105 protein-coding genes, 1 pseudogene and 1 riboswitch (1 of these 107 running past the window's edge) are annotated in these 115343 nt (G+C 52.4%); of the genes and pseudogenes, 47 read left to right on the top strand and 59 right to left on the bottom strand.

What is annotated here, in order from left to right; genetic code table 11:
- From ACJHX7_RS14445 to panC, 3 genes are all read left to right on the top strand, one after another.
- Nucleotides 1-175, top strand: the end of a protein-coding gene (locus tag ACJHX7_RS14445; RefSeq protein WP_223718407.1) for a fimbrial-like adhesin. It extends 1115 nt beyond the left edge of the window; 175 of the gene's 1290 nt are visible here — the last part of the coding sequence; the start codon falls outside the window, past its left edge; it ends in the stop codon at nucleotides 173-175.
- 112 nt (nucleotides 176-287) lie between these two features.
- Entirely contained in the window at nucleotides 288-1082 is a 795-nt protein-coding gene (panB, locus tag ACJHX7_RS14440; RefSeq protein ID WP_094030004.1) for a 3-methyl-2-oxobutanoate hydroxymethyltransferase, read from the top strand.
- 11 nt (nucleotides 1083-1093) lie between these two features.
- Nucleotides 1094-1945: a pantoate--beta-alanine ligase gene (gene panC / locus ACJHX7_RS14435; RefSeq protein ID WP_000905377.1), complete on the top strand. Its 852-nt coding sequence runs from the start codon at nucleotides 1094-1096 to the stop codon at nucleotides 1943-1945.
- An 81-nt stretch (nucleotides 1946-2026) separates the two neighbouring features.
- On the opposite strand, the gene ACJHX7_RS14430 is transcribed toward panC, so the two are convergent.
- Together ACJHX7_RS14430 and ACJHX7_RS14425 are read right to left on the bottom strand one after the other, a co-directional pair.
- Nucleotides 2027-2242 (bottom strand): hypothetical protein, encoded by a 216-nt coding sequence (locus ACJHX7_RS14430; protein ID WP_000404119.1) that lies wholly within the window; start codon nucleotides 2240-2242, stop codon nucleotides 2027-2029.
- Between the two features lie 68 nt (nucleotides 2243-2310).
- Nucleotides 2311-3243, bottom strand: a complete 933-nt coding sequence (locus tag ACJHX7_RS14425) for an Rpn family recombination-promoting nuclease/putative transposase (protein ID WP_000339917.1) — start codon at nucleotides 3241-3243, stop codon at nucleotides 2311-2313.
- Between the two features lie 273 nt (nucleotides 3244-3516).
- On the opposite strand from ACJHX7_RS14425, the gene panD reads away from it, so the two are divergent.
- Nucleotides 3517-3897 (top strand): aspartate 1-decarboxylase, encoded by a 381-nt coding sequence (gene panD / locus ACJHX7_RS14420; RefSeq protein ID WP_000621515.1) that lies wholly within the window; start codon nucleotides 3517-3519, stop codon nucleotides 3895-3897.
- Nucleotides 3898-3900: 3 nt separating this feature from the next.
- On the opposite strand, the gene ACJHX7_RS14415 is transcribed toward panD, so the two are convergent.
- From ACJHX7_RS14415 to ACJHX7_RS14400, 4 genes are all read right to left on the bottom strand, one after another.
- A complete protein-coding gene (locus ACJHX7_RS14415; RefSeq protein ID WP_094030005.1) occupies nucleotides 3901-5130 on the bottom strand; it encodes a polysaccharide deacetylase family protein in 1230 nt (409 codons plus the stop codon).
- A 63-nt stretch (nucleotides 5131-5193) separates the two neighbouring features.
- Nucleotides 5194-5634 carry a PTS sugar transporter subunit IIA gene (locus tag ACJHX7_RS14410; RefSeq protein ID WP_000901977.1) on the bottom strand — a complete coding sequence of 147 codons (441 nt, stop codon included), beginning with the start codon at nucleotides 5632-5634 and terminating at the stop codon, nucleotides 5194-5196.
- A gap of 104 nt (nucleotides 5635-5738) precedes the next feature.
- Nucleotides 5739-6509: an ABC transporter permease gene (locus ACJHX7_RS14405; protein WP_000972208.1), complete on the bottom strand. Its 771-nt coding sequence runs from the start codon at nucleotides 6507-6509 to the stop codon at nucleotides 5739-5741.
- Nucleotides 6506-7432, bottom strand: a complete 927-nt coding sequence (locus ACJHX7_RS14400; RefSeq protein WP_000150637.1) for an ABC transporter ATP-binding protein — start codon at nucleotides 7430-7432, stop codon at nucleotides 6506-6508. The genes ACJHX7_RS14405 and ACJHX7_RS14400 overlap by 4 nt, the downstream gene beginning before the upstream one ends.
- Before the next feature lie 108 nt (nucleotides 7433-7540).
- Here ACJHX7_RS14400 and can point away from each other — a divergent pair, with 108 nt between their 5' ends.
- Complete coding sequence (gene can, locus ACJHX7_RS14395) at nucleotides 7541-8203, top strand: carbonate dehydratase (RefSeq protein WP_000651599.1); 663 nt, start codon at nucleotides 7541-7543, stop codon at nucleotides 8201-8203.
- A 40-nt stretch (nucleotides 8204-8243) separates the two neighbouring features.
- Here can and hpt read toward each other — a convergent pair whose 3' ends face one another.
- A complete protein-coding gene (hpt, locus tag ACJHX7_RS14390; RefSeq protein WP_000683335.1) occupies nucleotides 8244-8780 on the bottom strand; it encodes a hypoxanthine phosphoribosyltransferase in 537 nt (178 codons plus the stop codon).
- Between the two features lie 205 nt (nucleotides 8781-8985).
- On the opposite strand from hpt, the gene gcd reads away from it, so the two are divergent.
- Entirely contained in the window at nucleotides 8986-11376 is a 2391-nt protein-coding gene (gene gcd, locus ACJHX7_RS14385) for a quinoprotein glucose dehydrogenase (RefSeq protein WP_001306211.1), read from the top strand.
- A gap of 46 nt (nucleotides 11377-11422) precedes the next feature.
- On the opposite strand, the gene cueO is transcribed toward gcd, so the two are convergent.
- On the bottom strand, nucleotides 11423-12973 hold the full coding sequence (cueO, locus tag ACJHX7_RS14380) for a multicopper oxidase CueO (protein ID WP_001561425.1): 1551 nt from the start codon (nucleotides 12971-12973) through the stop codon (nucleotides 11423-11425).
- Nucleotides 12974-13138: 165 nt separating this feature from the next.
- Here cueO and ACJHX7_RS14375 point away from each other — a divergent pair, with 165 nt between their 5' ends.
- The 3 genes from ACJHX7_RS14375 to speD all read left to right on the top strand — a co-directional run bounded on the left by ACJHX7_RS14375 (nucleotide 13139) and on the right by speD (nucleotide 15268).
- The gene (locus tag ACJHX7_RS14375) at nucleotides 13139-13486 is read left to right on the top strand and encodes a YacC family pilotin-like protein (protein ID WP_001295568.1); all 348 of its coding nucleotides are present in this window, start codon (nucleotides 13139-13141) and stop codon (nucleotides 13484-13486) included.
- A gap of 105 nt (nucleotides 13487-13591) precedes the next feature.
- The gene (speE, locus tag ACJHX7_RS14370; RefSeq protein ID WP_000818414.1) at nucleotides 13592-14458 is read left to right on the top strand and encodes a polyamine aminopropyltransferase; all 867 of its coding nucleotides are present in this window, start codon (nucleotides 13592-13594) and stop codon (nucleotides 14456-14458) included.
- A 15-nt stretch (nucleotides 14459-14473) separates the two neighbouring features.
- The gene (gene speD / locus ACJHX7_RS14365) at nucleotides 14474-15268 is read left to right on the top strand and encodes an adenosylmethionine decarboxylase (RefSeq protein WP_000734287.1); all 795 of its coding nucleotides are present in this window, start codon (nucleotides 14474-14476) and stop codon (nucleotides 15266-15268) included.
- Between the two features lie 37 nt (nucleotides 15269-15305).
- Here speD and yacL read toward each other — a convergent pair whose 3' ends face one another.
- Entirely contained in the window at nucleotides 15306-15668 is a 363-nt protein-coding gene (yacL, locus tag ACJHX7_RS14360; protein WP_000384306.1) for a protein YacL, read from the bottom strand.
- Between the two features lie 196 nt (nucleotides 15669-15864).
- Nucleotides 15865-18462, bottom strand: a complete 2598-nt coding sequence (gene acnB, locus ACJHX7_RS14355) for a bifunctional aconitate hydratase 2/2-methylisocitrate dehydratase (RefSeq protein ID WP_094030006.1) — start codon at nucleotides 18460-18462, stop codon at nucleotides 15865-15867.
- A gap of 354 nt (nucleotides 18463-18816) precedes the next feature.
- Between acnB and ACJHX7_RS14350 the strand changes: the two genes are divergently transcribed.
- Nucleotides 18817-20670 (top strand): DUF3300 domain-containing protein, encoded by a 1854-nt coding sequence (locus ACJHX7_RS14350; RefSeq protein WP_094030007.1) that lies wholly within the window; start codon nucleotides 18817-18819, stop codon nucleotides 20668-20670.
- A 70-nt stretch (nucleotides 20671-20740) separates the two neighbouring features.
- Here ACJHX7_RS14350 and lpdA read toward each other — a convergent pair whose 3' ends face one another.
- The 4 genes from lpdA to pdhR form a co-directional block, all read right to left on the bottom strand.
- Nucleotides 20741-22165 carry a dihydrolipoyl dehydrogenase gene (gene lpdA, locus ACJHX7_RS14345; protein ID WP_000102485.1) on the bottom strand — a complete coding sequence of 475 codons (1425 nt, stop codon included), beginning with the start codon at nucleotides 22163-22165 and terminating at the stop codon, nucleotides 20741-20743.
- A 207-nt stretch (nucleotides 22166-22372) separates the two neighbouring features.
- A complete protein-coding gene (gene aceF / locus ACJHX7_RS14340) occupies nucleotides 22373-24265 on the bottom strand; it encodes a pyruvate dehydrogenase complex dihydrolipoyllysine-residue acetyltransferase (RefSeq protein WP_001570939.1) in 1893 nt (630 codons plus the stop codon).
- Between the two features lie 14 nt (nucleotides 24266-24279).
- Entirely contained in the window at nucleotides 24280-26943 is a 2664-nt protein-coding gene (gene aceE / locus ACJHX7_RS14335; RefSeq protein ID WP_000003820.1) for a pyruvate dehydrogenase (acetyl-transferring), homodimeric type, read from the bottom strand.
- Between the two features lie 160 nt (nucleotides 26944-27103).
- On the bottom strand, nucleotides 27104-27868 hold the full coding sequence (gene pdhR, locus ACJHX7_RS14330; protein ID WP_000331776.1) for a pyruvate dehydrogenase complex transcriptional repressor PdhR: 765 nt from the start codon (nucleotides 27866-27868) through the stop codon (nucleotides 27104-27106).
- A gap of 540 nt (nucleotides 27869-28408) precedes the next feature.
- Between pdhR and aroP the strand changes: the two genes are divergently transcribed.
- Entirely contained in the window at nucleotides 28409-29782 is a 1374-nt protein-coding gene (aroP, locus tag ACJHX7_RS14325; protein WP_000969912.1) for an aromatic amino acid transporter AroP, read from the top strand.
- Between the two features lie 42 nt (nucleotides 29783-29824).
- Here the strand turns inward: aroP and ampE are convergent, their stop codons facing one another.
- Both ampE and ampD read right to left on the bottom strand, forming a co-directional pair.
- Nucleotides 29825-30679 carry a beta-lactamase regulator AmpE gene (ampE, locus tag ACJHX7_RS14320; protein ID WP_000172019.1) on the bottom strand — a complete coding sequence of 285 codons (855 nt, stop codon included), beginning with the start codon at nucleotides 30677-30679 and terminating at the stop codon, nucleotides 29825-29827.
- Nucleotides 30676-31227, bottom strand: a complete 552-nt coding sequence (ampD, locus tag ACJHX7_RS14315) for a 1,6-anhydro-N-acetylmuramyl-L-alanine amidase AmpD (RefSeq protein ID WP_094030008.1) — start codon at nucleotides 31225-31227, stop codon at nucleotides 30676-30678. Before ampD ends, ampE begins: the two co-directional genes overlap by 4 nt.
- An 87-nt stretch (nucleotides 31228-31314) precedes the next feature.
- Between ampD and nadC the strand changes: the two genes are divergently transcribed.
- From nadC to hofC, 4 genes are all read left to right on the top strand, one after another.
- Nucleotides 31315-32208 carry a carboxylating nicotinate-nucleotide diphosphorylase gene (gene nadC, locus ACJHX7_RS14310; RefSeq protein ID WP_001135168.1) on the top strand — a complete coding sequence of 298 codons (894 nt, stop codon included), beginning with the start codon at nucleotides 31315-31317 and terminating at the stop codon, nucleotides 32206-32208.
- A 202-nt stretch (nucleotides 32209-32410) separates the two neighbouring features.
- Nucleotides 32411-32851, top strand: coding sequence for a prepilin peptidase-dependent pilin (gene ppdD / locus ACJHX7_RS14305; protein WP_000360914.1), 441 nt, complete (start codon nucleotides 32411-32413; stop codon nucleotides 32849-32851).
- A gap of 9 nt (nucleotides 32852-32860) precedes the next feature.
- Nucleotides 32861-34246, top strand: coding sequence for a type II secretion system protein GspE (gene gspE, locus ACJHX7_RS14300; RefSeq protein ID WP_024248108.1), 1386 nt, complete (start codon nucleotides 32861-32863; stop codon nucleotides 34244-34246).
- Entirely contained in the window at nucleotides 34236-35438 is a 1203-nt protein-coding gene (gene hofC / locus ACJHX7_RS14295) for a protein transport protein HofC (protein ID WP_097465923.1), read from the top strand. The genes gspE and hofC overlap by 11 nt, the downstream gene beginning before the upstream one ends.
- Nucleotides 35439-35472: 34 nt before the next feature.
- Here the strand turns inward: hofC and guaC are convergent, their stop codons facing one another.
- Nucleotides 35473-36516 (bottom strand): GMP reductase, encoded by a 1044-nt coding sequence (gene guaC / locus ACJHX7_RS14290; protein ID WP_001217338.1) that lies wholly within the window; start codon nucleotides 36514-36516, stop codon nucleotides 35473-35475.
- A gap of 155 nt (nucleotides 36517-36671) precedes the next feature.
- Nucleotides 36672-36716 (bottom strand): protein YacM, encoded by a 45-nt coding sequence (locus tag ACJHX7_RS14285; protein ID WP_120795372.1) that lies wholly within the window; start codon nucleotides 36714-36716, stop codon nucleotides 36672-36674.
- Nucleotides 36717-36740: 24 nt separating this feature from the next.
- On the opposite strand from ACJHX7_RS14285, the gene coaE reads away from it, so the two are divergent.
- From coaE to yacG, 3 genes are read left to right on the top strand one after another with little or no spacing between them, the layout of a single operon-like run.
- Entirely contained in the window at nucleotides 36741-37361 is a 621-nt protein-coding gene (gene coaE, locus ACJHX7_RS14280) for a dephospho-CoA kinase (protein WP_001269506.1), read from the top strand.
- Complete coding sequence (zapD, locus tag ACJHX7_RS14275; protein WP_032172684.1) at nucleotides 37361-38104, top strand: cell division protein ZapD; 744 nt, start codon at nucleotides 37361-37363, stop codon at nucleotides 38102-38104. The genes coaE and zapD overlap by 1 nt, the downstream gene beginning before the upstream one ends.
- Nucleotides 38105-38113: 9 nt before the next feature.
- Complete coding sequence (yacG, locus tag ACJHX7_RS14270) at nucleotides 38114-38311, top strand: DNA gyrase inhibitor YacG (RefSeq protein WP_000005042.1); 198 nt, start codon at nucleotides 38114-38116, stop codon at nucleotides 38309-38311.
- A gap of 98 nt (nucleotides 38312-38409) precedes the next feature.
- Here yacG and mutT read toward each other — a convergent pair whose 3' ends face one another.
- From mutT to ilvI, 23 genes are all read right to left on the bottom strand, one after another.
- A complete protein-coding gene (gene mutT / locus ACJHX7_RS14265) occupies nucleotides 38410-38799 on the bottom strand; it encodes an 8-oxo-dGTP diphosphatase MutT (RefSeq protein ID WP_032172682.1) in 390 nt (129 codons plus the stop codon).
- A 59-nt stretch (nucleotides 38800-38858) separates the two neighbouring features.
- Nucleotides 38859-41564, bottom strand: coding sequence for a preprotein translocase subunit SecA (gene secA / locus ACJHX7_RS14260; protein WP_000905780.1), 2706 nt, complete (start codon nucleotides 41562-41564; stop codon nucleotides 38859-38861).
- Nucleotides 41565-41625: 61 nt separating this feature from the next.
- Nucleotides 41626-42138, bottom strand: coding sequence for a secA translation cis-regulator SecM (gene secM, locus ACJHX7_RS14255; RefSeq protein ID WP_000014320.1), 513 nt, complete (start codon nucleotides 42136-42138; stop codon nucleotides 41626-41628).
- A gap of 230 nt (nucleotides 42139-42368) precedes the next feature.
- The gene (lpxC, locus tag ACJHX7_RS14250; RefSeq protein ID WP_032172680.1) at nucleotides 42369-43286 is read right to left on the bottom strand and encodes a UDP-3-O-acyl-N-acetylglucosamine deacetylase; all 918 of its coding nucleotides are present in this window, start codon (nucleotides 43284-43286) and stop codon (nucleotides 42369-42371) included.
- 100 nt (nucleotides 43287-43386) lie between these two features.
- Nucleotides 43387-44538: a cell division protein FtsZ gene (ftsZ, locus tag ACJHX7_RS14245; protein ID WP_000462776.1), complete on the bottom strand. Its 1152-nt coding sequence runs from the start codon at nucleotides 44536-44538 to the stop codon at nucleotides 43387-43389.
- A gap of 61 nt (nucleotides 44539-44599) precedes the next feature.
- Nucleotides 44600-45862 (bottom strand): cell division protein FtsA, encoded by a 1263-nt coding sequence (gene ftsA / locus ACJHX7_RS14240; protein WP_000588474.1) that lies wholly within the window; start codon nucleotides 45860-45862, stop codon nucleotides 44600-44602.
- Nucleotides 45859-46689 (bottom strand): cell division protein FtsQ, encoded by an 831-nt coding sequence (gene ftsQ, locus ACJHX7_RS14235; protein WP_000075744.1) that lies wholly within the window; start codon nucleotides 46687-46689, stop codon nucleotides 45859-45861. The genes ftsA and ftsQ overlap by 4 nt, the downstream gene beginning before the upstream one ends.
- A gap of 1 nt (nucleotide 46690) precedes the next feature.
- Complete coding sequence (gene ddlB / locus ACJHX7_RS14230; protein ID WP_094030010.1) at nucleotides 46691-47611, bottom strand: D-alanine--D-alanine ligase; 921 nt, start codon at nucleotides 47609-47611, stop codon at nucleotides 46691-46693.
- The gene (gene murC, locus ACJHX7_RS14225) at nucleotides 47604-49079 is read right to left on the bottom strand and encodes a UDP-N-acetylmuramate--L-alanine ligase (protein WP_001096048.1); all 1476 of its coding nucleotides are present in this window, start codon (nucleotides 49077-49079) and stop codon (nucleotides 47604-47606) included. Before murC ends, ddlB begins: the two co-directional genes overlap by 8 nt.
- Nucleotides 49080-49132: 53 nt before the next feature.
- On the bottom strand, nucleotides 49133-50200 hold the full coding sequence (gene murG, locus ACJHX7_RS14220) for an undecaprenyldiphospho-muramoylpentapeptide beta-N-acetylglucosaminyltransferase (RefSeq protein WP_000016564.1): 1068 nt from the start codon (nucleotides 50198-50200) through the stop codon (nucleotides 49133-49135).
- Nucleotides 50197-51441, bottom strand: a complete 1245-nt coding sequence (gene ftsW / locus ACJHX7_RS14215; protein WP_001295532.1) for a cell division protein FtsW — start codon at nucleotides 51439-51441, stop codon at nucleotides 50197-50199. The genes murG and ftsW overlap by 4 nt, the downstream gene beginning before the upstream one ends.
- Nucleotides 51441-52757, bottom strand: a complete 1317-nt coding sequence (gene murD, locus ACJHX7_RS14210) for a UDP-N-acetylmuramoyl-L-alanine--D-glutamate ligase (RefSeq protein WP_089582853.1) — start codon at nucleotides 52755-52757, stop codon at nucleotides 51441-51443. Before murD ends, ftsW begins: the two co-directional genes overlap by 1 nt.
- A 2-nt stretch (nucleotides 52758-52759) precedes the next feature.
- Nucleotides 52760-53842 (bottom strand): phospho-N-acetylmuramoyl-pentapeptide-transferase, encoded by a 1083-nt coding sequence (gene mraY, locus ACJHX7_RS14205; RefSeq protein ID WP_000964122.1) that lies wholly within the window; start codon nucleotides 53840-53842, stop codon nucleotides 52760-52762.
- Nucleotides 53836-55194 (bottom strand): UDP-N-acetylmuramoyl-tripeptide--D-alanyl-D-alanine ligase, encoded by a 1359-nt coding sequence (gene murF, locus ACJHX7_RS14200; protein ID WP_000626669.1) that lies wholly within the window; start codon nucleotides 55192-55194, stop codon nucleotides 53836-53838. The genes mraY and murF overlap by 7 nt, the downstream gene beginning before the upstream one ends.
- Entirely contained in the window at nucleotides 55191-56678 is a 1488-nt protein-coding gene (gene murE / locus ACJHX7_RS14195; protein ID WP_000785125.1) for a UDP-N-acetylmuramoyl-L-alanyl-D-glutamate--2,6-diaminopimelate ligase, read from the bottom strand. Before murE ends, murF begins: the two co-directional genes overlap by 4 nt.
- Nucleotides 56665-58431 carry a peptidoglycan glycosyltransferase FtsI gene (gene ftsI, locus ACJHX7_RS14190; RefSeq protein ID WP_000642212.1) on the bottom strand — a complete coding sequence of 589 codons (1767 nt, stop codon included), beginning with the start codon at nucleotides 58429-58431 and terminating at the stop codon, nucleotides 56665-56667. Before ftsI ends, murE begins: the two co-directional genes overlap by 14 nt.
- 15 nt (nucleotides 58432-58446) lie before the next feature.
- Nucleotides 58447-58812 (bottom strand): cell division protein FtsL, encoded by a 366-nt coding sequence (gene ftsL / locus ACJHX7_RS14185; RefSeq protein ID WP_000625658.1) that lies wholly within the window; start codon nucleotides 58810-58812, stop codon nucleotides 58447-58449.
- The gene (gene rsmH / locus ACJHX7_RS14180) at nucleotides 58809-59750 is read right to left on the bottom strand and encodes a 16S rRNA (cytosine(1402)-N(4))-methyltransferase RsmH (RefSeq protein ID WP_000970479.1); all 942 of its coding nucleotides are present in this window, start codon (nucleotides 59748-59750) and stop codon (nucleotides 58809-58811) included. The genes ftsL and rsmH overlap by 4 nt, the downstream gene beginning before the upstream one ends.
- Nucleotide 59751: 1 nt before the next feature.
- On the bottom strand, nucleotides 59752-60210 hold the full coding sequence (gene mraZ / locus ACJHX7_RS14175) for a division/cell wall cluster transcriptional repressor MraZ (protein ID WP_001295770.1): 459 nt from the start codon (nucleotides 60208-60210) through the stop codon (nucleotides 59752-59754).
- A 601-nt stretch (nucleotides 60211-60811) separates the two neighbouring features.
- Nucleotides 60812-61816, bottom strand: coding sequence for a catabolite repressor/activator (gene cra / locus ACJHX7_RS14170; protein ID WP_000762401.1), 1005 nt, complete (start codon nucleotides 61814-61816; stop codon nucleotides 60812-60814).
- 81 nt (nucleotides 61817-61897) lie between these two features.
- Complete coding sequence (locus ACJHX7_RS14165; RefSeq protein ID WP_001303787.1) at nucleotides 61898-61984, bottom strand: fruR/shl operon leader peptide; 87 nt, start codon at nucleotides 61982-61984, stop codon at nucleotides 61898-61900.
- 11 nt (nucleotides 61985-61995) lie between these two features.
- The gene (gene ilvN, locus ACJHX7_RS14160) at nucleotides 61996-62487 is read right to left on the bottom strand and encodes an acetolactate synthase small subunit (protein WP_001252744.1); all 492 of its coding nucleotides are present in this window, start codon (nucleotides 62485-62487) and stop codon (nucleotides 61996-61998) included.
- A gap of 2 nt (nucleotides 62488-62489) precedes the next feature.
- Nucleotides 62490-64214, bottom strand: coding sequence for an acetolactate synthase 3 large subunit (gene ilvI / locus ACJHX7_RS14155; RefSeq protein WP_000425652.1), 1725 nt, complete (start codon nucleotides 64212-64214; stop codon nucleotides 62490-62492).
- Nucleotides 64215-64332: 118 nt separating this feature from the next.
- Between ilvI and ACJHX7_RS14150 the strand changes: the two genes are divergently transcribed.
- Nucleotides 64333-64377 (top strand): protein YabR, encoded by a 45-nt coding sequence (locus tag ACJHX7_RS14150; RefSeq protein WP_120795371.1) that lies wholly within the window; start codon nucleotides 64333-64335, stop codon nucleotides 64375-64377.
- A 154-nt stretch (nucleotides 64378-64531) separates the two neighbouring features.
- On the opposite strand, the gene leuO is transcribed toward ACJHX7_RS14150, so the two are convergent.
- Nucleotides 64532-65476: a transcriptional regulator LeuO gene (leuO, locus tag ACJHX7_RS14145; RefSeq protein ID WP_001361829.1), complete on the bottom strand. Its 945-nt coding sequence runs from the start codon at nucleotides 65474-65476 to the stop codon at nucleotides 64532-64534.
- Nucleotides 65477-66134: 658 nt separating this feature from the next.
- On the opposite strand from leuO, the gene leuL reads away from it, so the two are divergent.
- The 5 genes from leuL (at nucleotide 66135) to leuD (ending at nucleotide 70995) form a co-directional block, all read left to right on the top strand.
- Nucleotides 66135-66221 carry a leu operon leader peptide gene (gene leuL, locus ACJHX7_RS14140; RefSeq protein WP_001300467.1) on the top strand — a complete coding sequence of 29 codons (87 nt, stop codon included), beginning with the start codon at nucleotides 66135-66137 and terminating at the stop codon, nucleotides 66219-66221.
- Between the two features lie 92 nt (nucleotides 66222-66313).
- Entirely contained in the window at nucleotides 66314-67885 is a 1572-nt protein-coding gene (leuA, locus tag ACJHX7_RS14135; RefSeq protein ID WP_094030011.1) for a 2-isopropylmalate synthase, read from the top strand.
- Nucleotides 67885-68976, top strand: a complete 1092-nt coding sequence (gene leuB, locus ACJHX7_RS14130; protein WP_000042358.1) for a 3-isopropylmalate dehydrogenase — start codon at nucleotides 67885-67887, stop codon at nucleotides 68974-68976. The genes leuA and leuB overlap by 1 nt, the downstream gene beginning before the upstream one ends.
- A 2-nt stretch (nucleotides 68977-68978) precedes the next feature.
- On the top strand, nucleotides 68979-70379 hold the full coding sequence (gene leuC / locus ACJHX7_RS14125) for a 3-isopropylmalate dehydratase large subunit (RefSeq protein WP_001140652.1): 1401 nt from the start codon (nucleotides 68979-68981) through the stop codon (nucleotides 70377-70379).
- A gap of 10 nt (nucleotides 70380-70389) precedes the next feature.
- The gene (leuD, locus tag ACJHX7_RS14120; RefSeq protein WP_000818231.1) at nucleotides 70390-70995 is read left to right on the top strand and encodes a 3-isopropylmalate dehydratase small subunit; all 606 of its coding nucleotides are present in this window, start codon (nucleotides 70390-70392) and stop codon (nucleotides 70993-70995) included.
- A gap of 107 nt (nucleotides 70996-71102) precedes the next feature.
- Here leuD and sgrT read toward each other — a convergent pair whose 3' ends face one another.
- Complete coding sequence (gene sgrT / locus ACJHX7_RS14115) at nucleotides 71103-71234, bottom strand: glucose uptake inhibitor SgrT (RefSeq protein WP_001248768.1); 132 nt, start codon at nucleotides 71232-71234, stop codon at nucleotides 71103-71105.
- Between the two features lie 88 nt (nucleotides 71235-71322).
- Here sgrT and sgrR point away from each other — a divergent pair, with 88 nt between their 5' ends.
- Nucleotides 71323-72981 (top strand): DNA-binding transcriptional regulator SgrR, encoded by a 1659-nt coding sequence (gene sgrR / locus ACJHX7_RS14110; protein WP_094030012.1) that lies wholly within the window; start codon nucleotides 71323-71325, stop codon nucleotides 72979-72981.
- Between the two features lie 229 nt (nucleotides 72982-73210).
- Here sgrR and espY2 read toward each other — a convergent pair whose 3' ends face one another.
- Nucleotides 73211-73780 carry a T3SS effector EspY2 gene (gene espY2, locus ACJHX7_RS14105; protein ID WP_000868329.1) on the bottom strand — a complete coding sequence of 190 codons (570 nt, stop codon included), beginning with the start codon at nucleotides 73778-73780 and terminating at the stop codon, nucleotides 73211-73213.
- A gap of 240 nt (nucleotides 73781-74020) precedes the next feature.
- A riboswitch (TPP riboswitch) is annotated at nucleotides 74021-74120 on the top strand.
- A 30-nt stretch (nucleotides 74121-74150) separates the two neighbouring features.
- Between espY2 and thiB the strand changes: the two genes are divergently transcribed.
- From thiB to thiQ, 3 genes are read left to right on the top strand one after another with little or no spacing between them, the layout of a single operon-like run.
- Entirely contained in the window at nucleotides 74151-75134 is a 984-nt protein-coding gene (thiB, locus tag ACJHX7_RS14100) for a thiamine ABC transporter substrate binding subunit (RefSeq protein ID WP_001330218.1), read from the top strand.
- Nucleotides 75110-76720: a thiamine/thiamine pyrophosphate ABC transporter permease ThiP gene (gene thiP, locus ACJHX7_RS14095; RefSeq protein ID WP_089582857.1), complete on the top strand. Its 1611-nt coding sequence runs from the start codon at nucleotides 75110-75112 to the stop codon at nucleotides 76718-76720. Before thiB ends, thiP begins: the two co-directional genes overlap by 25 nt.
- A complete protein-coding gene (gene thiQ, locus ACJHX7_RS14090; RefSeq protein ID WP_000916296.1) occupies nucleotides 76704-77402 on the top strand; it encodes a thiamine ABC transporter ATP-binding protein ThiQ in 699 nt (232 codons plus the stop codon). Before thiP ends, thiQ begins: the two co-directional genes overlap by 17 nt.
- A gap of 81 nt (nucleotides 77403-77483) precedes the next feature.
- On the opposite strand, the gene ACJHX7_RS14085 is transcribed toward thiQ, so the two are convergent.
- Together ACJHX7_RS14085 and araC are read right to left on the bottom strand one after the other, a co-directional pair.
- On the bottom strand, nucleotides 77484-78248 hold the full coding sequence (locus ACJHX7_RS14085) for a DedA family protein (RefSeq protein ID WP_001148403.1): 765 nt from the start codon (nucleotides 78246-78248) through the stop codon (nucleotides 77484-77486).
- 85 nt (nucleotides 78249-78333) lie between these two features.
- Nucleotides 78334-79212 (bottom strand): arabinose operon transcriptional regulator AraC, encoded by an 879-nt coding sequence (gene araC, locus ACJHX7_RS14080; protein ID WP_001300811.1) that lies wholly within the window; start codon nucleotides 79210-79212, stop codon nucleotides 78334-78336.
- A 338-nt stretch (nucleotides 79213-79550) separates the two neighbouring features.
- Between araC and araB the strand changes: the two genes are divergently transcribed.
- From araB to ACJHX7_RS14045, 7 genes and pseudogenes are all read left to right on the top strand, one after another.
- On the top strand, nucleotides 79551-81251 hold the full coding sequence (araB, locus tag ACJHX7_RS14075; RefSeq protein WP_000951845.1) for a ribulokinase: 1701 nt from the start codon (nucleotides 79551-79553) through the stop codon (nucleotides 81249-81251).
- A gap of 10 nt (nucleotides 81252-81261) precedes the next feature.
- Complete coding sequence (araA, locus tag ACJHX7_RS14070) at nucleotides 81262-82764, top strand: L-arabinose isomerase (protein WP_410231637.1); 1503 nt, start codon at nucleotides 81262-81264, stop codon at nucleotides 82762-82764.
- Between the two features lie 114 nt (nucleotides 82765-82878).
- A complete protein-coding gene (gene araD / locus ACJHX7_RS14065; RefSeq protein WP_000888679.1) occupies nucleotides 82879-83574 on the top strand; it encodes an L-ribulose-5-phosphate 4-epimerase in 696 nt (231 codons plus the stop codon).
- A gap of 74 nt (nucleotides 83575-83648) precedes the next feature.
- Complete coding sequence (gene polB / locus ACJHX7_RS14060; protein ID WP_000035635.1) at nucleotides 83649-86000, top strand: DNA polymerase II; 2352 nt, start codon at nucleotides 83649-83651, stop codon at nucleotides 85998-86000.
- A 163-nt stretch (nucleotides 86001-86163) separates the two neighbouring features.
- Nucleotides 86164-89070, top strand: a complete 2907-nt coding sequence (gene rapA, locus ACJHX7_RS14055; protein ID WP_001117001.1) for an RNA polymerase-associated protein RapA — start codon at nucleotides 86164-86166, stop codon at nucleotides 89068-89070.
- Nucleotides 89071-89081: 11 nt separating this feature from the next.
- Nucleotides 89082-89741 carry a bifunctional tRNA pseudouridine(32) synthase/23S rRNA pseudouridine(746) synthase RluA gene (rluA, locus tag ACJHX7_RS14050; protein WP_000525176.1) on the top strand — a complete coding sequence of 220 codons (660 nt, stop codon included), beginning with the start codon at nucleotides 89082-89084 and terminating at the stop codon, nucleotides 89739-89741.
- 210 nt (nucleotides 89742-89951) lie between these two features.
- Nucleotides 89952-90130 (top strand): annotated as a pseudogene (locus ACJHX7_RS14045) (transposase DNA-binding-containing protein); the annotation flags it as partial.
- Between the two features lie 16 nt (nucleotides 90131-90146).
- Here the strand turns inward: ACJHX7_RS14045 and espY1 are convergent.
- Both espY1 and djlA read right to left on the bottom strand, forming a co-directional pair.
- Nucleotides 90147-90905: a T3SS effector EspY1 gene (espY1, locus tag ACJHX7_RS14040; protein ID WP_022645166.1), complete on the bottom strand. Its 759-nt coding sequence runs from the start codon at nucleotides 90903-90905 to the stop codon at nucleotides 90147-90149.
- 294 nt (nucleotides 90906-91199) lie between these two features.
- A complete protein-coding gene (djlA, locus tag ACJHX7_RS14035; RefSeq protein WP_001200576.1) occupies nucleotides 91200-92015 on the bottom strand; it encodes a co-chaperone DjlA in 816 nt (271 codons plus the stop codon).
- 254 nt (nucleotides 92016-92269) lie between these two features.
- Here djlA and lptD point away from each other — a divergent pair, with 254 nt between their 5' ends.
- The 6 genes from lptD to apaH are packed head-to-tail and all read left to right on the top strand — an operon-like array spanning nucleotide 92270 to nucleotide 99005.
- Nucleotides 92270-94624, top strand: a complete 2355-nt coding sequence (lptD, locus tag ACJHX7_RS14030) for an LPS assembly protein LptD (protein ID WP_410231636.1) — start codon at nucleotides 92270-92272, stop codon at nucleotides 94622-94624.
- Nucleotides 94625-94676: 52 nt separating this feature from the next.
- Nucleotides 94677-95963 (top strand): peptidylprolyl isomerase SurA, encoded by a 1287-nt coding sequence (surA, locus tag ACJHX7_RS14025; protein ID WP_000800457.1) that lies wholly within the window; start codon nucleotides 94677-94679, stop codon nucleotides 95961-95963.
- Entirely contained in the window at nucleotides 95963-96952 is a 990-nt protein-coding gene (gene pdxA, locus ACJHX7_RS14020; protein ID WP_000241247.1) for a 4-hydroxythreonine-4-phosphate dehydrogenase PdxA, read from the top strand. The genes surA and pdxA overlap by 1 nt, the downstream gene beginning before the upstream one ends.
- Entirely contained in the window at nucleotides 96949-97770 is an 822-nt protein-coding gene (gene rsmA, locus ACJHX7_RS14015) for a 16S rRNA (adenine(1518)-N(6)/adenine(1519)-N(6))-dimethyltransferase RsmA (RefSeq protein WP_001065381.1), read from the top strand. Before pdxA ends, rsmA begins: the two co-directional genes overlap by 4 nt.
- A gap of 2 nt (nucleotides 97771-97772) precedes the next feature.
- Nucleotides 97773-98150 carry a Co2+/Mg2+ efflux protein ApaG gene (apaG, locus tag ACJHX7_RS14010; RefSeq protein WP_000610901.1) on the top strand — a complete coding sequence of 126 codons (378 nt, stop codon included), beginning with the start codon at nucleotides 97773-97775 and terminating at the stop codon, nucleotides 98148-98150.
- 6 nt (nucleotides 98151-98156) lie between these two features.
- Nucleotides 98157-99005 (top strand): bis(5'-nucleosyl)-tetraphosphatase (symmetrical) ApaH, encoded by an 849-nt coding sequence (gene apaH / locus ACJHX7_RS14005; protein ID WP_000257195.1) that lies wholly within the window; start codon nucleotides 98157-98159, stop codon nucleotides 99003-99005.
- Here apaH and ACJHX7_RS14000 read toward each other — a convergent pair.
- From ACJHX7_RS14000 to ACJHX7_RS13955, 10 genes are all read right to left on the bottom strand, one after another.
- The gene (locus tag ACJHX7_RS14000; RefSeq protein WP_001160965.1) at nucleotides 99002-99316 is read right to left on the bottom strand and encodes a CcdB family protein; all 315 of its coding nucleotides are present in this window, start codon (nucleotides 99314-99316) and stop codon (nucleotides 99002-99004) included. The two genes, apaH and ACJHX7_RS14000, sit on opposite strands and share 4 nt — an antisense overlap.
- A gap of 2 nt (nucleotides 99317-99318) precedes the next feature.
- Nucleotides 99319-99552 carry a type II toxin-antitoxin system CcdA family antitoxin gene (locus tag ACJHX7_RS13995; protein WP_000125568.1) on the bottom strand — a complete coding sequence of 78 codons (234 nt, stop codon included), beginning with the start codon at nucleotides 99550-99552 and terminating at the stop codon, nucleotides 99319-99321.
- An 85-nt stretch (nucleotides 99553-99637) separates the two neighbouring features.
- Entirely contained in the window at nucleotides 99638-100117 is a 480-nt protein-coding gene (folA, locus tag ACJHX7_RS13990) for a type 3 dihydrofolate reductase (RefSeq protein ID WP_000624375.1), read from the bottom strand.
- Nucleotides 100118-100308: 191 nt separating this feature from the next.
- Nucleotides 100309-102171: a glutathione-regulated potassium-efflux system protein KefC gene (gene kefC, locus ACJHX7_RS13985; RefSeq protein WP_000377117.1), complete on the bottom strand. Its 1863-nt coding sequence runs from the start codon at nucleotides 102169-102171 to the stop codon at nucleotides 100309-100311.
- The gene (kefF, locus tag ACJHX7_RS13980; RefSeq protein WP_000600732.1) at nucleotides 102164-102694 is read right to left on the bottom strand and encodes a glutathione-regulated potassium-efflux system oxidoreductase KefF; all 531 of its coding nucleotides are present in this window, start codon (nucleotides 102692-102694) and stop codon (nucleotides 102164-102166) included. The genes kefC and kefF overlap by 8 nt, the downstream gene beginning before the upstream one ends.
- A 107-nt stretch (nucleotides 102695-102801) precedes the next feature.
- Nucleotides 102802-104133: an MFS transporter gene (locus tag ACJHX7_RS13975; RefSeq protein WP_001183201.1), complete on the bottom strand. Its 1332-nt coding sequence runs from the start codon at nucleotides 104131-104133 to the stop codon at nucleotides 102802-102804.
- A gap of 57 nt (nucleotides 104134-104190) precedes the next feature.
- Nucleotides 104191-104478 (bottom strand): ferredoxin-like protein FixX, encoded by a 288-nt coding sequence (gene fixX / locus ACJHX7_RS13970; RefSeq protein WP_000203741.1) that lies wholly within the window; start codon nucleotides 104476-104478, stop codon nucleotides 104191-104193.
- The gene (locus tag ACJHX7_RS13965) at nucleotides 104475-105761 is read right to left on the bottom strand and encodes an FAD-dependent oxidoreductase (RefSeq protein WP_001287712.1); all 1287 of its coding nucleotides are present in this window, start codon (nucleotides 105759-105761) and stop codon (nucleotides 104475-104477) included. The genes fixX and ACJHX7_RS13965 overlap by 4 nt, the downstream gene beginning before the upstream one ends.
- Nucleotides 105762-105811: 50 nt before the next feature.
- Nucleotides 105812-106753, bottom strand: a complete 942-nt coding sequence (locus ACJHX7_RS13960; protein ID WP_001091511.1) for an electron transfer flavoprotein subunit alpha/FixB family protein — start codon at nucleotides 106751-106753, stop codon at nucleotides 105812-105814.
- Nucleotides 106754-106767: 14 nt separating this feature from the next.
- On the bottom strand, nucleotides 106768-107538 hold the full coding sequence (locus ACJHX7_RS13955; RefSeq protein ID WP_000692225.1) for an electron transfer flavoprotein: 771 nt from the start codon (nucleotides 107536-107538) through the stop codon (nucleotides 106768-106770).
- Between the two features lie 472 nt (nucleotides 107539-108010).
- Here ACJHX7_RS13955 and caiT point away from each other — a divergent pair, with 472 nt between their 5' ends.
- From caiT to caiE, 6 genes are all read left to right on the top strand, one after another.
- Entirely contained in the window at nucleotides 108011-109525 is a 1515-nt protein-coding gene (gene caiT / locus ACJHX7_RS13950) for an L-carnitine/gamma-butyrobetaine antiporter (RefSeq protein ID WP_000787109.1), read from the top strand.
- Nucleotides 109526-109555: 30 nt separating this feature from the next.
- The gene (caiA, locus tag ACJHX7_RS13945) at nucleotides 109556-110698 is read left to right on the top strand and encodes a crotonobetainyl-CoA dehydrogenase (protein WP_000347117.1); all 1143 of its coding nucleotides are present in this window, start codon (nucleotides 109556-109558) and stop codon (nucleotides 110696-110698) included.
- Nucleotides 110699-110826: 128 nt separating this feature from the next.
- On the top strand, nucleotides 110827-112044 hold the full coding sequence (gene caiB, locus ACJHX7_RS13940; RefSeq protein WP_000349942.1) for an L-carnitine CoA-transferase: 1218 nt from the start codon (nucleotides 110827-110829) through the stop codon (nucleotides 112042-112044).
- 72 nt (nucleotides 112045-112116) lie between these two features.
- Nucleotides 112117-113670, top strand: a complete 1554-nt coding sequence (gene caiC, locus ACJHX7_RS13935) for a crotonobetaine/carnitine-CoA ligase (RefSeq protein WP_094030013.1) — start codon at nucleotides 112117-112119, stop codon at nucleotides 113668-113670.
- 108 nt (nucleotides 113671-113778) lie between these two features.
- Nucleotides 113779-114564 (top strand): crotonobetainyl-CoA hydratase, encoded by a 786-nt coding sequence (caiD, locus tag ACJHX7_RS13930; protein WP_001295419.1) that lies wholly within the window; start codon nucleotides 113779-113781, stop codon nucleotides 114562-114564.
- Between the two features lie 5 nt (nucleotides 114565-114569).
- Nucleotides 114570-115160: a carnitine operon protein CaiE gene (gene caiE / locus ACJHX7_RS13925; RefSeq protein ID WP_000122882.1), complete on the top strand. Its 591-nt coding sequence runs from the start codon at nucleotides 114570-114572 to the stop codon at nucleotides 115158-115160.
- 105 nt (nucleotides 115161-115265) lie between these two features.
- Here caiE and ACJHX7_RS13920 read toward each other — a convergent pair.
- On the bottom strand, nucleotides 115266-115343 hold a 78-nt coding region (locus ACJHX7_RS13920; protein ID WP_322967685.1), incomplete at its 5' end, for an IS3 family transposase.

Raw genomic sequence — 115343 nt, 5'->3', positions numbered from 1 at the left:
TTATAAAGATAATACGGGCCAGACGCAGAATAACGATTCAGATGCGATTTACCCGGAAGATGACGGTATAACGTATCCACTTCATTTCCAGGCTACATTAAAACAAGACGGGAATATTGCTATTGAACCCGGCGAATTTAAAGCCACCAGTACTTTCCAGGTTACCTATCCCTGATAACATTGTGGTGCCGTCTGGTAATGGCGGTGCCACAACAGAGAAATCATTGCCCCCACCAATGTGACTGATAAAATGCGAGACAGCACAACATCATTTATCAGGATTCGTTATGAAACCAACCACCATTGCTTCACTTCAGAAATGTAAGCAAGAAAAAAAACGCTTCGCGACCATCACCGCTTACGACTACAGCTTCGCGAAACTGTTTGCCGAAGAAGGACTTAACGTCATGCTGGTAGGCGATTCGTTAGGGATGACGGTTCAGGGGCATGACTCCACGCTACCGGTTACCGTTGCCGATATCGCCTATCACACCGCCGCTGTGCGTCGCGGCGCGCCAAACAGCCTTCTGCTGGCTGACCTGCCATTTATGGCGTATGCCACGCCGGAACAAGCCTTTGAAAACGCCGCAACGGTAATGCGTGCCGGAGCCAACATGGTCAAAATTGAAGGCGGTGAGTGGCTGGTAGAAACCGTACAAATGCTGACCGAACGTGCCGTTCCAGTTTGTGGTCATTTAGGCCTAACCCCACAGTCAGTAAATATTTTCGGTGGCTACAAAGTCCAGGGGCGCGGCGATGAAGCGGGCGATCGACTGCTCAGCGATGCATTGGCATTAGAAGCTGCTGGGGCACAACTGCTGGTACTGGAGTGCGTGCCGGTTGAGCTGGCAAAACGCATTACCGAAGCACTGGCGATCCCGGTTATCGGTATTGGCGCGGGCAACGTCACTGACGGGCAGATCCTCGTGATGCACGACGCGTTCGGCATTACCGGCGGTCATATTCCTAAATTCGCCAAAAATTTCCTCGCCGAAACGGGCGACATCCGCGCGGCTGTGCGGCAGTATATGGCTGAAGTGGAGTCCGGCGTTTATCCGGGCGAAGAACACAGTTTCCATTAAGGAGTGACGTTGTGTTAATTATCGAAACCCTGCCGCTGCTGCGTCAGCAAATCCGCCGCCTGCGTATGGAAGGTAAGCGCGTGGCGCTGGTGCCCACCATGGGTAACCTGCACGACGGCCATATGAAGCTGGTTGACGAAGCCAAAGCCCGCGCCGATGTGGTCGTCGTCAGTATTTTCGTTAACCCGATGCAGTTTGACCGCCCGGAAGATCTGGCTCGCTACCCACGCACCTTGCAGGAAGACTGCGAGAAGCTAAACAAACGTAAAGTGGATCTGGTTTTCGCTCCCTCGGTAAAAGAGATCTATCCGAACGGTACAGAAACCCACACCTATGTCGATGTTCCAGGCCTTTCCACCATGCTGGAAGGTGCCAGCCGTCCAGGACATTTTCGCGGCGTATCGACCATCGTCAGCAAACTGTTCAACCTGGTCCAGCCGGACATCGCCTGCTTCGGTGAAAAGGATTTTCAGCAACTGGCACTGATCCGCAAAATGGTTGCCGATATGGGCTTCGATATTGAGATTGTCGGAGTGCCGATTATGCGCGCGAAAGACGGTCTGGCGCTCAGTTCCCGTAACGGCTATCTGACGGCGGAACAACGTAAAATTGCGCCGGGTCTCTACAAAGTCTTAAGTTCAATTGCCGACAAATTGCAGGCTGGCGAACGGGATCTCGATGAAATTATTGCTATTGCCGGGCAAGAACTGAATGAAAAAGGTTTCCGTTCCGATGATATTCAGATTCGCGATGCCGACACCTTGCTGGAAATCTCTGAAAACAGCAAACGAGCGGTGATTCTGGTAGCCGCCTGGCTTGGCGATGCTCGCCTGATCGACAACAAAATCGTCGAACTGGCGTAATATTTAACTGGCGCTACGGCTGATGGCGCCAGTTATTCATTGCCACGTCATTTGTAAGCGATTATTCATAATGCAGACTAGTTAGTTAGAGTTAATTAGCTTATCAATCTCTGCAAGAGGTAAATTTGCCAACTCTGCAACGTCTTCCCGAGACATTCCTTTACTCAGAAGACGCTGGGCCAGTCTTACCTTCTGGAGTCCCTCTTTATATCCCTTCTGAAATCCCTTCTGAAATCCCTTCTCTTCAAACCACTGCGCTAACGTCTGCCTGGTTTCTCTCCGTGTCTTTATTTCCATATGTTCCCTTGATTATCTGGTCAGTTAACAATAACAATTATCTGGCTATAACTGATAATGCAGATAACTTAGCTAATCAGCTTATCAACCTCAGCAAGAGGTAAATTTGCCATCTCTGCAACGTCTTCCCGAGACATCCCTTTACTCAGAAAACGCAGGGCGAATTCCTGTCTTACTTCCTGTCTAACCTCTTGTATTACCTCCTGTCTTACCTCCTGTCTTACCTCCTGCCTTTCCTCCTGTCTTCCCCTCTCTTCAAACCACTGCGCCAGCGTCATCATAGACTCCCCTCCCGTTTCCCTGTCTCTCAGCACACCATAAAACAAATCCGCTTGTTCAGTATGACCGCGTTGCAGCATATAGTTTTGCATGGCAACTAACTGACTTCCGCTAGTGTACCCTTCGTCAATCAGCGTGACCAGTTGCTCCAGCAATAACATTAAGTCGCGCTGGCGAATATGTTTTTGCAGTAGTTCGAGAATCGCAATCCGCCGATGTTGCATGATTTCGTCATCCGGTGTGATGGTGATATCCACCAGCGGGAAAGGGTTGTTGTAAACGCGTCGCGCCAGCTCCGGCGAGTAAAACATATCAAACCAGCACATTGAGAGCGGATAAGGTGTGGCCTCGCCCTGATAAAACAGAATCGGCACCACCAGCGGCAGCTTATCGTGATCCGCCTCCAGATGCCGGTGCATGGCGGCAATGGCATAGCGCATCATGCGAAAGGTCATTTTCTTATCCGGCTTGCTTTGATGTTCAATCACCACATGCAAATAACCGGGATTGCCCTGCATTTGCACGGAATAGAGCACGTCAGTGCTGTGCCCTTTCAGGCTTTCTTCAATAAAACTCCCCGACTCAAGATGCAGCGTGTCGAGGTCACACAGTTCGCGTAGCTCCGCTGGCAAATGGATATCCAGAAAGTCGCGAGCCGTTTCCGCGTGCATTAAAAATTGTTTAAACACCGCATCATGCGGTGTGGTACTCGGTGCATCCATCTTCCCTGCCTTCTGTGTTGTCTTGCGTGAAGGCAGTATCCAGTCAAGGCGCGCCGTCGTCAGCCGCCTCTTTAGTGTTTACCGAGCAGCGTTCAGATAAATTTCAATTGGTTACAGGCATTACATGGCACGCTTCGGCACGGTTCGCAAACTGCTGATGCAAATGCCGTCAGATGAGTAGACACTAAACAAAAATCGGGCAATACTGCGTGAGAATTTCCTCAAAGCAGGCATCGCCTGCTTCGTTAACGACAGGGTAGAAAGGTAGAAGTTATGATTCGCACGATGCTGCAGGGCAAACTCCACCGCGTGAAAGTGACTCATGCGGACCTGCACTATGAAGGTTCTTGCGCCATTGATCAGGATTTTCTTGACGCAGCCGGTATTCTCGAAAACGAAGCCATTGATATCTGGAATGTCACCAACGGCAAGCGTTTCTCCACCTATGCCATCGCGGCAGAGCGCGGTTCGAGAATTATTTCTGTTAACGGTGCGGCGGCCCACTGCGCCAGCGTCGGCGATATTGTCATCATCGCCAGCTTCGTCACTATGCCGGATGAAGAAGCCCGTACATGGCGACCCAACGTTGCTTATTTTGAAGGCGACAATGAAATGAAACGTACCGCGAAAGCGATTCCGGTACAGGTTGCCTGATTGTTATCCCTGCGGCTGGTTACTCACCAGCCGCGACATCGTCTCCAGCGAATCCGTTCTTAAGATATAAAGTCGTTTTAGTAACAACGGATTATCCCCCGGTTTTACTTTGCCTTTCATGGTCGTCACCGCCAGGTGAAATCCGGCTTCTTTTGCTGCCTTCACGGCTTTGTCATTAAATCCGCCAAATGGATAAGAAAGATACAAAACATGTGGATTAAATTGCGCCAGAGCGCGGCGTGAACGTGCAAAATCAAACAGAATATTGTGCTCACTACGGCTCAGCAATATAGGCCGCCGATAACCATCTATCCGATGCAAAAAATGAGTATGTGACTGGAAATCAAATACATCGCGAATTTCGTTAAGTTCAGAAACGCTCATAAATTGCAGCGATTTTGGGTTCCATTTCTGCGGGTGACGTTTGATGCGCGAGGTAACAATAAACGCCGTCGCCTTCATACCATATTGTTTCAACACAGGATACGCATAGCGGCTCACCGACTTGAGGCCATCATCAAAGGTAATCACCACTGCTCGCGCAGGGAGATTGCTCTTATTCTTCACGTAACCTTCCAGCTGCGCCATGCTCAGTGTCGCGTATCCCCTGTCGCGCAGCCAGGCCATCTGGTTATTGAAAGCGCGTACCGAGGTGGTCGTCGAAGTATGGCGAAAACGGGTGTTTTCTTCGTCGCGCAAAATATGGTGATAGGTTAGCACCGGCAGGCCATTATCGGGTTGGGCATCCAGCGCGCTGATATAGGCCAGTCGATCGCCAATACGGATCTGATACCAGGTTTGATTTAACCTGTCTTTCAGTTTATGCAAAATCGGGTAGCGCAAATTGTCCGCCAGTACTCCAAATGGCGCACTGCCCACACTCGGTGCGTTATAAACCGGTGTATCTTTCCAGGTTATTAAGTTCTGATTACTCAGCGGCTTGTTGAGGTCACCCAAACCATCTTCAACTTTTTGTCGCCCCTGAACCGGCTCGAGATGGCCTTTATCGATAAACCCTTTACCAAAGCCAAAATTAAATGCGTAATAACTTGCGGCAGTGGGCTCCACGGCAATGATTTGCCCGGCCCGAATATTCCCTACCGTCACCATTTTGTCGCCAATTTGCGCCCAGACCGCGGCATTTTCGATGGTTTGCATATAACGGGCAGGTAATGCGGCACTGACGCTTGCGGTAAACAGCATCAGCAGGAGAATAACAGCTTGTTTGTACATGAAAAAATAACCGAGGGTGAAACAACGCTTTTATTGTAGCAAAAGCGTCATCAGGATCGCGGGTTAATACTCATACAAATTATGTTTGAGGACGAAAGGCGGATTTTTTTGTTGTTGGTGCCAAAGACTACTGACCTCCGGCGCACCCAGTTCGACAATTCGCTCGCGAAACTCAGCGCTGGATAATGTTTCACGGTAGGCCAGCATCTGTTCAACTAACGGTAACGTTACCCCAGAAATCACTTCACAGCGGGAGTGTTTGTGGCTTAATAGCGAAGCCACGCGGTACGGCGGCGCTCCGGCAATATCAGTTAAAAAGATCACCCCATCGCCAGAGTCTGCTTCATGCAGAGCATCGCACATCATACGGCTGAGCATATTAGAACTTAATCCGCGCCAGAAATTCACGGCCCGGCACTGAAGAAGCGCCCCGTGTTTTTTCTCCAGCGCATCCAGTATCTCTTGCGCCCGATCATCGTGACAGGTAATAACCCAACCTAGCATCGCCTTCCTCCTTAGCCGAAAATCAGTCTACCCTGACCATGGTTGATAAAGGGTGATAGTCGTCAAAACTCCTCTCCCCCGAATCCAGAGGAGAGGAAATAGCCTTAGCTACGCAGACCACGCCCACGTTGGATCAGCGACCAGCAAATCAAATAAAACGCCACAATAAAGACCACCAGTACGCCAAAGGTAGTGACCAGCGGCACATCATTGATACCGAGGAAGCCGTAGCGGAAACCACTGATCATATAAACGATCGGGTTCAGGTGCGACAGTCCCTGCCAGAACGGCGGCAGCAAAGTCAGGGAGTAAAAGACCCCGCCCAAATACGTAAGTGGCGTTAACACAAAGGTTGGCACCAGGCTGATGTCATCGAACGTTTTGGCAAACACGCCGTTCAGCAAACCCGCAAGGGAGAATAGCACCGCAGTGAGCACCAGGGTTAAGGCAACGAATACCCACGAATGCACCTGAAACGGCACAAAGAACAGCGAAATTGCTGTCACCAGCATGCCAACAAGCAGACCACGCGCCACGCCACCACCGACATATCCGGCAATAATGACATGAGTCGGAACCGGCGCTACCAGCAGCTCTTCAATATTACGCTGGAACTTGGCACCAAAAAATGATGAAGCGACGTTGGCGTAGGCATTGGTGATTACCGACATCATGATCAGCCCCGGCACGATGAACTGCATATAGCTGAAGCCATGCATATCGCCGATGCGCGAACCAATCAGGTTACCGAAGATAATAAAATAAAGGGTCATGGTGATGACCGGTGGCACCAGCGTCTGCACCCAGATACGCATAAAGCGATGGATCTCTTTCGCCCAGATGCTTTTTAGCGCCACCCAGTAAAGATGCATCATGCGCGATCTCCTTGTTTTTCATTAACCAGTGAAACAAACAGCTCTTCCAGACGGTTAGCTTTGTTACGCATACTTAATACCTGAATGCCCTGCTCACTTAACTGCGTGAATACGCTGTTTATCCCCTGCTCACGCAACACTTCAACTTCCAGCGTAGCGGTATCGACCAGTCGATACTGATAGCCATCGAGCTTCGGTAACGGACTTTTCGGCGCGAGATCGAGAATAAAGGTTTCCGATTTCAGCTTCGCCAGCAGCGCCTTCATCGAGGTATTTTCCACCAGTTCGCCGTGCTGAATAATGCCGATATTGCGGCACAGCATTTCTGCTTCTTCCAGGTAATGCGTGGTGAGAATGATGGTGGTGCCTTTGTCGTTTAAATCCTTCAAAAAGCCCCACATTGAGCGGCGAAGTTCAATATCCACGCCTGCGGTCGGTTCGTCGAGAATCAGTAGTTTAGGTTCATGCATCAGCGCGCGGGCAATCATTAAACGGCGCTTCATCCCACCAGATAGCATACGCGCACGTTCGTTACGTTTTCCCCATAAATCGAGCTGTTTAAGATACTTTTCGCTGCGGATGTACGCTTCTTTACGCTCCACACCGTAGTACCCCGCTTGATTCACCACAATTTGCTGCACGGTTTCAAACGGGTTGAAGTTAAATTCCTGCGGCACCAGTCCCAACTGACGTTTAGCGTTCACGACATCCTTCTCGAGATCGTAACCAAATACGCTGACCCGCCCGGAGGTTTTATTTACCAGAGAGCTGATAATACCGATAGTGGTTGATTTCCCGGCCCCGTTCGGCCCGAGAAGCGCATAAAAATCACCCGCTTCGACCTGCAAATCGATTCCACGAAGCGCCTGAACGCCGCCTGGATAGGTTTTTTTAAGCTGTTGAAGTTCCAGTGCAATGGTCATAAATTTTTACTTACCTTACGTTCTTACACTTTATCTGTGGTTTAAATCGTCCCGGAGTTGCCCTATATTAGCCAAACGTAATTATTTGGTTACAGGTCGTTAACCTCCATGAAAGACATAGATACACTCATCAGCAACAATGCACTATGGTCAAAAATGCTGGTGGAAGAGGATCCCGGGTTTTTTGAGAAACTGGCGCAAGCGCAAAAACCGCGCTTTCTATGGATTGGATGTTCCGACAGTCGCGTTCCTGCAGAACGTTTAACCGGTCTTGAGCCGGGCGAACTCTTTGTTCACCGTAATGTTGCTAACCTGGTCATTCACACCGACCTGAACTGCCTTTCCGTGGTTCAGTATGCAGTGGATGTTCTCGAAGTTGAACACATTATTATCTGTGGCCACTACGGTTGCGGCGGCGTACAAGCCGCAGTTGAAAACCCGGAACTGGGGCTTATCAACAACTGGCTGCTGCACATTCGCGATATCTGGTTCAAACATAGCTCATTGCTTGGCGAAATGCCGCAAGAGCGCCGTCTGGATACCTTGTGTGAACTGAACGTCATGGAACAGGTGTATAACCTGGGCCACTCCACTATTATGCAATCAGCGTGGAAACGCGGGCAGAAAGTCACCATACACGGCTGGGCCTACGGCATTCACGACGGCTTGCTGCGTGATCTGGATGTCACAGCGACTAACCGCGAAACCCTTGAGCAACGTTACCGTCACGGGATCTCCAACCTCAAGCTGAAACACGCCAACCACAAATAAAAATGCCATGCCGGATGCAACACATCCGGCAACTTCACACTTACTCGTCCAGCAGAATCACTTTGCCGATATACGGCAGATGACGGTAACGCTGTGCGTAATCAATGCCGTAACCCACCACAAACTCATCCGGGATCGAGAAACCGATAAATTCTACCGGGACGTTCACTTCACGACGGGACGGTTTATCCAGCAGCGTACAAATCGCCAGCGACTTCGGTTCGCGCAGGCTTAAGATCTCACGCACTTTCGACAGTGTATTACCCGAATCGATGATATCTTCAACAATCAGCACGTCCTTGCCACGGATATCTTCATCCAGATCTTTGAGGATTTTCACATCACGGGTGGTGGACATGCCGCTACCGTAGCTGGAGGCGGTCATAAAATCGACTTCATGAGATACCTGAACTTCACGGCACAGGTCCGCCATAAACATAAATGAGCCACGCAGCAGACCCACCAGCACCATATCGCTGCCGCTGTCTTTGTAACGCTCAGTAATCTGACGACCCAGTTCGGCGATACGCGCTTTAATCTCCGCTTCGGGGATCATTACTTCTACAGTATGTTTCATATCTCTAACCATATGATTTAAAAACAAATCACTTCGCACGGGCAGGTTTTGGCACCGCAACAAAGCGCAAGACACGCAGTATACCAGTAAAACTATTCATTCGCGGAATCTGTTAATAAAGCTCAAATTGTGATGACGATCACACATGTTAAAACCTATAATTAATTGCTACTAAAATATTAATGAATTGAAATGGTGTCTCTTTATGGCAATTAACAATACAGGCTCGCGACGATTACTCGTCACGCTAACAGCCCTTTTTGCAGCACTTTGCGGGCTGTATCTACTCATTGGCGGAGGCTGGCTGGTCGCGATTGGCGGCTCTTGGTACTACCCTATCGCTGGCCTTGTGATGCTCGGCGTCGCCTGGATGCTGTGGCGCAGTAAACGCGCTGCGCTTTGGCTATACGCAGCCCTGCTGCTCGGCACCATGATTTGGGGCGTCTGGGAAGTTGGTTTCGACTTCTGGGCGCTGACTCCGCGCAGCGACATTCTGGTCTTCTTCGGCATCTGGCTGATCCTGCCGTTTGTCTGGCGTCGCCTGGTCATTCCTGCCAGCGGCGCAGTTGCCGCACTGGTGGTGGCATTGCTGATTAGTGGCGGAATCCTCACCTGGGCGGGATTTAACGATCCGCAGGAAATCAACGGCACCTTAAGCGCCGATGCCACACCTGCCGAAGCTATCTCACCGGTTGCCGATCAGGACTGGCCTGCCTATGGTCGCAATCAGGAAGGTCAACGCTTTTCACCTCTGAAACAAATTAACGCCGATAACGTTCACAATCTGAAAGAAGCCTGGGTGTTCCGCACAGGCGATGTGAAGCAGCCGAACGATCCGGGCGAAATCACCAATGAAGTGACGCCAATTAAAGTGGGCGACACCCTTTACCTGTGTACCGCGCACCAACGTCTGTTTGCGCTCGATGCCGCCAGCGGCAAAGAGAAATGGCATTACGATCCTGAGCTGAAAACCAACGAGTCCTTCCAGCATGTAACCTGCCGTGGTGTCTCTTATCATGAAGCCAAAGCAGAAACGGCCTCGCCAGAAGTGATGGCGGATTGCCCGCGTCGTATCATTCTTCCGGTCAATGATGGTCGCCTGATTGCAATTAACGCTGAAAACGGCAAGCTGTGCGAAACCTTCGCCAATAAAGGCGTGCTCAATCTGCAAAGCAATATGCCGGACACCAAACCGGGTCTGTATGAGCCGACTTCGCCGCCGATTATCACCGATAAAACCATCGTGATGGCCGGTTCAGTCACCGACAACTTCTCAACCCGCGAAACGTCTGGCGTGATCCGTGGTTTTGATGTCAACACCGGGGAGCTGTTGTGGGCTTTTGATCCGGGCGCGAAAGATCCGAACGCAATCCCGTCTGACGAACACACCTTTACCTTTAACTCACCAAACTCGTGGGCACCAGCGGCCTATGACGCGAAGCTGGATCTGGTCTATCTGCCGATGGGCGTGACCACGCCGGATATCTGGGGCGGTAACCGCACACCGGAACAGGAACGTTATGCCAGCTCGATTCTGGCGCTGAATGCCACTACCGGGAAACTGGCGTGGAGCTACCAGACCGTTCACCACGACCTGTGGGATATGGATCTTCCGGCACAGCCGACGCTGGCGGACATCACCGTTAATGGTCAGAAAGTGCCAGTCATTTATGCTCCGGCGAAAACCGGCAACATTTTTGTGCTCGATCGTCGTAATGGCGAACTGGTGGTTCCTGCACCGGAAAAACCGGTTCCCCAAGGTGCTGCCAAAGGCGATTACGTAACCCCAACTCAACCGTTTTCTGAACTGAGCTTCCGTCCGACGAAAGATTTGAGCGGTGCGGATATGTGGGGAGCCACCATGTTTGACCAGCTGGTGTGCCGCGTGATGTTCCACCAGATGCGCTATGAAGGCATTTTCACCCCGCCATCTGAACAGGGTACGCTGGTCTTCCCGGGTAACCTGGGGATGTTCGAATGGGGCGGGATTTCCGTTGATCCGAATCGTGAAGTGGCGATTGCCAACCCAATGGCACTGCCGTTTGTTTCGAAACTGATCCCACGCGGTCCTGGTAACCCGATGGAACAGCCGAAAGATGCCAAAGGCACGGGTACGGAATCCGGCATTCAGCCACAGTACGGTGTACCGTATGGTGTCACACTCAACCCGTTCCTCTCACCGTTTGGCCTGCCATGTAAACAGCCAGCATGGGGCTATATCTCGGCATTGGATCTGAAAACCAATGAAGTGGTGTGGAAGAAACGTATTGGTACGCCGCAGGACAGTATGCCATTCCCGATGCCTGTACCGGTGCCGTTCAATATGGGTATGCCGATGCTGGGCGGGCCAATCTCCACAGCGGGTAACGTACTGTTTATCGCCGCTACGGCAGATAACTACCTGCGCGCTTACAACATGAGCAACGGTGAAAAACTGTGGCAGGGCCGTTTACCAGCGGGTGGTCAGGCTACGCCAATGACCTATGAAGTGAATGGCAAGCAGTATGTGGTGATCTCCGCAGGCGGTCACGGTTCATTTGGTACGAAGATGGGCGACTATATTGTGGCTTATGCGCTGCCAGATGATGTGAAGTAATCATAATGCCCGGAGAGATCCGGGCATATTTCTGAATACGGTCTTTTTATACCGTAAACCCTAACATCATCCCCGTATCTTCATGCTCCAGCAAATGGCAGTGCGCCATATAAGCATGTTCTTTCGGTGCATCGTGATTAAACTTCACCAGCACTTCGCTGACATTACCTTCTACCTTAACGGTATCTTTCCAGCCTGCGCGATGCGTCGCTGGCGGTTTGCCATTTTCTGACAAGATACGGAACTGCGTACCGTGGATATGGAACGGATGCAGCATCATGTCGCCCACGCCAGAGATAACCCAACGTTCGTATTGCCCTTTCGCCGCCGCAAACATCGGCTTGTTCATATCAAACGCCTGACCGTTGATTTTATTGGCATGGTGGAAATCGAACTTCCCGCCGTGGTTCATATGATTCATATTGCCGTGCCCCATATGGCCCATCATCTGGCTGTGATCCATCCCGGCCATCGCCTGATCGCCATATTTCTCCATCAGCATCTGCATACCCATCATATCGAGCATTGGGTCCATAGAAAGTTGCAGCTTGCGTACCGTCAGCCCTTCCAGCGAAGGTAACGCAGGCAGGCTACTTAATGTGTCTGGCAAAGCACCAGAGGCACTAATGGCAATCGGCTGAATCCGCATTACCGGATGCGGCTTGTCAAACGGCGCAATCGCCATCCCCATCTGGCTGACCGGCAGCGTCACCAGGTCAAAGGGTTTGTTGTCGTTAACTTCCACCAGCACTTCAAAACGCTCGCCCATCAGCACTGGCAGCTCGTTCACCTTCACCGGTTCAGGTAGCAGACCACCGTCGCTGGCAATCACATACAGCGGGCGATTGTCGCTGGTGGCGAAATTAAGCGAGCGGGCATTACAGCCATTGAGCAAACGCAGGCGAAGCCAGCCACGCGGGGCAGCGTGTTGCGGGTAGATTACACCGTTGGTCAGCAACGTATCGCCAAACCAACCCACAGCGGCGGTCATCACATCCAGTTGATAATCAATCTGCCCGTCAGCGTTAAATTTTTTATCCTGAACAATCACCGGGACATCATCAATACCCCACTGTTTTGGCAGCATTAATTTCAGGATCTCGTCATCTTCAATCACCACCAAACCAGCCAGCCCCATCGCCACCTGTCGCCCGGTCTTGCCATGTTGATGTGGATGGAACCAGCAGGTAGCGGCAGGTTGATCAACGTTCAACGTCACCGAGCGCTTGCCACCTGGCGGAATAATTCCCTGCGGGCCGCCGTCGACTTCACCCGGTACTTCCAGCCCGTGCCAATGCAACGTTGTCTCTTCCGTCAGTTGGTTGTAGATATCAACCGTTACTGCTTTGCCGCGCTGTAATTTCACCGCCGGCCCCAGCAGATTGCCGTTATAGCCCCAGGTAGTTGCAGTTTTCCCGCCAAAGGTGGACTGGCCTGCGCCAATAGTTAACTGAATGCGATTACGGGCATCGGTCGTGAGCAAATCAGGGATCGGTAACGTTGGGCGTTCTGCCGCAAATACTGCGCGGCTCCACAGCGGCAAAGCCGAAGCCACACCCAGCGCGACGGAATATTTTAAGAAATCACGACGTTGCATAGTTATTTCCTTATTCTTAAGCAGGCGAAACAAAATCAAACGTTGAGCATAGTCCTTCCCCTTACGGGAAGGTCAAGCCGCAGACACAATTTAATCGACAATAATGGTCGTCGCCTCGCTCGCAGTGTGCTAACGTTTATCTTCTTTAAGCCCCTGGTAGAAGCAATGAAGACGTTTTTCAGAACAGTGTTATTCGGCAGCCTGATGGCCGTCTGCGCAAACAGTTACGCGCTCAGCGAGTCTGAAGCCGAAGATATGGCCGATTTAACGGCAGTTTTTGTTTTTCTGAAGAACGATTGTGGTTACCAGAACTTACCTAACGGGCAAATTCGTCGCGCACTGGTCTTTTTTGCCCAGCAAAACCAGTGGGATCTCAGTAATTACGACACCTTCGACATGAAAGCCCTCGGTGAAGACAGCTACCGCGATCTCAGCGGCATTGGCATTCCCGTCGCTAAAAAGTGCAAAGCCCTGGCTCGCGATTCCTTAAGCCTGCTTGCCTACGTCAAATAATCCCTGATACCTTTTTGTAGAAATATTGACCGTGCATCCGCGGTCAATGTTAGCTATTATGTTGCGCCCTTTTTTTACGGGTGTTAACAAAGGAGGTATCAACCCATGGCCGAAAAAAAACAGTGGCATGAAACGCTACACGACCAGTTTGGGCAGTACTTTGCGGTAGATAACGTTCTGTATCATGAAAAGACCGATCACCAGGATCTGATCATTTTTGAGAACGCTGCATTTGGTCGCGTAATGGCGCTGGATGGCGTAGTACAAACCACCGAGCGCGACGAGTTTATCTATCATGAGATGATGACCCATGTTCCGCTACTGGCCCACGGTCACGCGAAACATGTGCTGATTATCGGCGGCGGCGACGGTGCCATGCTGCGTGAAGTAACCCGACATAAAAACGTTGAGTCAATCACGATGGTGGAAATCGATGCGGGTGTCGTATCGTTCTGCCGTCAGTATCTGCCCAACCATAACGCCGGTAGCTACGACGATCCGCGCTTTAAGCTGGTGATCGACGATGGCGTCAATTTCGTTAATCAAACCAGCCAGACCTTTGATGTCATTATCTCCGACTGCACCGATCCTATCGGTCCCGGCGAAAGTCTGTTCACCTCAGCATTTTATGAAGGCTGCAAACGTTGCCTGAATCCTGGCGGTATCTTCGTCGCACAAAACGGCGTCTGCTTTTTACAGCAGGAAGAGGCCATCGACAGTCATCGCAAACTCAGCCATTACTTCAGCGATGTTGGCTTTTATCAGGCGGCAATCCCAACTTATTACGGCGGCATCATGACCTTTGCATGGGCAACAGATAACGACGCCTTACGCCATCTCTCAACCGAAATTATTCAGGCGCGTTTTCTCGCCTCTGGCCTGAAATGCCGTTATTACAATCCGGCAGTCCATACGGCAGCTTTTGCCTTACCTCAGTATCTGCAAGACGCACTGGCTTCACAGCCGTCCTAAGGAGAAGATAAGAAATTGAAAAAACTGAAACTGCATGGCTTTAATAATCTGACCAAAAGTCTGAGTTTTTGTATTTACGATATCTGCTACGCCAAAACTGCCGAAGAACGCGACGGTTATATTGCTTATATCGATGAACTCTATAATGCCAACCGTCTGACCGAAATCCTGTCAGAAACCTGTTCCATTATCGGGGCCAATATTCTTAACATCGCCCGCCAGGATTACGAACCACAGGGTGCCAGCGTCACTATTCTGGTGAGTGAAGAACCGGTTGACCCGAAACTCATCGACAAAACAGAACATCCCGGCCCACTGCCAGAAACGGTCGTTGCCCATCTCGATAAAAGTCATATTTGCGTACATACCTACCCGGAAAGTCATCCTGAAGGCGGTTTATGTACCTTCCGCGCCGATATTGAAGTCTCTACCTGCGGCGTGATTTCTCCGCTGAAGGCGCTGAATTACCTGATCCACCAGCTTGAGTCCGATATCGTAACCATTGATTATCGCGTGCGCGGTTTTACTCGCGACATTAACGGTATGAAGCACTTTATCGACCATGAAATTAATTCGATTCAGAACTTTATGTCTGACGATATGAAGGCGCTGTATGACATGGTGGATGTAAACGTCTATCAGGAAAATATCTTCCATACCAAGATGTTGCTTAAAGAGTTCGACCTTAAGCACTACATGTTCCACACCAAACCGGAAGATTTAACCGACAGCGAGCGCCAGGAAATTACCGCTGCGCTGTGGAAAGAAATGCGCGAGATTTATTACGGGCGCAATATGCCCGCTGTTTAACGTCTCAGGCGGAGCACGGAGGCTCCGCCTGATTTACTTACTTCTGCTGCACGAAATTACGGTAAGCCGCCACCACCTGAAGAAAATCCTCAACGCCACACAGCGACAAGCTCTCTTCATCGTAGTAGTTCATCCCCTCTTCCATTTCATCGCCAGCGAATTCCAGTTGATTGGCGCGAACCATCACCTCTTCACCGTCCATCCACAGAGTGTATTCATGCCCTGCCCGTTGCCAGGATCGTTCACTACCTTTCAATGCGTGCGCCGCTTGTTCCACTTCATCAAGCAAGGCCAGGTTTTCTTTCACCTCTTCATTAAACCAGTGCCCGACCACTTCATGCCCCATGGACATGCGCACCTTTACCACTCCGGTAATATCGCGCAGAAATTCGTAATCCATAGTGTGTTCCTCTGCTCCCGGCAATGCGCCATTACTGCATTGCACCTTAGGTTTAATTATCGCAGCACTATGCAAGATTAAAAGGTGGAAAAGGATAAGGAATAAAAATAAACCCCCTTTCCTTGAGCAGAAAGGGGGTTTAAAGAAGTGTTACTTGTCAGGTATTCAGGAGAACACCTGAGCTATTTTCAGGCTGTTACACCGCAGTCTGGAAAATCACCCCGTCCGCTTTTTCGGTGTACTGAGAAAGCTGGTCGAAGTTCAGATAACGGTAAGTATCAACGGCAGTTTTATCTACTTGCGCCACGTAGGTCTGGTACTCTTCCGGCGTCGGCAGTTTGCCAATCAGCGCCGCAACAGCAGCCAGTTCCGCAGAAGCCAGGAAGACATTCGCGCCAGTACCCAAACGGTTCGGGAAGTTACGGGTAGAGGTGGAAACCACCGTCGCACCGTCTGCTACACGCGCCTGGTTACCCATACACAGGGAACAGCCAGGGATCTCGATACGCGCACCACTCTTACCGAAGACGCTGTAGTAGCCTTCTTCGGTCAGTTGCGCAGCGTCCATACGCGTTGGCGGTGCCACCCACAGGCGGGTCGGCAGTTGACCTTTGTGCGCATCCAGCAGTTTACCAGCAGCACGGAAGTGACCGATGTTAGTCATGCAAGATCCGATAAATACTTCGTCGATCTTCTCGCCCTGTACCGCAGACAGCGGACGTGCGTCGTCCGGGTCATTCGGTGCACAGAGGATTGGCTCTTTAATATCCGCCAGATCGATGTCGATCACTGCCGCGTATTCCGCATCTGCATCGGCTTCCAGCAGCTCAGGATTCGCCAGCCATTTTTCCATGCCCTGAATACGGCGTTCCAGGGTACGACGATCGCCGTAACCTTCCGCGATCATCCACTTCAGCAGGACGATGTTAGAGTTCAGGTATTCAATGATCGGCTCTTTGTTCAGCTTGATGGTACAACCGGCAGCAGAACGCTCGGCGGACGCATCGGTCAGCTCAAAGGCCTGCTCAACTTTCAGATCCGGCAGACCTTCAATTTCCAGAATGCGACCAGAGAAGATGTTTTTCTTGCCTTTCTTCTCAACGGTCAGCAGACCTTGTTTGATTGCATACAGCGGAATGGCGTGAACCAGGTCGCGCAGGGTGATGCCCGGCTGCATTTTGCCTTTGAAGCGCACCAGAACGGATTCCGGCATATCCAGCGGCATTACGCCTGTTGCGGCTGCAAATGCCACCAGACCAGAACCCGCCGGGAAAGAGATACCGATCGGGAAACGGGTATGGGAGTCACCGCCAGTACCGACGGTATCCGGCAGCAGCATACGGTTCAGCCAGGAGTGGATTACGCCGTCACCCGGACGCAGCGACACACCGCCACGGTTCATAATGAAGTCCGGCAGCGTGTGGTGAGTGTTAACGTCAACCGGTTTCGGATACGCCGCGGTGTGGCAGAAAGACTGCATCACCAGGTCAGCCGAGAAGCCCAGGCACGCCAGGTCTTTCAGTTCATCACGGGTCATCGGGCCGGTGGTGTCCTGTGAACCTACAGAAGTCATTTTCGGTTCGCAGTACGCGCCCGGACGAATGCCTTTCACGCCGCAGGCACGACCTACCATTTTCTGCGCCAGCGAGAAGCCGCGGTCGCTCTCAGCGACATCTTTCGCCTGACGGAACACATCGCTGTGCGGCAGACCAAGTGCTTCACGCGCTTTGGTGGTCAGGCCACGCCCGATAATCAGCGGAATACGACCACCGGCACGCACTTCATCAATCAGCACGTCGGTTTTCAGTTCGAAGGTCGCCAGCAGTTCGCCGGTTTCGTGGTTACGCACTTCACCTTTGTACGGGTAAACGTCAATTACGTCACCCATGTTCAGGTTAGAGACGTCCACTTCAATTGGCAGTGCACCCGCATCTTCCATCGTGTTAAAGAAGATGGGTGCAATTTTACCGCCGAGGCACAAACCACCGCCGCGTTTGTTCGGCACATGTGGAATATCATCGCCCATAAACCACAGCACGGAGTTCGTGGCGGATTTACGCGATGAACCCGTACCCACAACGTCACCGACGTACGCCAGCGGGAAACCTTTCTGTTGCAGAGCTTCAATCTGTTTGATCGGACCAACAACACCAGGCTGATCTGGCTCAATACCTTCACGGGCGTTTTTCAGCATCGCCAGCGCGTGCAGTGGGATATCCGGGCGTGACCACGCATCCGGTGCCGGAGAAAGGTCATCGGTGTTGGTTTCGCCTGTGACTTTGAAGACGGTAACGGTCAGTTTTTCAGCCAGTGCCGGGCGATTCAGGAACCATTCGGCATCTGCCCAGGACTGCATTACCTGCTTCGCATATTCGTTACCTGCTTTCGCTTTCTCTTCTACGTCATAGAAGTTATCGAACATCAGCAGCGTGTGAGAAAGTGCTTTGGCAGCGATCGGTGCCAGTTTGACATCATCCAGCGCGTCGATCAGCGGATGAATGTTGTAACCACCCTGCATGGTGCCCAGCAGTTCGATGGCTTTTTCCGGAGTCAGCAGTGGGGATTTAGCTTCGCCTTTGGCGACAGCAGCCAGGAAGCCTGCTTTGACATAGGCGGCTTCATCGACGCCAGGGGGAACACGGTTGGTTAACAGATCTAACAGGAATTCTTCTTCGCCCGCGGGCGGGTTTTTCAGCAGCTCTACAAGTGCGGCCATTTGGTTTGCATCCAGGGGTTTGGGCGCAATCCCCTCAGCGGCACGCTCAGCTACGTGCTTACGGTATTCTTCTAGCACGACGGTTCTCCTCGCTCTCATTGTCATAGTGCGGCAGGCGATTCTCTTCACGCTCCTGTGAGACAGCAGTTTGTAGGGTAAATGCCCAGTACCGCAACGGGCAGAATAGCAGGATTTTGACGATGTGTTAATCTGTTTACAAAAAAGCAACATAAAAAAGTGGCTGAATCGTTAAGGATAGTCTAGAGAATGTTTCCTTCCGTAAAAACTTCGTTAATTCGCATGGTGATAATCACCTTTCTCAACGAATCCCAAGATTAGTCAAAATTTAAACTACGGCCTCTTTATACTCGGATTCACAGCACCTGCGGGTGGCAGTTCGCCGACCATTGCGATTTCCTTGAGATCCGAATTATGAAAATGACTTTGCCGTTTAAACCCCATGTGCTGGCGCTAATTTGCAGTGCCGGGCTTTGTGCCGCCTCTGCCGGGCTATATATAAAAAGCCGCACAGTGGAAGCGCCTGTGGAATCGCAATCGACACAACAGACTGCGCCTGACATCTCCGCAGTTACGCTTCCTGCAACGGTTTCCGCGCCTCCCGTAACGCCTGCCGTCGTCAAATCTACATTCAGCACTGCACAAATCGATCAATGGGTCGCGCCCGTCGCGCTGTACCCCGACTCTCTGCTTTCACAAGTGTTAATGGCATCAACCTATCCGGCAAACGTTGCTCAAGCAGTGCAATGGTCGCACGATAATCCACTTAAACAAGGCGATGCTGCTATTCAGGCGGTATCTGGCCAGCCGTGGGACGCCAGCGTCAAATCACTGGTGGCCTTTCCACAATTGATGGCATTGATGGGCGAAAACCCGCAATGGGTGCAAAACCTGGGCGATGCTTTTCTGGCGCAGCCGCAGGACGTGATGGACTCGGTACAACGATTGCGGCAACTGGCGCAACAAACCGGTTCGCTAAAGTCATCAACTGAACAAAAGATCATCACGACAACGAAAAAAGTCGTACCGGTAAATCAGCCCGCCAACGCCCCTGCTACACAATCAAATACCGTTTCTACGTCCAGCCCCGTCGTCGCAGAACCTGCACCGACCGTAATAACCATTGAGCCAGCCAATCCGGATGTGGTTTATATTCCGAACTACAACCCAAACGTGGTTTACGGCAGTTGGGCCAATACCGCTTATCCGCCAGTTTATCTGCCGCCGCCAGCCGGAGAACCGTTTGTTGACAGCTTTGTGCGCGGATTCGGCTATAGCATGGGCGTTGCTACCACATACGCACTATTCAGCAGCATCGACTGGGACGACGACGATCATGACCATCATCATCATGACGATGATGATTATCATCACCACGATGGCGGTCATCGTGACGGTAATGACTGGCAACACAACGGCGACAACATCAATATCGACGTCAACAATTTCAACCGTATCACCGGTGAGCATCTTACTGATAAGAATATGGCATGGCGGCACAATCCAAACTACCGTGATGGTGTGCCCTATCATGATCAGGATATGGCAAAGCGGTTTCACCAAACCGATGTCAACGGCGGCATGAGCGCCACGCAGTTACCTGCTCTATCGCGCGACAGTCAGCGTCAGGCAGCAGCAAGTCAGTTTCAGCAACGAACACACACTGCGCCAGTCATTACGCGAGATACTCAACGTCAGGCTGCGGCACAGCGATTTAATGAAGCGGAACATTATGGGAGCTATGACGACTTCCGCGAGTTCAGCCGTCGCCAACCACTGACCCAGCAACAAAAGGACGCTGCTCGTCAGCGTTATCAGTCGGCCTCTCCTGAGCAGCGCCAGGCAGTCCGCGAGAAAATGCAGACTAACCCGCAGAACCAGCAGCGAAGAGACGCAGCGCGTGAGCGTATTCAGTCCGCCTCGCCTGAGCAGCGCCAGGCGGTTCGCGAGAAAATGCAGACTAACCCGCAGAACCAGCAGCGAAGAGAGGCAGCGCGTGAGCGTATTCAGTCTGCAACTCCCGAACAGCGCCAGGTGTTTAAGGAAAAAGTACAGCAGCGCCCACTGAACCAACAGCAACGTGATAACGCCCGCCAGCGTATACAATCGGCATCACCTGAACAACGTCAGGTTTTTCGGGAGAAAGTTCAGGAGAGCCGCCCACAACGTCTAAACGACAGTAACCATACTGTCAGGCTGAATAACGAGCAACGGTCAGCAGTACGCGAACGTCTCTCTGAGCGCGGAGCAAGGCGACTGGAAAGGTAAATTACAGACGTAAAAAAAGCGGCGTGGTTAGCCGCTTTTTTAATTGCCAGATGTCCCGGCAAACGAAGAGTTACTTCTTCTTCGCTTTCGGGTTCGGCAGGTCAGTGATGCTACCTTCGAACACTTCTGCCGCCAGGCCCACAGACTCGTGCAGAGTCGGGTGCGCGTGGATGGTCAGTGCGATGTCTTCAGCATCACAACCCATTTCGATTGCCAGGCCGATTTCACCCAGCAGCTCGCCGCCGTTAGTACCGACAATCGCACCACCGATCACACGGTGAGATTCTTTGTCGAAAATCAGCTTGGTCATACCGTCTGCGCAGTCAGAAGCGATAGCTCGACCAGAAGCAGCCCACGGGAAGGTGGCGGTTTCGTAGCTGATGCCTTTCTCTTTCGCTTCTTTCTCAGTCAGACCCACCCATGCAACTTCTGGTTCGGTATAGGCGATAGACGGGATAACTTTCGGATCGAAGTAGTGTTTCTTACCGGCAATAACTTCAGCGGCAACATGACCTTCGTGAACACCTTTGTGTGCCAGCATCGGCTGACCGACGATATCGCCGATAGCAAAGATGTGCGGTACGTTGGTACGCAGCTGTTTGTCAACGCGGATGAAGCCACGGTCGTCCACTTCCACGCCAGCTTTGCCTGCGTCGAGGTTTTTACCGTTCGGCACACGACCAATCGCTACCAGCACGGCGTCGTAACGCTGCGGTTCAGCGGGTGCTTTTTTGCCTTCCATCGTCACATAAATACCGTCTTCTTTCGCTTCAACGGCGGTAACTTTGGTTTCCAGCATCAGGTTGAATTTCTTGCTGATACGCTTGGTGAAGACTTTAACGATGTCTTTATCAGCTGCCGGGATGACCTGGTCGAACATTTCAACCACGTCAATCTGTGAACCCAGCGCGTGGTATACGGTGCCCATTTCCAGACCGATGATACCGCCACCCATTACCAGCAGGCGTTCTGGTACTTCTTTCAGTTCCAGCGCGTCAGTGGAGTCCCAGATACGCGGATCTTCATGTGGAATAAACGGCAGTTGGATCGGGCGAGAACCCGCTGCAATGATCGCGTTGTCGAAGTTGATCACGGTTTTGCCGTTCTCACCTTCAACTTCCAGGGTGTTAGCCCCGGTAAATTTACCCAGACCGTTGACCACTTTGACTTTGCGGCCTTTCGCCATACCAGCCAGACCACCGGTCAGCTGATTGATCACTTTCTCTTTCCAGGTACGAATCTTGTCGATATCGGTTTTCGGTTCGCCGAAGACGATACCGTGTTCAGCCAGCGCTTTGGCTTCTTCGATAACTTTTGCTACGTGCAGCAGTGCTTTAGAAGGGATACAGCCGACGTTCAGGCAAACACCGCCAAGGGTGTTGTAACGTTCTACGATTACGGTTTCCAGACCTAAATCAGCGCAACGGAAGGCAGCGGAGTAACCTGCGGGGCCTGCCCCAAGTACCACGACCTGAGTTTTGATTTCAGTACTCATCATGACCTCTATATATTTATCTCCGGCGGGTCTGACGTTTTTTTTATGACGCCCATTATCCACCGGGTCGTTCTATCCGTCGGTATTTTACAAAATTGTTAACAATTTTTAAACAACAAACGGCAACCGATTTGTCTATTCGCTAATAACCTCAATACATTCATGAGATTACCAGAAAAAAGCCGGCCGTTGGGCCGGCTCTTTTACTTACATCACCAGACGGCGAATGTCAGACAGCGTGTTGTTAATGATGGTAATGAAACGGGCACCATCAGCACCGTCGATCACGCGGTGGTCGAAGGAGAGAGAAATCGGCAGCATCAGACGCGGCACGAACTCTTTACCATTCCACACCGGCTCCATCGCGGACTTGGAAACGCCGAGGATAGCCACTTCCGGCGCGTTCACAATCGGCGCGAAGTGGGTAGTACCCAGGCCGCCGATGCTGGAGATGGTGAAGCAACCGCCCTGCATTTCGCCCGCAGTCAGCTTACCGTCACGCGCTTTCTTAGAAATAGTCATCAGCTCGCGAGACAGCTCGATGATGCCTTTCTTGTTGACGTCTTTGAATACCGGAACAACCAGACCGTTCGGGGTATCCACCGCCACACCGATGTTGATGTATTTCTTCAGGGTCAGACGCTGACCGTCTTCCGACAGCGAACTGTTGAAGCGAGGCATCTGCTCAAGAGCTGCAGCAACGGCTTTCATGATGAAGACAACTGGGGTTATCTTCACATCCAGCTTACGTTTCGCCGCTTCTTCGTTCTGCTGTTTACGGAACGCTTCCAGCTCGGTGATATCGGTTTTGTCGAAGTGGGTAACATGCGGGATCATCACCCAGTTACGGCTCAGGTTCGCACCAGAAATTTTCTGGATACGGCCCAGTTCCACTTCTTCGATTTCACCAAACTTGCTGAAGTCTACCTTCGGCCACGGCAACATGCCCGGGATACCGCCGCCAGTCACCGCCGGAGCCGCTTCTGCACGTTTGATAGCTTCTTTCACGTAAGCCTGAACGTCTTCGCGCAGGATACGACCTTTACGGCCAGTGCCCTTCACTTTCGCCAGGTTAACGCCAAACTCGCGTGCCAGACGGCGGATCAGCGGAGTCGCGTGAACGTAAGCGTCGTTTTCAGCAAATTCAGATTTGCCTTCCGCTTTCGCAGCCGGAGCTGCTGCCGGAGCTTCAGCTTTTGCTGCCGGAGCCGGCGCTGCCGCTTCCTGTTTCGCAGGAGCTGCCGCAGGTGCTGCGCCTTCAACTTCGAAGATCATAATCAGCGAGCCAGTTTTCACTTTATCGCCAACGTTGACTTTCAGTTCCTTCACGACGCCTGCAAACGGAGCCGGGACTTCCATAGAAGCTTTATCGCCTTCTACGGTGATCAGTGACTGTTCAGCGGCAACTTTGTCGCCCACTTTCACCATCACTTCGGTCACTTCAACTTCGTCACCGCCGATATCCGGAACGTTAACGTCTTTCACGCCAGCTGCTGATGCAGGGGCCGCTGCCGGAGCTGCTTCCTGTTTAGCCGCCGGAGCTGCCGCGCCTGCTTCACCCGCGACTTCGAAGACCATAATCAGCGAGCCGGTAGACACTTTGTCACCCACGTTCACTTTGATCTCTTTCACGGTGCCAGCAAACGGAGCCGGAACTTCCATAGAAGCTTTATCGCCTTCTACGGTGATCAGCGACTGTTCAGCTTCAACTTTATCGCCAACTTTCACCAGGATTTCGGTCACTTCAACTTCGTCGCTGCCGATATCCGGAACATTAACGTCTTTTGCCGCCGCAGCCGCTGGTGCTGCTGCCGGAGCGGCTTCTTTCTTCTCTTCTGCCTGAGCAGGTGCAGCGTCAGCTGCACCGTCGGCGGAATCGAAAATCATAATCAGTGCGCCGGTCTGGGTTTTATCGCCAACAGAGACTTTGATCTCTTTAACGATACCCGCCTGCGGAGATGGTACTTCCATAGAGGCTTTGTCGCCTTCTACGGTGATCAGCGACTGTTCGGCTTCAACTTTGTCGCCCACTTTGACCAGGATCTCGGTGATTTCAACTTCATCAGCCCCGATGTCCGGTACTTTGATTTCGATAGCCATTATTCTTTTACCTCTTACGCCAGACGCGGGTTAACTTTATCTGCATCGATGTTGAATTTGGCGATTGCGTCAGCAACCACTTTCTTATCGATTTCGCCACGTTTAGCCAGTTCGCCCAGCGCCGCTACAACCACGTAGGAAGCATCAACTTCGAAGTGGTGACGCAGGTTCTCACGGCTGTCGGAACGACCGAAGCCATCAGTACCCAGTACGCGGTAGTCGTCAGCCGGTACGTAAGTACGGACCTGCTCAGCGAACAGTTTCATATAGTCGGTAGATGCCACTGCCGGAGCGTCGTTCATCACCTGAGCGATATACGGAACGCGCGGAGTTTCCAGCGGGTGCAGCATGTTCCAGCGTTCACAATCCTGACCATCACGCGCCAGTTCGGTGAAGGATGTCACGCTATAAACGTCAGAACCTACGCCGTAATCTTTCGCCAGGATCTCAGCTGCTTCACGGACGTGACGCAGGATAGAACCGGAGCCGAGCAGCTGAACTTTACCTTTGCTACCTTCAATGGTTTCGAGTTTGTAGATACCTTTACGGATACCTTCCTCAGCACCTTCCGGCATTGCCGGCATGTGGTAGTTTTCGTTCAGCGTAGTGATGTAGTAGTAAACGTTCTCTTGTTTTTCACCGTACATACGCTCCAGACCGTCATGCATGATGACAGCAACTTCGTAAGCGTAAGCCGGGTCGTAAGAGATACAGTTCGGGATAGTCAGCGACTGAATGTGGCTGTGACCATCTTCGTGCTGCAGACCTTCACCGTTCAGGGTGGTACGACCGGAAGTACCGCCGATCAGGAAGCCACGCGCTTGCTGGTCGCCAGCCGCCCAGCACAGATCGCCGATACGCTGGAAGCCGAACATCGAGTAATAGATGTAGAACGGAATCATCGGCAGATTGTTGGTGCTGTAAGAGGTCGCCGCTGCCAGCCAGGAACAACCTGCGCCCAGCTCGTTGATCCCTTCCTGCAGAATCTGACCTTTCTCGTCTTCTTTATAGTAAGCAACCTGCTCGCGGTCCTGCGGGGTGTACTGCTGACCGTTCGGGCTGTAAATACCAATCTGACGGAACAGACCTTCCATACCGAAAGTACGCGCTTCGTCGGCGATGATCGGTACCAGACGATCTTTGATCGACTTGTTCTTCAGCATTACGTTCAGGGCACGAACGAAAGCGATAGTGGTAGAGATCTCTTTGCTCTGCTCTTCCAGCAGCGCGCCGAAGTCTTGCAGGCTCGGCAGCTCAAGCTTCTCGGTGAAGTTCGGCTGACGGCTTGGCAAATAACCGTGCAGTTTCTGACGCTGCGCGTGCAGATAGGTATGCTCTTCAGAACCTTCCGGGAAGGTGATGTACGGCAGTTTTTCGATATCTGCATCAGACACCGGCACATTGAAACGGTCGCGGATGTGACGCACGCCGTCCATGTTCATTTTCTTAACCTGGTGCGCGATGTTTTTACCTTCAGCCGCGTCGCCCATGCCGTAACCTTTAATGGTATGAGCAAGGATTACTGTCGCTTTGCCTTTGGTTTCCTGCGCTTTCTTGAATGCAGCGTAGATTTTCTTCGGATCGTGACCGCCACGGTTCAGTGCCCAGATCTGCTCGTCAGTCCAGTCTGCAACCAGTGCTGCGGTTTCCGGATATTTACCGAAGAAGTGTTCACGAACGTACGCACCATCTTTCGATTTGAAGGTCTGGTAGTCGCCGTCAACGGTTTCGTTCATCAGCTGGATCAGTTTACCGCTGGTATCTTTACGCAGCAGTTCATCCCAACGGCTACCCCACATCACTTTGATCACGTTCCAGCCAGCACCTTCGAAGATGCCTTCCAGTTCGTTGATGATCTTGCCGTTACCGGTGACCGGGCCGTCAAGACGTTGCAGGTTACAGTTGATAACGAAGACCAGGTTATCCAGTTTTTCACGGGTTGCGATGGTGATCGCACCTTTGGATTCCGGTTCGTCCATTTCACCGTCGCCGAGGAATGCGTAAACGGTCTGTTTAGAGGTATCTTTCAGGCCACGGTGTTCCAGATATTTCAGGAATTTAGCCTGATAAATAGCACCAATCGGACCCAGACCCATAGATACAGTCGGGAACTGCCAGAATTCCGGCATCAGTTTCGGGTGCGGATAGGAAGAGAGGCCATTGCCGTGAACTTCCTGACGGAAGTTATCCAGCTGCTCCTGAGTCAGACGACCTTCCAGGAAAGCACGAGCGTAAACGCCTGGGGAGATGTGGCCCTGGAAGTAAACCAGGTCACCGCCATCCTGCTCGTTGCGTGCACGGAAGAAGTGGTTAAAGCACACATCATAAATGGTTGCGGAAGACTGGAAGGACGCCATGTGGCCGCCCAGTTCGAGGTCTTTTTTCGACGCACGCAGCACCGTCATGATGGCGTTCCAGCGGATAGCTGAACGAATACGGCGTTCCAGTTCCAGATTACCCGGATACTCCGGTTGTTCTTCAACGGGGATGGTGTTGATGTAGTTGCTGATACCGGTGCCTGCGGCTACGTTGACACCGCCTTTGCGGGCTTCAGCAAGCAGTTGGTCGATCAGATACTGAGCACGCTCAACACCTTCTTCACGGATGACCGATTCGATCGCCTGGAGCCAGTCGCGAGTTTCGATCGGATCCACGTCATTTGGGAAACGTTCTGACATGGGTTATTCCTTATCTATCTAATAACGTTGAGTTTTCTGGAACCTGTCCCATTGAACTCTCGCCGGAAAGCTCAATAAGACAGGTTCTACGTTTAGTTGCCGCGCTTTTATATGCGCTTGATTTACAACATCTTCTGGTTAATTTTTACCAGAAAAATCACTAATTCTTTCGTTGCTCCAGACGACGCAGAGAACGCTCACGGCGGCTTTCTTCACGGCTTCTGTCGAGCAAAATTTCTTCGATAAAGGCCAGATGGCGATGCGATGCTTCGCGCGCTTCTTCCGGCTTACCGGCCATAATCGCTTCAAATATGCGGGTGCGGTGACTACTCACCAGCGGCAGCATCTCGCGACGCGAATAGAGCAATTCGAAGTTCTGGCGGACATTCTGGGCCAACATCGGCTCCATACACCTTAGCAGATGAAGCAGAACCACATTGTGGGCCGCTTCAGTGACAGCAATCTGATACTGGAGTACGGCGTTTGATTCCGCGTCCAGATCGCCAGACTGCTGCGCCAGCTCTATGGCGTGGTGGAGTTCACGGATGCGTTCCTTGTCTTCATCGGTACTACGCAGCGCGGCGTAATAAGCGGCGATACCTTCCAGGGCGTGTCGTGTTTCGAGCAAGTCATACTGTGATTCAGGATGGTCGGAGAGCAGCTCCACCAGCGGATCGCTGAAGCTTTGCCATAGGCTGCTCTGGACAAAAGTGCCGCCACCCTGGCGACGAAGCAACAAACCCTTCGCTTCGAGACGTTGAATCGCCTCACGCAATGAGGGACGGGAGACGTCAAACTGTTTTGCCAGTTCGCGTTCCGGTGGGAGTTTTTCGCCCGGGCGGAGAGTGCCTTCGAGGATCAAAAACTCCAGTTGCTGCTCAATCACATCGGAGAGTTTTGGTTGGCGGATTTTGCTGTAGGCCATGAGTTCCTGTCTTAAGCCACTTGCCGAAGTCAATTGGTCTTACCAATTTCATGTCTGTGACGCTAAAGTAACAAAGTATTCACCTTATGTCCATACAGGTTTTGATTGAAATCATGAAACTGTGCACATTTTAACAACTTGACATATATAACGTTTCAAAGTTGTAACTATGCACAAATGTAGACTTTACGTAGGAAAGGGATTTTTTAACGATTATTAAACTATAAAAATCCGAATTGAACCGATTCACTTACCAATTTATCGATTTTTAATTCAAAAATAATGAATTTATATTCATTTTGTATGTTGAGGAGATTTGAGGCTGACCTTTACAAACGGTTCCTTTTTAAGCAACTCATCTTCAACCATGCATAAAGCGGGTGCATTCGCTGCCGCATACCATTATTCTTTATCTGACGGAAGTCCTTTTGTAACAATTCAAACGTCTTTGATGTAAACAAATTAATACAAAAAACGGAATTGCAAACTTACACACGCATCACTGCGTAGATCAAAAAAACAATCACCGCACGAGGTTTCATGATGGAAGGTCAACAGCACGGCGAGCAGCTAAAGCGCGGCCTTAAAAACCGCCATATTCAGCTTATCGCGCTGGGTGGCGCGATAGGGACCGGGCTATTCCTGGGTAGCGCCTCCGTAATACAGTCCGCAGGGCCAGGGATTATCCTGGGTTACGCCATTGCTGGTTTTATCGCCTTTCTGATCATGCGTCAGCTGGGTGAAATGGTGGTCGAAGAACCTGTCGCAGGCTCCTTTAGCCACTTTGCTTATAAATACTGGGGCAGCTTTGCTGGCTTCGCTTCTGGCTGGAACTACTGGGTACTGTACGTTTTAGTTGCCATGGCAGAGCTGACTGCCGTGGGTAAATACATTCAGTTCTGGTATCCGGAAATCCCCACCTGGGTTTCTGCCGCCGTATTCTTTGTGGTGATCAACGCCATTAACCTGACAAACGTAAAAGTGTTTGGCGAGATGGAGTTCTGGTTTGCCATTATCAAAGTTATCGCGGTGGTAGCGATGATCATCTTCGGCGGCTGGCTGCTATTCAGCGGCAACGGCGGCCCACAGGCGAGCGTTAGCAACCTGTGGGATCAGGGTGGTTTCCTGCCGCACGGCTTCACCGGGCTGGTGATGATGATGGCGATTATCATGTTCTCTTTCGGTGGTCTGGAACTGGTGGGCATCACCGCAGCAGAAGCAGATAACCCGGAGCAAAGTATTCCAAAAGCGACTAACCAGGTTATCTACCGCATCCTGATTTTCTATATTGGTTCGTTAGCCGTTCTGCTCTCGCTGATGCCGTGGACCCGCGTTACTGCTGATACCAGTCCGTTTGTACTGATCTTCCACGAATTGGGCGATACCTTTGTGGCTAATGCGCTGAACATCGTGGTACTGACTGCTGCGCTCTCCGTGTACAACAGCTGCGTATATTGCAACAGCCGTATGCTGTTTGGTCTGGCACAACAGGGCAACGCGCCAAAAGCGCTGGCGTCTGTCGATAAACGCGGCGTACCAGTCAACACCATTCTGGTGTCTGCGCTGGTTACGGCATTGTGCGTGCTGATTAACTACCTTGCACCGGAATCCGCATTCGGCCTGTTAATGGCGCTGGTGGTATCTGCACTGGTAATCAACTGGGCGATGATTAGCCTGGCGCATATGAAATTCCGTCGCGCCAAGCAGGAACAAGGCGTGGTAACCCGCTTCCCAGCTCTGCTTTATCCGCTGGGTAACTGGATCTGCCTGCTGTTTATGGCGGCGGTACTGGTGATTATGCTGATGACCCCAGGAATGGCGATTTCGGTATACCTGATCCCGGTATGGCTGATCGTGTTAGGTATCGGCTATCTGTTTAAAGAGAAAACCGCCAAAGCCGTAAAAGCGCATTAATCTCTCTACGCCCTCACCCGTGCAGGGTGAGGGCAATAATCTTTACACCAACGCCCCGTAAATCGTCAGTAGCGCAATTACCACCACGACCACGAACGAGGTTTTCTTCGCCATGGAAACCGCTGCCTTTGGCGTTTCCACCTTATCGACATGCGGTTCACGCGCCAGAGAGAACTGTGCCAGACGCGTTAATACCTGATATTGCGAAGTATGGAAATCACCCAGCGAAGCAAACCAGGCCGGTAACGCTTTCTCCCCATGACCGATCAAGGCATATACCACACCCGCAAGACGAACCGGCACCCAATCCAGTACATGAAGCACGGCATCAATGCCGGACTGTAAACGATGATGCGGCGTCTGGTAACGCGCCAGCCAGTATTGCCATGCACGCAAAAACGCATACCCCATCAGCGTAACGGGTCCCCAGGTTCCCCCCACAATCAGCCAGAACAGCGGTGCAAGATAAAAACGAAAGTTAATCCACAGCAATGCATTTTGCAGCTCACGCAAATACTCACGTTCATCGCAGCCTGCCGGGACGCCGTGAATCATGGTGAGTTCGCCAGCCATCGTGGCACGGGCATGGCTATCATTACGTGAAGCAGCTGTCAGATAAGCATGATAATGAAGACGAACTTTACCTGCGCCAATACACAGCAAACCAATCAGCAGCCACACCAGCAGCGTGGGAACGTTGAATAATACTCCCTGCAATGTGCGTAACAGTAAAAAAGTCACGCCCATCGCAATAATGGTCATGCCTAATGTGCGCCCGAGAGAAAAATGTTTCACCCGCCGAAAGAACGCTTCAAGACGATGATCAAGCTGCCAGTGCTCGCCCAACTTAAACAGGCGCTCGAAAATTAACACCAGTAAGGTTGTAAATAGCGTCATGTTGTCTCCTTGCTGACCAGCGCACGAAACCGTGCCCAATCAAATGCAGGACCGGGATCGGTTTTCCGATCCGGCGCAATATCACAATGGCCCGTCATGTTATTAGCGATATCCGGATAGCGATCAATCAGTGCCCGCGTAACCACCGCAAGCTGTTGATACTGCGCATCGGTATACGCCAGCGTATCGGTGCCTTCCAGCTCAATCCCAATAGAAAAATCATTGCAGCGTTCACGCCCCTGATACTGAGAGACTCCCGCATGCCAGGCACGTTTATCGAAAGGAACATACTGGACTATTTCACCATCGCGGCGAATCAAACAGTGAGCGGAGACGCGCAAATGGGCGATCTCAGCAAAGAAAGGATGTGCCTGCGGATCAATAGTTCCAGTGAATAATGCGTCGATCCACGGACCGCCAAACTCGCCTGGCGGCAGGCTAATATTGTGCACCACCAGCAGGGTGGGTGTTTCGTCATCCGGGCGGCAATCGTAATGTGGTGAGGGAACGCGGCGCGCGCCAGCCAGCCACCCCTGTTCTAACAACATGCAGGATCTCCTTATATGTGGTGCTAATACCCGGTTCAGAGTAGCATGTTTCTACCTTATGATTCGTTAGCTATCTGGAGTTTTAACATGCCGCCTCGCCGCTATAACCCTGACACCCGACGTGACGAGCTGCTGGAACGCATTAATCTCGATATCCCCGGCGCGGTGGCCCAGGCGCTGCGGGAAGATTTAGGCGGAACAGTCGATGCCAACAATGACATTACGGCAAAACTTTTACCGGAAAACTCTCGCTCTCATGCCACAGTGATCACCCGCGAGAATGGCGTATTTTGCGGCAAACGCTGGGTTGAAGAGGTGTTTATTCAACTGGCAGGCGACGATGTCACCATAATCTGGCATGTGGATGACGGCGATGTCATCAACGCCAATCAACCCTTGTTCGAACTTGAAGGCCCATCTCGCGTGCTGTTAACGGGCGAACGCACTGCGCTTAATTTTGTGCAAACCCTTTCAGGAGTTGCCAGTAAGGTACGCCACTATGTCGAATTACTGGAAGGCACCAACACGCAGCTGTTGGATACGCGCAAAACCTTACCCGGCCTGCGTTCAGCTCTGAAATACGCGGTACTTTGCGGCGGCGGAGCGAATCACCGTCTGGGGCTTTCTGATGCCTTCCTGATCAAAGAAAACCATATTATTGCCTCCGGCTCAGTGCGCCAGGCGGTCGAAAAAGCGTCCTGGCTGCATCCAGATGCGCCAGTAGAAGTCGAAGTAGAGAATCTGGAAGAACTTGATGAAGCCCTGAAAGCAGGAGCCGATATCATCATGCTGGATAACTTCGAAACAGAACAGATGCGCGAAGCCGTCAAACGCACCAACGGCAAGGCGCTACTGGAAGTGTCTGGCAACGTCACTGACAAAACACTGCGCGAATTTGCCGAAACGGGCGTGGACTTTATCTCCGTCGGTGCGCTAACTAAACACGTACAGGCACTCGACCTTTCAATGCGTTTTCGCTAATTGCTAACAGATTTATCCGCTCCATCGCGGGCGGATAATCTCCCCTTTCCCAACTTTCTTCGTAACGCCTCGCAAATTTCTTGTCTTTCGCTGCAACGTAATAAAAAACTCCGGAAGCTGCTTTCCCGTTTCGTTTTTTGCCCCTCGCTTGTGCTGATGGCGTTTGCCAAAGTAGCGCCAACCAAATCAAGGAGCGAAACAAATGGACAAGCAACGCGGTTTTACACTTATCGAACTGATGGTGGTTATTGGCATCATTGCCATTTTAAGCGCCATTGGTATTCCCGCTTATCAAAACTACCTGCGCAAAGCCGCACTCACCGACATGCTACAAACCTTTGTGCCTTACCGTACCGCCGTAGAGTTGTGCGCGCTGGAACATGGTGGATTAAATACCTGCGACGGTGGCAGCAATGGCATTCCTTCGCCTACCACCACCCGCTATGTTTCAGCCATGAGTGTGGCAAAGGGCGTGGTGTCGCTGACCGGGCAAGAAAGTCTCAATGGGCTAAGCGTCGTCATGACGCCGGGTTGGGATAACGCAAACGGCGTCACCGGCTGGACGCGCAACTGCAATATTCAAAGTGACAGCGCATTGCAGCAAGCCTGCGAAGATGTCTTCCGCTTTGATGACGCCAACTAAGGAGCGGCAATGAATATTCCACAGCTCACCGCCCTGTGTCTGCGTTATCAGGGAGTCTTGCTGGATGCCAGCGAAGAGGTGGTTCATGTTGCGGTAGTCGATGCACCTTCGCATGAGCTACTGGACGCATTGCATTTCGCTACCACCAAACGTATTGAGATCACCTGCTGGACGCGCCAACAAATGGAAGGTCACGCCAGTCGCACACAACAGACATTGCCCGTAGCTGTTCAGGAGAAGCATCAGCCCAAAGCAGAGTTGCTGACTCGAACGTTACAGTCTGCGCTGGAACAACGCGCGTCTGATATTCATATCGAACCAGCGGACAATGCCTACCGCATCCGCTTGCGTATCGACGGCGTATTGCATCCTTTACCGGACGTTTCACCGGATGCCGGAGTCGCATTAACCGCCAGATTAAAAGTGCTGGGAAATCTGGATATTGCGGAACATCGCCTGCCGCAGGACGGGCAATTCACTGTCGAACTGGCAGGAAACGCCGTCTCATTTCGTATTGCGACCTTACCATGTCGGGGTGGTGAAAAGGTGGTATTAAGGTTGTTACAGCAGGTGAGCCAGGCACTGGATGTTAACACGCTGGGAATGCAGCCGTTACAACTGGCGGACTTTGCTCATGCATTGCAACAACCACAGGGATTGGTGCTGGTAACTGGCCCTACAGGCAGCGGCAAAACGGTCACGCTTTATAGTGCCCTGCAAACGCTGAATACCGCTGACATTAATATTTGTAGCGTCGAAGATCCGGTTGAGATCCCCATAGCCGGACTAAACCAGACGCAAATCCATCCGCGTGCCGGACTCACCTTTCAGGGCGTTTTGCGTGCGTTATTGCGCCAGGACCCTGACGTCATCATGATCGGAGAGATTCGCGATGGCGAAACGGCAGAAATTGCCATAAAAGCCGCGCAAACCGGTCACCTGGTGTTGTCCACGCTACACACCAATTCCACCTGCGAAACGCTGGTGCGTTTACAGCAAATGGGCGTTGCTCGCTGGATGCTTTCATCGGCACTTACGCTGGTAATAGCCCAGCGTCTGGTACGTAAACTTTGCCCACATTGTCGCCGACAGCAAGAGGAGCCCATCCATATTCCAGACAATGTATGGCCGTCGCCGCTGCCCCACTGGCAGGCACCCGGTTGTGTACATTGCTACCACGGTTTTTATGGTCGCACGGCCTTATTTGAAGTTCTGCCCATAACACCGGTCATACGTCAGCTTATTTCCGCTAATACCGACGTTGAATCGCTGGAAATGCACGCCCGACAGGCGGGTATGCATACGCTTTTTGAAAACGGCTGCCTGGCCGTGGAGCAAGGCTTAACCACCTTTGAAGAGTTAATCCGCGTATTGGGGATGCCGCATGGCGAGTAAGCAACTCTGGCGCTGGCATGGCATAACCGGCGACGGTAATGCGCAAGATGGGATGCTATGGGCAGAGAGTCGTGCTTTACTGCTTATGGCACTACAGCAACAGATGGTTACCCCACTTAGCCTGAAGCGAATCGCCATCAATTCTGCGCAGTGGCGAGGAGATAAAAGCGCGGAAGTCATTCATCAACTGGCGACGCTACTCAAAGCCGGGTTAACGCTTTCTGAAGGGCTGGCACTGCTGGCGGAACAGCATCCCAGTAAGCAATGGCAAGCGTTGCTGCAATCGCTGGCACACGATCTCGAACAGGGCATTGCCTTTTCCAATGCCTTATTACCCTGGTCAGAGGTATTTCCGCCGCTCTATCAGGCGATGATCCGCACGGGTGAACTGACCGGTAAGCTGGATGAATGCTGCTTTGAACTGGCGCGTCAACAAAAAGCCCAGCGTCAGTTGACCGACAAAGTGAAATCAGCGTTACGTTATCCCATTATCATTTTAGCGATGGCAATCATGGTGGTTGTGGCAATGCTGCATTTTGTTCTGCCGGAGTTTGCCGCTATCTATAAGACCTTTAACACTCCGCTACCGGCGCTAACGCAGGGGATCATGACGCTGGCAAGCTTTAGTGGCGAATGGGGTTGGTTGCTGGTGCTATTCGGCTTTCTGCTGGCGATAGCCAATAAGCTGCTGATGCGCCACCCAACCAGGCTTATCGCACGGCAGAAATTGCTGCTACGCATCCCGATTATGGGTTCACTGATGCGGGGACAAAAACTCACGCAGATCTTTACGATTCTGGCGCTGACTCAAAGTGCAGGCATTACTTTTTTACAGGGCGTAGAGAGCGTCAGAGAAACAATGCGCTGCCCGTACTGGGTGCAACTTCTGACACAAATCCAGCACGATATCAGTAACGGTCAACCCATCTGGCTGGCGCTAAAAAATGCCGGTGAGTTTAGCCCACTCTGTTTGCAATTAGTGAGAACAGGAGAGGCATCCGGCTCGCTGGATCTCATGTTAGACAACCTCGCCCATCATCATCGGGATAACACACTGGCGCTGGCGGATAACCTCGCAGCCTTACTGGAACCGGCGTTGCTGATCATAACGGGAGGAATTATCGGTACGCTGGTGGTGGCAATGTATCTGCCAATTTTCCATTTAGGCGATGCGATGAGTGGAATGGGATAACGCTGGCGTGTTGCTCCACGCCAGCGTTGGGAGATTACAGGTTGTTGAAGATGCGGTTTTCTTGTTCCTGCACACGGATAAATGTGGTGCGCTTGGTCAGCTCTTTCAGGCGTGAAGCCCCAACGTATGTACAAGCTGAACGCAGGCCGCCCAAAATATCACGCGCGGTATTTTCAACCGGGCCTCGCAGCGGCAGCTTAACGGTTTTACCTTCTGCTGCGCGATATTCCGCAACGCCGCCAACGTGACGTTTCATCGCAGACTCGGAGCTCATGCCGTAGAACAGCATAAATTTCTCGCCGTTCTCCTCAACGATGCGACCGCCGCTCTCTTCGTGGCCCGCCAGCATGCCGCCAAGCATGACGAAATCGGCACCGCCGCCAAAGGCTTTCGCGACATCGCCCGGCGTGGTGCAGCCACCGTCGCTGACGATCATTCCGCCCAGACCGTGCGCAGCATCGGCACATTCGATTACCGCAGAAAGTTGCGGATAACCGACGCCTGTTTTGACGCGAGTTGTACAAACAGAACCTGGGCCAATGCCAACTTTAACGATATCGGCACCGGAGAGGATAAGCTCCTCACACATTTCACCAGTCACTACGTTGCCAGCACAAATGGTTTTGGTCGGCCACGCTTCACGCGCTTTCGCAACGAACTGCACGAAGTGTTCGGAATAACCATTCGCCACGTCAATACAAACGAAGTTTAATGCCGGGTTCAGGTCGAGAATCTGTTTAGTTTTTTCGAAATCCGCATCAGACGTGCCGGTAGAAACCATCACATGTTTCAGCACATCAGCGGAAGAATTGTTGATAAACGCTTGCCACTCTTCGACAGAATAGTGTTTATGCACAGCAGTCAAAATATCAAAAGAAGCCAGCGCAGAGGCCATAGAAAATGTGCCTACGGTGTCCATATTTGCGGCGATAATCGGCACGCCGGACCAGCTCTGACCTGAATGTTTGAAGGTGAATTGACGTTCCAGTTCAACATCGGAACGGCTTTTAAGAGTGGAGCGTTTAGGGCGGATGAGAACGTCTTTAAAACCTAACTTCAGATCTTCTTCAATACGCATGTGCGGATTCCTGGGGTTAATGGCTATAAGGGTAAGAGCGCAACTCCAGTGACGCTATCATACGCACTAATCAATGCGGCGCAAGACTGCGAAATTGTCTTTTTTTACGCTACAATCCCATAAATTTACCTGGTAAATAGTGAGCGAACGTTTCATCAATTTCGCTTTCGTGCGCTCATTTTTAACGTTTTGATAATCATGATGAATTCCCGGGAATATAAATTATGAGGTATATAGTTGCCTTAACGGGAGGCATTGGCAGTGGCAAGAGTACCGTTGCCAATGCGTTTGCTGATCTCGGAATTAACGTCATTGATGCCGATATTATTGCGCGTCAGGTGGTTGAACCAGGTGCACCTGCGCTACATGCCATTGCTGATCACTTTGGCGCTAACATAATTGCTGCTGATGGAACATTGCAGCGCCGGGCCTTGCGCGAGCGGATTTTCGCCAACCCGGAAGAGAAAAACTGGCTTAACGCCCTGCTGCATCCGCTGATTCAGCAAGAGACGCAACACCAGATCCAGCAAGCAACTTCCCCCTATGTACTGTGGGTTGTGCCATTGCTGGTAGAAAACTCACTGTATAAAAAAGCGAATCGAGTGCTGGTGGTGGATGTCAGCCCAGAAACGCAACTTAAGCGCACCATGCAGCGCGACGATGTAACTCGCGAGCATGTCGAACAAATCCTTGCTGCTCAGGCAACGCGCGAAGCTCGCCTTGCCGTGGCAGATGACGTCATTGATAATAACGGCGCACCGGATGCTATCGCATCGGATGTTGCCCGCCTGCACGCACACTATTTGCAGCTTGCGTCGCAGTTTGTCTCACAGGAAAAACCGTAATGCAGACCCAGGTCCTTTTTGAACATCCACTAAATGAAAAAATGCGTACATGGCTGCGCATTGAGTTTTTGATTCAGCAACTCAACGTTAATCTACCCATCGTTGACCACGCTGGCGCGCTGCATTTCTTCCGTAATGTCAGTGAATTACTGGATGTTTTCGAGCGCGGCGAAGTCCGCACTGAGCTGTTGAAAGAACTTGACCGGCAGCAACGTAAACTCCAGACCTGGATTGGCGTGCCTGGCGTGGACCAGAGCCGTATTGAAGCATTAATTCAGCAGTTAAAAGCGGCGGGGAGCGTATTAATTTCCGCGCCGCGTATCGGGCAATTTCTGCGTGAAGATCGTTTGATTGCTCTGGTGCGTCAGCGACTGAGCATCCCGGGCGGCTGTTGTAGCTTTGATTTACCTACATTGCACATTTGGCTGCATCTACCCCAGGCGCAGCGCGACAGCCAGGTAGAAACCTGGATTGCCAGCCTGAACCCGCTTACCCAGGCACTTACCATGGTGCTGGATTTAATTCGCCAGTCGGCCCCCTTCCGTAAACAAACCAGCCTGAATGGTTTTTATCAGGATAACGGTGGCGATGCCGACTTGCTGCGCCTGAATCTGTCGCTCGATTCACAGCTTTATCCGCAAATTTCCGGTCATAAGAGCCGTTTTGCCATTCGTTTTATGCCGCTGGACAGTGAAAACGGACAGGTACCAGAACGTCTGGATTTCGAACTGGCCTGTTGCTAAGGAGTAAAAATGTCAGAAACTATTACGGTGAATTGCCCAACCTGCGGGAAAACGGTGGTGTGGGGTGAAATCAGCCCGTTTCGGCCATTTTGCTCCAAACGTTGTCAGCTGATCGACCTCGGAGAATGGGCTGCTGAAGAAAAACGAATCCCCAGCAGTGGCGATCTTTCCGAAAGCGATGACTGGAGCGAAGAGCCAAAGCAGTGACATTTTATCTGATGCGACGCTGGCCTGATAAGACGCGGGCAGCGTCGCATCAGGCATCGTGTGCGAATGTCGGATGCGGCGAAAACGTCTTATCTGACCTACAGACGTTTAAGCTTCGCAAGTACCGGTTCATTGGCTGGCGGAAAATCATCGGCATTCAGACCAACCAGCGACATCCACTTACCGGGTTGCCCTTCTTTACCCCAGGGCTCCCCTTCCCAGCTTTCGACCAGCCAGAACCACAGAGTTATATGCCTGTCCGGGAATTCATATTCCAGTTTTTCAAATAGCGAAAAATGTTGTGGGGTAATCCCGACTTCTTCCTGAAGTTCACGCACCACCGCCTGTTCCGGCGTTTCGCCCATTTCAATTTTACCGCCGGGAAACTCCAGTTTATTCGCCATGTGCGCATCTGCTGCGCGACGCGTTATAAAGATTTCATTGTTCTCGTTGCGAATAATACCTACCGCAATTTGCAGCTTTTTCATTGTCTTAAACCTATAAAAAAGGCGCAGAATCCTGCGCCTTTTACTTCAACTGTTAGCTTTTATTGCAGGCGACCATGGCACTGCTTGTATTTTTTACCAGAACCGCACGGGCAAGGATCGTTACGTCCTACTTTGCGTTCACCGGTTTGCGCCGCCAGTGCAGCTGCGGCAGCAGAGTCGTCATCCTGATGGCTAAGCTGCTGCATTTGCGCTAAACGCTCGGCTTCCATACGACGCTGTTGTTCCAGCTCCTCAACCTCTTCAGGCATACGTACCTGGACTTTGCTTAACGTGCTGATAACTTCATATTTTAACGACTCCAGCATCGCTGCAAACATGGAGAACGATTCACGTTTGTATTCCTGCTTCGGATCTTTCTGTGCATAGCCACGCAGGTGGATACCCTGACGCAGATAGTCCATCGCCGCCAGGTGCTCTTTCCACAGAGAGTCGAGAGTTTGCAGCATGACGCCTTTTTCGAAGTGACGCATCATCTCAGCACCAACCACTTCTTCTTTACGCTGATACACTTCGATGGACTGCGCCAGAATGCGCTCACGCAGCGTCTCTTCATGCAGTTCTGGTTCTTTATCCAGCCACTCGGCAATTGGCAAATCGAGGTCGAAATCGTTCTTCAGACGTTCCTGCAGTCCCGGAATATCCCACATTTCTTCCAGCGACTGTGGCGGAATGTAGGCATCAATGGTCGCTTTGAACACATCTTCACGAATGCTGTTGATGGTTTCGCTCACATCGCTGACATCCAGCAGTTCGTTACGCTGGGAGTAAATGGCGCGACGCTGATCGTTAGCCACGTCATCATATTCCAGCAGTTGCTTACGAATGTCGAAGTTACGGCTTTCAACTTTACGCTGGGCGTTGGCAATCGCTTTGGTCACCCACGGGTGCTCAATGGCTTCGCCTGGCTTCATACCCAGTTTACGCATCATGCCGGATACTCGGTCGGAAGCAAAAATACGCATCAGCGCATCTTCCATCGACAGGTAGAAACGGGAAGAACCAGCATCCCCCTGACGACCAGAACGACCGCGCAACTGGTTATCGATACGACGGGATTCGTGACGCTCGGTACCGATGATATGCAGGCCACCTGCTGCCAGTACCGCATCGTGACGTACCTGCCAGTCGGCTTTAATTTTTTCAATTTGCTCTGCGGTCGGATTTTCCAGCGCGGCAACTTCTGCCTGCCAGCTACCACCGAGCACAATATCGGTACCACGACCCGCCATGTTGGTCGCGATAGTCACCGCTGCCGGATAACCTGCCTGAGCAACAATCGCCGCTTCGTTGGCGTGGAATTTGGCGTTCAGGACGTTGTGCTTAATACCGGCTTTGGTCAGTTCGTTTGATACCAGCTCCGATTTTTCGATGGAGATAGTACCCACCAGCACCGGCTGGCCTTTCGCAGTACGTTCTTTGATATCTTCAATGATCGCCTGAATTTTTTCCGCTTCAGTCATGTAGACCAGGTCCGGCAGATCTTTACGAATCATTGGACGGTTGGTCGGAACAACGACGGTATCCAGCTTATAGATGGAGCTGAATTCGAAAGCTTCGGTATCAGCAGTACCGGTCATCCCCGCCAGTTTTTCATACAGACGGAAGTAGTTCTGGAAGGTGATCGACGCCAGCGTCTGGTTTTCGTTCTGGATCTGTACACCTTCTTTCGCTTCCACTGCCTGATGCAGGCCATCGGACCAACGACGTCCCTGCATGGTACGACCGGTGTGTTCGTCAACGATGATAACTTCACCATCTTTAACGATGTAGTCGACGTCTCGGGTAAACAGCGCATGAGCGCGCAGCGCCGCCGTTACGTGGTGCATCAGCATGATGTTGGCCGGAGAGTACAGAGACTCCCCTTCATCCATGATGCCTTCTTTCACCAGCAGTTCTTCAATCAGCACCAGACCACGTTCGGTCAGGTTCACCTGGCGAGATTTTTCGTCCACCGAGAAGTGGCCTTCGCCCTGGAAGGTTTCGGAGTCTTCTTTTTCCTGACGGATCAGGTGCGGAATAATTTTATTCACGCGTTTATACATTTCCGAGCTGTCTTCTGCCGGGCCGGAAATGATCAGCGGTGTACGCGCTTCATCGATCAGGATGGAGTCCACTTCGTCCACCAGCGCATAGTGCAGTTTACGCTGTACACGTTCTTCAGGGCTGAACGCCATGTTGTCGCGCAGGTAGTCAAAGCCGTATTCGTTGTTCGTACCGTAAGTGATGTCAGCTGCGTAAGCTTCACGCTTTGCCGGTGCTGGCATGCCCGGCAGGTTGATACCAACAGTCAGGCCAAGGAATTCAAACAGCGGACGGTTGTTTTCGGCGTCACGTTGCGCCAGGTAGTCGTTGACGGTAACTACATGCACGCCTTTACCGGTTAGTGCGTTCAGGTAAGCAGGCAGCGTTGCGGTCAGGGTTTTACCTTCACCGGTACGCATTTCGGCGATGCAGCGTTCGTTAAGAACCATACCGCCGAGTAACTGAACGTCGAAGTGACGCATACCAAAAACACGCTTACTGGCTTCACGCACCACAGCGAAGGCTTCCGGGATCAAGTTTTCCAGCACTTCGCCTTTTTCCAGACGCGCGCGGAACTCTGCGGTTTTCCCTTTCAGTTCTTCATCGGAGAGTTTTTCCATCTCCGGTTCCATGGCATTGATGATGTTGACCACTTTGCGCATCCGGCGCAGGGTGCGATCGTTACGACTACCGAAAACTTTAGTTAATAATTTGATTAGCATAATAAAATCTCAAACGCCCCGCGTTGCGGAGTCAATAAAATGAAGTAAAGGTTTATTGTTGTTAGCTGAGGCGTTGAGGGCCAGCACGGATGCCTTGCGCCTGGCTTATCCAGACGGGCGTGCTGAATTTTGCTTGCGGGGTAAAATGCGCATAATCAATGCGATAACCCTTTTCAGACGGCGTGCCTTCCTGGGTCAACAGCGCGCTGAGCGTATCCAGTAATGCAAGATGTTGCGCCTGAAGAGGCAAAGATTCTTCAGCAACGGGCAGCGTTTGCGGTGCCATTGCGAAGGAAAGATGGCGGATTACCGTGCGAATGGCATGTTGATGCCAGTAATCAACGGAATAGTTCGAATTCGGGCGGCGCGTGTTCGCTTCCAGCAAGGCCAATTGACCAAAGTTAACTTTGGCTGAAGGCTCGTGGTTGCGGGTTGTCGCTTTTGCGGGCGCGTTTGGTTCGGCGGCATTGCTGAGTGCAGGCAAACCTAAACTCGCCGCGACCATCCCTAATAAGAGATGCGGCCAGAAGTAGCGTTTACCAAACTGTCGCCAGCGCGTCAGTATTCCACTCACGTTATTGCCATCCCGATCGTATTCAAACGTATTTAGCGCACAAATCTTATCATTAAAGCCTGAAGTCCACAGCACGAATGAAGATAAGTTATGCGTAAAAGTGCTTAAGAAAACAGCGTTCGCACCGTTTTTTATCGTTCTTATAAAATTCAAAAAAAAACGACTGGTTCACCTGGCCGGAGAGAGTGCCAGATTTGCCAGTCGAATTTTATACGACAGTATAAATGTCGTTATGCCATTACGGCTGAAGGCGCTTTGAAGGCCAACGGCAGTTCTGCGTCGTCCTGGAAGGTCACATATTCCCAGGCTTCCTGTTTTGCAAGGACAGCCTGCAGCAGTTTGTTATTCAGTGCATGACCAGATTTATAAGCGGTAAATGCACCAATAATATTGTGACCACACATGAACAAGTCACCGATCGCATCGAGCATTTTGTGACGCACAAATTCGTCTTCAAAACGCAGGCCGTCTTCGTTCAGTACGCGATAATCGTCAACAACGATGGCACAATCGAAGCTGCCGCCCAGGCACAAACCACGGGACTGCAGATATTCGATATCACGCATGAAACCGAACGTACGCGCACGGCTGATCTGGCGCATAAACGCATCAGCGGAGAAGTTCATCGCATAGCGCTGGTTGCTGGAATCAATAGCCGGATGGTTAAAATCGATGGTGAAATCCAGCGAAAAACCATTGTACGGCTTAAATTCAGCCCACTTATCGCCATCTTCGACACGAACAGTCTCTTTGATGCGAACAAATTTCTTGGCGCAGTTCAGCTCGTCGATACCGGCGTCAAGCAGCAGGTATACAAACGGAGCGGCGCTGCCGTCCATGATCGGGATTTCCGGCGCGTTAACTTCGATAACAATGTTATCGATGCCCAAGCCCGCGAGAGCAGCATTGAGGTGCTCTACGGTTGAAATCCGTACATCATGCTCGTTGACCAGACACGTACAGAGCATGGTATCACGCACAGATTTGGCATCGGCCGGGAAATCTACCGGTGGATTCAAGTCGGTGCGACGATAGATGACCCCGGTGTTGGCCGGCGCAGGGCGTAACGTCAGGGTGACTTTCTTGCCGGTATGTAAACCGACACCCGTCGCCTGAACGATACGTTTAAGTGTCCTTTGTTTGATCATCGTATTATCTCGCCAAATTACCTATCCAACCGAAGTGTACTATACATTCGGCGGGCCAGTTTAGCACAAAGAGCCTCGAAACCCCAATTCCAGTCAATTCTTAATCAGCTTGCTTACGCAGGAATGCTGGGATATCCAGATAATCTGGCTCTTTCGCAGTTTGCGGCGCATTGTCATTCACGACTTTAGCAACCGGCTTCTGCTCCTGGGTCAGCGGAGCCATCCCGTGCTGCTGGTAGCGATCCATCACTGGCTGCTGAACCTGCTTATTGGTCACCAGAGTGATTTCAGGACGTTTGTCCATGCCGATACCTGTCGCAACAACAGTTACGCGCAGCTCGTCATTCATATCCGGGTCAAGAGAAGTACCGATAACCACAGTCGCGTTGTCGGAAGCAAATGCACGGATGGTGTTACCTACCGTTTCGAACTCATCCAGACGCAGGTCGAAGCCCGCTGTGATGTTAACCAGCACGCCGCGCGCGCCAGACAGGTCGATATCTTCCAGCAGCGGAGAAGAGATAGCCATTTCAGCAGCTTCTTCCGCACGGTCTTCACCGCTCGCCACGCCAGAACCCATCATTGCGTAGCCCATTTCAGACATTACGGTGCGAACGTCTGCAAAGTCCACGTTCATCAAACCCGGACGAGTAATCAGTTCGGCGATACCTTGTACAGCACCTTTCAGTACATCGTTCGCTGCGCCAAACGCATCCAGCAGGGAGATACCGCGGCCCAGAACTTTCAGCAGTTTGTCGTTCGGGATAGTGATCAAAGAGTCCACATGCTTGGACAGTTCAGTGATCCCCTGCTCCGCGAATGCCATACGCTTCTTGCCTTCAAAGTTGAAGGGCTTAGTGACGACAGCAACGGTCAGGATACCCAAATCTTTTGCCACTTCAGCGACGACTGGTGCTGCACCTGTACCGGTACCACCACCCATACCCGCAGCAATAAAGACCATGTCTGCACCTTCCAGCGCCGCACGCAGTGCATCGCGATCCTCATCAGCCGCATTGCGGCCAACTTCTGGATTAGCGCCAGCTCCCAGTCCTTTGGTGATACCGCTACCGATTTGAATCGTCTGTCCAACCGCTGTTTTACGCAGCGCTTGTGCATCGGTATTTACCGCGAAGAATTCAACACCTTCAATGCGCTCGCGCACCATGTGTTCAACAGCATTACCGCCGCCGCCGCCGACGCCGATGACTTTAATCACCGCGTCATTGGTAAGTTCCATTGGTTCAAACATAGTTTCTCTCCGATTTGTGCCTGTCGCCTGAGGCCGTAATCATCGTCGGCCTCATAAAAAATTAAAACTCTTTTCGCAGCCAACTATTGAGTCGCTTGATCCACGAGCCAACTGATGCTGTAACACGTTTTTCTACTTCAGCTTCACCGTTAAGATGTGACTCTTTCCCATAGTGAAGCAATCCCACCGCCGTCGAATAATACGGCTCCTGAGCATAATCCGTTAAACCGGTAATGTTCAGCGGCGCGCCGATACGCACTTGCGTATGAAACACGCGCTGAGCACAGGCTGCAAGACCTTCGATCTGCGCTGCGCCACCGGTTAATACAATGCCTGCCGCCAGGTGATGTTTAACCCCTTGTTGGCGAAGCTTTTCCTGCAACTGCAATATCTCTTCGTTGACCAAATTGAGCAGCTCGGTATAGCGCGGCTCGATCACCTCTGCCAGGGTCTGACGTTGCAGACTCCGCGGCGGACGACCGCCTACGCTCGGCACTTCCACGCTCTCATCTTTTCCAACGATGGAGCCCAGCGCACAACCGTGGCGAACTTTAATCGCTTCGGCGTCACTTGGCGGTGTGCCAAAGGCGTAAGCGATATCACTGGTCACGACATTGCCAGCATAAGGAATTACCTTCGTGTGGCGCAATGCCCCACCGGTATAAACGGCGATATCCATTGTACCACCACCGATATCGACAACGCAGACACCCAGTTCACGTTCATCTTCCGTCAATACCGAATAACTTGATGCCAGTCCGGCAAATATCAGTTGGTCAACTTTCAGCCCACAACGTTCAACCGCTTTGACGATGTTTTTCGCCATATCGTTGTGACATGTGATCAGGTGCACTTTTGCCTGCATCCGCACGCCCGAAAGTCCTACCGGATTCTTGATCCCTTCCTGATAGTCAATCGCATACTCTTGCGGGATCACATGCAGCACACGATGCTCATCGCGCACACGCACCGATTTCGCGGTATGGACGACGTTTTCCACATCTTCTTGCGTCACTTCTTCTTCAGAAATAGGCACCATACCAATTTCATTCTGGCAGCTGATGTGCTTACCAGAAAGCGCCAGATATACCGAAGAGATCTGACAATCTGCCATCAATTCTGCCTGGTCAATGGCGCGTTGTACGCACTTGACCACGGATTCGAGGTCGTTCACCCCGCCTTTATCCATACCACGCGACGGGCAGCTGCCCACGCCAATGATATTGACCATACCGTCGGGCAGAACTTCCCCTACTAAAGCGGCAACCTTCGCGGTACCAATCTCCAGTCCTACTACCAGTTTTCTGTCCGTCGCCTTGATCATTGTTGTTCTGCCTGTGCCTGATTTTGTTGCTGAGTAGATTCCTCTGGCGGCAAGGGCGCCCAGCCTACTGCCGCTCCAGAGTCATAACGCAAATCAACGTAGCTAATCCGTTTGCCATCGGTTTGCGCCTGCTGCTGTAAAACCGGATAAAGTTCTACAAAGCGAGCCAAACGTTTCATCGTATCGCCCCGGCCAAGATTGAGCTTAATATCGTTATTCAGCGTCAACTGCCAGGAACGCCGCGCGGTCATCGCCGCTTCCTTCAGAGTAAATCTGTCCTTTGCCAGCATCTGCCCCATTTCGCGATAGCCCTGCAACACTTCATTGGCGCTGCCTTCCGGGCCATACAGCATTGGAAGCACCTGCTTGCTGGTGCGATCTGGCGGCACGCTGAAAGTGTTTCCTTCCGCGTCTACCATATGTTGATCATTCCACCGCGCAATCGGCACATATTCAACCAGATGAATCTTCAATTCATCAGGCCACTGCTTTCTGACGCTCACCTGCTTAATCCACGGCAGGCGTTGTTCTATTTGCGTCTGGATGATGTTGACATCCTGGGTCATAAAGGTACCTGGCTCACCCAATGCCAGGATCGACTGCCGGATATCGTCATTACGCGTGTAATGGCGTTCACCGGTCAACACCAGCTTTGAGAGCGGCAGGCGTTGCGCATCTTCCATCCAGCCCAACACGACCCAGCCGCTCACCAACACTGTCGTTAAAACGGTCAGCAGGAAAAGGATCCCCGCCAGACGCGTTCCATTATTGCGGCGAGAAGAAACCTCTTCTTCGCTGTTTCGCGTGTTCAGAGCAGCCTGCGACATATTAGTCCGCCAGTTCCAGAATTCGTACTACCAACTGCGAGAAGCTCATACCTGCCTGACGTGCCGCCATCGGCACCAGGCTGTGGCTGGTCATACCCGGTGAGGTATTGGCTTCCAGCAGATAAAACTGTCCATCGCTGTCCAGCATAACGTCAATACGTCCCCATCCTTTGCAACCTAACGTCGTCCATGCTTTCAGCACTAATGCCTGCAAATTGGCCTCTTGTGACGCTTCCAGACCTGCGGGGCAGAAATACTGTGTCTCATCAGAGAGATACTTCGCCTCATAATCATAGAAGGTTCCGGACGGTTGAATACGTATTGACGGTAAAATTTCTTCACCGAGTATCGCAACCGTGAACTCCGGCCCACTTAGCCATTTTTCAATCAATACTTCTTCATCGTGCTGAAATGCCAATCTTAATGCATCTTGTAGAGCATTTTCTGCTACTACTTTTGACATTCCCACACTGGAACCTTCGCGGCTCGGCTTAACGATAACCGGCAAACCCAGAACAGAAATTTCTGCTAACTGCTTATCACTCAGGCCTTTTTCAAACTCTGCGCGGGTTAACGCTACCCACGGAGCGACCGGTAAACCGGCACCTTGCCACAGAAGTTTGCTGCGTAGTTTATCCATTGAAAGCGCAGATGCCATCACTCCGCTGCCGGTATAAGGCAAGCCCATCAGCTCGAGCATGCCCTGCAGCGTGCCATCTTCACCGCCGCGACCATGTAGCGCGATAAACACTTTCTGAAAGCCCATCGACTTCAGTTGCGTCACGTCGACTTCTTTCGGGTCGACAGGATACGCGTCAATACCGCCTTCACGCAGCCCGGCTAACACCGCTGCACCAGAATTCAGAGAAACTTCCCGCTCAGCGGAGGTCCCGCCCAACAGGACCGCGATTTTATCAGTCATGTTGTTCTTCCTCCGGAGTTTGCGGCTTCAGTTTGATTTCAGCTAAAGAACGGGCAATTTTTCCGATATTACCAGCCCCCTGAACGAGAATCAGGTCGTTACCGGTTAATACCGGTGCCAGCATCTCGGCTACCTGCGCCGGGTCCGGCACCAGAATGGGATCAATTTTCCCACGTCCACGAATTGTGCGACACAGCGAACGGCTGTCCGCTCCCGGAATTGGCGCTTCGCCAGCCGGATACACTTCCAGCATCAACAGGGTATCAACCTGCGTCAGCACATTGGCGAAATCATCATACAGGTCGCGCGTACGGGTAAAACGGTGCGGCTGAAACAGCATTACCAGGTTTTTATCCGGCCAGCCTGCACGCGCCGCTTTAATAGTGGCGTCCACTTCCGTCGGGTGGTGGCCGTAGTCATCGACCAACATCGCCGTACCGCTTTTACCATTCACTGGCTCCAGCGGGAATTCACCGAGGAAATCAAAACGACGACCAGTACCCTGGAAGCTCTCCAGCGCACGCAAAATAGCCTCGTCGTCAATGCCCTCTTCCGTAGCAACCGCAACCGCAGCTGCGGCGTTCAGCGCGTTATGACGACCTGGCGCATTCAGGGTGACGCGCATCGGCTCTTTGTCCTGGCGCAGCAGCGTAAAGTGCCCCTGCGGGCCAATCTGCTGATAATCTTCTACACGCACGTCGGCATCTTCGCTGAAGCCGTAAGTCGTGGTCTGACGTCCCACTCGCGGTAACAATTCGCGGATCACCGGATCATCAACACACATCACTGCACGACCGTAAAACGGCAGGTTGTGCAGAAAATTAATAAAGGTCTGTTTTAAATTCTCAAAGTCGCCCTGGTAGGTATCCATGTGGTCGGCTTCGATATTGGTGACAATCGCCACCATCGGTTGCAGATGCAGGAACGATGCATCACTCTCATCTGCTTCGGCAATCAGGTACCGACCATGCCCCAAACGCGCATGAACCCCCGCCGCTTTTACCAGCCCGCCGTTAACGAAGGTTGGGTCGAGCCCCGCTTCTGCGTAGATGCTGGAAACCATCGCGGTGGTTGTCGTTTTGCCGTGTGTTCCGGCAATGGCGATGCCATGACGAAAACGCATTAACTCAGCCAGCATTTCAGCACGACGGATCACCGGAATACGCGCTTCATGAGCGGCAACAATTTCCGGGTTATCGGCAGAAATCGCGCTGGAAACAACGACCACGCTGGCATCACGTACGTTTTCCGGGCGATGGTTGAAATAAATCGTCGCACCCAGATTCATTAACTGCTGCGTGACCGGATTTGGCGCTAAATCGGAACCACTGATCTGATAACCTTCATTGGCCAGAACTTCGGCAATACCGCCCATACCGGCACCACCGATGCCGACAAAATGTATGTGCCGAACGCGACGCATTTCGGGCACGATGGAACGCAGTTTTGCCAATTGTTGTGTATTCATTCTTTACGCCATTAACTTCTTAAATTCATACGATGCAAAAGGCATCGCTACAATTACGCCCGGGCAGCCCGGCTCACTTCATTTGCCACTCGCTCGGTGGCATCCGGAATGGATGCAGCCCGGGCGCGTTCTGCCATGGTTAATAAGGTTTCTCGCGACCACCCGGCCAGGGTGTTGGCGACAGCATCCACGCTAAGCTGTGACTGCTCGATAATTTTGGCTGCGCCCGCTTTTTCCAGCGGTAGCGCATTCCAGTATTGCTGACGGTCTTTATGTTGAAACGGCACAAACAACGCCGGAAGTCCTGCCGCGGCGATTTCACTCACCGTTAACGCACCGGAGCGGCAAACAACGACATCCGCCCACGCATACGCCGCCGCCATATCATCAATAAATTCCGTCACTTTATGCTGCGGTTGTCCCGCTTCGGCATACGCCTGTTCAACGGATTGTTGCGAACCTTTGCCGCTCTGATGCCAGATAGTGACTGAATCACCCAGTTTTGCAGCAACCTGCGGCATTGTCTGATTAAGAATGCGTGCGCCCTGGGAACCACCCACTACCAACACACGAACCGGACCTTCACGTCCAGCCAAACGTTGCTGCGGCAACGGCAGCGCCAGCACATCGGTACGCACCGGGTTACCCACCACTTCCGCATTAGGGAAAGCGCCTGGAAACGCCTGCATCACTTTGGTAGCAATCTTCGCCAGCCATTTATTGGTTAAGCCCGCAATACCGTTTTGTTCATGAAGTACAACCGGAATGCCTAACGACCACGCAGCCAGACCACCTGGACCTGATACATAGCCGCCCATACCGAGCACCACGTCAGGTTTGTACGCTTTCATAATCGCCCGCGCCTGACGCCAGGCGTTGAAGATACGCAGCGGCGCAGCTATCAGTGCTTTTATACCTTTTCCACGCAGACCAGAGATACGAATGAAATCAATTTCGATGCCATGTTTTGGCACTAAGTCCGCTTCCATACGGTCGGCAGTCCCCAGCCAGCGAACTTGCCAACCCTGAGCCATTAGATGGTGCGCAACCGCCAGTCCCGGGAATACATGTCCACCGGTTCCGCCTGCCATCACCATTAATCGCTTCCCTTGACCACTCATCGTGAACCTCGTACAAACGCCTGCGCTTTCTCCAGACGCGTTTCATAATCAATACGCAACAGCATCATGATGGCTGTCGACATAATCAGTAAGCTCGAACCACCGTAACTGATCAGCGGCAATGTCAGACCTTTGGTCGGTAACATCCCCGCCGCCGCGCCTACGTTAACCAGCGCCTGGAAACTAAACCAGATACCAATAGAACAGGCGAGAAAACCGGAAAAACGGTGGTCAATTTCTAATGCTTTGCGGCCAATCGACATCGCGCGAAAAGCGACGAAGAATACCATTAAAAGTGCCAGCACCACACCGACATACCCCAGTTCTTCGCCGATAATGGCGAAAATAAAGTCAGTGTGCGCTTCCGGCAGATACTCCAGTTTTTGTACCGAGTTACCTAAACCTTGTCCCCACAGTTCACCGCGACCAAACGCCATCAACGATTGCGTTAACTGATAGCCGCTGCCAAAGGGATCTTCCCACGGATTCCAGAATGCGGTAACACGGCGGATACGGTACGGTTCGGCGAGGATCAGCAACACAACAGCTGAAATGCCCATACCGATAATGGCAATGAACTGCCACAATTTCGCTCCCGCCAGGAACAACATCGCCAGCGTAGTCACAAACAACACCACCACCGTACCAAGGTCTGGCTGTGCCAGCAGTAACACTGCCAACACCAGAATTACGCCCATCGGTTTCAGAAAGCCGCGCAGGTTATTACGTACTTCGTCGCCTTTACGCACCAGATAGTTGGCGATATAGCAAAACAACGACAGTTTTGTCAGCTCCGCAGGCTGGATACGCAGCAAGCCGAGATCGATCCAACGCGATGCCCCTTTAACCGAGCTACCCACTACCAGAACGATCATCAGCAGGATGATAGATCCGAGCAGCATCGTGGCACTGTAGCGTTGCCAGAACTCCATCGGCAGACGCAGCGTAATGATCGCCAGAATGAATGCCAGGATCAGATAGACGCCATCACGCTTCGCGAAGAAGAACGGATCGTTGGTTAAGCGTTGCCCTATGGGCATTGACGCCGAGGTCACCATGATAAAGCCAATCGCCGCGAGGCCGAAGGTCAGCCACAGTAAGGTGCGATCGTACATGATCAGGCTGTCGGTATCTTTTTCCCGCGAGCCCATCACCCAGCCCTTTAGCGCCGTGGAGATCCAGACCAGAATACTGAATCCTGGCAGGCGCGGCATTTTCAGGCGAGGGAGAGATAAACGCATCAACCTAACTCCTTCGCCAGACGGGCAAACTCATTGCCTCGTTGTTCAAAGTTCTTGAACTGATCAAGGCTGGCACAGGCCGGGGAGAGCAGAACCATATCGCCCGGCTGAACACGCGGAGCCAGCAAGCGCATCGCCTGTTCCATGGTTTCGGTTTGTTCTGCCACTTCCGGGCGTAGCGCCGCCAGCTGCGCGCCGTCCCGACCGAAACAATACAGACGTACGTTATCGCCAATCAGGTAACGCGCCAGTGGGCTAAAATCTGCCGATTTACCATCGCCGCCCATCAACAAATGCAGCGTGCCGTCTACGTGCAGGCCATTCAGTGCCGCTTCCGTACTGCCGACGTTGGTCGCTTTTGAATCGTTAATCCAGCGCACACCGTTATGCTCCAGCACAACTTCAAAGCGATGCGGCAGACCAGTGAATGTGGTTAACGCTTTCAGGCTGCTGGCGCGCGGCAAACCAGCGGCATCTGCCAGTGCCAGAGCTGCCAGTGCATTGGTGTAGTTATGCTGCCCGGAAAGTTTCATTTCTTTCACGTTCAGCACTTTCTCGCCCTTCACCCGCAGCCAGGTTTCACCCTGCTGATGATTCAGGTGATAGTCACCCATGTTGACGCCAAAGCTGACGCAGCGTTCATCCGCACCGCGAATCGGCATTGTTAAGGCATCATCAGCATTAACCACGCAAATTTTTGCGTTTTCGTAAATGCGCAGTTTTGCTGCACGATACTGTTGTAAACCAAACGGATAGCGATCCATATGATCTTCAGTTACGTTCAGAATGGTCGCTGCTACCGCCTGTAAACTGGAGGTGGTTTCAAGCTGGAAGCTCGACAGCTCCAGCACGTACAGTTCGCACTCATCATCCAGCAGCATCAACGCAGGCAGGCCAATATTGCCACCCACACCAACGTTAACCCCCGCCGCTTTCGCCATTTCACCCACTAGCGTGGTGACCGTGCTTTTGCCGTTAGAACCGGTGATCGCCACAATCGGTGCTTGTGCTTCACGACAGAACAGCTCGATATCGCCAACGATTTCGATTCCGGCATCAGCGGCAGCACTTAAGGATGGATGCGCCAGTGCAATACCGGGACTGGCGACAATCAGATCGGCCGCCATCAGCCATTCATCATTCAGACCGCCCGTGTGGCGTTCTACAGCTTCGGGTAATTTATCCAGGCCTGGCGGTGTCATACGCGTATCCATAACGCGCGGCGTCACACCGCGAGCGAGGAAAAAGTCCACGCAGGAAAGCCCGGTGAGGCCCAGGCCGATAATGACAACATTTTTACCCTGGTAATCAGCCATGATTAACGTACCTTCAGCGTTGCCAGACCAATCAGGACCAGCATCAGCGAAATAATCCAGAAACGCACAATGACGCGCGGTTCCGGCCAGCCTTTCAGTTCATAGTGGTGATGAATCGGTGCCATGCGGAAAATACGTTGTCCGCGCAGTTTAAAGGAGCCGACCTGCAGGATGACGGAAAGCGTTTCTACCACGAACACGCCCCCCATAATCACCAGCAGGAATTCCTGACGCAGCAGTACGGCGATAATACCTAACGCACCACCTAACGCCAGCGAACCGACATCGCCCATAAAGACCTGCGCCGGATAGGTGTTAAACCACAGGAAGCCCAGCCCTGCCCCGACTATCGCGGTACAGACAATGACCAGTTCCCCGGCGTGTCGTAGATACGGTATGTGTAAATAGCTGGCAAAGTTCATGTTGCCGGTCGCCCACGCCACCAGCGCAAAACCACCGGCGACAAATACGGTCGGCATAATTGCCAGACCGTCGAGACCATCAGTCAGGTTTACCGCGTTGCCAGTACCCACAATGACGAAGTAAGCCAGCAGAATGTAGAACAGCCCCAGTTGCGGCATCACATCTTTAAAGAACGGAACCACCAGCTGCGTTGCGGGCGTGTCTTTGCCGGCAAGGTACAGCGCGAAGGCAACACCCAGCGCAATGACCGACATCCAGAAATACTTCCAACGAGCGATCAACCCTTTGGTGTCTTTACGCACCACTTTGCGATAGTCATCAACAAAGCCAATGATGCCGTAACCTACCAGCACCACCAGTACGCACCAAACGTACGGATTGGATGGGTAAGCCCACAGCAGTACGGAGATCACAATCGCTGTCAGGATCATAATCCCGCCCATGGTCGGCGTACCGCGCTTGCTGAAGTGTGATTCAGGACCGTCGTTACGCACCACCTGACCAAAGGAAAGTTTTTGCAAATGAGCAATCATGCGCGGGCCCATCCACAATGAGATGAACAGCGCAGTCAGCAGGCTGACGATGGCGCGAAACGTCAGATAGGAAAAGACGTTAAAGCCGGAATAATATTTGACCAAATGTTCGGCCAGCCAAACTAACATGTCCCATTCTCCTGTAAAGCGCGTACTACCTCTTCCATGGCAGCACTACGTGAACCCTTAACTAAAATCGTAATTACCTGTTGCTCAGCAATCAGTGATTTAAGACGCGCGATAAGCGCAGTTTTATCGGAAAAATGTTCGCCAACGCCGCTAGCGGTGCTGATAGCATGGCTTTGTTTGCCCACGCTTAACACGCGGTCAATACCAGCTGCTTTTGCCGCTTCGCCCACCTGTATATGGCAGGCTTCGCTTTCAGCGCCCAGTTCCGCCATATCGCCCACCACCAGCACGCGGTAGCCCGGCATTTCAGCCAGTACCTGGACTGCTGCAGTCATTGAACCAACATTGGCGTTGTAGGAGTCGTCGAGCAGCAACTGGTTTTCCGCCAGTTGGATGGGGAACAGACGGCCTGGAACAGCTTTCAGATTTGCCAGCCCCGCTTTGATAGCATCAAGCGTCGCGCCCACGGACATGGAGAGCGCAGCGGCTGCCAGCGCATTCGCAATATTGTGACGCCCTGGAAGCGGCAGCAGAACATCCACGCTACCTGTTGGGGTTTGCAGGGTAAATTCCGTACCGTGCGAAGTCACATGGATGTTGGTGGCGGTGAAATCGCTGTTGGCGGCATTGGGTGAGAAACGCCACACTTTGCGTGAGCCAATTACGCTCTGCCAGTTCAGCCAGTCGTTGTTGTCGGCGTTCATGATGGCGATACCGTTTTCCGGCAGGCCGCTAAAGATTTCACCTTTCGCTTTCGCGACACCCGCAAGCGAGCCAAAACCTTCCAGATGTGCCGCTGCCAGGTTGTTGACCAGCGCCGCTTCCGGGCGAGTCAGACTCACAGTCCAGGCAATTTCACCCTGATGGTTCGCGCCAAGTTCAATAACTGCGTAATCGTATTCCGGCGTTAAGCGCAACAGCGTCATCGGTACACCGATGTCGTTATTGAGATTGCCTGCCGTATAAAGTGTGTTGCCGCACTGGTTTAAAATTGCCGCCGTCATCTCTTTAACGGATGTTTTGCCGGAGGAACCTGTCAGAGCAACCACGCGCGCCGGAACTTGCTGGCGAACCCATGCAGCCAGTTCACCAAACGCCAGACGCGTATCCTTGACGATTAACTGCGGCAGATCGATATCCAGCGGACGGCTAACCAGTAGTGCGCCTGCGCCGCCAGCTTTCGCCTGGTCGGCAAAATCATGAGCATCGAAACGTTCGCCTTTCAGGGCAACAAACAGGCAGCCCGGCGTCAGTTTTCGCGTGTCAGTGGTTACAGCATCAAGGGTAATATCTGCACCTTGCAGTTCACCGTTGAGAATATCGGTAAGTTGGCTAAGGGTTACGCTAATCATGCAATCACCCCCAGCAGACGCGCCACCGTGACGCGATCGGAGTAGTCCAGACGCTGATTGCCAACAATCTGGTAATCCTCATGACCTTTGCCCGCGACCAGTACCACATCATTCTCTTTAGCCTGCATAACAGCGCAAGTCACCGCTTCAGCACGGCCTTCCATCACTTTGGCATGTCCGGCATCTAACATTCCCGCCAGAATATCGTTGATGATGGCACGCGGTTCTTCGGTACGCGGGTTATCGTCCGTTACCACCGCCACGTCAGCGAACTCTTCAGCAATTGCGCCCATCAGTGGACGTTTGCCTTTATCACGATCGCCACCACAGCCAAAGACGCACCACAGCTTGCCCGCACAGTGCAGGCGCGCCGCCTGTAAGGCTTTTTCCAGTGCATCTGGCGTATGCGCGTAATCCACCACCACCGTCGGTTTGCCTGGTGCAGTGAACACTTCCATACGTCCGCAAACCGGTTGCAGACGCGCGGCGGTTTTCAGCAGCTCAGCCAGTGGATAGCCGAGTGCCAGCAGTGTCGCCAGCGCCAGCAGCAGGTTGCTGACGTTAAAAGCGCCCATCAGATGGCTTTCAATTTCCCCATCGCCCCAGCTTGAGCTAAAGCGAATAGTCGCACCGCTGTCGTGATAGTTCACTTCAGTCGCTTTCAACCAGCGTCCGTGACAGTTCGGATTGATATGATCTTCCATTGATACCGCAACCGCGTCCGGCAGTTTTGCCAGCCAGCGGCGGCCCACTTCATCGTCGGCGTTAATAATCGCCTGACCGCAATGATGCTCAGAATAAAGCAGCCATTTCGCGGCTTCGTAGTGTTCCATATCACCATGATAATCAAGGTGATCGCGGCTTAAGTTGGTAAAGACCGACGCCGCAAATTTCAATGCCGCCACACGGTGCTGTACCAGTCCGTGGGAGGAAACTTCCATTGCGCAAAAAGTCGCGCCCTGATCCACCAGCCCCGCCAGCTCATGCTGAACATCGACTGCCGAACCGGTGGTATTTTCTGTCGGGATCACTTTCCCCAGCAGGCCGTTACCAACGGTGCCCATTACCGCGCTGGTTTCGCCAAGCAGTTGGCTCCACTGTGCCAGCAGCTGGGTCGTCGTGGTTTTGCCGTTGGTGCCCGTTACGCCTACAAGACGTAAATTGTCAGAGGGTTCATGGTAAAAGCGGCCCGCCAGTGCAGATAAACGCTCGTTGAGCTGGCTGAGATAGATGACCGGTACGCCGTGCATTTCACGGATTTCACCGTCGGTCGCCTCATCTTTCGCCTCTGCAATAATGGCAGCCACACCTTGCGCTATCGCCTGCGGGATATATCGACGCCCGTCCGCCTGATGACCTACTACAGCTACAAAGAGATCGCCCGCCGCAGCCACACGGCTGTCGAGTGTCATCTCTCGCAGTGCTCGCGAAGGTGCGTCTGGCACCCACGGAGCAAGAAGGTCGCGCAAATTACGATCTGCCACCTGTCCCCTCGCCTTGATTAATCACAAATTCATTTTTATCGCCCGTTGTCAGCGCATCCGGCTCGATGTTCATGGTACGCAATACGCCGCCCATGATGGCACCAAAGACCGGCGCGGAAACGGCGCCGCCGTAGTATTTACCCGCCTGCGGATCGTTGATAACAACAACCAGCGCGAAGCGCGGCTGACTCGCAGGCGCAACGCCTGCGGTATAAGCAATATATTTATTGATGTAGCGACCGTCCGGCCCGACCTTTTTCGCGGTACCGGTTTTAATGGCGATACGATAGCCTTTAATCGCCGCCTTCACGCCGCCGCCGCCCGGTAGCGCCACGCTTTCCATCATATGCACCACGGTGCGAACAATGGATTCCGGGAAGACACGTTCACCGGGAACCGGGGGGTCAACTTTGGTAATCGACAGTGGGCGATAAATGCCGTAGCTGCCGATAGTTGCGTAGACTCGCGCTAACTGTAACGGTGTTACCATTAGCCCGTAGCCGAAAGAGAAGGTGGCCCTCTCTATGTCAGACCACCGTTGTTTTTGAGGATATAAGCCACTGCGTTCTCCGACCAACCCCAAATTGGTCGCTTTTCCCAGTCCAAAACGTGAGTAAGTATCTACTAACGCTGAGGACGGCATCGCTAACGCCAGCTTGGAAACACCGACGTTACTCGACTTCTGTAATACCCCGGTCAGGGTTAATTCGCTGTAGCGTGCCACGTCTTTGATTTCGTGGCCGTTAATTCGATAAGGAACGGTATTCAGTACCGAGTTTTCCCGCACTACGCCACGTTGCAACGCGGTCATCACCACCATCGGTTTAACCGTTGAACCCGGTTCAAACACGTCAGTGATGGTACGGTTACGCATCGCCTCTTTCGGCGTGCCACTCAGATTGTTTGGGTTGTATGACGGGCTGTTAGCCATCGCCAGCACTTCACCGGTGTTGACATCCACCAGCACGGCGCTACCAGATTCAGCTTTGTTAAAGGCCACCGCGTTGTTCAGTTCGCGATAAACCAGCGCCTGCAGGCGTTCATCAATACTCAGCGCCAGGTTGTGCGCCGCCTGACTGTCGGTGGAAGAGATATCTTCAATTACGCGACCATAGCGGTCTTTACGCACAATGCGCTCACCCGGCTGCCCGGTAAGCCATTTATCGAAACTCTTCTCGACGCCCTCAATCCCCTGACTATCGACGTTAGTAAAGCCGATGAGGTGAGCGGTCACTTCGCCGGATGGATAATAACGGCGAGATTCTTCACGCAGATGAATCCCCGGCAGTTTCAGTTTTTTGATGTACTCTGCCATGTCAGGGTTTACCTGACGCGCCAGATAAATAAAGCGCCCTTTCGGGTTGGCGTTAATGCGGGCTGAAAGCTGATCCAGCGGAATATTGAGTGCGTTAGCCAGCGCCTTCCAGCGATCACCGACGCTGATACCGCCAGCGTCATGCACTTCTTTCGGGTCAGCCCAAATCGCTTTTACCGGCACGCTCACCGCTAACGGGCGACCAGAACGGTCAGTAATCATGCCGCGGGAGGTGGAAACTTGCTGAACGCGAAGAGAACGCATGTCGCCCTCTTTTACCAGCATATCCGGGGAGATAACTTGTAACCACGCTACGCGTCCGAGCAGAAAAGCCAGCGCCAGGAGAATACAGCCGCATAACAACGCAAAACGCCAACTGATAAAGTTGGCATGTTCTTCCTGACGTTTTGGTTTCTGCGTTTTCGCCGCTGCTTTCATGCGTCGCGTTTATCCTTATTTTTGCACTACGATATTTTCTTGTGACGGATCAACATGCTGCATTTGCAGCTTTTCCGTGGCGATCCTTTCCACCCGGCTATGGTCGCCGAGCGCATTCTCTTCAAGGATCAGGTTGCGCCATTCAATGTCTAAAGCATCTCGCTCCAGCACCAGTTGTTCGCGCTGAGCGGTCAGTAAACGGGTATGGTGCGCCGTGGTTACCACGGTCACCGCCGTCAAAATAATGCAAATGAACAGGCAGAGTGGCAGCTTCCCAAATCGCAAAAGATCGTCACCGATAACACCAGGCAATGCATGGCGCTCGTGGCTTCCCATCGATCCTTTAACTTTGCTTAGAGCTTCTGTCACTCTGCTGATCATGCGTTCGTCCTCTCTGCAATACGCAGAACTGAACTACGGGCACGAGGGTTCTCAGCCACCTCTTCTTCGCCCGGCATTAACTTGCCTAGTGCTCGCAGCTGACGGCCACCCAGTTTTTTGAGCTGCTCTTCAGTCATCGGTAACCCTGCCGGAACTTGCGGACCGCGGCTGTTTTCACGCATAAAACGTTTCACAATACGGTCTTCCAGCGAGTGGAAGCTGATGATCGAAAGCCGCCCACCCGGGGCCAGCACGTTGAGCGAGCTTTTTAGCGCCTGCTCTATCTCCTCCAGTTCACTGTTTACCCAAATGCGCACCGCCTGGAAGGTCCGGGTCGCGGGATGTTTAAACTTATCTTTCACCGGCGTTGCAGCAGCCACGACTTCCGCCAGTTCTTTGGTGCGGGTCATCGGCTGTTCGCGGTTACGCTCGACAATGGCGCGGGCAATGCGTTTGGCAAAACGCTCTTCACCATAGGTTTTCAATACCCAGGCGATATCGGCTTCTTCTGCGGTTTGTAGCCATTCAGCGGCTGACTGCCCACGGGTTGGGTCCATACGCATGTCCAGCGGACCATCGCGCATAAAGGAAAAGCCGCGTTCAGCATCATCAAGTTGCGGTGAAGAGACGCCAAGATCGAGGAGAATGCCGTCGATCTTGCCGATAAGATCGCGCTCGGCAACATATTCGCCCAGCGCGGAGAAAGGTCCGTGGATGATGGAGAAGCGCGGATCATCAATAGTCTTCGCAACGGCGATAGCCTGCGGGTCGCGATCGATCGCCAACAAACGCCCCTCTTCGCCAAGCTGCGAGAGGATCAGACGTGAGTGACCACCGCGACCAAAAGTCCCATCAATGTAGATGCCATCAGGACGGATATTGAGGCCATTAACGGCTTCATCCAGCAGCACCGTAGTATGTTTATAGTTTTCCATCATTTTATAGAGACAAGTCCTGCAGTCGCTCCGATAAGTCTCCGGTAGCCAACTGCTCTGCGTCGATATCTTCCTTGACCTGTTGATGCCAGGTTGTTTCATCCCACAGCTCAAACTTGTTGAACTGTCCAACCAGCATCACTTCTTTTGTCAGCCCGGCATGTTGCCGCAGTACTGGCGCGATTAACAATCGACCTGCGCCATCCATCTGACATTCGCTGGCATGACCTAACAGTAGGCGCTGCACACGGCGCTCAACCGGGTTCATGCTCGACAGACGCGATAATTTTTGCTCGATAATTTCCCATTCAGGCAGGGGGTAAAGCAGCAGGCACGGGTGATGAATGTCAATGGTGCAAACCATTTGACCGGCAGCGTTCTCAAGCAGCTGTTCCCGATAACGGGTAGGCACTGATAAGCGCCCTTTGCTGTCGAGATTGACTAACGTTGCTCCCCGGAACATGCCAGCCTCACCCCTTATTCCCACTTTGCCCCACAATTTCCCACTGAAAGGAGTTTACGGAGCGGAGGAAAAGCTTGTCAAGCCAGTCACAAGGCATACCGAGGTAAAAAACCCGATGTTTACGGCTAATATCAGCGTTGTTTATTTTACGTCCAACGTGCGAAGCAAATTAACGTTATGAATAGCTGTAAGAAAAAATCCCTCATCGTCATCACCGTTTTAAAATGACTCACTATTTTCCACAGCAAATATAAAGTGTCAGTTTGCGACGCGAGCGGCATTTTAGGACATATCTTCCCCGGTTAACAGTCCCTGTTGCGTCTGTGTGGCGCTTGATGCCAGCGGGTTTGCGCAAAAGCAAAGAAAAGTGTTTGTTAAATCGGCAATTCATCTCTGCATGTAACAAAATAATGCAAAAACGCGCTATCGATATCACTTAATTATTGTGAATTTCAGCTGGTGAGGTAATTAACGGGCAGGTTTAAAAGCATTTATCAATAATAGCCAGGAATAGTCTTATTTACTTTAAGGATATTGATGTCCATTCCCGTACTCAACGCGCCAGAGAGAAATTCACCTGGCGCGTATTTTTGTTCGCGGCTTAGCTACGGCTGAGCACGCCGCGGCGATAGAGATTACGTTTAATGCGCGTTAAACCAGGTTTTGGCTTACGCGGTTCGTCCAGGCTTGCCAGGACAATCTCCAGCACACGCTCTGCGACATCGCGGTGACGTTGAGCCACTGCCAGCACCGGGCACTGTAAGAAGTCGAGCAGTTCGTTATCGCCAAAGGTGGCAATTGCCAGGTCAGAAGGCAGTTTGCCGTCGCGACGTAGCGTGACATCCATCACCCCTTGCAACAGCGCAAATGACGTTGTGAACAGCGCCTGCGGCATCGGATGCGTTTCCAGCCATTTTTCGAATAACTGGGCAGCTGCCTCCCGCTCATAGCTGTTGGCATAAAGGAAATGCACTTCGCGCGGATCATCTTTCCAGGCAGTACGGAAGCCTTGTTCACGCAGGAAGCTGACAGAAAGCTCCGGCAGCGCGCCAAGATAAAGCACCGTCTCGGCGGGAAACTTACGTAACTCTTCCGCCAGCATTTCGGCATCATCCTGATCGGCACCAACCACGCTGGTGAAGTGTTCACGATCGAGGGCGCGGTCCAGCGCGACAATCGGGAACGGGTCGTTAGCCCAGCGTTGATAAAAAGGATGCTCAGGTGGCAACGACGTCGAAACAATAATGGCATCAACCTGACGCTGTAAAAGGTGCTCAATGCAGCGCATTTCGTTATCGGGCTGATCTTCCGAGCAGGCAATCAGCAGTTGATAACCCCTTTGCCGCGCCTGGCGTTCAAGATAGTTAGCGATGCGGGTATAGCTGGTGTTCTCCAGATCGGGGATCACAAGACCAATAGAACGTGTGCGTCCAGCACGAAGCCCAGCTGCCACGGCGTTCGGGTGGTAATTGTGCTCACGCACCACAGCCATGACTTTTTCAACGGTTTTGTCGCTCACACGGTATTGCTTCGCTTTGCCGTTAATAACATAGCTTGCAGTGGTCCGCGACACTCCCGCCAGCCGAGCGATTTCATCCAGTTTCACAATTGCCCCTTGCGTAAAATGTAAAAACCATAGCCATTGTACTGGTATGGGTTAAATTCATTAACATCTAAGCGCAGAAAATTAACTGCGGCAACTGCTTTTATTCCAGGTTCCCACTGATTTCGCAAAAAAAGCCCAACGTGACATGTTGGGCTGCAAATTGCGCATTGAGATCATTCTCAACGCATTATTTTATCGCCGCGCGAAAGTCCGACCACACCAGAGCGAGCAACTTCCACAATTTTCGCCACATCGCGAATCGATGCTAAAAATGCATCAAGCTTATCGCTGGTACCTGCTAATTGAACGGTATAAAGCGAGGGTGTGACATCGATAATTTGCCCACGGAATATTTCCGTATTACGTTTCACTTCGTCACGCCCGTAGCCGCTGGCCTGAATTTTCACCAGCATGATTTCCCGCTCAACATGCGCACCCTGTCCAAGCTCGCTCACGCGCAATACATCGACCAGCTTGTGTAATTGCTTTTCGATCTGCTCAAGCACTTTTTCATCGCCCACGGTCTGGATGGTCATACGCGATAATGTCGGATCGTCGGTTGGCGCAACGGTCAGGCTTTCAATGTTGTAGCCACGCTGGGAAAAAAGGCCAATCACGCGGGATAACGCGCCTGATTCATTTTCGAGTAAGACTGATAATATCCGGCGCATAATCAGGTTCTCTCCGTTTTGCTTAACCACATTTCATCCATTCCGCCCCCGCGAATCTGCATCGGGTAGACGTGCTCACTGCCATCGACGGTGACATCAACAAACACCAGGCGATTATTGCGCACCTGTTCCAGCGCCTCGCTAAGTTTGCTTTCCAGTTCTTGCGGATGAGAAATCTGGATCCCGACGTGACCATAGGCTTCCGCCAGACGAACGAAATCGGGTAGCGATTGCATATAAGATTGTGAATGACGGCCGGAATAGATCATGTCCTGCCACTGTTTCACCATCCCCAGATAGCGGTTATTGAGATTCACCACCAGTACCGGCAACTCGTATTGCAAGGCGGTAGACAGTTCCTGGATGTTCATCTGAATACTGCCGTCGCCAGTGACGCAAACCACGGTTTCTTCTGGCAACGCCATTTTGACGCCCAGTGCCGCAGGTAAACCAAAACCCATCGTGCCGAGGCCGCCAGAGTTGATCCAGCGACGCGGTTTGTCGAATGGATAATAAAGCGCAGCAAACATCTGGTGCTGCCCGACATCGGACGTCACGTAAGCGTCTCCCTTCGTCAACCGCCAAAGAGTCTCGATCACCGCCTGCGGTTTAATCTTTTCACTGTAAGAGTCATATTTCAGACACTGACGAGCGCGCCACTGTTCAATCTGTTGCCACCAGTCGCGGATCTCATCCAGCGGTTGATGGACGGATTCTTGCGACAGGAGTTCAAGCATTTGTTCAAGGACCTGGCGAGCATCCCCCACAATCGGGATATCAGCAGTCACGGTTTTAGAAATGGAAGTAGGATCAATGTCGATATGCAGAACCGTGGCATTTGGGCAGTACTTCGCCAGATTGTTCGTCGTTCGGTCATCAAAACGCACCCCGACGGCAAAAATCACATCCGCGTTATGCATCGTCATATTGGCTTCGTAGGTGCCGTGCATTCCCAGCATGCCCAGTGCCTGACGATGCGTTGCCGGAAACGCCCCCAGCCCCATTAATGAGGAAACAACGGGCAGATTCAACGCCTCCACCGTTTCTTTTAGCTGCTGATGACAGCCCGCCGTGATTGCCCCACCGCCTACATAGACAACCGGTTTTTTTGCCGCCACCAGCGTTTGCAGAGCGCGCTTAATTTGCCCTTTATGCCCGGAGGTCGTGGGATTGTAAGATCGCATACTGACCGACTCCGGCCAGACGTAGGGTAATTTGTTCGCCGGATTAAGAATATCTTTGGGTAAATCAACGACCACGGGCCCAGGGCGACCACTTGCCGCCAGCCAGAAAGCCTTTTTCAGCACCTGCGGAATGTCTTCCGTTTGCTTAACCAGAAAACTGTGTTTAACCACCGGGCGAGAAATCCCCACCATGTCGCACTCCTGAAAGGCATCGTAGCCTATCAACGAGGTCGCTACCTGCCCGGAAAGGACAACTAAGGGAATGGAATCCATATAAGCGGTGGCAATGCCAGTAATCGCATTGGTCGCCCCTGGACCCGACGTTACCAGCACGACGCCGACTTCCCCGGTCGCGCGCGCCAGACCATCGGCCATATGCACCGCCGCCTGCTCATGACGAACTAAAACATGATCGATACCACCCACGGTATGCAATGCATCGTAAATATCAAGGACCGCGCCTCCGGGATAACCGAATACTTGTTTAACGCCCTGATCGATAAGCGATCGGACGACCATCTCGGCTCCAGACAACATCTCCATGGCCTGCCTCACTGTTTGACGGAAAAAATGTGTAAAACACATTAACCGTCCGATCTTGCTTAAGCAATTAGCAGACAGAGACATAAACACGGTGTAATAAGAATAAACAGGAGGAAAGGTGAAAAGAAACGATAAAATCCTCCATTACAGAGGATTAAATTGATAATAAATCGGCTGAATCCTACAACTTACAGCAATTTCTCTATTTTTTTAATTAATCCTAAAATAGAGAGAACACACATTCAGAATAAAATTCTACATTCAATAAAAAATGCAGAATAAACCAGACATTGATGTCTGACCTATTCTGCATTCAGTTAGCGTTTGCAAATTGAGACTAATTGCTCTTCCATCCACTGATGGCCTTTATCGCGCCCGGCAGCTTCATGCCAGGAGAGATAACAGGTTCTGCTGTTTTGTTTTAACGGCAGCGGTAATACCTGTAACTCTAAGGATTCAGCGAACTCTTCAGCCAACCAACGCGGCGCAATAGCGACCAGATGCGTTTGCGACACCACGCTCAGTACACTCATCATTGCCATGCCCTGATACGCGATACTGGCTTGTTTATCTACCGTGTCATACCACGGTTGACTAAATGACGCGAAACGATCGAGCGAAACTGCCGCATGTTGTTCGTTATAAACATCATGTTTCAGTAACGGGCCTTTAATTGTTGGATGATTTTTGCTGGCTACCAGCACCATTTCATCTTTAAATAATGGCACACTGGTAAATTCAGGACGATGGAAGTCTTCATAACTAATCACAAACTCCGTTTCCTGATAACGCAGTTGATGTTCAGTGTTCTGATTTAATGAAGACTTGAACATAACATGTATATTTGGCGCAGTTTGCTCAATGTGATTATAAATCTGCGAGGTCAGAATGCTGTCTAACGGACTGCAAACACAAAGATGAAATACACGTTCACTGCTCGCGGGTTCAAAACCTGAACCTGGCAATTCATTTTGTACTAATTGCAATGCCTGACGAACTGAACCAAAAAGTTGAAATGCGCGAGCAGTCGGTTGAATGCCACGGCCATAACGAACAAAAAGCTCGTCATTAAACATCACCTTCAGGCGTGCAACCGCGTTACTGACCGCAGGTTGCGACATCCCCAGAACATGAGCGGCACGGGTGATGTTTTGCTCCTGCATCACGGCATCGAAAACGGTTAATAAGTTGAGATCGACCATGCGTAGTTGTGGCTTGCTTAACTCCGCCGTCTCTGGTTGATCTGTTTGTACCTCTGGCATACTTAACTCCACTGTCACACTTAACTCCCTTTCCCTTATTGGAATGCAGAGAAATAATCCTCGAGAATATGATTTATCATGCATATAAAATAAGAAAAAGGAAAATGAGAAAAATTAGGAAAACATAAAGATACGGGTTCTTATAAAAACAGAACCCATTGCCGAGTAAAGCGTCATTTACCGCAGCATAATAATCCATAATGTTTTTGTTGCGAAAACAATCTAATCATAACTACCGCGAATACTCAATCATCCACAAAATGGATTAAATGTGCTTTTTTAATAATTAATTTATATGTTTAATGCATTAATTCTTAACATTAATCGAACAATAATATTCACCAAATGAATATCAAAAAATTAGCAAAGCATATAATTCAATACAAATCATCAAGATAGGTTTTGTAACGCGTGCATTTTATCCCCCTTTTCCTCGTTGATTAGATGCAAAAATTTATTCTGAAATATGTCAACCGATGAAAAGCGTCGGTGGTTAAGCAGAAATTAATATCGCTTGTTTTAACCACCGCAGCACAATTAGCTAATTTGACGAATGCAGAACTCACTCTGGCGGAACGTTTTTGTTGCGTCAGGGTTGACATCCGTTTTTGTATCCAGTAACTCTAAAAGCATATCGTATTCATCTGGAGCTGATTTAATGACTCACATCGTTCGCTTTATCGGTCTACTACTACTAAACGCATCTTCTTTGCGCGGTAGACGAGTGAGCGGCATTCAGCATTAAGCCAGCACGCAGTCAAACAAAAAACCCGCGCCATTGCGCGGGTTTTTTTATGCCCGAAGCGAGGCGCTCAAAAAGAGACAAGGACCCAAACCATGAGCCAGCAAGTTATTATTTTCGATACCACATTGCGCGACGGTGAACAGGCGTTACAGGCAAGCCTGAGTGCGAAAGAAAAACTGCAAATTGCGCTGGCCCTTGAGCGTATGGGTGTTGACGTGATGGAAGTCGGTTTCCCCGTCTCTTCGCCGGGCGATTTCGAATCGGTGCAGACCATCGCCCGCCAGGTCAAAAACAGCCGCGTATGTGCGTTAGCTCGCTGCGTGGAAAAGGATATCGACGTGGCAGCTGAATCTCTGAAAGTTGCCGAAGCCTTCCGTATCCATACCTTTATTGCCACTTCACCAATGCACATTGCCACCAAGCTGCGTAGCACGCTGGACGAAGTAATCGAACGCGCTATCTATATGGTGAAACGCGCCCGTAATTACACCGATGATGTTGAATTTTCTTGCGAAGATGCCGGACGCACACCCATTGCCGATCTGGCGCGCGTGGTTGAAGCGGCGATTAACGCCGGTGCCACCACTATCAACATTCCGGACACCGTGGGCTACACCATGCCGTTTGAGTTCGCTGGAATCATCAGCGGCCTGTATGAACGCGTGCCTAACATCGACAAAGCCATTATCTCCGTACATACCCACGACGATTTAGGCCTGGCAGTTGGCAACTCACTGGCGGCGGTACATGCCGGAGCGCGCCAGGTGGAAGGTGCAATGAATGGGATCGGCGAGCGAGCCGGTAACTGTTCGCTGGAAGAAGTGATCATGGCGATCAAAGTTCGTAAGGATATTCTCAACGTTCATACCGCCATTAATCACCAGGAGATATGGCGCACCAGCCAGTTAGTTAGCCAGATTTGTAATATGCCGATCCCGGCAAACAAAGCCATTGTTGGCAGCGGCGCATTCGCACACTCCTCCGGTATCCACCAGGATGGTGTACTGAAAAACCGTGAAAACTACGAAATCATGACACCAGAATCTATTGGTCTGAACCAAATCCAGCTGAATCTGACCTCTCGTTCGGGGCGTGCGGCGGTGAAACATCGCATGGATGAGATGGGATATAAAGAAAGTGAATATAATTTAGACAACCTGTACGACGCTTTCCTGAAGCTGGCGGACAAAAAAGGCCAGGTGTTTGATTACGATCTGGAGGCGCTGGCCTTCATCGGTAAGCAGCAAGAAGAGCCGGAGCATTTCCGTCTGGATTACTTCAGCGTGCAGTCAGGTTCTAACGATATTGCCACTGCCGCCGTCAAACTGGCCTGTGGCGAAGATGTCAAAGCAGAAGCCGCCAACGGTAACGGTCCGGTCGATGCCGTCTATCAGGCGATTAACCGCATCACTGACTATAACGTCGAACTGGTGAAATACAGCCTGACCGCCAAAGGTCACGGTAAAGATGCGCTGGGTCAGGTGGATATTGTCGCCAACTACAATGGTCGCCGCTTCCACGGCGTCGGCCTGGCCACCGATATTGTCGAGTCCTCCGCCAAAGCCATGGTGCACGTACTGAACAATATCTGGCGTGCCGCAGAAGTCGAAAAAGAGTTGCAACGCAAAGCTCAACACAACGAAAACAACAAGGAAACCGTGTGATGTCGAAGAATTACCATATTGCCGTATTGCCGGGGGACGGTATTGGTCCGGAAGTGATGACCCAGGCGCTGAAAGTGCTGGATGCCGTGCGCAACCGCTTTGCGATGCGTATCACCACCAGCCATTACGATGTAGGCGGCGCAGCCATTGATAACCACGGGCAGCCGCTGCCGCCTGCGACGGTTGAAGGTTGTGAGCAAGCCGATGCCGTGCTGTTTGGCTCGGTAGGTGGTCCGAAGTGGGAACATTTGCCGCCAGACCAGCAACCAGAACGCGGCGCACTGCTACCTTTGCGTAAGCACTTCAAATTATTCAGCAATCTGCGTCCGGCAAAACTGTATCAGGGGCTGGAAGCATTCTGTCCGCTGCGTGCTGACATTGCCGCAAACGGCTTTGACATCCTGTGTGTGCGCGAACTGACCGGCGGTATCTATTTCGGTCAGCCAAAAGGCCGCGAAGGTAGCGGACAATATGAAAAAGCGTTTGATACCGAGGTGTATCACCGTTTTGAGATTGAACGTATCGCCCGCATCGCGTTTGAATCTGCTCGTAAACGTCGCCATAAAGTGACGTCTATCGACAAAGCCAACGTGCTGCAATCCTCTATTTTATGGCGGGAGATCGTTAACGAGATCGCCACGGAATACCCGGATGTCGAACTGGCGCATATGTACATCGACAACGCCACCATGCAGCTGATTAAAGATCCATCACAGTTTGACGTCTTGCTGTGCTCCAACCTGTTTGGCGACATTCTGTCTGACGAGTGCGCAATGATCACTGGCTCAATGGGGATGTTGCCTTCCGCCAGCCTGAACGAACAAGGTTTTGGTCTGTATGAACCGGCAGGCGGCTCCGCACCAGATATCGCAGGCAAAAACATCGCCAACCCGATTGCACAAATCCTGTCGCTGGCACTGCTGCTGCGTTACAGCCTGGATGCCGATGATGCGGCTTCCGCCATTGAACGCGCCATTAACCGCGCATTAGAAGAAGGCATTCGCACCGGGGATTTAGCCCGTGGCGCTGCCGCCGTTAGTACCAATGAAATGGGCGATATCATTGCCCGCTATGTGGTAGAAGGGGTGTAATCATGGCTAAAACGTTATACGAAAAATTGTTCGACGCTCACGTAGTGTACGAAGCCGAAAACGAAACCCCGCTGTTATATATCGACCGCCACCTGGTGCATGAAGTGACCTCACCGCAGGCGTTCGATGGTCTGCGCGCCCACGGTCGCCCGGTACGTCAGCCGGGCAAAACCTTCGCCACCATGGATCACAACGTCTCTACTCAGACCAAAGACATTAATGCCTGCGGTGAAATGGCGCGCATCCAGATGCAGGAGCTGATCAAAAACTGCAAAGAATTTGGCGTCGAGCTGTATGACCTGAATCACCCGTATCAGGGGATCGTCCACGTAATGGGGCCGGAACAGGGCGTCACATTGCCGGGGATGACCATTGTCTGCGGCGACTCACATACCGCCACCCACGGCGCGTTTGGCGCACTGGCCTTTGGTATCGGCACTTCCGAAGTTGAACACGTACTGGCAACGCAAACCCTGAAACAGGGCCGGGCGAAGACCATGAAAATTGAAGTCCAGGGCAAAGCCGCGCCGGGCATTACCGCGAAAGATATCGTGCTGGCAATTATTGGTAAAACCGGCAGCGCAGGCGGTACCGGGCATGTGGTGGAATTTTGCGGCGAAGCAATCCGTGATTTAAGCATGGAAGGTCGTATGACCCTGTGCAATATGGCAATCGAAATGGGCGCAAAAGCCGGTCTGGTTGCACCGGACGAAACCACCTTTAACTATGTTAAAGGCCGTCTGCATGCGCCGAAAGGCAAAGATTTCGACGACGCCGTCGCCTACTGGAAAACCCTGCAAACCGACGAAGGCGCAACTTTCGATACCGTTGTCACTCTGCAAGCAGAAGAGATTTCGCCGCAGGTCACCTGGGGCACCAATCCAGGCCAGGTGATTTCCGTGAACGACAATATTCCCGATCCAGCTTCGTTTGCCGATCCGGTTGAACGCGCGTCGGCAGAAAAAGCGCTGGCCTATATGGGGCTGAAACCGGGTATTCCGCTGACCGAAGTGGCTATCGATAAAGTGTTTATCGGTTCCTGTACCAACTCGCGCATTGAAGATTTACGCGCGGCAGCGGAAATCGCCAAAGGGCGAAAAGTCGCGCCAGGCGTGCAGGCACTGGTGGTTCCCGGCTCTGGCCCGGTAAAAGCCCAGGCGGAAGCGGAAGGTCTGGATAAAATCTTTATTGAAGCCGGTTTTGAATGGCGCTTGCCTGGCTGCTCAATGTGTCTGGCGATGAATAACGACCGTCTGAATCCGGGCGAACGTTGTGCCTCCACCAGTAACCGTAACTTTGAAGGCCGCCAGGGGCGCGGCGGGCGCACGCATCTGGTCAGCCCGGCTATGGCTGCCGCCGCTGCGGTGACCGGACATTTTGCCGACATTCGCAACATTAAATAAGGAGCACACCATGGCAGAGAAATTTATCAAACATACAGGCCTGGTGGTTCCACTGGATGCCGCCAATGTCGATACCGATGCAATCATCCCGAAACAGTTTTTGCAGAAAGTGACCCGTACGGGTTTTGGCGCGCATCTGTTTAACGACTGGCGTTTTCTGGATGAAAAAGGCCAACAGCCAAACCCGGACTTCGTGCTGAACTTCCCGCAGTATCAGGGCGCTTCCATTTTGCTGGCACGAGAAAACTTCGGCTGCGGTTCCTCGCGTGAGCACGCGCCGTGGGCATTGACCGATTACGGTTTTAAAGTGGTGATTGCACCGAGTTTTGCTGACATCTTCTACGGCAACAGCTTTAACAACCAGCTGCTGCCGGTGAAATTAAGCGATGCAGAAGTGGATGAGCTGTTTGCGCTAGTGAAAGCCAATCCGGGGATCCATTTCGACGTGGACCTGGAAGCGCAAGAGGTGAAGGCAGGTGAGAAAACCTATCGTTTTACCATCGATGCATTCCGCCGCCACTGCATGATGAACGGTCTGGACAGCATCGGCCTGACTCTGCAGCACGACGACGCCATTGCGTCTTATGAAGAGAAGCAACCGGCGTTTATGCGTTAGTTTGTACACCGTCCGGCACTCAATCGCCAAAAAGAAAAAAGCCAGCAGATAATCACTGCTGGCGTGGCGATTAGCACCAATACTCAGTCACACATGATGTCCGCAAATCAGTAGTCAGAATGACTCCCCTCCCACTGCATCAGTTCTTCAAGCATAGTTAATCGTTGTGGGACGCTTAACCAACGCAACCAGCACAACTTCGCTGTCGCGGTAAAATAGTGCTGATAAAACTGACGCATGGGGCACCTCCTTGCTTCATCGTTAGGAATTATTGACTTAATATAGGGAAAATAAAATTGCTGACTTTTGCGCAGGAGTTCCCCTTTTATGCCATCTGCTCGTCTGCAACAACAGTTCATCCGCCTGTGGCAATGCTGCGAGGGTAAATCGCAGGACACAACGCTCAACGAACTGGCAGCGTTATTGAGCTGCTCGCGTCGTCATATGCGCACCCTGCTCAACACCATGCAGGATCGCGGCTGGCTGACGTGGGAAGCGGAAGTCGGGCGCGGTAAACGCTCGCGTCTGACATTCCTCTATACCGGGCTGGCGCTTCAGCAACAGCGGGCGGAAGACCTGCTGGAGCAGGATCGTATCGATCAACTGGTGCAACTGGTTGGCGACAAAGCGGCTGTGCGGCAAATGTTGGTTTCTCATCTGGGACGCAGCTTCCGCCAGGGGCGGCACATCCTGCGCGTTCTCTACTATCGTCCGTTGCGTAATCTGCTGCCCGGCAGTGCATTGCGTCGTTCCGAAACCCATATCGCCCGGCAAATCTTCAGTTCGCTAACGCGCATAAATGAGGAAAATGGGGAACTGGAAGCAGACATCGCCCACCACTGGCAGCAAATATCACCGCTTCACTGGCGTTTCTTTTTGCGTCCAGGAGTCCATTTTCATCATGGTCGTGAACTGGAAATGGACGATGTGATCGCCTCTTTAAAACGGATCAATACGCTGCCGCTCTATTCGCATATTGCTGAAATTGTATCGCCGACGCCCTGGACGCTGGATATCCACCTCACGCAGCCGGATCGCTGGTTGCCGTTACTGCTGGGGCAAGTTCCGGCGATGATCCTGCCGCGCGAATGGGAAACCCTCAGTAACTTTGCCAGCCATCCCATCGGCACCGGTCCGTATGCGGTGATCCGCAACAGCACCAATCAACTGAAAATTCAGGCATTCGATGACTTCTTCGGTTACCGGGCATTAATCGACGAAGTTAACGTCTGGGTTCTGCCGGAAATTGCCGACGAGCCAGCCGGAGGGCTGATGCTAAAAGGTCCACAGGGCGAGGAAAAAGAGATTGAAAGTCGGCTGGAAGAAGGTTGCTACTATTTACTGTTCGACAGCCGCACCCATCGCGGGGCGAACCAGGCGGTAAGAGACTGGGTAAGCTATGTTCTCTCCCCCACCAACCTGGTCTATTTTGCCGAAGAACAGTACCAGCAACTCTGGTTTCCAGCCTACGGGCTATTGCCGCGCTGGCATCATGCCCACCCGGCGCAGTGCGAAAAACCCGCCGGGCTGGAAAGCCTCACCCTGACCTTTTATCAGGATCATATTGAGCATCGAGTGATTGCCGGGATCATGCAGCAGATTCTGGCAAGTCACCAGGTCACGCTGGAAATCAAAGAGATCAGCTACGATCAGTGGCATGAAGGAGAGATCGAGAGCGATATCTGGCTTAACAGCGCCAACTTTACGCTGCCGCTGGATTTTTCGCTGTTCGCGCACTTGTGCGAGGTGCCGCTGCTCCAACACTGTCTTCCGATCGACTGGCAAGCCGACGCCGCCCGCTGGCGCAATGGCGAAATGAACCTGGCGAACTGGTGCCAGCAACTGGTCGCCAGCAAAGCAATGGTGCCGCTTATCCACCACTGGCTGATCATTCAGGGGCAACGCAGTATGCGCGGTCTACGTATGAACACCCTCGGCTGGTTCGATTTTAAATCAGCGTGGTTTGCGCCGCCGGATCCAGAGTAGCTCGCGCCTTTTGGCGGTGATGAGCGCGTTTTTTATATTCAGACGGAATGAATAAAATACATTACTTTTATATTTTCTCTGTTTTATGCATCGTCTGATTAGCGTCGCAAATAAGATTAAAGAAGGGGCATTCCAGCCCCTCTTTCATATTCTGAGTTAATCAATAACGGCGCAGTCTGGCCTTGTTCTGGCCGGAACGGTCAGCTTTTTCAGGTTAACCTCGCACAGGTCAGTCATACCATCTGCTATTGTTCATTTCAGCATTGCTCAGGTCAACCTCGAGACGGTCAATACCACAAATGACAACCCCGTTAAAGTAAGCATGACTCAGATCAATGCACCCGGTCCTGGTGTTCTCTTTCATCTGCAACTCCAGAGTAAATATCGCCTCATCGCCAATAAAAAAACTGACTCTTAACGTATCTTTTGGCGAGAGTGAGGCCTTCGCGGCCATATTTTCCGGATCTATTGCATGTTCTTTGAGTTTATTAAAATTTATCAGCCAGTGGGTAAACTTATCACGCGCATCCCCGTCGACAGCCCCGGTAAAGTATTTTGAGTAGTCATCACTATTATGGAAATAAAATGCATCCTTCAGAATTTGCCTTGCCGCAGCCTGGGAATGTTTATCTGACCGGAAGAGATTGCGTAACGTCTCCCATAGCGCTTCAAAGAGATTCATATTCTCGGTCTTTTTGACCAGGTTAAACATCCTCATAATCTGAGAATGAGTAAGGCCTGGATCTTTAGTGGTATTACTAGCAGAGATACTAATCTGTTCTGGGTTTCTTACTTTCATGCTGATAGCTCCACTCTGAGTTAAAAACTCAGAATAAGCGTCCTGAATAAGAATACTGTCAAAAATCGCTCATTCACGCAATAAGCCGTTGCATTACCGATTTTGACTGTGCTAAGGGATTCTTTCGGTTCAAAGCTTCCCAGCTATGCAAATACGTCCTTGATAGCTGAACGAATATTGGCTTTTTTAATACGCCTTCTCTATGGATTGCTGGTTGATAACAAAATCACTACACTAACGCCGTTCTCAACGGGGTGCCACGCAGACGCGTGCGCTGAGAAAATACCCGTCGAACCTGATCCGGATAACGCCGGCGAAGGGATTTGAGGCTCCTTCTCAAGTCCTTTGCCACTCTTTTTTGAGGTGCAAAGTGTTAAAAAAATGTCTTCCCCTGCTGTTGCTGTGCACAGCGCCCGTTTTCGCTAAACCCGTTCTGACCGTCTACACCTACGATTCCTTCGCCGCCGACTGGGGGCCTGGTCCGGTGGTCAAAAAAGCCTTTGAAGCCGACTGTAATTGCGAACTGAAATTGGTAGCGCTGGAAGATGGAGTTTCGCTTCTCAACCGTCTGCGGATGGAAGGCAAAAACAGTAAAGCCGATGTGGTGCTGGGGCTGGATAACAATCTGTTAGACGCCGCCAGTAAAACCGGACTATTTGCCAAAAGCGGCGTGGCAGCGGATACCGTTAACGTTCCCGGCGGCTGGAATAATGACACTTTCGTACCGTTTGATTACGGCTATTTCGCCTTCGTCTATGACAAGAACAAACTAAAAAACCCGCCGCAAAGCCTGAAAGAGCTTGTTGAGAGCGATCAAAACTGGCGGGTGATTTATCAGGATCCGCGCACCAGTACGCCGGGGCTGGGCCTGCTGTTGTGGATGCAAAAAGTCTATGGCGATGACGCCCCACAAGCCTGGCAGAAACTGGCGAAGAAAACGGTCACGGTCACCAAAGGCTGGAGCGAAGCCTACGGCCTGTTTTTAAAAGGTGAAAGCGATCTGGTACTGAGTTACACCACCTCTCCGGCTTATCACATTCTCGAAGAGAAGAAAGATAACTACGCCGCCGCGAACTTCAGCGAAGGTCACTATCTGCAGGTGGAAGTCGCCGCCCGCACCGCTGCCAGCAAGCAGCCGGAGCTGGCGCAAAAATTTCTCCAGTTTATGGTTTCTCCGGCTTTCCAGAATGCGATCCCAACCGGCAACTGGATGTATCCGGTGGCAAATGTCACGCTGCCTGCCGGGTTTGAACAATTGACCAAACCGGCAACCACGCTGGAGTTCACGCCAGCCGAAGTGGCGGCACAACGTCAGGCATGGATTAGCGAATGGCAACGCGCCGTCAGCCGTTAATTCCCGGCTGGTTAATTCCAGGTGTAAGCGCCGCTACGCTTGTGGTGGCGGTTGCGCTGGCGGCGTTTCTCGCCCTGTGGTGGAACGCGCCGCAGGGTGACTGGGTGGCAGTCTGGCAGGACAGCTATCTGTGGCATGTGGTGCGCTTCTCCTTCTGGCAGGCGTTTCTCTCGGCGCTGCTCTCTGTCGTACCCGCGATATTCCTCGCCCGCGCCCTCTATCGCAGGCGCTTTCCGGGTCGGCTGGCGCTGTTGCGTCTGTGCGCAATGACCTTGATCCTCCCGGTGCTGGTCGCTGTTTTCGGCATTCTTAGCGTCTATGGTCGCCAGGGCTGGCTGGCCTCGCTCTGGCAATCACTTGGTCTGGAGTGGACCTTTTCGCCCTACGGCCTGCAAGGCATTTTGCTGGCCCATGTGTTTTTTAATCTGCCGATGGCGAGCCGTTTATTACTCCAGGCACTGGAAAACATTCCCGGCGAACAACGTCAACTTGCCGCACAACTTGGGATGCGCGGCTGGCATTTTTTCCGCTTTGTCGAATGGCCGTGGTTACGTCGACAAATCCCGCCAGTTGCTGCGCTTATCTTTATGCTCTGTTTCGCCAGCTTCGCCACCGTGCTATCGCTGGGGGGCGGTCCGCAGGCGACCACTATCGAGCTGGCTATTTATCAGGCGCTGAGTTACGACTACGATCCTGCCCGCGCGGCGATGCTTGCGCTGATCCAGATGGTGTGTTGCCTTGGGCTGGTGCTGCTGAGTCAGCGATTGAGTAAGGCCATTGCGCCAGGCACCACGCTGCTGCAAGGCTGGCGCGACCCGGACGATCGTCTGCATAGCCGCATTTGCGACACGGTGTTAATTGTGCTGGCGCTGCTGCTATTGCTGCCACCGTTACTGGCGGTGATCGTCGATGGGGTAAATCGCCAGTTGCCGGAAGTGCTGGCACAACCGGTGCTGTGGCAGGCGCTGTGGACCTCGTTGCGTATTGCGCTGGCGGCAGGCGTATTGTGCGTAGTGCTGACCATGATGCTGCTATGGAGCAGTCGCGAACTTCGGGCGCGGCAGAAAATGCTGGCCGGCCAGGCGCTGGAGATGAGCGGCATGTTGATCCTCTCCATGCCGGGGATTGTGCTGGCAACGGGCTTCTTTTTACTGCTCAACAACACTATCGGCCTGCCACAATCTGCTGACGGCATTGTGATTTTCACCAATGCGTTAATGGCGATCCCTTATGCGCTGAAAGTGCTGGAAAACCCGATGCGCGATATCACCGCTCGCTACAACATGTTATGTCAGTCGCTGGGCATTGAAGGCTGGTCACGCTTAAAAGTGGTGGAGCTGCGCGCCCTGAAACGTCCGCTGGCGCAGGCACTGGCCTTTGCTTGTGTGCTGTCGATTGGTGATTTTGGCGTGGTGGCGTTGTTCGGTAACGATGATTTCCGTACCCTGCCGTTTTATCTCTACCAGCAAATTGGCTCCTATCGCAGCCAGGACGGCGCGGTCACCGCGTTAATTATGCTGCTACTCTGTTTTCTGCTGTTTACTGTGATTGAAAAACTACCGGGGCGAAATGTTAAAACTGACTGATATCACCTGGCTTTATCACCATTTGCCGATGCGTTTTAGCTTAACGGTAGAACGCGGCGAGCAGGTGGCGATCCTCGGGCCAAGCGGCGCGGGTAAAAGTACCCTGCTGAATTTGATCGCCGGTTTTCTGACGCCAGCCAGCGGTTCGCTGACTATCGATGGCGTTGATCACACCACGACGCCGCCGTCACGCCGTCCGGTGTCGATGCTGTTTCAGGAAAACAACCTGTTCAGTCACCTGACGGTCGCGCAGAACATCGGGCTGGGGCTAAATCCGGGGTTGAAACTGAACGCGGCACAGCAGGGGAAAATGCACGCGATTGCCCGTCAGATGGGGATTGATAATTTAATAGCGCGGTTACCGGGCGAGCTTTCCGGCGGTCAGCGACAGCGCGTGGCGTTAGCGCGTTGTCTGGTACGCGAACAGCCGATTTTATTGCTCGATGAACCGTTCTCTGCGCTCGATCCGGCGTTACGTCAGGAGATGTTGACGCTGGTGAGCACGAGCTGCCAGCAGCAAAAAATGACGTTATTGATGGTGTCGCACAGTGTGGAAGATGCTGCGCGGATCGCCACGCGCTCGGTGGTGGTCGCCGATGGGCGAATCGCCTGGCAGGGTAAGACCGATGAGCTGTTGAGCGGTAAGGCGAGTGCTTCGGCGCTGTTGGGGATTACAGGTTAAAAGCGCACGGACAGCCCCCTCGCCCCTCCGGGGAGAGGGTTAGGGTGAGGGGAACAAACCAGCGCCGGTGCAAACTATCTCCTAAACCCCAACCACTTTACGCAAAATATCGATATACACCGGCATCAACGGGTGGCGAATTAACACCACCAGCGCCACCACGCCGATGGCAGAAATCAACGGCGTCAGCCACAACAAACGACCGCGCGACAAATAATGACTCAAACGGTCAGTCGCTTTACCGCTGCGCCATAACCGCCAGCACAGCCAGCCCCCAACCCACAAAAATACCGCCGTCGCCAGCAGCAACCATTTAAACTCACCACTCTGCATCCCGGCAGGAATATCGATCGCCGCACCCGCCAGAATCCCCGGCAGGAAGTAAAACGGTGGCCACAGCAGGCAGCCGATAATATTCGGCGTAATAAATTTTGCCACCGGGAGATCCAGCATTCCCGCCACCATTGGCACCAGCGGACGCGTCGGGCCAACAAAGCGACCGACCAGAATGGTGAACATGCTGTGTTGATGCAACGCATGTTCAGTTTTATCGAGTAATGCTTTGTTTTTCTTCAGAAATGACCAGCGATGCAATGGCTTTTTAAAACGCCAGCCCAGCCAGAAAGAGATCCAGTCGCCCAGCAGGCAACCGACGATCCCTGCCAGCCAGGCGTGCCAGAAACTTAACTCGCCACTGCCAATCAGCGCCCCCAGTCCCGCCATTAGCACCGTACCGGGTAAAATCAAACCGACCAGCGCCAGCGACTCCAGAAAGGCCACCAACACCACCGCCATCAATGAATACACGGTGGATTGGGTAATAAAGTGTTCCAGCAATGCTTGCATAATGTGCCTGTCAAATGGACGAAGCAGGGATTCTGCAAACCCTATGCTACTCCGTCAAGCCGTCAATTGTCTGATTCGTTACCAATTATGACAACTTGACGGCTACATCATTCACTTTTTCTTCACAACCGGCACGGAATTCACTTGGGCTGGCCCCGGTGCATTTTTTAAATACTCGCGAGAAATAGAGTTGATCGTCAAAACCAACATTGCGACCGACGGTAGCGATAGGCATCCGGGTGGTGCTCAAAAGCAGCTTCGCCTGACTAATGCGTTGGTCCTCGCGCCAGCTTAAGACGCTAATCCCTAACTGCTGGCGGAAAAGATGTGACAGACGCGACGGCGACAAGCAAACATGCTGTGCGACGCTGGCGATATCAAAATTGCTGTCTGCGAGATGATCGCTGATGTACTGACAAGCCTCGCGTACCCGATTATCCATCGGTGGATGGAGCGACTCGTTAATCGCTTCCATGCGCCGCAGTAACAATTGCTCAAGCAGATTTATCGCCAGCAGCTCCGAATAGCGCCCTTCCCCTTGCCCGGCGTTAATGATTTGCCCAAACAGGTCGCTGAAATGCGGCTGGTGCGCTTCATCCGGGCGAAAGAAACCCGTATTGGCAAATATTGACGGCCAGTTAAGCCATTCATGCCAGTAGGCGCGCGGACGAAAGTAAACCCACTGGTGATACCATTCGCGAGCCTCCGGATGACGACCGTAGTGATGAATCTCTCCTGGCGGGAACAGCAAAATATCACCCGGTCGGCAGACAAATTCTCGTCCCTGATTTTTCACCACCCCCTGGCCGCGTATGGTGAGATTGAGAATATAACCCTTCATTCCCAGTGGTCGGTCGATAAAAAAATCGAGATAACCGTTGGCCTCAATCGGCGTTAAACCCGCCACCAGATGGGCGTTAAACGAGTATCCCGGCAGCAGGGGATCATTTTGCGCTTCAGCCATACTTTTCATACTCCCGCCATTCAGAGAAGAAACCAATTGTCCATATTGCATCAGACATTGCCGTCACCGCGTCTTTTACTGGCTCTTCTCGCTAATCCAACCGGTAACCCCGCTTATTAAAAGCATTCTGTAACAAAGCGGGACCAAAGCCATGACAAAAACGCGTAACAAAAGTGTCTATAATCACGGCAGAAAAGTCCACATTGATTATTTGCACGGCGTCACACTTTGCTATGCCATAGCATTTTTATCCATAAGATTAGCGGATCCTACCTGACGCTTTTTTTCGCAACTCTCTACTGTTTCTCCATACCCGTTTTTTTGGATGGAGTGAAACGATGGCGATTGCAATTGGCCTCGATTTTGGCAGTGATTCTGTGCGAGCTTTGGCGGTGGACTGCGCCACCGGTGAAGAGATCGCCACCAGCGTAGAGTGGTATCCCCGTTGGCAGAAAGGGCAATTTTGTGATGCCCCAAATAACCAGTTCCGTCATCATCCGCGTGACTACATTGAGTCAATGGAAGCGGCGCTGAAAACCGTGCTTGCAGAGCTTAGCGCCGAGCAGCGCGCAGCTGTGGTCGGGATTGGCGTTGACACAACCGGCTCGACGCCCGCACCGATTGACGCGGACGGTAACGTCCTGGCGCTGCGCCCGGAGTTTGCCGAAAACCCGAACGCGATGTTCGTATTGTGGAAAGACCACACCGCGGTTGAAGAAGCGGAAGAGATAACCCGCTTATGTCACACGCCGGGCAACGTTGACTACTCCCGCTATATTGGCGGTATTTATTCCAGCGAATGGTTCTGGGCAAAAATCCTGCATGTGACTCGCCAGGACAGCGCCGTGGCGCAATCTGCCGCATCGTGGATTGAGCTGTGCGACTGGGTGCCAGCTCTGCTTTCCGGTACCACCCGCCCGCAGGATATTCGTCGCGGACGTTGCAGCGCCGGACATAAGTCTCTGTGGCACGAAAGCTGGGGCGGCCTGCCGCCAGCCAGTTTCTTTGATGAGCTGGACCCGATCCTCAATCGCCATTTGCCTTCCCCGCTGTTCACTGATACCTGGACTGCCGATATTCCGGTGGGCACCTTATGCCCGGAATGGGCACAGCGTCTCGGCCTGCCTGAAAGCGTGGTGATTTCCGGCGGCGCGTTTGACTGCCATATGGGCGCAGTTGGTGCAGGCGCACAGCCTAACGCACTGGTAAAAGTTATCGGTACTTCCACCTGCGACATTCTGATTGCCGACAAACAGAGCGTTGGCGAGCGGGCAGTGAAAGGTATTTGCGGTCAGGTTGATGGCAGCGTGGTGCCTGGATTTATCGGTCTGGAAGCAGGCCAATCGGCGTTTGGCGATATCTACGCCTGGTTCGGTCGCGTACTCGGCTGGCCGCTGGAACAGCTTGCCGCCCAGCATCCGGAACTGAAAGAGCAAATCAACGCCAGCCAGAAACAACTGCTTCCGGCGCTGACCGAAGCATGGGCCAAAAATCCGTCTCTGGATCACCTGCCGGTGGTGCTCGACTGGTTTAACGGTCGCCGCACGCCAAACGCTAACCAACGCCTGAAAGGAGTGATTACCGATCTGAACCTCGCTACCGACGCTCCGCTGCTGTTCGGCGGTTTGATTGCTGCCACCGCCTTTGGCGCACGCGCAATCATGGAGTGCTTTACCGATCAGGGGATCGCCGTCAATAACGTAATGGCGCTGGGCGGCATCGCGCGGAAAAACCAGGTCATTATGCAGGCGTGCTGCGACGTGCTGAATCGCCCACTGCAAATTGTTGCCTCTGACCAGTGCTGTGCGCTCGGTGCGGCGATTTTTGCTGCCGTCGCCGCGAAAGTGCACGCAGACATCCCATCAGCCCAGCAAAAAATGGCCAGTGCGGTAGAGAAAACCCTGCAACCGCGCAGCGAACAGGCACAACGCTTTGAACAGCTTTATCGCCGCTATCAGCAATGGGCGATGAGCGCCGAACAACACTATCTTCCAACTTCCGCCCCGGCACAGGCTGCCCAGGCCGTTCCGACTCTATAAGGACACGACAATGACGATTTTTGATAATTATGAAGTGTGGTTTGTAATTGGCAGCCAGCATCTGTATGGCCCGGAAACCCTGCGTCAGGTCACCCAACATGCCGAGCACGTCGTTAATGCGCTGAATACGGAAGCGAAACTGCCCTGCAAACTGGTGCTGAAACCGCTGGGCACCACGCCGGATGAAATCACCGCTATTTGCCGTGACGCGAATTACGACGATCGTTGCGCTGGTCTGGTGGTGTGGCTGCACACCTTCTCCCCGGCCAAAATGTGGATCAACGGCCTGACCATGCTCAACAAACCGTTGCTGCAATTCCACACCCAGTTCAACGCGGCGCTGCCGTGGGACAGCATCGACATGGACTTTATGAACCTGAACCAGACCGCGCATGGCGGTCGCGAGTTCGGCTTCATCGGCGCGCGTATGCGTCAGCAACATGCCGTTGTTACCGGTCACTGGCAGGATAAACAAGCACATGAGCGTATCGGCTCCTGGATGCGTCAGGCGGTATCTAAACAGGATACCCGTCATCTGAAAGTCTGCCGTTTTGGCGATAACATGCGTGAAGTGGCGGTCACCGATGGCGATAAAGTTGCCGCACAGATCAAGTTCGGTTTCTCCGTCAATACCTGGGCGGTTGGCGATCTGGTGCAGGTAGTGAACTCCATCAGCGATGGCGATGTTAACGCGCTGGTCGATGAGTACGAAAGCTGCTACACCATGACGCCTGCGACACAAATCCACGGCGAAAAACGACAGAACGTGCTGGAAGCGGCGCGTATTGAGCTGGGGATGAAGCGTTTCCTGGAACAAGGTGGCTTCCACGCGTTCACCACCACCTTTGAAGATTTGCACGGTCTGAAGCAGCTTCCTGGTCTGGCCGTACAGCGTCTGATGCAGCAGGGCTACGGCTTTGCGGGCGAAGGCGACTGGAAAACTGCCGCCCTGCTTCGCATCATGAAGGTGATGTCAACCGGTCTGCAGGGCGGCACCTCCTTTATGGAGGACTACACTTACCACTTCGAAAAAGGTAATGACCTGGTGCTCGGCTCCCATATGCTGGAAGTCTGTCCGTCGATCGCCGTAGAAGAGAAACCGATCCTCGACGTTCAACACCTCGGTATTGGCGGTAAAGACGATCCTGCCCGCCTGATCTTCAACACTCAAACCGGTCCGGCCATTGTCGCCAGTCTGATTGATCTCGGCGATCGTTACCGTCTGCTGGTTAACTGCATCGACACTGTGAAAACACCGCACTCCCTGCCGAAACTGCCGGTGGCGAATGCGCTGTGGAAAGCGCAACCGGATCTGCCAACTGCTTCCGAAGCGTGGATCCTCGCTGGTGGCGCGCACCATACCGTTTTCAGCTATGCGCTGAACCTCAACGATATGCGCCAGTTCGCCGAGATGCACGACATTGAAATCACAGTGATTGATAACGATACCCGCCTGCCAGCGTTTAAAGACGCGCTGCGCTGGAACGAAGTGTATTACGGATTTCGTCGCTAAGTAGCCGCATCAGGTGTGTAACGCCTGATGCGACGCTGACGCGTCTTATCAGGCCTACACGCTGCGATTTTGTAGGCCGGATAAGCAAAGCGCATCCGGCACGAAGGAGTCAACATGTTAGAAGATCTCAAACGCCAGGTATTAGAAGCCAACCTGGCGCTGCCAAAACATAACCTGGTCACGCTCACATGGGGCAACGTCAGCGCCGTTGATCGCGAGCGCGGCGTCTTGGTGATCAAACCTTCCGGCGTCGATTACAACGTCATGACCGCTGACGATATGGTCGTGGTCAGCATCGAAACCGGTGAAGTGGTTGAAGGAACGAAAAAGCCCTCCTCCGACACGCCAACTCACCGGCTGCTCTATCAGGCATTCCCGTCCATTGGCGGCATTGTGCACACACACTCGCGCCACGCCACCATCTGGGCGCAGGCGGGTCAGTCGATTCCAGCAACCGGTACCACCCACGCCGACTATTTCTACGGCACCATTCCCTGCACCCGCAAAATGACCGACGCAGAAATCAACGGTGAATATGAGTGGGAAACCGGTAACGTCATCGTAGAAACCTTCGAAAAACAGGGTATCGATGCGGCGCAAATGCCCGGCGTCCTGGTCCATTCTCACGGCCCATTTGCATGGGGCAAAAATGCCGAAGATGCAGTGCATAACGCCATCGTGCTGGAAGAGGTCGCTTATATGGGGATATTCTGCCGTCAGTTAGCGCCGCAGTTACCGGATATGCAGCAAACGCTGCTGGATAAACACTATCTGCGTAAGCATGGTGCGAAGGCATATTACGGGCAGTAATGACTGTATAAAACCACAGCCAATCAAACGAAACCAGGCTATAATCAAGCCTGGTTTTTTATTGGATTTTCAGCGTGGCGCAGGCAGGTTTTATCTTAACCCGACACTGGCGGGATACCCCGCAAGGAACCGAAGTTTCCTTTTGGTTAGCGACGGACAACGGGCCGTTGCAGGTTACGCTTGCGCCGCAAGAGTCCGTGGCGTTTATTCCCGCCGATCAGGTTCCCCGCGCCCAGCATATTTTGCAGGGTGAGCAAGGCTTTCGCCTGACGCCGCTGGCGTTAAAGGATTTTCATCGCCAGCCGGTGTATGGCCTTTACTGTCGCGCCCATCGCCAGTTGATGAATTACGAAAAGCGCCTGCGTGAAGGTGGCGTTACCGTCTACGAGGCCGATGTGCGCCCGCCAGAACGCTATCTGATGGAGCGGTTTATCACCTCACCGGTGTGGGTCGAGGGTGATATACGCAATGACGCTATCGTTAATGCCCGTCTGAAACCGCATCCCGACTATCGTCCGCCGCTCAAGTGGGTTTCTATTGATATTGAAACCACCCGCCACGGTGAGCTGTACTGCATCGGCCTGGAAGGTTGCGGGCAGCGCATCGTTTATATGCTGGGGCCAGAGAATGGCGACGCCTCCGCGCTCGATTTCGAACTGGAATACGTCGCCAGCCGCCCGCAGCTACTGGAAAAACTTAACGCCTGGTTTGCCAACTACGATCCTGATGTGATCATCGGTTGGAACGTGGTGCAGTTTGATCTGCGAATGCTGCAAAAACATGCCGAGCGTTACCGTATTCCGCTGCGTCTGGGGCGTGATAACAGCGAGCTGGAGTGGCGCGAGCACGGCTTTAAAAACGGTGTGTTTTTTGCTCAGGTTAAAGGTCGGCTAATTATCGACGGTATCGAGGCACTGAAATCCGCGTTCTGGAATTTCTCTTCATTCTCGTTGGAAACCGTCGCTCAGGAGTTATTAGGCGAAGGAAAATCTATCGATAACCCGTGGGATCGAATGGACGAAATTGACCGCCGTTTCGCCGAAGATAAGCCTGCGCTGGCAACTTATAACCTGAAAGATTGCGAGCTGGTGACGCAGATCTTCCACAAAACTGAAATCATGCCGTTTTTGCTCGAACGGGCGACGGTGAACGGCCTGCCGGTAGATCGACACGGCGGTTCGGTGGCAGCGTTTGGTCATCTCTATTTTCCCCGTATGCATCGCGCTGGTTATGTCGCGCCCAATCTCGGCGAAGTGCCGCCACACGCCAGCCCTGGCGGCTATGTGATGGATTCGCGGCCAGGACTTTATGATTCGGTGCTGGTGCTGGACTACAAAAGCCTGTACCCGTCGATCATCCGCACCTTTCTGATTGATCCCGTCGGGCTGGTGGAAGGCATGGCGCAGCCTGATCCAGAGCACAGCACCGAAGGTTTTCTCGATGCCTGGTTCTCACGGGAGAAACATTGCCTGCCGGAGATTGTGACTAACATCTGGCACGGGCGCGATGAAGCCAAACGTCAGGGTAATAAGCCACTTTCGCAGGCGCTGAAGATCATTATGAATGCCTTTTATGGCGTGCTTGGCACCACCGCCTGCCGCTTCTTCGATCCGCGCCTGGCGTCGTCGATCACCATGCGTGGTCATCAGATCATGCGGCAAACCAAAGCGTTGATTGAAGCGCAGGGCTACGACGTGATCTACGGCGATACCGACTCAACGTTTGTCTGGTTGAAAGGCGCACATTCGGAAGAAGAAGCGGCGAAAATTGGTCGTGCACTGGTGCAGCACGTTAACGCCTGGTGGGCGGAAACGCTGCAAAAACAACGGCTGACCAGCGCACTGGAACTGGAGTATGAAACCCATTTCTGCCGTTTTCTGATGCCAACCATTCGTGGAGCCGATACGGGCAGCAAAAAGCGCTATGCCGGGCTGATTCAGGAGGGCGATAAACAGCGGATGGTGTTTAAAGGGCTGGAAACCGTGCGCACCGACTGGACGCCGCTGGCCCAGCAGTTTCAGCAGGAGCTGTACCTGCGTATCTTCCGCAACGAGCCATATCAGGAGTACGTCCGCGAAACCATCGACAAACTGATGGCGGGTGAACTGGATGCGCGGCTGGTTTACCGAAAACGCCTTCGCCGTCCGCTGAGCGAATATCAGCGTAATGTTCCGCCTCATGTACGCGCCGCTCGCCTTGCCGATGAAGAAAATCAAAAGCGCGGTCGCCCCTTGCAATATCAGAACCGCGGCACCATTAAGTACGTATGGACCACCAACGGCCCGGAGCCGCTGGACTATCAACGTTCACCGCTGGATTACGAACACTATCTGACCCGCCAGCTACAACCCGTGGCGGAGGGAATACTCCCTTTTATTGAGGATAATTTTGCTACACTTATGACCGGGCAACTTGGGCTATTTTGAGCAAAAAAAGAGTTCGCCAGATACCATTTTGATGCGTGACGAATGCTTTGCCATCCAGTACCATAGCGCCCTTTCCATTCCTGGACCTGAATAACACCACTACCTCATAAGCACGGTAGCGGGTGGTTATTGCCTGCAATTAAAGATATAGAGCCGAACACATATGCCTTTTACACTTGGTCAACGCTGGATCAGCGATACAGAAAGCGAATTGGGACTTGGAACCGTTGTCGCGGTGGATGCGCGAACTGTCACTTTACTTTTCCCATCTACTGGTGAAAACCGTCTGTACGCACGCAGTGATTCCCCCGTGACCCGCGTGATGTTCAACCCTGGTGATACCATTACCAGCCATGACGGCTGGCAGATGCAAGTCGAAGAAGTAAAAGAAGAAAATGGCTTGCTGACCTATATCGGTACTCGCCTGGATACTGAAGAGTCCGGCGTAGCCCTGCGTGAAGTTTTCCTTGATAGCAAACTGGTGTTCAGCAAACCGCAGGACCGTCTGTTTGCCGGGCAGATTGACCGTATGGACCGCTTTGCGCTGCGTTATCGCGCGCGTAAGTATTCCAGCGAACAGTTCCGTATGCCGTACAGCGGCCTGCGCGGTCAGCGTACCAGCCTGATCCCCCACCAGCTCAACATCGCTCATGATGTTGGTCGCCGCCACGCGCCGCGCGTCCTGTTGGCTGACGAAGTGGGTTTAGGGAAAACCATTGAAGCCGGGATGATCCTGCATCAGCAACTGCTCTCTGGCGCTGCTGAACGTGTGCTGATTATCGTCCCGGAAACCTTACAGCATCAGTGGCTGGTAGAAATGCTGCGCCGTTTCAACCTGCGCTTTGCTCTGTTTGATGATGAGCGTTATGCCGAAGCTCAGCACGATGCTTACAACCCGTTCGACACCGAACAGCTGGTGATTTGCTCGCTGGATTTTGCCCGTCGTAGCAAACAGCGTCTGGAACATCTCTGTGAAGCCGAGTGGGACCTGCTGGTGGTCGATGAAGCGCATCACCTGGTGTGGAGCGAAGATGCGCCGAGCCGCGAATATCAGGCCATTGAACAACTGGCAGAGCACGTGCCGGGCGTTCTGCTGCTGACCGCAACCCCGGAACAACTGGGGATGGAAAGCCACTTCGCCCGTCTGCGTCTGCTGGACCCGAACCGTTTCCACGATTTTGCGCAATTCGTTGAAGAGCAGAAAAATTATCGTCCGGTTGCGGACGCCGTTGCCATGCTGCTGGCAGGTAACAAACTGAGCAATGATGAACTGAACATGCTCGGTGAGATGATCGGCGAGCAGGATATCGAGCCGCTGTTGCAAGCAGCAAACAGCGACAGCGAAGATGCACAGAGCGCCCGTCAGGAGCTGGTTTCGATGCTGATGGATCGCCACGGCACCAGCCGCGTGCTGTTCCGTAACACGCGTAACGGTGTGAAAGGCTTCCCGAAACGCGAGCTGCACACCATTAAGCTGCCGCTGCCGACACAGTATCAGACGGCTATTAAAGTCTCCGGCATTATGGGCGCACGCAAAAGTGCGGAAGACCGCGCTCGCGATATGCTCTACCCGGAGCGTATTTATCAGGAATTTGAAGGTGATAACGCCACCTGGTGGAACTTCGATCCGCGCGTTGAGTGGCTGATGGGCTACCTGACCAGCCATCGCTCTCAGAAAGTGCTGGTGATCTGTGCCAAAGCTGCCACTGCGCTGCAACTGGAGCAGGTACTGCGCGAACGTGAAGGTATTCGCGCCGCGGTATTCCACGAAGGTATGTCGATTATTGAACGTGACCGCGCTGCCGCCTGGTTTGCTGAAGAAGACACCGGTGCGCAGGTACTGCTGTGCTCGGAAATCGGTTCTGAAGGACGTAACTTCCAGTTCGCCAGCCACATGGTGATGTTTGACCTGCCATTCAACCCGGATCTGCTGGAGCAGCGTATTGGTCGTCTGGATCGTATCGGCCAGGCGCACGATATTCAGATCCATGTGCCTTATCTGGAGAAAACCGCTCAGTCGGTGCTAGTGCGCTGGTATCACGAAGGTCTGGATGCATTCGAGCACACCTGCCCGACCGGACGCACTATCTACGATAGCGTGTACAACGATTTGATTAACTATCTGGCCTCGCCGGATGAGACCGAAGGCTTTGATGATCTGATCAAAAACTGCCGCGAGCAGCACGAAGCGCTGAAAGCACAGCTGGAGCAGGGTCGTGACCGCCTGCTGGAAATCCATTCCAACGGTGGCGAAAAAGCCCAGGCACTGGCAGAAAGCATTGAAGAGCAGGATGACGATACCAACCTGATCGCCTTCGCTATGAACCTGTTCGATATCATCGGTATCAATCAGGACGATCGCGGCGACAACATGATCGTGCTGACGCCGTCCGATCATATGCTGGTGCCGGACTTCCCTGGCCTGTCGGAAGATGGCATCACCATCACCTTCGACCGTGAAGTGGCGCTGGCGCGTGAAGATGCGCAGTTTATTACCTGGGAGCATCCGCTGATCCGCAACGGTCTGGATCTGATCCTTTCTGGCGATACTGGTAGCAGCACGATTTCACTGTTGAAAAACAAAGCGTTGCCGGTAGGTACGCTGTTGGTGGAACTGATTTATGTCGTTGAAGCCCAGGCTCCGAAGCAGTTGCAGCTCAACCGCTTCCTGCCACCGACGCCGGTACGTATGCTGCTGGATAAAAACGGCAACAACCTGGCGGCGCAGGTAGAATTTGAAACCTTTAACCGTCAGCTTAACGCGGTTAACCGTCACACCGGCAGCAAACTGGTTAACGCCGTGCAGCAGGATGTTCACGCTATCCTTCAGCTGGGTGAAGCGCAGATCGAGAAATCTGCCCGTGCACTGATTGATGCCGCACGTAACGAAGCCGACGAAAAACTGTCTGCCGAGCTGTCTCGTCTGGAAGCGCTGCGCGCAGTGAACCCGAACATTCGTGACGACGAACTGACCGCCATTGAGAGCAACCGTCAGCAGGTAATGGAAAGCCTGGATCAGGCAGGCTGGCGTCTGGATGCCCTGCGTTTGATCGTTGTGACGCATCAGTAACGGAGCCGAAAATGGGGATGGAAAACTACAATCCACCGCAGGAACCCTGGTTGGTTATCCTGTATCAGGATGACCACATTATGGTGGTCAACAAGCCGAGCGGTTTGTTGTCTGTGCCGGGTCGTCTGGAAGAGCACAAAGACAGCGTGATGACGCGCATTCAGCGTGATTATCCGCAGGCAGAATCGGTGCATCGTCTGGATATGGCTACCAGCGGTGTGATTGTAGTGGCGCTGACCAAAGCCGCGGAGCGGGAGTTAAAACGCCAGTTCCGCGAGCGCGAGCCGAAAAAGCAGTATGTGGCCCGCGTCTGGGGGCATCCATCCCCTGCGGAAGGTCTGGTAGATCTGCCGCTGATTTGCGACTGGCCAAACCGCCCGAAACAGAAAGTCTGTTACGAAACAGGTAAACCTGCGCAGACGGAATATGAAGTGGTGGAGTATGCGGCGGATAACACGGCAAGAGTGGTGTTAAAACCGATTACCGGGCGTTCGCATCAGTTGCGTGTGCATATGCTGGCGCTGGGTCATCCGATTCTCGGCGATCGTTTTTATGCATCACCAGAAGCGAGAGCAATGGCACCACGTTTGTTGCTACATGCAGAGATGCTGACGATTACCCATCCGGCGTATGGCAATAGTATGACGTTTAAAGCGCCAGCGGATTTTTAACCTTTCCTGTATGTTTATACCCTCATCCTAAGGGCTGCCTCTTGTACATAAATCCCCAAGTCCGGGGATTTTTTTTTCTGCCAAACTGCTTTCAGTTGTTGCGTGTGGCTACGCTTTCCATTCGGTAATTCCCTTTCTGCGCCACTGCGATTTTTTGAACTTTTTTTCACCCGTTGATCGTCTCTAATATTTCATTTTATCGGGTTTGTTATGGTCCTTTCTGATTGTTATTCATGGGCTAATTAGCAGTCTGGTTGGCGATGCCCATCTCGGTGATCCGCGTCGTGCACGACGCCTTGCGTCACCAGCCTCTTCTCTAGCTCATCATGCAGGTCTTTCTAATTGTGAAATCATCCCACGCTACTGCTAAGGTTGAAGGGGCGTTCCAGCCCCTTCAACCTTAGCTTATTCTGGATCATTCAATAATTGCGTTGGCAATAATTTTTCAGCAGTACTTTGTTTAGTAGCAACTCCTTCAGTAACAATTTTTTTTGGGGTGATTTTATTAATAATAATTACCTCAGCATATAGGCGGGTAGCACCGTCCACGGTAGCACCGTCCAGGATAGCACCGTCCAGGGTAGCACCGTCCAGGTTAGCATTCCACCCAGGTTCCAAGTAAAGGGCTTTTTTATCTATTATTGTTTTTTTACCAAGGTAACAATTCCTCATGTCAACGCCGGGAAGGTAAGCCTTTCTAAGATCAACGCCCAAGCTACCGAGGCCCTTGCACAGCTGCAACGTCTGAGTACATATCTCATTATTTTCAATTAAAAAAGTGACACTTAACTCGATATCACCGAAGGCCTGGGCGACCCAGCGCATATTGCCCTTTGCGACCATCTCATCCGGATTTTTTGCGCATGTTTTGAGTTTATTGAATAATTCCAGACTATGGATAAACTTTTCTCTCTCATTCTCGTCGATAGCCCCAGTAAAGTATTCTGAGGCGTTGATGTTGCCAGCCTTGTTATTCACGAAATTGAACAGAAGTTTATAAGCCTCAGGCTGTTTATCTGACCAGAACAGATGACGTAACGTCTCCCACAAGCGTTGAAAGATATTCATCTTCACGTCCATCTTGTCCCCGCTCACCATCTTATAAATATCGTTATTGCTCATATTTAAAAGTGTAGCCGGCATGCCTGGAACTGATACTTTCATGGTAATAGCCTCGCATTGAGTTAAAAACTCATCATGCGCACTCTGAATAAATATACTTTCAAAAATCGCTCATTCAGATATGTGTTTTTTATTTTTAAGACGTAAAAATATAATTCCGCTCGTCGTAAAGCTCTCAACCTTAAGCAGGGTCAACGCGATAAAACCAACAGAACCCCTCCCGTAAACCGTGCATTGAGCCTGTCCACCATTCTGAGTAAACGCCTTTTCTCAAAGAAGTGACCGCCAGGGCGGCCACCTTTAATCGTGGGCAGTTACTCAGCATCATTTACAGGGTCATTTAAACCCTTTCTGCTGCTTTATCAGCTCATAGGCCTGCTGTATTTCCTGCGCTTTTTGCTTCGCCATCTCCATCATCTCAGGCGGCAAACCTTTCGCCACCAGCTTATCGGGATGGTGTTCACTCATCAGCTTACGGTAGGCACGTTTGATGGTGGTCGCATCATCCGTCGGCTTCACGCCCAGCACATTACAGGCATCTTCCAGCGTCGGGCCACGCTGGGTTTGTTGCCAGTTACCACCGCCAGATTGCTGCTGATAACCGCCGCCAAACTGCGCCCCGCCCTGCATCATGCGCAAAAACTGGTCAAACTGGGCGCGGGAGATGCCTAACTCTTCGGCAATGACATACAGCACCGCCCGTTCATTCGGGTGCAGTGAACCATCAGCAAACGCCGCCTGAATCTGGATCTCCAGAAACATACGAATTAAGTCAAAACGACCAAAGCAGACACTGCGAAACTGACGCATCTTTTCGCGCAGCGGGTAATTGTCTGATTTTCCCACCCGGAACGCGTTTTGCGCCGCAGTACGGGAAGCGCCATGAAGGTTCATTCGGTCCATCAACTGGCTGGCGATATGAATATCAGCCTCCGTGACGCGACCTTTGGATTTGGTTAAATGGCCCATCACTTCAAAAGTGGTGGCAAAAAACAGCGCCTGACGCTCACGCTGGTTGGCGAACCACGCCATTTTACGGCTACGGGCTTTATCAAACATATGGCCAATTAACAGGCCTAACACTACGCCCCAAAAGCCGCCGCCCATCAGTAAGGCCACGGCCACGCCAATGATTTTTCCCCAATACTGCATATATTCCCCAAATCGACACACGGATATCAGGGCTATCTCCCACAATATAAAGGTGCTTTTACCGTTTTCCGGCTGCGGTCAATTGTGGGACATCGCCTATAATTTGCATTATCATACCTGTCATTCAATGCCGTGCCTAACACCACTGACGCTATTCGGACAGGATTAACACTAGCGTAGAGATGACGAGTACGTTAGTCTCTGACCGTTTGTCACGCGCAACGTTACCGATGATGGAACAATAAAATCAACGTATGAAAAAACGTATCCCCACTCTCCTGGCCACCATGATTGCCACCGCCCTTTATAGTCAACAGGGACTGGCAGCCGACCTCGCCTCACAGTGCATGTTGGGCGTGCCAAGCTATGACCGTCCTCTGGTACAGGGCGATACCAATGACTTACCCGTGACTATCAATGCTGACCACGCGAAAGGGGACTACCCGGATGACGCCGTGTTTACTGGCAGCGTGGATATCATGCAGGGTAACAGCCGTCTGCAGGCCGACGAAGTGCAGCTCCATCAAAAAGAGGCACCAGGACAACCGGAGCCGGTACGTACCGTTGATGCGCTCGGTAATGTCCATTACGACGATAACCAGGTGATCCTCAAAGGGCCGAAAGGCTGGGCGAATCTGAACACCAAAGATACCAATGTCTGGGAAGGTGATTACCAGATGGTGGGTCGTCAGGGCCGCGGTAAAGCGGACCTGATGAAACAACGTGGCGAAAACCGCTATACCATTCTGGATAACGGTAGCTTTACCTCCTGTCTGCCGGGTTCTGACACATGGAGCGTGGTAGGTAGCGAAATTATTCATGACCGCGAAGAACAAGTTGCGGAGATCTGGAACGCCCGCTTTAAGGTGGGTCCGGTACCGATCTTTTATAGCCCCTATTTGCAGTTGCCGGTGGGTGACAAACGTCGCTCTGGTTTCTTGATCCCGAACGCCAAGTACACCACCACCAACTACTTTGAGTTCTACCTGCCATATTACTGGAACATCGCGCCAAATATGGATGCCACCATCACGCCGCATTATATGCATCGTCGTGGCAATATCATGTGGGAGAACGAATTCCGCTACCTCTCCCAGGCGGGCGCTGGCTTGATGGAACTGGACTATCTGCCTTCAGATAAAGTCTATGAAGATGAACACCCGAACGATGACAGTTCACGTCGTTGGTTATTCTACTGGAACCACTCCGGGGTCATGGATCAGGTGTGGCGTTTCAACGTCGACTACACCAAGGTCAGCGATCCTAGCTACTTCAATGATTTCGATAACAAGTACGGTTCCAGTACTGACGGCTACGCAACGCAAAAATTCAGCGTTGGCTATGCAGTGCAAAACTTCAATGCCACCGTTTCAACCAAGCAGTTCCAGGTCTTCAGCGAACAGAACCCCAGTAGCTACTCGGCAGAGCCGCAGTTAGACGTTAACTACTACCAGAATGATGTTGGTCCGTTTGATACACGCATTTACGGTCAGGCAGTGCACTTTGTTAACACCAGAGACGACATGCCTGAAGCAACCCGTGTTCACCTGGAACCGACCATCAATTTGCCGCTCTCTAATAACTGGGGCAGCATCAATACCGAAGCGAAGTTGCTGGCAACCCATTATCAGCAAACTAATCTTGACTGGTATAACTCCAGAAACACAACCAAGCTGGACGAATCCGTTAACCGCGTAATGCCGCAATTCAAAGTTGACGGCAAAATGGTCTTTCAACGCGATATGGAAATGCTGGCTCCGGGTTATACCCAAACGTTGGAACCGCGCGCGCAGTATTTGTACGTGCCGTATCGCGATCAGAGCGACATCTATAACTACGACTCATCTCTGCTGCAATCTGACTACTCTGGCCTGTTCCGGGACCGGACTTACGGCGGTCTTGACCGTATTGCCTCCGCTAACCAGGTGACGACCGGTGTCACATCTCGCATATATGATGATGCTGCCGTTGAACGTTTTAATATTTCCGTTGGTCAAATCTACTATTTCACGGAGTCTCGCACTGGCGATGACAACATAACATGGGAGAATGACGACAAAACGGGCTCACTGGTGTGGGCAGGCGATACTTACTGGCGTATCTCCGAGCGTTGGGGATTGCGTGGCGGGATTCAGTACGATACACGTCTGGATAACGTAGCGACCAGTAACTCCAGCATTGAATACCGTCGGGATGAAGACCGTCTGGTACAGCTGAATTACCGTTACGCCAGCCCGGAATATATTCAGGCTACGCTGCCTAAGTACTATTCCACAGCTGAGCAATATAAGAATGGTATTTCACAGGTAGGTGCCGTCGCCAGCTGGCCAATTGCCGATCGTTGGTCAATTGTTGGGGCCTACTACTACGACACCAATGCGAACAAGCAAGCCGACTCTATGTTAGGTGTGCAATACAGCTCCTGCTGCTATGCAATTCGCGTCGGTTACGAGCGGAAGCTGAACGGTTGGGATAACGATAAACAACATGCGGTATATGACAACGCAATCGGCTTTAACATCGAACTTCGCGGCCTGAGCTCCAACTACGGTCTGGGTACGCAAGAGATGCTGCGTTCGAACATTCTGCCGTATCAAAACACTTTGTGATTTGTTGATTTACCACGTAATCCGCAGTGCGGTTAATTGAAATGGAAAAAGTATGAAGAACTGGAAAACGCTGCTTCTCGGTATCGCCATGATCGCGAATACCAGTTTCGCTGCCCCCCAGGTAGTCGATAAAGTCGCAGCCGTCGTCAATAACGGCGTCGTGCTGGAAAGCGACGTTGATGGATTAATGCAGTCGGTAAAACTGAACGCTGCTCAGGCAAGGCAGCAACTTCCTGATGACGCGACGCTGCGCCACCAAATCATGGAACGTTTGATCATGGATCAAATCATCCTGCAGATGGGGCAGAAAATGGGAGTGAAAATCTCCGATGAGCAGCTGGATCAGGCGATTGCTAACATCGCGAAACAGAACAACATGACGCTGGATCAGATGCGCAGCCGTCTGGCTTACGATGGTCTGAACTACAACACCTATCGTAACCAGATCCGCAAAGAGATGATTATCTCTGAAGTGCGTAACAACGAGGTGCGTCGTCGCATCACCATCCTGCCGCAGGAAGTCGAATCCCTGGCGCAGCAGGTGGGTAACCAAAACGACGCCAGCACTGAGCTGAACCTGAGCCACATCCTGATCCCGCTGCCGGAAAACCCGACCTCTGATCAAGTGAACGAAGCGGAAAGCCAGGCGCGCGCCATTGTCGATCAGGCGCGTAACGGCGCTGATTTCGGTAAGCTGGCGATTGCTCATTCTGCCGACCAGCAGGCGCTGAACGGCGGCCAGATGGGCTGGGGCCGTATTCAGGAGTTGCCGGGGATCTTCGCCCAGGCATTAAGCACCGCGAAGAAAGGCGACATTGTTGGCCCGATTCGTTCCGGCGTTGGCTTCCATATTCTGAAAGTTAACGACCTGCGCGGCGAAAGCAAAAATATTTCGGTGACCGAAGTTCATGCTCGCCATATTCTGCTGAAACCGTCGCCGATCATGACTGACGAACAGGCCCGTGTGAAACTGGAACAAATTGCTGCAGATATCAAGAGCGGTAAAACTACGTTTGCCGCTGCAGCGAAAGAGTTTTCTCAGGATCCAGGCTCTGCTAACCAGGGCGGTGATCTCGGTTGGGCTACACCAGATATTTTCGATCCGGCCTTCCGTGACGCCCTGACCCGCCTGAACAAAGGTCAAATGAGTGCACCGGTTCACTCTTCATTCGGCTGGCATTTAATCGAACTGCTGGATACCCGTAATGTCGATAAAACCGACGCGGCGCAGAAAGATCGTGCGTACCGCATGCTGATGAACCGTAAGTTCTCGGAAGAAGCAGCAAGCTGGATGCAGGAACAACGTGCCAGCGCCTACGTTAAAATCCTGAGCAACTAATGGTTAAAACCCAACGTGTTGTGATCACTCCCGGCGAGCCCGCCGGGATTGGCCCGGACTTAGTTGTCCAGCTTGCACAGCGTGAGTGGCCAGTCGAACTGGTTGTTTGTGCCGATGCCACTCTTCTTACCGACCGGGCAGCGATGCTCGGTTTGCCGCTCACCCTCCGCCCTTATTCCCCCAACTCCCCTGCACAACCGCAAACTGCGGGCACATTAACGCTACTTCCTGTCGCGCTACGTGAATCTGTCACTGCGGGGCAGTTAGCGGTTGAAAATGGGCATTATGTGGTGGAAACGCTGGCGCGAGCGTGTGATGGCTGTCTGAACGGTGAATTTGCTGCGCTGATCACAGGCCCCGTGCATAAAGGCGTCATTAACGACGCAGGCATTCCGTTTACCGGTCATACCGAGTTTTTCGAAGAGCGTTCGCAGGCGAAAAAAGTGGTGATGATGCTTGCGACCGAAGAACTTCGCGTGGCGCTGGCAACGACGCATTTACCGCTGCGCGATATCGCAGATGCTATCACCCCTGCGCTTTTGCACGAAGTGATTGCTATTTTGCATCACGATTTGCGGACCAAATTTGGTATTGCCGAACCGCGCATTCTGGTCTGCGGGCTGAATCCGCACGCAGGCGAAGGCGGTCATATGGGTACGGAAGAGATAGACACCATTATTCCGGTGCTCGACGAGCTGCGGGCGCAGGGGATGAAACTCAACGGGCCGCTGCCTGCCGATACCCTGTTTCAGCCGAAATATCTTGATAACGCCGACGCCGTGCTGGCGATGTACCACGATCAGGGTCTTCCCGTGCTAAAATACCAGGGCTTCGGGCGCGGTGTGAACATTACGCTGGGCCTGCCCTTTATTCGCACATCAGTGGACCACGGCACCGCGCTTGAACTGGCGGGACGTGGTAAAGCCGATGTCGGCAGTTTTATTACGGCGCTTAATCTCGCCATCAAAATGATTGTTAACACCCAATGAATAATCGAGTCCACCAGGGCCACTTAGCCCGTAAACGTTTCGGGCAAAACTTTCTCAACGATCAGTTCGTGATCGACAGCATTGTTTCTGCCATTAATCCGCAGAAGGGCCAGGCGATGGTCGAAATCGGCCCCGGTCTGGCGGCATTGACCGAACCGGTCGGTGAACGTCTGGACCAGCTGACGGTCATCGAACTTGACCGCGATCTGGCGGCACGTCTGCAAACGCATCCATTCTTAGGCCCGAAACTGACGATTTATCAGCAGGATGCGATGACCTTTAACTTTGGCGAACTGGCCGAGAAAATGGGTCAGCCGCTGCGTGTTTTCGGCAACCTGCCTTATAACATCTCCACGCCGTTGATGTTCCATCTGTTTAGCTATACTGATGCCATTGCCGACATGCACTTTATGTTGCAAAAAGAGGTGGTGAATCGTCTGGTTGCAGGACCGAACAGCAAAGCGTATGGTCGATTAAGCGTCATGGCGCAATACTATTGCAACGTGATCCCGGTGCTGGAAGTTCCGCCGTCAGCCTTTACACCACCACCCAAAGTGGATTCCGCCGTCGTGCGCCTGGTCCCTCATGCAACGATGCCTCACCCGGTTAAAGATGTTCGCGTGTTGAGCCGCATCACCACCGAAGCCTTTAACCAGCGTCGTAAAACCATTCGTAACAGCCTCGGCAACCTGTTTAGCGTCGAGGTGTTAACCGGAATGGGGATCGACCCGGCGATGCGAGCGGAAAATATCTCTGTCGCGCAATATTGCCAGATGGCGAACTATCTGGCGGAGAACGCGCCTTTGCAGGAGAGTTAACGATGATCAATTCGCCCCGAGTGTGTATTCAGGTTCAAAGCGTCTACATTGAGGCACAATCTTCACCTGATAATGAACGTTACGTTTTTGCTTATACCGTAACCATACGCAATCTGGGGCGAGCGCCAGTGCAGTTGTTGGGGCGTTACTGGCTGATCACCAATGGCAATGGCCGTGAAACCGAAGTCCAGGGCGAAGGAGTGGTTGGCGTCCAGCCACTTATCGCGCCTGGCGAAGAGTACCAGTACACCAGCGGTGCAATCATTGAAACCCCGCTGGGCACCATGCAGGGTCACTACGAAATGATCGATGAAAATGGCGTCCCTTTCAGCATCGACATTCCCGTATTCCGACTCGCCGTTCCCACACTCATTCATTAAAAGAATATGGCGACATACCTTATTGGCGACGTTCATGGTTGTTACGATGAACTGATCGCATTGCTGCATAAAGTAGAATTTACCCCTGGGAAAGATACCCTCTGGCTGACGGGCGATCTGGTCGCGCGCGGCCCGGGTTCGCTGGATGTTCTGCGCTATGTGAAATCCTTAGGCGACAGCGTACGTCTGGTGCTGGGTAATCACGATCTGCATCTGCTGGCGGTATTTGCCGGGATCAGCCGCAATAAACCGAAAGATCGCCTGACACCGCTGCTGGAAGCGCCGGATGCCGACGAGCTGCTTAACTGGCTGCGTCGCCAGCCTTTGCTGCAAATCGACGAAGAGAAAAAGTTGGTGATGGCCCACGCCGGGATCACGCCGCAGTGGGATCTGCAGACCGCCAAAGAGTGCGCGCGCGATGTAGAAGCGGTGCTGTCGAGTGACTCCTATCCCTTCTTTCTTGATGCCATGTACGGCGATATGCCAAATAACTGGTCACCGGAATTGCGGGGGCTGGGAAGACTGCGGTTTATCACCAACGCCTTTACCCGTATGCGTTTTTGCTTCCCGAACGGTCAACTGGATATGTACAGCAAAGAATCGCCGGAAGAGGCCCCTGCCCCACTGAAACCGTGGTTTGCGATTCCTGGCCCTGTCGCTGAAGAATACAGCATCGCCTTTGGTCACTGGGCATCGCTGGAAGGCAAAGGTACGCCGGAAGGTATTTACGCGCTGGATACTGGCTGCTGCTGGGGTGGTACATTAACCTGCCTGCGCTGGGAAGATAAACAGTATTTTGTCCAGCCGTCGAACCGGCATAAAGATATGGGTGAGGGAGAGGCGGCCGCGTCTTAAATCCCGTCGAGCATAAAATCTAATGCTCCTTTAATCAACGTTCGGTGCGCGCTGGCATCGCAAAATTTCGTTCCCAGCGCGTTAACTGGAACAGTTGCAGTCTCATGCGTCATGAGCACATATTCTTTGCCATCTATCAGTAAAAGGATTGGATTAAGCCGTTCTGGTGGGCGAATACGGCTAAATCGTTCAATAGGTGTTAATGGAATAACGATACGGCGATTAATCTCACCAATAATGTCGCTGGTAACATCGATAACAAAGGGAAACGCGGCGTTCCTGCCGCGACTGCGGTATACCGTAAATTGCATCGCTAGAAGCTCCGGTACTCATCAGAGAAACATCCGGTTTCATCAGCCAATTGATTTAACGCAGCGATAGCTTCTGTGTTCTCTTCACGCCAACGTGTTGCGGCATGTTTTTTAAGTTCAGCATTGAGCGCAACCGTAAGGGTGGCGCTCATATTTAAGCCTGCATCACGAGCGCGATTGACTAACTCACGGTCGACGGTGACGGTCACACTTTGTGTGGTACGTTTTGCAGTCATGATATCGTGCTCCTGTACAATTTATACGTCTAGTATACACGGATATCTGCACGTATTAGTGATGCCGGAATTCTAATATACAAACTTACCGCCGCTCCAGAATCTCAAAGCAATAGCTGTGAGAGTTCTGCGCATCAGCGTCGTGGAATTCGCTGAATACCGATTCCCAGTCATCCGGCTCGTAATCCGGGAAATGGGTGTCGCCTTCCACTTCTGCGTCAATATGCGTCAGATACAGTTTTTGCGCTTTTGGCAGGAACTGCTCATAAACGCGACCACCGCCAATCACCATGATTTCTGGTACGTCACCACACGCCGCGATGGCTTCATCTACCGATTTCACCCACGTTACGCGATCGTCCGTACCCGGTTGACTGCTGAGGATAATATTTTTGCGTCCTGGCAGCGGACGACCGATGGATTCCCAGGTATGGCGGCCCATAATCACGGGTTTATTTAAGGTGTTGCGTTTAAACCAGGCGAGATCGGCAGGCAGGTTCCACGGCATGGCGTTTTCCATGCCGATAACGCGATCTACCGCTAACGCCGCAATCAGACTGATCATTGAGATTTCCCGATAAAAAAAATTGTCGCCACTATACGTAAAGCGTAAACCGTCGTCGACTGGTGCGAGGATGATGTTGAGGAAAATTTTATATTCTGCTGGCGAGTCCACGCTCTCTCCCTGGACTCGCCGCATTACAATGAAATAAAAACAATTAGTTAGCTGTAAAGTGTGATTTACGTCACTCTTTATTAGGATGAGGGTTTCGTTTCCGGTTCATCCGCCATGTTGCCGGTATGTTTCCCTTCTTCGGTTCCCTGCCAGCCATGTCGTTGAATTAATGACAGATGTTCGCGGTCTTCGGTGATGATCTCACTTAACATCGCGCTGGTGCGTTTATAGACCGCCGCGCGGGCTTTGGTGTCGTTCTCAACCATTGCCATCTCTTCCACCATCTGAATATTAAAGCGGCGGAACACATCGGCGCGTTCTCGCGCTTCATACGGCCCCAGACCTAAACTTTCCAGTGCCAGACGCCCGGTTTTCAGCGCACCTTCAAAGGTTTCTCGCTCCGGCTTTTCAACGCCTGCCTGACGCAAACGAATGTAGTGGTCGACATCGCGGGCGCGGGCAATAATCTGCAAATGCGGGAAATGTTCTTTCACCATCTCTGTCAGTTGCAGGTTGGTTTGCGGATCGTCGATGGCGTTAATCAGCACTTCCGCTTTCGCCGCTCCGGCAGATTCCAGTAAATCCATCCGCGTGGCATCGCCATAAAACACTTTCATACCAAATTTACGCAAGGTTTCGATATGGTCCGGATCGTGATCGAGCACCACCATTTTCACCCCGCTGGAGAGCAGTAAACGTCCGGTGATCTGCCCAAAACGACCGAATCCGGCAATGATTACCCGCGGCTGTTCTTCGTCGATCTCATCGGCTTCACGCGCCTCTTCAGTAGAAGATTGCTCAAGGCGATTGAGGATCACCAGCAGAATCGGCGTTGCCGCCATCGACAGTGCCACCGCCAGGGTCAGCGATTTCGCCCACTCTGGCTCCAGCACATTCGCCATCTGCGCCGCACCAAATACTACAAAGGCAAACTCACTGCCCTGTCCTAATAACACCGCAAACCAGCGACGCTGTTTATTTGGCACCTGCAACGGTCGGGCAATCAGCCACAGCATGGCGATTTTGATGATGAGGAAGCCGAGCAGCAAAATAACAATGCGCAACGGATTTTCAAGCAACGTGCCAAAGTCTATCGACATGCCAACGCCAATGAAAAACAGCCCCAGCAGCAAACCTTTAAAGGGTTCGATATCGCTTTCCAGCGCATGACGGTATTCCGAGCTTGCCAGCAGTACGCCCGCCAGAAACGCGCCCATCGCCATCGACAAGCCGACCTCTTCCAGCAGCAAACCAAAGCCAAACACGAGGAATAACGCCACGGCACTAAACACTTCCCGCAAGCCAGAGCGGGCTACAAAACGCAGCGCCGGACGCGTGACATAGCGCCCCAGCAATACCACCAGCACCAGCGCACCCGCCACTTTTAACGCCGAGAGAGCAAATGCGCCCATCGTCGTCGAGGCACTGCTCGCCGCCAGTAGCGGGATCATCGCCACCAGCGGGATCGCCGCGATATCCTGGAACAGCAGCACCGCAAAGGCACTGCGGCCCATCTGCGTCACCATCAGATTACGTTCATTCATCGCCTGCATGGCAATCGCCGTAGAGGAGAGCGCCAGCGTCATGCCGATCAATTCCGCTACCTGCCAGCGCAGCCCAAGTAACATGCAGAACAGCCCCAGCAGGCCGCCGCAAATCACCATCTGCAATGCGCCACCGCCGAACACTGCCGCACGCAGCTTCCACAGCCTTTGTGGATCGAGTTCGAGGCCGATAATAAACAGCATCAGCACCACGCCAATCTCGGCAAAGTGCAGGATAGATTCGGCATCGGTCACCAGTCGCAGCCCCCACGGGCCAATAATACAACCCGCGATCAGGTAGCCAAGTACCGATCCCAGACCAAGACGTACTGCAATGGGTACAATCAGCGCCGCCGAACCGAGATAAATCAGCGCCTGAATCAGCGTATGGCTATCCATGATGTGCCTCCTGCCATTCCAGCAGACGTTGCTTATAGTGCCGCGCCTGCCCTTCGAGGGTTTCGTCGTCACAAATAAAGGTGCAGTGCATGGCAAACGGCGGCAGCCAGTTCAGCCCGCAGTAGATTGCCGTCGCCTGTAGCGGCTGCGACAGCACATCAAACCCCGGATGCGTGCCAATCTCAAAATGGCTTTCCCCACCGCCGGTCGTCACCGCCCACAGTAAATGTTTGCCATGCAGCGCCGTGCCGCCGTGACCGTAAGCCCAGCCGTGCGAGAAGACTTTATCGATCCAAAGTTTGAGGAGCGGAGGAATGCTGTACCACTGCATCGGGTGCTGCCAGACGATCAGATCGGCGCGAGACAGCGCCTCCTGCTCGGCGGCAATATCGATATTGAAGTCAGGATAGAGTTGATAAAGAGAGCGAATTTCGACGCCTTCCAGCGTCCTTGCCTGTTCAAGCATCCGTTTATTCGCATGGGAATGATGCGGATACGGATGCGCATAAATTATAAGAATCATAGGTAGCCCGCGTGATTACGCCTTTGTTTTCCCACAAAGTGTAGTCATATATTCACGCGGCTTATAGTCAATAATATTGATTCAGAAAAGAGAGAAATCTGAACAAATTACCCCATTCTCTGCCCGCGGATCGTCATATTGCTGGTCTGCGCCAGTGACATCCCTCGAGTCTCCGGAGCAAACGCTACGGAAATCAACAAGCCAAACAGCGAGATACCCGCCCCCATCAGCATGGTGCTACTGATGCCGTAATTATTGATAAAGATTGGCAGTGCCCAGGTCGAAACAATGGTGCCAATACGGCTTAAGGACATAATCACGCCCACGGCAGAGGCGCGGATATCCGTCGGGAAGAGTTCATTAGGATAGAGCCACTGCAAATTACCCGGCCCGCCAGAGAAAAAGGCATACACCGCAAATGCCATCACTACCAGCCAGATCCCCATATCCGGGATCAGCCCCAAAACCGCCAGCGCCAGCGTCATCATGGCAAAACTGCCAATCAACAATGGACGCCGTCCGGCGGTGTTTAACCACAGCATCGGCGGAATACAGCCAAGCATAAAGAACAGGCTAATCACCACATTCCCCAACGCCGCGTTTTTGCCAACTCCCAATCCCAACAAACCAACGATTTGCGGGCCAAAGGTGTAAATGGCGAACATGGGGATCACCTGGCAGGTCCAGATGGCGGCAACAAACAGAACAAAAGGAAAATGGCGGCGATTAAACAGATCGCGAAAACGGGTTTGCTGCGGCTGCTCTTCATCGAAAGCCACCGGTTCGCCAAACAGTTTGATCATCATCTCTTCGCACTCTTTTACTCGCCCTTTGCGTAACAACCAGCGGGGAGATTCAGGCAGTTCGAATCGACCAATCAAAATCAACAAACAGGGGATCGCTGCGCTACCCAGCATCCAGCGCCAACCACCTTCCACATCATAAAGCCAATAGCCGACCAAATCGGCGCAGGTCGCGCCGACATACCACATCGCGGCGATAAAGCTGATGGAAAACGCCCGCTGACGGGTACTGGAGAACTCGGTGATCATTGAGGTGGCGATGGGATAATCCGCACCGATGACAATGCCGATAAGTACCCGCATCACCAACAGTTCGACGGGGGATGAGACAAACATCGTCGCCACAGATATCACGCCGATGGCGATGATATCAATGAGGAACATTTTGCGCCGTCCGACTTTATCGGAGATATAGCCAAACAGCGATGTGCCAACGAACAGCCCGGCGAGCGTTCCCGCGCCCAGCAAGCCAATCCAGTCAGCGTCCAGTTTCAGCGCCGGAGTCAGTTGCTCCAGCGCCACGCCAATCATTACCAGTACATAACCATCCAGAAACGGACCACCGCTTCCCCACAGCAAAATGCGGCGGTGAATAGAGGAGAATTTGAGATCGTCAAAGTTTCTGGACGGTTGCATGGGTTATTCCTGTTTTTTGCAATGAGAGTCAGTGCGGCGTTACGTATCAAACCAACATCAGCCGTAACGGAACTCCACACCAAAGGTGCCGCGCGGGTATTCCCACTGTTCCAGCGCCGACCCCAGCCCCAGAATGCGACAGGTGCCGCACTCCAGACATCCGGCGTAATCGAAGCGCACACTGCCGTCATCCTGCTTCTTGTACAGACCTGCGGGGCACGCTTTCACCAGCAGCTCCAGCGCCTGTTTATCGGCATCGGCCTTCACAACAATGTGCGGATGCTCTTCATCGACATTGAATTTATTGACGCCCAGTTTGACGTCCACATTGACGGGAGAAGTCATAAAACGGTCACTCCTTTCATGCCATCCTTGATCAGATTGATGAAACCCACTTTCTTGCCGTGGCGGAGGATTTTCTTGCGCATCAGTTCCGGCGCACTGCCGTCAATGGTGAACAGGTCACGCGCCACGCCCACCGCCAGTTCCGGGTAGCCGTTAAACATGCGTGGGTTATCAAGGAACGCCGGTAGTTTCTGGTACATGCGCATATCGCGCAGCGGGCCACTCTCAAGATGCTGACGATATTCCGCGAGTTTTTGCTTACTGAAATCGTCGCTTTTCATCGCTGAAAGCACAGTTTTTGCTGCTGCTTCCCCGGCGGCAATCGCCAGATCCATACCGCGAATGGTAAAACCGAGGTTCATACACATTCCGGCGGCATCACCGGCAATCAGTACGCCGTCACCAACCAACTCCGGCAGCATGTTGATACCTGCTTCCGGCACTACGTGAGCGGAATATTCCACCAGCTTGCCGCCCGCGATCAGCGGTGCAACGGCCGGATGTTGTTTGAAATCTTCCAGCATTTGCGGCACCGATTTTTTTGCGTCATGCAGATGATGCAAACCACAAACCAGCCCCAGCGACAGGGTATTTTCATTGGTATAAAGGAAGCCACCGCCCATCAGGCCATCGGTGGGTGATCCCGCAAACAGGCAAGCCGCGCCCTGATTACCCTGCAACTGAAAACGGTCTTCGATAACCGACTTCGGTAACTCGATCAGTTCCTTCACGCCAACCGCCACATCCGTCGGTTTAACGCGTTTTGCCATCCCCAGCTTTTCGGCAAGGATGGAATTCACCCCATCAGCAAGGATCACCGTTTTCGCTTCAATCACATCGCCATCAGCTTCTACGCCGACAACTTTGCCATCGCGCTGTACGAGGTTATCGACGCGGATCCCGGTAATTAACTGCGCGCCCGCTTCTTCGGCCTGCTCCATCAGCCAGGCATCAAATTTACTGCGCAAAACGGAGTAAGAACGCTGGGATGGCGAGGTTTCGTCGCCATTGCAGTAGTCCATAGTCATCGCTGACTTTTCCGTCATAAACGCGAGTTTTTCATGGGTGATCAGGCGTTCTACGGGGGCGGAGTCAGCGAAACCAGGAATAATGTGTTCCAGACTGTGGGCATAGAGACGCCCGCCGGTGACGTTCTTGGCACCTGCGGAATTGCCACGCTCGATAACTAACACTTGCGCACCTTCGCGGGCGAGCACCAGTGCGGCAACCGAACCGGCAAGCCCTGCACCGACGATGATGGCGTCAAAGATATCTTCGGACATAAGAGCTCCCTGTCAGCGGCAGGGCCAAAATGCAGCCCTGCCAGAGTGGATCAACGCGCTAAAGCTGCGGTCAGTGCCGGAAGGATTTTCACGGCGTCGCCAACAATGCCGTAATCCGCGTACTGGAAGATCGGCGCATTTTTATCTTTGTTGATGGCGAAAATGGTTTGCGACGCATTAGCGCCAACCATGTGCTGGATCTGCCCGGAGATCCCCACCGCCAGGTACAGTTCAGGTTTCAGCATCAGGTTGGAGATACCGACATAGCGTTCGTGCTCCATCCATTTTTCGTTTTCCGCCACCGGACGAGAACAGGCCAGCTCCGCACCTATCGCCTTACAAAGCTGTTCTGCCAGCGCAATGTTCTCTTTGCTGCCAATACCGCGACCGACGCTGACCACCAGTCGGGCTTTGTCGAGATCGACGCTGTTGCTCTGACGCGCCTGGGTTGCCGTGCGGGTAATCGCCACAGCCGGAGCCTGCCACTCCACGGTGTGCGTTTCGCCAGTGCGTGACGCGTCTGGCTGAGCCGCATCGAACGTGCCGCTGCTGATGGTCAGTACCGCATACGGCGTGGCAATGCGTTCTTCGCCAATCGCCAGACCGCCGTAAACCATGTGTTTCACTGTCGCTTTACCGTCCTGTACGCTGACGGTGCTGGCATCGTTAGACACCGCCGCTTTAAGGCGATAACCCAGTTTTGCCGCCAGTAATTTGCCGCGACGGGTGTTTGGCAACAGCACCAGACCGTCTGCGCCGTGCTGGCGAATAGTGTCAGCCATGACACCGGCGTAATCTTCGATCATCCGCTCGTCCGGTTTGCCGCTTAATTTCCAGACATGATTAGCGCCGAGCTGGATTGCCTGTGCGCCGTCGGCATCATTGAGGACAAAAGTGTTGATTTGATTAGCTAAAGCCTGCGCACCGTTCATCAGTTCCGGCAGACGAGAAGGGGTATCGCTGAATACCCAGACTTGAGAAAACGTGTTCATAGCATCCCCTGTAATTAAATGACTTTGCGAAGATTTTCAGCAAATGCGGCGATCTGTTCTTCGCCGTCGCCTTCAATCACGATGCGCTGACGCTCGCGCTGTTTCGGCGCGGCAACCTGTTGTTCTGACCAGGCTGCCTCTGCGTTAAAACCGATATCCGCCGCCGACCATACCTGGACTGGCTTTTTCGCCGCGCCGAGAATGGCTTTCATCGAAGGAATTTGTGGGGAGTTGATATCAGTGGAAACAGCAACAACCGCAGGCAGCGGAATGCTTAAGGTTTCGGTTTCATCTTCCAGTTCGCGCTCAACGGTGAGGGTATCTGCCGTCAGGGAGATAATTTTGCTGACGCCGTTAACTGCCGGAATATTGAGGATTTCGCCTACCAGCAAACCAACCTGCTGGGCATAAAGGTCGGAAGAACCATCGCCACAGAGGATCAAATCAAAGCCTGCTTTCTGGGCGGCGGCAGCCAGTGCGCTCGCCGTTTGTTGCGGCAGTGCCTGCTCGAACTGGTCATCAATCACCACAATCAGTTCATCCGGACCGCGCGATAGCACATCTTTACGCCCTTTGGCGTTGGTCAGGGCTTTACCGCCCACACTTAAGGCCGTCACCTGCCCCTCTGCTGCCTGTTGCTTTAGCTGGCAAGCCGCTTCAATAGCGTTGAGATCGTATTGGCTTATTTTGGCATCGGCTTTACTGAAGTCTAACGAACCATCAGCATTATTGACCGCAATATCCTGTTCATCAGGCACGCACTTATAGCAAGTAATAATCTTCATTGCATCTCCAGAAATCATGAAGGAAACGTCGTTCATATCGGTGGTGTTAATTACAGATATCACGCCCTTTAATTTGGAAATAAAACTTTAATCACCAATATTGAAAATGTCACACGCAGATAAATCCAACTTTCAATATTGTTAAGCTCCTCACCAATATTGAAAACATGGCGTAGCAAAAAGAAATTTTCAATATTGTTTTATGGATCACCAATATTGAAAGTCAGATGCTATTTTTTTACTCACAATCAAACTCATCACATTGATAAACAATGAATATTTACACAAAAACGCCCTGTTTTTACCCGATAAAAAACTGTGACTAACATCACAGAACGCAGCCAATTGAATACCCATTATGAGTTAGCCATTAACGCGTCCACGAGGTTAATAATAATTATATTAAATGTTAACAAAAATAAAACAAACGGGAACGCAAAATAAATATTCGTTTTCACAGTGGAATTAACTCATGAAGAATGAAAAGAGAAAAACGGGAATAGAACCGAAGGTTTTCTTTCCGCCGTTAATAATCGTCGGCATACTTTGTTGGCTTACAGTCAGAGATCTGGATGCAGCGAATGTCGTTATTAATGCTGTATTCAGTTACGTCACCAATGTATGGGGATGGGCATTTGAATGGTATATGGTAGTGATGCTTTTCGGTTGGTTCTGGCTGGTGTTTGGCCCGTATGCCAAAAAGCGTTTAGGTAACGAACCACCTGAATTTAGTACCGCCAGTTGGATCTTTATGATGTTCGCCTCCTGTACGTCTGCTGCCGTACTGTTCTGGGGATCGATTGAGATCTACTACTACATCTCCACCCCGCCGTTTGGCTTAGAACCGAACTCGACAGGGGCGAAAGAGTTGGGGCTGGCTTACAGCTTGTTCCACTGGGGACCTCTGCCGTGGGCCACTTACAGCTTCCTTTCAGTCGCCTTCGCTTACTTCTTCTTTGTCCGCAAAATGGAAGTGATTCGCCCCAGCTCGACACTGGTGCCGCTGGTGGGTGAAAAACACGCCAAAGGGTTGTTCGGTACTATCGTCGACAACTTCTATCTCGTCGCCTTGATCTTCGCGATGGGTACCAGTCTGGGCCTTGCCACGCCGCTGGTGACCGAGTGTATGCAATGGTTGTTTGGCATTCCGCATACCCTGCAACTGGACGCTATCATCATTACCTGCTGGATTATCCTCAACGCCATTTGCGTCGCCTGCGGTCTGCAAAAAGGGGTACGTATCGCCAGTGACGTGCGTAGTTACCTGAGCTTCCTGATGTTGGGTTGGGTGTTCATTGTCAGCGGTGCCAGCTTCATCATGAACTACTTCACCGATTCGGTGGGGATGTTGCTGATGTATCTGCCGCGCATGTTGTTCTATACCGATCCCATCGCTAAAGGCGGCTTCCCGCAGGGCTGGACCGTGTTCTACTGGGCATGGTGGGTGATTTACGCTATCCAGATGAGTATCTTCCTCGCCCGCATCTCCCGTGGTCGTACCGTGCGTGAACTGTGCTTCGGCATGGTGCTGGGGCTGACAGCGTCAACCTGGATCCTGTGGACTGTACTCGGTAGTAACACTCTGCTGTTGATGGATAAAAACATCATCAACATTCCAAATCTGATCGAACAGTACGGTGTGGCGCGCGCCATCATCGAAACCTGGGCCGCTCTGCCACTCAGCACCGCCACCATGTGGGGCTTCTTCATCCTCTGCTTTATTGCCACCGTTACGCTGGTTAACGCCTGCTCTTATACCCTGGCGATGTCCACTTGCCGCGAAGTACGCGATGGTGAAGAACCACCGCTGCTGGTGCGTATCGGCTGGTCAATTCTGGTTGGCATTATCGGTATTGTTCTGCTGGCGCTCGGCGGCCTGAAACCGATTCAAACCGCCATTATCGCCGGAGGATGCCCGCTGTTCTTCGTCAACATTATGGTGACGCTCTCCTTTATTAAAGACGCGAAACAGAACTGGAAAGATTAATTAACCCCCAAAATATCAAGAGGTTGAAAGATGGATTTTAATTTAAATGATGAGCAGGAACTGTTTGTCGCCGGTATCCGCGAACTGATGGCCAGCGAAAACTGGGAGGCCTATTTTGCCGAGTGCGACCGTGACAGCGTCTACCCGGAACGTTTTGTCAAAGCACTGGCGGATATGGGTATCGACAGTCTGCTGATCCCTGAAGAGCACGGTGGTCTGGACGCGGGGTTTGTTACTCTCGCCGCCGTGTGGATGGAGCTGGGACGTCTGGGGGCACCAACCTATGTGCTGTACCAGTTGCCGGGCGGGTTCAATACCTTCCTGCGCGAAGGCACACAAGAGCAGATCGACAAGATTATGGCTTTCCGCGGCACCGGTAAGCAGATGTGGAACTCAGCGATTACCGAACCGGGCGCGGGCTCCGACGTGGGTAGCCTGAAAACGACTTATACCCGTAGAAATGGTAAGATTTATCTTAATGGTAGTAAGTGTTTTATTACCAGCAGCGCCTACACCCCGTACATCGTGGTGATGGCGCGCGACGGGGCTTCTCCGGACAAACCTGTCTACACCGAATGGTTTGTTGATATGAGCAAACCGGGCATCAAAGTGACCAAACTTGAAAAGCTCGGTCTGCGTATGGATAGCTGCTGTGAAATCACTTTTGACGACGTGGAACTGGACGAGAAAGACATGTTCGGTCGGGAAGGTAACGGCTTTAACCGCGTCAAAGAAGAGTTCGACCATGAACGTTTCCTGGTAGCCCTGACCAACTACGGTACGGCGATGTGCGCCTTTGAAGATGCGGCGCGCTACGCCAACCAGCGCGTGCAGTTTGGCGAGGCTATTGGTCGTTTCCAGTTGATTCAGGAAAAATTCGCCCACATGGCGATCAAATTAAACTCCATGAAAAACATGCTGTATGAAGCAGCGTGGAAAGCAGACAACGGCACCATCACCTCTGGCGATGCAGCGATGTGCAAATACTTCTGCGCCAATGCGGCATTTGAAGTGGTGGATAGCGCAATGCAGGTGCTGGGCGGTGTCGGGATTGCGGGCAACCACCGCATCAGCCGCTTCTGGCGTGACCTGCGTGTAGACCGCGTTTCCGGGGGATCTGACGAAATGCAGATCCTGACGCTGGGTCGCGCGGTGCTGAAGCAATACCGCTAAGTCCGTGCGCTGCCTGATGCGACGCTGACGCGTCTTATCAGACCTACGGGAGCACGAATGTAGGCCGGATAAAGCGTTTACGCCGCATCCGGCAGTCATGCGCTACATAAATTTTTCAGGAGCTAATAATGGATCATCTACCCATGCCGAAATTCGGGCCGTTGGCCGGATTGCGCGTTGTCTTCTCCGGTATCGAAATCGCCGGACCGTTTGCCGGGCAAATGTTCGCAGAATGGGGCGCGGAAGTTATCTGGATCGAGAACGTCGCCTGGGCCGACACCATTCGCGTTCAACCGAACTACCCGCAACTCTCCCGCCGCAATTTGCACGCGCTGTCGTTAAATATTTTCAAAGATGAAGGCCGCGAAGCGTTTCTGAAATTAATGGAAACCACCGATATCTTCATCGAAGCCAGTAAAGGTCCGGCCTTTGCCCGTCGTGGCATTACCGATGAAGTACTGTGGCAGCACAACCCGAAACTGGTTATCGCTCACCTGTCCGGTTTTGGTCAGTACGGCACCGAGGAGTACACCAATCTTCCGGCCTATAACACTATCGCCCAGGCCTTTAGTGGTTACCTGATTCAGAACGGTGATGTTGACCAGCCAATGCCTGCCTTCCCGTATACCGCCGATTACTTTTCTGGCCTGACTGCCACCACGGCGGCGCTGGCAGCACTGCATAAAGTGCGTGAAACCGGCAAAGGCGAAAGCATCGACATCGCCATGTATGAAGTGATGTTGCGCATGGGCCAGTACTTCATGATGGATTACTTCAACGGCGGCGAAATGTGCCCGCGCATGACCAAAGGTAAAGATCCCTACTACGCCGGTTGCGGTCTGTATAAATGCGCCGACGGCTACATCGTGATGGAACTGGTGGGCATTACTCAAATTGCAGAGTGCTTTAAAGATATTGGCCTCGCGCATCTGCTCGGCACGCCAGAAATTCCGGAAGGCACTCAACTTATACACCGTATCGAATGCCCTTACGGCCCACTGGTAGAAGAGAAACTCGATGCCTGGCTGGCGGCACATACCATCGCAGAAGTTAAAGAACGCTTTGCCGAACTGAATATCGCCTGTGCCAAAGTACTGACCGTACCGGAACTGGAAAGCAATCCACAGTATGTGGCTCGCGAATCAATCACTCAGTGGCAAACGATGGATGGTCGCACCTGCAAAGGGCCGAACATCATGCCGAAATTCAAAAATAACCCCGGACAAATCTGGCGCGGAATGCCCTCACATGGCATGGACACGGCTGCCATTTTGAAAAATATCGGCTACAGCGAAAACGACATTCAGGAGTTGGTCAGCAAAGGTCTGGCCAAAGTTGAGGACTAAACGCGTGGCGTCAGTCAGCTTGCCTGACTAGCGCCCGCCCAATAACAAACGAACAAAATGGATAGAGGTGCAATGGATATCATTGGCGGACAACATCTACGTCAAATGTGGGACGATCTGGCGGACGTTTACGGTCATAAAACGGCGCTGATTTGTGAATCCAGCGGCGGAGTCGTTAACCGGTATAGTTATCTTGAGTTAAATCAGGAGGTTAACCGCACGGCAAACCTGTTTTATACGCTGGGGATTCGCAAAGGCGACAAGGTTGCTCTACATCTCGACAACTGCCCGGAATTTATCTTTTGCTGGTTCGGGCTGGCAAAAATTGGTGCGATTATGGTGCCGATTAACGCCCGCCTGTTACGCGAGGAAAGCGCGTGGATCCTGCAAAATAGCCAGGCGTGCCTGCTGGTGACCAGTGCGCAATTTTATCCTATGTATCAACAGATTCAGCAGGAAGATGCCACGCAGTTGCGGCACATTTGCCTGACAGATGTGGCACTTCCCGCTGATGATGGCGTGAGTTCGTTTACTCAACTGAAAAATCAACAACCTGCCACCTTGTGCTATGCACCGCCGCTATCGACTGACGATACGGCGGAAATTCTCTTCACCTCCGGCACTACCTCCCGACCGAAAGGTGTGGTGATTACCCATTACAACCTGCGCTTCGCTGGATATTACTCCGCCTGGCAGTGTGCACTGCGTGACGATGACGTCTACCTGACGGTAATGCCTGCGTTTCATATCGATTGCCAGTGTACTGCGGCGATGGCGGCGTTTTCTGCCGGGGCCACCTTTGTGCTGGTCGAGAAATACAGCGCCCGTGCCTTCTGGGGACAGGTGCAGAAGTACCGCGCCACCATTACCGAATGTATTCCGATGATGATCCGTACGTTGATGGTGCAGTCGCCTTCAGCGAACGATCAGCAACACCGCCTGCGGGAAGTGATGTTTTATCTCAACTTGTCGGAGCAGGAAAAAGATGCGTTTTGTGAACGCTTCGGCGTTCGCTTGCTGACGTCTTATGGGATGACGGAAACCATTGTTGGCATTATCGGCGATCGCCCTGGCGATAAACGACGCTGGCCGTCGATTGGTCGGGCGGGGTTTTGCTACGAAGCGGAGATCCGCGACGATCACAATCGCCCGCTCCCGGCAGGTGAGATCGGTGAAATCTGTATTAAAGGCGTACCAGGGAAAACCATCTTCAAAGAGTATTTTCTCAACCCGAAAGCCACTGCGAAAGTACTGGAAGCCGATGGCTGGCTACATACCGGCGATACCGGATACCGCGACGAAGAGGGCTTTTTTTATTTCGTCGATCGCCGCTGCAATATGATCAAACGCGGTGGCGAGAATGTCTCCTGCGTGGAGCTGGAAAATATCATCGCCACCCATCCGAAAATTCAGGACATCGTGGTTGTGGGTATTAAAGATTCGATTCGCGATGAAGCCATCAAAGCATTTGTGGTGCTGAATGAAGGTGAAACATTGAGCGAAGAGGAATTTTTCAGCTTCTGTGAACAAAATATGGCGAAATTTAAAGTGCCCTCTTATCTGGAGATCAGAAAAGATCTGCCACGTAATTGCTCGGGGAAAATAATTAGAAAGAATCTGAAATAAATGAAACAGCAGGGAACTACCCTGTCAGCTAATAATCACGCTCTAAAACAATATGCATTTTTTGCAGGGATGTTGTCGTCCCTGAAAAAGCAAAAATGGAGAAAAGGAATGAGTGAATCATTACATCTGACCCGCAATGGATCAATTCTGGAAATTACCCTTGATCGTCCAAAAGCGAATGCTATTGATGCAAAAACCAGCTTTGAAATGGGCGAAGTATTTCTAAATTTCCGAGACGATCCGCAATTACGTGTCGCCATTATTACCGGTGCCGGAGAGAAATTCTTTTCCGCGGGCTGGGATTTAAAAGCGGCAGCAGAAGGCGAAGCACCGGATGCTGACTTTGGCCCGGGTGGTTTTGCGGGATTAACCGAAATTTTCAATCTCGACAAACCAGTTATCGCCGCTGTGAACGGCTATGCCTTTGGCGGCGGCTTTGAACTGGCACTGGCGGCAGATTTTATTGTCTGTGCCGATAACGCCAGCTTCGCCCTGCCGGAAGCCAAACTGGGCATCGTTCCTGACAGCGGCGGCGTGCTGCGTCTGCCGAAGATCCTGCCGCCTGCCATCGTCAATGAAATGGTGATGACCGGCAGACGAATGGGCGCAGAAGAGGCGCTGCGTTGGGGGATAGTCAACCGCGTGGTTAGCCAGGCGGAACTGATGGATAACGCCCGCGAACTGGCGCAGCAGCTGGTTAACAGCGCTCCGCTGGCGATTGCGGCGCTGAAAGAGATCTACCGCACCACCAGCGAAATGCCGGTAGAAGAAGCGTATCGCTATATTCGCAGCGGCGTGTTGAAACACTATCCGTCGGTTCTGCATTCGGAAGATGCCATTGAAGGGCCGCTGGCGTTTGCCGAGAAGCGCGATCCGGTGTGGAAAGGACGTTAACAACCGTGAGCTATTACGCCTTTGAGGGGTTAATTCCGGTGGTTCACCCGACGGCGTTTGTCCATCCCAGTGCGGTCTTGATTGGCGATGTGATTGTGGGAGCCGGTGTCTACATCGGCCCACTCGCCTCACTGCGTGGTGACTACGGGCGGTTGATCGTGCAAGCGGGAGCCAATATTCAGGATGGCTGCATTATGCATGGCTACTGCGACACTGACACCATCGTTGGGGAAAACGGTCATATCGGGCACGGAGCGATCCTGCATGGTTGTGTGATTGGTCGCGATGCACTGGTCGGGATGAACAGCGTGATTATGGATGGCGCGGTCATTGGCGAAGAGAGCATTGTTGCCGCCATGAGCTTTGTCAAAGCGGGCTTTCGCGGCGAGAAACGCCAGTTGTTGATGGGTACGCCAGCCCGCGCTGTACGCAGTGTTAGTGACGACGAGTTACACTGGAAACGGTTGAATACCAAAGAGTATCAGGATCTTGTCGGGCGCTGTCATGCATCGTTACATGAAACACAACCACTGAGGCAAATGGAGGAAAATCGCCCCCGTTTGCAGGGGACGACGGATGTGACGCCTAAACGGTGATCTTGCCGGATGCGGCGCAACCGCCTTATCCGACCTGGCTGGAGAGCAACCGTAGGCCGGATAAGATGCGCCATGAACTGAACCCCAAAACCTGGACAGTTTCAGTTAACCGGCTTTTTGATACTCAGTCCGGTATTCTACCGGGCTGAGTCCCCCAAGACTGAGTTTTATTCTTTTTTGATT

Source organism: Escherichia sp. WS1451 (genome assembly GCF_046487365.1).
Classification (GTDB): domain Bacteria; phylum Pseudomonadota; class Gammaproteobacteria; order Enterobacterales; family Enterobacteriaceae; genus Escherichia; species Escherichia coli.
The sequence above is the reverse complement of the archived record's forward strand: the minus strand, read 5'-3'. Positions and strand labels throughout refer to the sequence as shown.

Excerpts from the sequence above, each read along its gene's own strand:
- ilvN (WP_001252744.1), bottom strand. The coding sequence starts at position 62,487 with ATGCGCCGGATATTATCAGTCTTACTCGAAAATGAATCAGGCGCGTTA.
- coaE (WP_001269506.1), top strand. The coding sequence starts at position 36,741 with ATGAGGTATATAGTTGCCTTAACGGGAGGCATTGGCAGTGGCAAGAGT.
- araA (WP_410231637.1), top strand. The coding sequence starts at position 81,262 with ATGACGATTTTTGATAATTATGAAGTGTGGTTTGTAATTGGCAGCCAG.
- ACJHX7_RS14400 (WP_000150637.1), bottom strand. The coding sequence starts at position 7,432 with ATGACCATTGCACTGGAACTTCAACAGCTTAAAAAAACCTATCCAGGC.
- can (WP_000651599.1), top strand. The coding sequence starts at position 7,541 with ATGAAAGACATAGATACACTCATCAGCAACAATGCACTATGGTCAAAA.
- ilvI (WP_000425652.1), bottom strand. The coding sequence starts at position 64,214 with ATGGAGATGTTGTCTGGAGCCGAGATGGTCGTCCGATCGCTTATCGAT.
- ACJHX7_RS13960 (WP_001091511.1), bottom strand. The coding sequence starts at position 106,753 with ATGAACACGTTTTCTCAAGTCTGGGTATTCAGCGATACCCCTTCTCGT.
- ampE (WP_000172019.1), bottom strand. The coding sequence starts at position 30,679 with ATGACGCTATTTACAACCTTACTGGTGTTAATTTTCGAGCGCCTGTTT.
- caiB (WP_000349942.1), top strand. The coding sequence starts at position 110,827 with ATGGATCATCTACCCATGCCGAAATTCGGGCCGTTGGCCGGATTGCGC.
- murC (WP_001096048.1), bottom strand. The coding sequence starts at position 49,079 with ATGAATACACAACAATTGGCAAAACTGCGTTCCATCGTGCCCGAAATG.
- ftsL (WP_000625658.1), bottom strand. The coding sequence starts at position 58,812 with ATGATCAGCAGAGTGACAGAAGCTCTAAGCAAAGTTAAAGGATCGATG.
- ACJHX7_RS14375 (WP_001295568.1), top strand. The coding sequence starts at position 13,139 with ATGAAGACGTTTTTCAGAACAGTGTTATTCGGCAGCCTGATGGCCGTC.
- espY1 (WP_022645166.1), bottom strand. The coding sequence starts at position 90,905 with ATGAAAGTATCAGTTCCAGGCATGCCGGCTACACTTTTAAATATGAGC.
- apaG (WP_000610901.1), top strand. The coding sequence starts at position 97,773 with ATGATCAATTCGCCCCGAGTGTGTATTCAGGTTCAAAGCGTCTACATT.
- leuO (WP_001361829.1), bottom strand. The coding sequence starts at position 65,476 with ATGCCAGAGGTACAAACAGATCAACCAGAGACGGCGGAGTTAAGCAAG.
- yacG (WP_000005042.1), top strand. The coding sequence starts at position 38,114 with ATGTCAGAAACTATTACGGTGAATTGCCCAACCTGCGGGAAAACGGTG.
- rapA (WP_001117001.1), top strand. The coding sequence starts at position 86,164 with ATGCCTTTTACACTTGGTCAACGCTGGATCAGCGATACAGAAAGCGAA.
- ACJHX7_RS14430 (WP_000404119.1), bottom strand. The coding sequence starts at position 2,242 with ATGGAAATAAAGACACGGAGAGAAACCAGGCAGACGTTAGCGCAGTGG.
- djlA (WP_001200576.1), bottom strand. The coding sequence starts at position 92,015 with ATGCAGTATTGGGGAAAAATCATTGGCGTGGCCGTGGCCTTACTGATG.
- ACJHX7_RS13965 (WP_001287712.1), bottom strand. The coding sequence starts at position 105,761 with ATGTCCGAAGATATCTTTGACGCCATCATCGTCGGTGCAGGGCTTGCC.
- panB (WP_094030004.1), top strand. The coding sequence starts at position 288 with ATGAAACCAACCACCATTGCTTCACTTCAGAAATGTAAGCAAGAAAAA.
- ACJHX7_RS14415 (WP_094030005.1), bottom strand. The coding sequence starts at position 5,130 with ATGTACAAACAAGCTGTTATTCTCCTGCTGATGCTGTTTACCGCAAGC.
- aceF (WP_001570939.1), bottom strand. The coding sequence starts at position 24,265 with ATGGCTATCGAAATCAAAGTACCGGACATCGGGGCTGATGAAGTTGAA.
- cueO (WP_001561425.1), bottom strand. The coding sequence starts at position 12,973 with ATGCAACGTCGTGATTTCTTAAAATATTCCGTCGCGCTGGGTGTGGCT.
- rsmH (WP_000970479.1), bottom strand. The coding sequence starts at position 59,750 with ATGATGGAAAACTATAAACATACTACGGTGCTGCTGGATGAAGCCGTT.
- hpt (WP_000683335.1), bottom strand. The coding sequence starts at position 8,780 with ATGAAACATACTGTAGAAGTAATGATCCCCGAAGCGGAGATTAAAGCG.
- caiC (WP_094030013.1), top strand. The coding sequence starts at position 112,117 with ATGGATATCATTGGCGGACAACATCTACGTCAAATGTGGGACGATCTG.
- aceE (WP_000003820.1), bottom strand. The coding sequence starts at position 26,943 with ATGTCAGAACGTTTCCCAAATGACGTGGATCCGATCGAAACTCGCGAC.
- yacL (WP_000384306.1), bottom strand. The coding sequence starts at position 15,668 with ATGGATTACGAATTTCTGCGCGATATTACCGGAGTGGTAAAGGTGCGC.
- araD (WP_000888679.1), top strand. The coding sequence starts at position 82,879 with ATGTTAGAAGATCTCAAACGCCAGGTATTAGAAGCCAACCTGGCGCTG.
- ftsZ (WP_000462776.1), bottom strand. The coding sequence starts at position 44,538 with ATGTTTGAACCAATGGAACTTACCAATGACGCGGTGATTAAAGTCATC.
- kefC (WP_000377117.1), bottom strand. The coding sequence starts at position 102,171 with ATGGATAGCCATACGCTGATTCAGGCGCTGATTTATCTCGGTTCGGCG.
- caiD (WP_001295419.1), top strand. The coding sequence starts at position 113,779 with ATGAGTGAATCATTACATCTGACCCGCAATGGATCAATTCTGGAAATT.
- thiQ (WP_000916296.1), top strand. The coding sequence starts at position 76,704 with ATGTTAAAACTGACTGATATCACCTGGCTTTATCACCATTTGCCGATG.
- murD (WP_089582853.1), bottom strand. The coding sequence starts at position 52,757 with ATGGCTGATTACCAGGGTAAAAATGTTGTCATTATCGGCCTGGGCCTC.
- ddlB (WP_094030010.1), bottom strand. The coding sequence starts at position 47,611 with ATGACTGATAAAATCGCGGTCCTGTTGGGCGGGACCTCCGCTGAGCGG.
- gspE (WP_024248108.1), top strand. The coding sequence starts at position 32,861 with ATGAATATTCCACAGCTCACCGCCCTGTGTCTGCGTTATCAGGGAGTC.
- pdhR (WP_000331776.1), bottom strand. The coding sequence starts at position 27,868 with ATGGCCTACAGCAAAATCCGCCAACCAAAACTCTCCGATGTGATTGAG.
- ftsI (WP_000642212.1), bottom strand. The coding sequence starts at position 58,431 with ATGAAAGCAGCGGCGAAAACGCAGAAACCAAAACGTCAGGAAGAACAT.
- apaH (WP_000257195.1), top strand. The coding sequence starts at position 98,157 with ATGGCGACATACCTTATTGGCGACGTTCATGGTTGTTACGATGAACTG.
- hofC (WP_097465923.1), top strand. The coding sequence starts at position 34,236 with ATGGCGAGTAAGCAACTCTGGCGCTGGCATGGCATAACCGGCGACGGT.
- ftsQ (WP_000075744.1), bottom strand. The coding sequence starts at position 46,689 with ATGTCGCAGGCTGCTCTGAACACGCGAAACAGCGAAGAAGAGGTTTCT.
- ACJHX7_RS14405 (WP_000972208.1), bottom strand. The coding sequence starts at position 6,509 with ATGATGCATCTTTACTGGGTGGCGCTAAAAAGCATCTGGGCGAAAGAG.
- mraZ (WP_001295770.1), bottom strand. The coding sequence starts at position 60,210 with ATGTTCCGGGGAGCAACGTTAGTCAATCTCGACAGCAAAGGGCGCTTA.
- ACJHX7_RS14425 (WP_000339917.1), bottom strand. The coding sequence starts at position 3,243 with ATGGATGCACCGAGTACCACACCGCATGATGCGGTGTTTAAACAATTT.
- speE (WP_000818414.1), top strand. The coding sequence starts at position 13,592 with ATGGCCGAAAAAAAACAGTGGCATGAAACGCTACACGACCAGTTTGGG.
- sgrR (WP_094030012.1), top strand. The coding sequence starts at position 71,323 with ATGCCATCTGCTCGTCTGCAACAACAGTTCATCCGCCTGTGGCAATGC.
- rluA (WP_000525176.1), top strand. The coding sequence starts at position 89,082 with ATGGGGATGGAAAACTACAATCCACCGCAGGAACCCTGGTTGGTTATC.
- lptD (WP_410231636.1), top strand. The coding sequence starts at position 92,270 with ATGAAAAAACGTATCCCCACTCTCCTGGCCACCATGATTGCCACCGCC.
- secA (WP_000905780.1), bottom strand. The coding sequence starts at position 41,564 with ATGCTAATCAAATTATTAACTAAAGTTTTCGGTAGTCGTAACGATCGC.
- ACJHX7_RS14085 (WP_001148403.1), bottom strand. The coding sequence starts at position 78,248 with ATGCAAGCATTGCTGGAACACTTTATTACCCAATCCACCGTGTATTCA.
- surA (WP_000800457.1), top strand. The coding sequence starts at position 94,677 with ATGAAGAACTGGAAAACGCTGCTTCTCGGTATCGCCATGATCGCGAAT.
- guaC (WP_001217338.1), bottom strand. The coding sequence starts at position 36,516 with ATGCGTATTGAAGAAGATCTGAAGTTAGGTTTTAAAGACGTTCTCATC.
- folA (WP_000624375.1), bottom strand. The coding sequence starts at position 100,117 with ATGATCAGTCTGATTGCGGCGTTAGCGGTAGATCGCGTTATCGGCATG.
- ACJHX7_RS13995 (WP_000125568.1), bottom strand. The coding sequence starts at position 99,552 with ATGACTGCAAAACGTACCACACAAAGTGTGACCGTCACCGTCGACCGT.
- kefF (WP_000600732.1), bottom strand. The coding sequence starts at position 102,694 with ATGATTCTTATAATTTATGCGCATCCGTATCCGCATCATTCCCATGCG.
- leuD (WP_000818231.1), top strand. The coding sequence starts at position 70,390 with ATGGCAGAGAAATTTATCAAACATACAGGCCTGGTGGTTCCACTGGAT.
- ftsA (WP_000588474.1), bottom strand. The coding sequence starts at position 45,862 with ATGATCAAGGCGACGGACAGAAAACTGGTAGTAGGACTGGAGATTGGT.
- mraY (WP_000964122.1), bottom strand. The coding sequence starts at position 53,842 with ATGTTAGTTTGGCTGGCCGAACATTTGGTCAAATATTATTCCGGCTTT.
- pdxA (WP_000241247.1), top strand. The coding sequence starts at position 95,963 with ATGGTTAAAACCCAACGTGTTGTGATCACTCCCGGCGAGCCCGCCGGG.
- murG (WP_000016564.1), bottom strand. The coding sequence starts at position 50,200 with ATGAGTGGTCAAGGGAAGCGATTAATGGTGATGGCAGGCGGAACCGGT.
- thiP (WP_089582857.1), top strand. The coding sequence starts at position 75,110 with ATGGCAACGCGCCGTCAGCCGTTAATTCCCGGCTGGTTAATTCCAGGT.
- caiA (WP_000347117.1), top strand. The coding sequence starts at position 109,556 with ATGGATTTTAATTTAAATGATGAGCAGGAACTGTTTGTCGCCGGTATC.
- gcd (WP_001306211.1), top strand. The coding sequence starts at position 8,986 with ATGGCAATTAACAATACAGGCTCGCGACGATTACTCGTCACGCTAACA.
- nadC (WP_001135168.1), top strand. The coding sequence starts at position 31,315 with ATGCCGCCTCGCCGCTATAACCCTGACACCCGACGTGACGAGCTGCTG.
- mutT (WP_032172682.1), bottom strand. The coding sequence starts at position 38,799 with ATGAAAAAGCTGCAAATTGCGGTAGGTATTATTCGCAACGAGAACAAT.
- lpdA (WP_000102485.1), bottom strand. The coding sequence starts at position 22,165 with ATGAGTACTGAAATCAAAACTCAGGTCGTGGTACTTGGGGCAGGCCCC.
- ACJHX7_RS13955 (WP_000692225.1), bottom strand. The coding sequence starts at position 107,538 with ATGAAGATTATTACTTGCTATAAGTGCGTGCCTGATGAACAGGATATT.
- caiT (WP_000787109.1), top strand. The coding sequence starts at position 108,011 with ATGAAGAATGAAAAGAGAAAAACGGGAATAGAACCGAAGGTTTTCTTT.
- panD (WP_000621515.1), top strand. The coding sequence starts at position 3,517 with ATGATTCGCACGATGCTGCAGGGCAAACTCCACCGCGTGAAAGTGACT.
- araB (WP_000951845.1), top strand. The coding sequence starts at position 79,551 with ATGGCGATTGCAATTGGCCTCGATTTTGGCAGTGATTCTGTGCGAGCT.
- leuA (WP_094030011.1), top strand. The coding sequence starts at position 66,314 with ATGAGCCAGCAAGTTATTATTTTCGATACCACATTGCGCGACGGTGAA.
- ACJHX7_RS14000 (WP_001160965.1), bottom strand. The coding sequence starts at position 99,316 with ATGCAATTTACGGTATACCGCAGTCGCGGCAGGAACGCCGCGTTTCCC.
- sgrT (WP_001248768.1), bottom strand. The coding sequence starts at position 71,234 with ATGCGTCAGTTTTATCAGCACTATTTTACCGCGACAGCGAAGTTGTGC.
- espY2 (WP_000868329.1), bottom strand. The coding sequence starts at position 73,780 with ATGAAAGTAAGAAACCCAGAACAGATTAGTATCTCTGCTAGTAATACC.
- zapD (WP_032172684.1), top strand. The coding sequence starts at position 37,361 with ATGCAGACCCAGGTCCTTTTTGAACATCCACTAAATGAAAAAATGCGT.
- lpxC (WP_032172680.1), bottom strand. The coding sequence starts at position 43,286 with ATGATCAAACAAAGGACACTTAAACGTATCGTTCAGGCGACGGGTGTC.
- ACJHX7_RS14410 (WP_000901977.1), bottom strand. The coding sequence starts at position 5,634 with ATGCTAGGTTGGGTTATTACCTGTCACGATGATCGGGCGCAAGAGATA.
- ampD (WP_094030008.1), bottom strand. The coding sequence starts at position 31,227 with ATGTTGTTAGAACAGGGGTGGCTGGCTGGCGCGCGCCGCGTTCCCTCA.
- ACJHX7_RS14350 (WP_094030007.1), top strand. The coding sequence starts at position 18,817 with ATGAAAATGACTTTGCCGTTTAAACCCCATGTGCTGGCGCTAATTTGC.
- leuB (WP_000042358.1), top strand. The coding sequence starts at position 67,885 with ATGTCGAAGAATTACCATATTGCCGTATTGCCGGGGGACGGTATTGGT.
- ACJHX7_RS13975 (WP_001183201.1), bottom strand. The coding sequence starts at position 104,133 with ATGCAACCGTCCAGAAACTTTGACGATCTCAAATTCTCCTCTATTCAC.
- leuC (WP_001140652.1), top strand. The coding sequence starts at position 68,979 with ATGGCTAAAACGTTATACGAAAAATTGTTCGACGCTCACGTAGTGTAC.
- rsmA (WP_001065381.1), top strand. The coding sequence starts at position 96,949 with ATGAATAATCGAGTCCACCAGGGCCACTTAGCCCGTAAACGTTTCGGG.
- ppdD (WP_000360914.1), top strand. The coding sequence starts at position 32,411 with ATGGACAAGCAACGCGGTTTTACACTTATCGAACTGATGGTGGTTATT.
- ACJHX7_RS14165 (WP_001303787.1), bottom strand. The coding sequence starts at position 61,984 with ATGCGCAATTTGCAGCCCAACATGTCACGTTGGGCTTTTTTTGCGAAA.
- murF (WP_000626669.1), bottom strand. The coding sequence starts at position 55,194 with ATGATTAGCGTAACCCTTAGCCAACTTACCGATATTCTCAACGGTGAA.
- ftsW (WP_001295532.1), bottom strand. The coding sequence starts at position 51,441 with ATGCGTTTATCTCTCCCTCGCCTGAAAATGCCGCGCCTGCCAGGATTC.
- araC (WP_001300811.1), bottom strand. The coding sequence starts at position 79,212 with ATGGCTGAAGCGCAAAATGATCCCCTGCTGCCGGGATACTCGTTTAAC.
- aroP (WP_000969912.1), top strand. The coding sequence starts at position 28,409 with ATGATGGAAGGTCAACAGCACGGCGAGCAGCTAAAGCGCGGCCTTAAA.
- leuL (WP_001300467.1), top strand. The coding sequence starts at position 66,135 with ATGACTCACATCGTTCGCTTTATCGGTCTACTACTACTAAACGCATCT.
- fixX (WP_000203741.1), bottom strand. The coding sequence starts at position 104,478 with ATGACTTCTCCCGTCAATGTGGACGTCAAACTGGGCGTCAATAAATTC.